Below are 114455 nucleotides of genomic sequence, written 5' to 3' on the forward strand. Positions count from 1 at the left end.
CGGTCATCACCGGCGTGCTGTACACGGCAGCCACCCGCCGCCCGCCTTCAGCGGCGCCGGCAACCTGCCGGCCAACAAGACCCTGTCCGGCATCAAGTCGAAAGAGCACCAGGGCGGCCAGTACAACGAACTGCTGTTCGACGACACACCTGGCGAAGTGCGCGCCAAGCTCAGCAGCGAGCACGGCCAGACGCAGCTCAACCAGGGCTACCTCACCCACCCCAGAACCGACGGCAAAGCCACGCCGCGCGGCGAGGGCTTCGAACTGCGCACCGACCGCCACGGCGCCATCCGCGCCGGCCACGGCCTGCTGCTCAGCACCGAAGCGCAGCCCTCAGCCTCCGGCAAACAACTGGCGCGCGACGGCGCGCAAAGCCAGCTCGACGCCGCGCTGAGCCTGAGCCAATCGCTGGGCGAGACCGCTACCGCGCAGCTGGCCGACTCTGTCGAAACCGGGCCCACCGAGATCAAGCCCGACAACGGCAAAGGCGCGAACAAAGCCGACGGCCACCTGCAACACCACGTGCAGGCACTGAAAGCGTGGGAGGCGGGAACCAACACCGACAAAGACAGCAAAGCTGCCAACGAGTCATTCCCTCGCGACGCTTCGCTACCTCGCTCGGTCGCCGGCCAACAACCGCTGATGATCCTCAGCGCCCCGGCCGGCCTCGCCGCGACCACCGACAACAGCCTCACCCTGGCCGCCGGCACCAATCTCGACCAAATAGCCCAGCGCGACACCCAGCAGACCTCGGGCCGGCGCTGGCTGCACAACGTGGGGCAGCACATCAGCCTGTTCGTCGCCGGAGTGAAGGACTCAATCAGCCTCAAGCTGATCGCGGCCAAGGGCAAGGTGCAGGTCCAGGCGCAGAGCGATGCGATGGAGCTGACTGCAGACAGGGATGTGACCATCACCTCCTGCAAGGGCAAGGTGGTGATCAGCGCCAAGCACGACATCCTGCTCACCAGCGGCGGCGGTTACATCCGGCTTTCGGGCGGCAATATCGACATCCACTGCCCGGATACCGTCAGCATCAAAGGGGCGGATCATGCGCTGACTGGACCGGCCACTCTGCCCGTCAGCTTTCCGCCACTCCCCCAACCCGGCAAGCACTGGATTGCCGCCAGCCTGATGGATGCAGAAGGCAAGCCCATTGCTGATGCCAAATACAAAATCCGCTTCGATGGCGGTATGACTCTGGCCGGCACCTTGGACCAGGCCGGGGTTGGCCAACGCCACCAGGCTGTCCCGCTGGAACCTGCGCAAGTGTCTTACGAATTGCCGTCACCGAAACCGGAAGCCGAAGTAGATCCACTCTCCCTGCTGCAGCAACAGATTGAACAAAAATTACCCGCTGGCGGTAATGGAGGGAATACGTAATGGATGAGCTGGAACAGGCTCTGGCCTGGTTTCAAAGCGCCCCCAAGAGTTGGCTAGATAGTGCCGGCGACAAATTGCAGGCAACTGGCCTATGGATTTGGGCGGTGATCCAGGGAGACTTCAACGACAATCAGAGCACTGGCCAAGTCGTCACCGGCACATTGATCTCCATGATCCCCTTCGTGGACCAGATCTGCGATGTGCGCGACCTGGTGGCGAACTGCCGCAACATCTCGAAAGACAGCAACAACACCGGTGCCTGGGTAGCGTTGGCACTGACCTTGGTCGGCCTGTTCCCTGTACTGGGCTCCTTTGCCAAGGGTGCGTGCAAGGTGATGTTCCTGTACCTGCGCAAGGCCGGTTTTAACATGGCCGGGAAAATCGCCGACAAGAAGGCCTTTGAATCAGCCATTGGTGGCCTGAACAAGCTGCTAGACCAGCCAGCAGTACGCAAGACGCTGAGTGTGCTGCGCATTTATAACCCCTACCGTTACCTTGCCGAGCAGGTACGTAAGCTGCAGGCCAAGATCAAGCTGAACCAGCTGCTGACGGCCTACGACAAACTGGCTGGGGTTGCCAAAGCCATCCTGCAGCGGGCGGCGGACTGGGGACCGGCATCAATCAAGCAACCGGTACAAAACACCATCCAGTTGATTGCCGACGTGCGCAACAAGGCTAATGACGGCTTGAAGAAAGCCATCGGACCGCTGAATGAAACGCTGGGGCGGCTGGCGCGTCGATTGGATATCGAGGGCGACAAAGCCTACCGCGCGGTGGTGGATAAAACCAACCCGCACACCTTCCGGCGCATCGATGAAGCCACCGAGGCGGCGCTGATCCGTCAGCACAAACCCGAGTGGGCGGATATCACAGAAAAAGTTGCATTTCGACCGCTTAGAAATCTACCTCTTTCGGCTCACGACAAAATCCGCGCCGGCTGGCCCAATATCGAAAAAAACAGTCCCAACGGCACGCTAAAACGCAAATTCAATACCTTCGATAACAGCATGCGAGCCAGCGAGGTGATGCCCGGCGAAACCCTCTACCGGGTGGTAGACCCCAAGTCCAACGACAACAGCTACTGCTGGATGCGCGAGGCCGAATTCAAGGCGCTAAAGAGCAAGGCCGACTGGCGACGGCGCTTCGCGGTATGGAAGGGCTGGAACGACAACGGCGAATACGTCACCTACACCGTGCCACCCGGTGCCCCGCTCAAAGTGTGGGAAGGCCGCGCAGCGACACAGGCATCCGAAGCAGACGAGTTGATCAAACTTCAAGGCGGCAGCGTACAAATCGTGGTGGACCCAACGCAGCTTCAAAAGGAATACACCGGCAAGCGCCAGCCTACCGGCTGGGGCTACACCGACGGCGAGTTTCCCAGCGACAGCGATGCCTTTATCGGCATTCCTCGCCTGACCCACAACTGGTACGGTAACTAGACAGGACATCAATACCATGGCCCAACTTCACCCGCAGGAATGCTACCTGCTGGAATACCTGACCTCGCTGGAGCACTTTTGCAATATTCGCGACGCGATGATCGAAGCAGTAAAACTCGGAGAGCAATGCCTGGACGACTATATGCAACAGGCACCGGCCGACCTGCGCCGCCGTCATACCAGCCTGCAACCGGACATCGTCTGGGGCGGGCGGGTGCTACCCAATCTGCGCAACAGTCGTGACAGGCTAATCAAAGGTTGCATCCTGCGCAGCCACGACGACCCGCAGGCATTCCGGGGGGGGGTTGGACTTCAGGGCGACTACATCAACAAGGGCATTGGCGAGTTCGACGCCAGCTGGATGCCGAAACAGCTGGGCACGGCGTTTTGGGATGCACTTTACAAGGCCATCCCGCTTGATAGCACGACTGGGGCAACGCTCAGTGGCTCATGGCAAGCTGGTGATTTAAGCTGGAGCCTTGACTTCAATAAGCTTAATGGAGTTCTGGAGGGCGTGCTGGGAGGGGCTGATATTTGCCTCCCCGAATACATTCCGCTGTATGAACTGGACCCCACCGTGGTGATCCGTCCCGGCGACAAGGTACCCGAATGTGGCATCTATTTGCCCAATGTGGACAATGTGGCAGCCCAGTTTCTGCACGTCGGGCGGGGTACTTTACCTGGAGAAGCCGAAATCGAGGTCAGGCAAGGGCTAACGAAAGACGAGTATGGCGACTGGATCGATGAGCAAGACGTCGTGCCCGACACCTGGACGCTGATCCGCCGCATACCCAACCGCTTCATCGCCGTACCGCCAGAAGGCTTCTATCCCAAGGACAAACCCAGCAGTGGTCGCGTCGAAGCTGGCCAGCCCTGCCCGCAGGCAGGGCTCTGGTGGACTCCCGCCAAGCCGAATGCGCGGCAGCGCTTCGCAGCGGGCGACGTGATGCCGGACTACCCCGATTCCCGCTACGGCGCCACCATCTGGTATCGCGAAGCCGAGTAAACGTTGGCCACCATATATCCACCTTTGCCCCATATAAAGACAGCATGCCTAGACATGGCGAGGCTAACAGCGATAAGCGATGAGAAAGCAGCCATCGGCAACGGATGCCATGACAAAAATCACTATTAAGTACGGCGAACTGAACTCAGGAATGGCTTTGTATGAGTCTGTGTGAAGCCGATTGCCGCGCGGTGGCCCTTTGTGCTTACGGAAATGCCTTTTTGGCTGATCGTTTAACACTGGAAGATTTTCATCAGCATGCCGCATTTGCTGACGTGGCGATTCAGTTTCGTGACCAAGAAGGGCCACTGTGGACAGCGGACTATATTCAATGGCTGCTTTTCATGCGCCAGCGAGGCATTTCGCGCCTTGTTTTGCTAAACGACGAACGTTTACTGGCATATTTTCCACATATTGAGTCACCTCCTTCCCTGGGTGCACTACTGTGTTTAGGTGGTGAAGAAACGGAGTTATGGATAAGGCAAAAAGAACCTGTGCTTTTTACTAGCATTAGCAGCCATTACCCGCATTGTGCCCACTGGGCGGCTCCAATCGATACTTACTGGCAAAAGCCATTATCGCCTCCTTGGACGGAGATCAATACCACGGACTGGAGCGAACTGAAGACCCAATGCCTGGAACAGGTAATGAATAGCCCACTGGAAGAAGTACGCCGCATTTGGCGGTCGTGGCAGGCTGCGCCTTGCCAACCATATATCGGGCCATATACCGTGAGTATCGAATGGCAAGCATTGCCGCTGACTCCCTATAACCCAGCGTCCGAATGCGGCCATATGCTGCTACAGCTCTTGAATCGTCTGGATAGTTGGTATCAAAACTTCACCCATGGCAAGAATGATAATAGCCCATTCTGGACGTTCAGCAGAGAAGAACAAAATGCACTGGGTGCATGGCATGACAAAATTCAGTACTGGCAGTATCGTTGCTTACTGGCACTGGCTAATCAAAGCGATGCCTCTAATACCCCCGCTACCACCGAGTGGAAAAATGTTACCACCCTATCTCAAACGCCATTCGACACTACAGTTATGCCTCCGGCCAGAAAAATTTTCTTGCACAGCACAATTTCTTTTGTACGGACCCTGGCATTACTGATTGGATTTGGTACTGCACTATTTTATTTATTCAAGAACTATTGGTGGTCAACGCTGGCTGTTGTGGTCTTTATCTTGCTAGCGAACAATCGTCAACAATAAGCCGAAGGCTACCGCGATAACGTCGTGGAAGCTGGCTGCTTAATTTCAGTAAGGCATGTTTCTCGCAGACTAAAGGTTTGCGGCGGGCGACATCATGACAGTTCCACCATCAGGTATTGCGCAGCAGAATAAGCCTAAACGTTGCCCGCTGCATGCTCATGCTAACCAACCTTCTGCCGTTACCGATTGAGACTCCACATGGTTCACCTGTGCCTGCAGGTATATTCCCTACTAAACACCACTTGCTGCCGAACTGACCTCCCCCCCCATTTACCTTCATTTTGCATTACGGATTTGCGACATCACCCAAGACAAACACGACACCCTTTTTTTGTATACAAAATACAATTTTTGGCCGTTCTCCATTCTGCAAGCCTTGCAGCCAAATGCAAAAAACATCAATGCCAAAGTCATTTATTGATCAGAAAAAGGGCTATTGAGCCCCCCCTCCCCCTTGTGACACTCTGAACCCGCCTACCCTCCACCAAAAGGGGGGAGCGACCAAAGAGAACCGGAGGAGAATGACATGAGAAAGACTGCACTATCGCTGTTGCTGGCTGTGTCCATGGTCCCGCTGATGGCCCAGGCGGAAACGATCCGATTCGGCATTGACGGTAACTACCCACCCTTCGCCAAGCAGGCGGCCGACGGTCATCTGGAAGGGTTCGACGTGGATATCGCGCTGTCGCTGTGCGAGGCGATGAAAGCGACCTGCGAGATCGTGCCGCAGGAGTGGGACGGTCTGATACCGGCCCTCAATGCCGGCAAGTTCGACGCCATTCTCTCTTCGATGCAGATCACCGACGAGCGCAAGAGGGCGGTCGACTTCACCAACCGCTACTACCAGACGCCGAGCCGCATGGTCACCAAGAGCGGCGTGGTCAAGGTGACCAAGGACGACTTCAGCGGCAAGCGCATCGGCGTGCTGCGCGCCTCGACCGAGGAGCGCTATGCCAAGGACCACTGGGGCAAAAAGGGGGTACAGATCGTCAATTACGGCAAGGTCACCGAGGCCTTTCTCGACTTGAAGACCGAGCGGCTGGACGGCGTGTTCGTCGACCAGGTCGTGGCCGATAGCGAATTCCTGAAGCGCGGCGGCACGCCGGCCTACGCCTTTGCCGGTCCGGGGATTTCCGATACCAGGTATTTCGGCTACGGTGCCGGCATCGCCGTGAAGAAGGGCAACAACGCGCTGCGCGAGCGCTTGAACAAGGCGATCGAGACCATCCGCAGCAACGGCGTGTACCAGAAGGTGCAGAAGAAATACTTCAACTTCGACATCTACGGTAGCTGATAACGCCAACCGCACCGTAACCGATTCGACGTTCAACGCAGTGGAGCACAGGCATGGCAGGTCCTCGCATCATCATCGATCTTGATCGTATCGAAGAAAACACAAGAGTGCTGGTCGAGGCCTGCCGGACGCAGGGCATCCAGGTCGCCGGCGTCACCAAGTCGGCCTGTGGCTCGCCTCGGGTAGCGCGTGCCATGGTACGCGGCGGGGTGGCGCAGATCGCCGACTCGCGCCTCGACAACATCGTGCGGCTGCGGCGCGACGGCATCTCCGTGCCGCTGATGCTGATCCGCGCCCCGGCCCCGGCCGAGGCGGAACAGGTGGTGCGCCACGCCGATATCAGCCTCAACTCGGAACTGCAGACGCTGCAGGCGCTGTCGCGTGCGGCAGTACAGCTCGGCGTGGTGCACGATGTCGTGCTGATGATCGACCTGGGCGACCTGCGCGAGGGCATCCTGCCCCACGAGACCATGGACTACGTCGAACAGATCCTGGCGCTCGCCGGGGTGCGTCTGATCGGGGTCGGTACCAACCTGGCCTGCGTCGGCGGCATCCAGCCCACCGTCGACAACCTGTCCAATCTGGCCTATCTCGCCGATGAAATCCGCCGTCGCCACGCCATCGAACTACCCATCGTCTCAGGCGGCAACACCTTCTCGCTTCCGCTCTTGGAACAGGGACAGCTGCCGGCAGGCATCAACCACCTGCGCCTGGGCGCCAGCATCATGCTGGCCGAATCACCCACTCCGCCGGGGCTGTATGGAAAGTTGCACAAGGACGCCTACACCCTGACGGCAGACGTGATCGAAGCCAAGACCAAGCCGTCGCGCCCCTACGGGCTGTCCGGCGAGGACGCCTTCGGCCGCCGCCCGGTGTTCGACGGCGAAGATCGCCCTGCGCGCCGGCTGATCCTGGCCATGGGACGCGAGGACATCGCCCCCGAGGGGCTACGTCCCACCGACGAGCGTCTGCAGGTACTGGGTGCCAGCAGCGACCATCTGATCGTCGACGCCAGCGCGGCAGAGGCGGCCTACCGACTGGGCGACAGCGTCGCCTTCACGCTGGACTATGGCGCGCTCCTGATGGCGATGACCTCACCCTACGTGGCAAAAGAATACCGCCTGCGCCGCGCCGAAGCGGCGAAGGCGATCGTGATCAAGCTGTTCAACCTGGTGGAAAAGCTGACCGATGCTTGTGAGCCGCTCGCGAGCCACCTGCTGCTCAGCGGCCTGCGCGAGGAACTGGAGCCGATCGGGCACGAGTGCATCGAGCACGGCAAGAAGAGTGCCGACAGCTTCTTCTGGAAGGCGCCGGTCGACAACGACGACCTGTACGGCCTGTTCTACCGCTCGTTCCGGCAGATCCCGCTGATCCTGAGCGGCGGCACCTGGTACGACACGCCGATCCCGGTCGGCCACGTCGCGGGCCAGGACACCGGCGCCATCGTGTTCACCTCGCGTGGCAACATCGACCGGCTGCTCACACTGAAGAAGCAGAAGCGCGGACCGAGCCTGGAAAACACCGTGCTGATCGGCGTGCGCCACACCAGCCTGGAGGACAAGGCGCTGCTCGACGACTACGGCGTGCGGCTGATCACCATCGACGAGATCGACCGCCACGGCCTGGCGAGCCTGATGCCAAAAACCATCGCCGCGGTCGGCCAGGGGGTGGTCGGGCTGCACGTGCACTTCGATATCGACGTCATGGACGGCCGCGACCTGGGACGCGACGACCCGACCCACCTGGGCGGGCTGACCTATCGCGAAGCGCACTTCGCGATGGAGCTGATCCACGAGAGCGGCCTGTTGCAGACCGTCTCGCTCGGCGGCCTGTCCGCCGAAGCCGACGCCGGCGGACGGCTGGCCCGTTTCGTCAACGGTCTCCTGGCCTCGCTCTTGGGACGCAAGGTGGTCAAGAAGATCGGTACGGCGACCGTGTAACGCCGCTTTGCCATCCACGAGGGCGGCCTTTGCCGCCGCTCCCCTCCTGCACTCGGCCACCCAGCCTTTATAATGGGCGGTTCCATTCCTGCCAGCCGAGACGTCCATGAGCCTGCAATCCGTCCGCGATTTCTTTGCCCAATCCGGGCACGACATCCCCATCATCGAACTCGACACCAGCACCGCCACCGTGGCGCTGGCGGCCGAGGCGCACGGCGTCGAGCCGGGGCGCATCGCCAAGACGCTGGCGTTCCGTCTCGCCGACGAACGGGTGGTTCTGGTGGTGGCGCGCGGCGATGCCCGCATCGACAACCGCAAGTTCAAGGAGACCTTCGGCAAGGGCCGCATGCTGCCGGGCGAGGATGTGGAACGGCTGACCGGGCATCCGGTCGGCGGGGTCTGCCCGTTCGGCCTGGCCACGCCGCTGCCGGTCTATCTGGACGAATCGCTCAGGGACTTCGACGAGGTGATGCCGGCGGCCGGCGGCGTGCACACCGCGGTACGCATCAGCCCGCAAAGGTTGGCCGAAGTGGTCGGCGGCGAGTGGGTTGCGGTGTGCCAGCCGGTGGTGGAACCCGCCTGAAGCAACCACCAGCCAATCCTCTCGAGCGTAGCGAGGCGCCCTTACAGGGCAAGGACGGACGGCGTGCCAATCTATCGCTGAGCCAATCTCTGCGAGGGATTGGAAATCGACGAGCAGTGGCCGGAATTAAATACTTAGGTGGCGAGGCCCGGCTCTGCCGGGTCCTGTAAAAACGCATCAAAACACGTGGCCTGCAGCCTGAAACCCGACGCTGTGGCGTCGGGTTTTTCATTTATCAGACCAGCACCGCTCAGCCGAGGTAGCGCCGCTCCAGGTGGGCGCGGAAATAGGCCGGATTGAGCGCCTCGCCGGTGGCGCGTTCCACCAGTTCGCCGGTCTCCCAGCGGCTGCCCTGGGACCAGATGTGCCGGTCCAGCCAATCGAACACCGGGGCCAGATTGCCGGCGGCGATCTGTGCGTCCAAGTCTGGCTGTTGCCGGCGCAGGGCGGCGAAATACTGCGCGGCGTACATCGCCCCCAGCGTGTAGCTGGGGAAATAGCCGAAGCTGCCGTCGGTCCAGTGAATGTCCTGCAGGCAACCGTCGCGGAAGTTGCCGCGCGTGTCGACGCCGAGGTAGGCCTGCATCTTCTCGTCCCACAACGCAGGGATGTCCTCGGCCTCGATCTCGCCCTCGATCAGCGCGCGCTCGATCTCGAAGCGCAGGATGATGTGCGCCGGGTAGGTCAGCTCGTCGGCGTCGACGCGGATGAAGCCGGGCTGCACCCGGGTGTAGAGCCGCGCCAGGTTGGCCGAAGAGAACGCCTCCTGTTCGCCCAGATGCCGTCGCACCAGCGGCGCGATCAGTTCGAGGAAGGCCGGGCTGCGCCCGAGCTGCATCTCGAACGACAGGCTCTGGCTTTCGTGGATGCCCATCGAACGCGCCTGCCCCACCGGCTGGCTGAGCCAGTCGCGCGGCAGTCCCTGCTCGTAGCGGGCATGCCCGGTCTCGTGCACGATGCCCATCAGGCTCTGCACGAAGTCGTCCTCGCGGTAGCGCGTGGTGATGCGCACGTCCTCGGCGACACCGCCACAGAACGGGTGCACGCTGACGTCGAGCCGGCCGCCGTCGAAATCGAAACCGAGCAGCTTCATCACGTCGAGCCCGAGCGCGCGCTGCCGCTCGACCGCAAACGGCCCGGCCGGGGCCAGTACGGTTTCCCCTTCCTGGCGTTCCCGCACCTGCCGGATCAGTCCGGGCAACCAGCCCTTCACTTCCTCGAACACCCGCTCGATCTCGGCACTGCTCATGCCGGGCTCGAACTTGTCCATCAGCGCGTCGTAGGGACGCACCCCGGTGGCCTCGGCCAACCTTTGCGCCTCCTCGCGCGACAGCCGCACCACCTCGCGGAAATTGGCGAGAAACCCCGGCCAGTCGTTGGCCGGGCGCTGCGTGCGCCAGGCGTGTTCGCAGCGCGAGCCCGCCAGCGCCTTGGCCTCCACCAGCGCCTCGGGCAGCAGGTTGGCCTGCTCCCAGCTGCGGCGGATCTCGCGCAGGTTGGCGCGCTCCATGTCGTCCAGCGGCTCGTCCTCGGCGGCGGCGATCTGGCCCGCCAGGCCCGGCTCGGTCAGGGTGCGATGGATCAGCACCTGCAGCTCGGCCAACGCCGCAGCCCGGGCTTCGTTGCCCTTGGCCGGCATCATCGTGGCCTGGTCCCACGAGGCGATGGCGTGGAGGTGGTGGTAACGGTAGAGGCGGGTGAAGCGTTCCGCGAGCGCGGAATAGGCGGAAAGAGTGGTCATGGCGGCTCCCGGTGTCGTGCCGGACAGTGTAATTCCAAATCGCACGGGAAACGAGAACGCGGCGCCGATGCCGCATTCCACCCGCCTACGCGCGTTCAAGACGAAAAAGGAGCACGCGCGGCAGCGGCGGGCGAAGGCGACGCCCGCTCAGAACGGGGTCATCATGGTGCTGCGTTCGGCGGCGGGCGGGAACGACAGCCAGTAGTAGAAGTACTCGCGCGCCAGCTGCAGGAAGGCGACGCGCGACTCGTTGTCGTCGAACGTCAACTGCAACAGCATGGCGTCGACCACGATGCGGTAGTTTTCCGGCTTGTAGGGCTGGCCGTCGAGCAGGTACAGCATGGCCTTGAGAATCTGCTCGCGCGGCGCGATCTGGCGCTCCTTCATGCCCCCCTCGAACAGCTTGCCGAGGTAGATTTCCAACGACGGCGGAAAGCGGTCGAAACCCGCTTGCTTCATGCGCTGCAGCAGCTCGTCCAGCGAGGCCGCGATGTCCATGCGCGGGTTGTGGATGGTGAAGCCGGAACGGGAGGTCAGCTCGGCCAGCTTCTTTATGTCGCCCAGCCAGAAGTAATAGTATTCGCGCGCGCAGGTCAGCGCGGTGACCCGGTCCTCGTGCGGGCAGCGCTCGAGGTAGACGTCCACCGCCCGCCGGAACAACTCGATATCCTTGGGGTGGCCGTCGAGCAGCGCCGTCAGCTTCTTCAACAGCTGGCGGCGCTCCGACACCACCTGCTCGGTGGCCCCCTTGCGGTGAATCAGGTTCAGGTACGCCTCGAGGGCGTCCTCGATGTCCTTCATGCCAGCTCCTGTGCTTCGTCCAGCTGATGCGCCATCACCCCGGCCTCGAGCGCGGCGGTGCGGATGACATTCCATTCATTGTCGGAAAACTCGATGCCATTAGCCAGATGATCGGCACGTCGGCGCGCCTCCGGCTCCCCCGCCCATCTGCACCGGGTCGCCACCTTCCTGCGCCGGCGACGACTTGATGTACTCGGTCATGGCATCGTACTCGGCCTGCAGCCACGGCAGCGAGCCGGTTTGCGCCGGGTCGACCACGAACGCCGTCATCTGGTTCAGGATGCCACCCTGGCGCGGCCGCTCCCGGCTGCGAGGTGCCGCCGCCCGAGAGCAGCCCGGCAAGAAACTCGGTGGCGGCGAGCAAGCCGCCGCCCTTGTGGTGCGCCATCGGCCGTAGCGTGCCCTGCGGCTCCTCCCACATCACGCGCGGGTCATGGGAGGGATGGCCGGCGTGGTTCTGCAGCACCGGCTCCTCGAAACGCTGCCCGGCCAGATAGGCCACCCGCGTCTTGCCGTAGGACACCCGGCTGGTGGCGAAATCGAGGATGAAGGCCGGGTGCTTGTCGGTGCCCGGAAAGGCGATGCAGATCGGATTGCCGCCGAAGCGTCCGGCGGTCCCGCCAAACGGCGACACCATCGGCGTGTGCACGTCGGTGACGTTGACGAAGAACAGCCCGACCAGGCCGGCGTTGGCCAGCTGCTCGCCGTAGCAGCCGATGCGCCCCATGTGATGGGCGTTGCGCACCGTGAGCAGGGCCACCCCGGTTTCCCGCACGCGCCAGATGGCGGCATCCACCGCCTCGCGCGCGACGCGCTGGCCGAAACCGCGCTCGCCGGAAAACTGCAGGATCGCCCCGGCGTCACGCACCAGCCGGGCCGCCTGGTTGGGACGCAGCGTCTTGTTGCGGACGCTGGCGACGTAAAACGGCAGCATGCCGATGCCGTGGCTGGGGTGGCCACGCAGATTGGCCTCGACCAGGTGCCGGCTGACTATGACGGCTTCTTTTTCCTTGCAACCCAGGGCTTTCAACACCAGTCGGGACACATGCTCCAGCTGCTTTGCTGCCAGTTTCATCGTCATCCTCCTTTATGTTTTGATTTTTTGTGCTGCTGCCACTTCCCTCATCGACCGATCCGCCACTCACGCTCAGCAGGACGGTATTGCCAACTCCAGTCGCACGTCCTGACCCACCATGCGCAGGTCACGGACCACCACATTCCTTTTCCCGGCCAGCGACTCCAGCACCGGCCAGCCAAACAAACCCTGCGCCGCGTCGCCCAGCAGCGTCGGCGCCAGGTACAGCATGATCTCGTCGACCAGCCCGGCCTGCAGCAAGGCGCCGTTGAGCCCGGCCCCCGCCTCGACCATCAGCTCACCCACGCCTTCCTGCGCCAGGCGCGCCAGCAGGGCGGCCAGATCGACCCGGCCGGCGGTATCGCCCAGCACCCACACCGTCACCCCCTGCTCCAGGTAAGGCTGGTGGCGCGCCGCGTCGGCGACCGCCGTGGCAAGGATGGTTTCGCCGTCGCGGTAGATGCGCGCCCCAGGCGACGTCTGCAACCGGCTGTCCACCACCACCCGCCGCGGCTGGCGCGGGGTAAACACCTCGCGCACTGTCAGCTGCGGATCGTCCGCCAGCACCGTCCCGCTGCCGGTCAGGATGGCGCAGGAACGGGCGCGCAGGCGATGCACGTCGCGCCGCGCATCGGGGCCGGTAATCCACTGGCTGGCGCCGTTCAACAAGGCGGTCTTGCCGTCCAGCGAGGCGGCCGCCTTCAGCGTCACCCACGGCCGGCCGCGCTCGGCGCGCGACAAGAAACCCTTGTTGAGGCGCCGCGCCTCGGCCTCCAGCAAGCCCACCGCCACCTCGATGCCAGCAGCGCGCAACATATCCAGGCCACGCCCGGCCACTTCGTGATACGGATCCTGCATCGCCGCCACCACGCGGCCGACACCGGCCTCGATCAGGCCCTTGGCACACGGCGGGGTGCGCCCATAGTGGCTGCACGGCTCCAGCGTCACGTAGGCGGTGGCGCCGCGCGCGAGCTCGCCCGCCATGCGCAGGGCGTGCACCTCGGCATGCGGGGTGCCGGCCGCGATATGCCAGCCCTCGCCCACGACCTCGCCGTCACGCACGACGACACAGCCGACCCGGGGGTTCGGCGTGGTGGTGTACAGGCCTTGTTCGGCCAACCTCAGTGCCTGCGCCATCATGGCGTGGTCAACCGCGGAAAACGTCATGGGCTCTCTCACGAGGATTTCTGGATTTCCTTGATCGCCTCGGAAAACTCCGAGACGTCCTGGAAACTGCGATATACCGAGGCAAAACGGATATAGGCTACTTTATCCAGTTTCGCCAACTCATTCATCACCATCTCGCCGATCTGGCGCGAACTGACCTCGCGCTCGCCCAGCTGCAGCAGGCGGTGGCAGATACGGTCGATGGCGTCGTCGACCAGCGCGGTCGGCACCGGGCGCTTGTGCAGCGCGCGCAGGAAGCTGGTGCGCACCCGCTCGACATCGAACTCGGAACGATGCCCACCCGACTTCACCACCTGCGGCATGCGCACGTCGGCGGTTTCGAAGGTGGTAAACCGCTTTTCACACGCCAGGCAGCGGCGGCGGCGGCGGATGCTGGTGCCGTCTTCGCTGACGCGGGAATCGATCACCTGGGTGTCGGCGTTGCCGCAAAACGGACATTTCATGATGTGACGACCTGGCTAGTAATAATCCTACGATGGTATCAGCAAAGGTCGGGAGCGTTAACGCCACCGTTTCTGACGCTCGTCAAGAGAGCGCGTCGCCGCGCGGTGCCGCCGCGCCGCTCCACCTCGTTCGGGCCTACTCCAATCGGCCCACCAGGACGAGCACCGGACACCACCGCGCCGCCTTAAACCCCTGCCCGAAAAAACAAAAGCGGCCCGAAGGCCGCTTTCAGTATCACACAGGCGTGACAATTGGCTTACTTGGCCGCGTACACCGGCAGGCGCTGGCACAGCGCCTGGACTTCACCAGCCACGCGCGCGGTCACGGCCTCGTCGTTCGGCGCTTCCAGCACGTCGGCGATCAGGTTGGCCAGCAGCTTCGCTTCCGCCTCGCCGAAGCCGCGGCTGGTCATGGCCGGGGTGCCGATACGGACGCCGGAGGTCACGAACGGCTTTTCCGGGTCGTTCGGGATGGCGTTCTTGTTGACGGTGATGTGGGCGCGGCCCAGGGCGGCTTCGGCGTCCTTGCCGGTAATGCTCTTGGCTCGCAGGTCGACCAGGAACACGTGCGACTCGGTTTTACCCGACACGATGCGCAGACCGCGCTCGATCAGGGTCTCGGCCATCACCTTGGCGTTCTGCTTGACCTGCTGGGCGTAGGCCTTGAACTCCGGCGACGCGGCTTCCTTGAAGGCCACGGCCTTGGCGGCGATGACGTGCATCAGCGGACCGCCCTGCAGGCACGGGAAGATCGCCGAATTCAGCGCCTTCTCGTATTCCGCCTTGGCCAGGATCACGCCGCCGCGCGGGCCGCGCAGGGTCTTGTGCGTGGTGGTGGTGACGAAGTCGGCGAACGGCACCGGGTTCGGGTACTCACCGGCGGCCACCAGGCCGGCATAGTGAGCCATGTCGACGAACAGATAGGCACCCACTTCGTCGGCGATCTTGCGGAAACGCGCCCAGTCGATTTCCAGCGCGTAGGCGGAAGCACCGGCCACGATCATCTTCGGCTTGTGTTCGCGCGCCAGACGCTCGACGGCGTCGTAGTCCAGCACTTCGTTCTCGTCCAGGCCGTACGGCACCACGTTGTACAGTTTGCCGGAGATGTTCACCGACGCGCCGTGGGTCAGGTGACCGCCGTGCGCCAGGCTCATGCCGAGGATGGTGTCGCCCGGCTTCAGCACCGACACGTACACCGCCTGGTTGGCCTGCGAGCCGGAATGCGGCTGCACGTTGGCGTACTCGGCGCCGAACAGCGCCTTGAGGCGGTCGATCGCCAGCTGCTCCACCACGTCGACGTGTTCACAGCCGCCGTAGTAGCGCTTGCCCGGGTAGCCTTCGGCGTACTTGTTGGTCAGGACGGAACCTTGGGCTTCCATCACGGCAGGGCTGACGTAGTTTTCGGAGGCGATCAGTTCGACATGGTCTTCCTGACGGCGGTATTCGGCGTCCATCGCCGCGGACAGTTCCGGATCGTACTTGGCGATCGTCAGATCGGCTGCAAACATCTTTGACTCTTCCAATCAAAGGGTTAATCGAGATGCGCGATTTTACCTCAAATGCGCGGCCCATTGGTATGAGCAATTCGGGACATGAGCATGAATCCGGCTCATGTCCCGAGACATCATTCACTGCAGCGTCGAACCCGGCGCCGGGATATCGTCGGCGGTCAGGAACAGCGGAATGCCGTTCTGCTGATCCGGCTGTACCTGTGGCACCACGCGCACGTCACTCACCCGGCACTCGGCCATCAGTTCGCAGAACTGCGACGCGATCAGCGGCACCGAATCCAGCGGCGACAGCTGCCAGACGAAGCCCTCCCAGTTCTTCTCGTCGCCCGGAGCGGAGATGGTGCAACGCAGCTCGCCATTCTCATGCGCGGACAGCACCGCCACCGGCTCCTGCCCCATATCGCGCAGCTTGCGGATCATGCTGCTGGCAAAGGCCTGCAACGTCACTTCCTGGCGCGCGCTGCCGCCCGCCACTATGGCCTGCAGCAGCGCCTGCGGCGGACGTGCGATCGGGAACAGCGTCACACCGTCGGTTTTCAGCTGCTCGCCGAGGAACTTCATCAGTGGGATGCCCCACGGCCCGACCGCACCACCGAGCTTGACCGGGGCCGGCTCGCCCTCCTCCTGGATCGCCACGCCTATCAGGTAACGCAGGAACACGCCATCGTTTCTGACCGTGACGGCGGACGGTTCGAGCTCCAGCGGCAGACCGCGCGCGGCATCGGCCAGCGATCGGGTGAAGCGATAGAGCTGCGCCGAGGAGATGCCGGCCACCGTGTCCGGGTGCAGCAGCTTGCCCGACAAGAACACCTCGGCCCCCGGCGCGAACACGCCATGCTCGCGGAGTAGCGCGTTCAGTCCGTCCACATCCTCGATGCGCGCCGGCAACGTCGCCTCCGGCTTGGCCCCGGCCACCAGTACCAGCGGTACGGCGAAGATCACGGCATGGCGCCCCTCCGGCTGCTCGGCGGCGGCACGCAGGGCTTCCCACAGCACACGGTAAGCGGCCTGCGACGGCACCATCGCCAGCGCCACCGACAGCGTCAGCACATCGCCGCGCTCCAGGATGTCGGCCACGGCCTGCTTGAGCGAGACCCGGCACGCTTCCCGGTCGCTATCGGACGCCGCATTCAACACCAACAGGGTGTAATGAATCAGCATGTTGCTGGGCATGGGATCAGAGTACAGGCGGGGATCGGGGAGAGCGGGATGCAGCATGGACATGAGGAAATCCTGCGTCAGGGATAAAAGGAAAGATTGTCGCACAGCGGCAGGCCAGCGGGGAGAGGGGTACTTGATTTTCGATTAGTAACACTCGGATGTTCCAATGTGCGACATCGAAGCATCTTTTTCGTGCATTGCAACACTTTGCTGTTGACAGCCCCCGCACCAATCTGGATAATCTGTCCTTGTTGAGACGCAGCAATTGCTTCTTGATAGTTTCTCCTCTATTTCTCCTTTGTAGACTTGGCGCGGACAAATGTCCGCGCATTTTTTTTGCCTATTCCCCGCCTTTCCTCCCGACAAAGCCCTTGATTTTCATCAAATCAGCCCCACTTTGTTTAAAGTAAGCTGAAAACCCTGCCCTACCTGGTGTTATGCCGGCCGCGGCAAGAACCCGGCCCGTCATGCGCCGTTACCCGGACACATCGGGAACGGCACCATTGCAGTGCAAAAGCGGGGGCGGATAAATTTGTGCGATGCACCAAGTTTATTCTTCATTTCTTGTGCGACAAAAACAAAACCGAACATTTCCATGTTCGGTTGTGAATTGTTCGCACGACATCCCTGCACCTCGCCGACAGCACGATTGTGCCAGTCGAGTTCAGAGCAGCCGCGCCCAAAAAAGTTCCATGGCATAACGATACCCCGCGCCAAAATCTGATGAAGCAACAACTCCGCCACGAAAGTGACTGCATGCGACACCAGATGCTGGCATATGCTCAGAGGGACCCAGAGCCCGTTCACGATCTTGCTGCGTATCCCCGACCGGGGCTCATGTGCACTTCGTGCGAATCTTCCGCTGGGCGCCTCGAAAATAGACACAGGGATTCGCTCCGCGATCGGAAATCCTCATTTACTCCCGTACATTCCGGTTACTGCACTGCTCTTCACCCCGCTGAGGGCGGCTTGCGACAGATCGTGAACAAGCTCTAAGGCCTGATACTTCTTCTGTCTCCCGGCAACAGGCAATGGTTTAGATTGGCACTAACGTCGGGAAAAGGATGCCAGCGTCACGACTGCCGACGCGGCTTCCCATAGAGCGCGCGCAGTTCGTCCTTCGCCTGCTCCAGGAGCTGGCGCTGCGGTGCGGAGAGCTGGCGCCCGGCGCGGTTGATATAGAAGGAGAGCATCGACATCGCCGAGCGGAAGGGGCCTGCCTTTCGCCGGTCGCTTCGCTCGGCCGACCGCATCAGCGCCAGGGCGATCTCTCGCGGGTTATCTAGCGTGAACACACCGGTCTCCAGATCCAGCGCATTGCTGCTCTCCGTCACTTGTCGTGACCACCGCTGTCGTTCCTGGGCCATCGTTCCCGCCAATCCGATTCAGGCATGTTCCTGCCTCCAGCGTGGTGCATTCCACACACGAAGCGACCACCGGCGAGGTTCATCATCTCTTTAATCCAAGAGGCAAGAACCAATATCATTCACCAGCCGGCATGGGGCAAGACTCCCTCCCCCCCATTCTAGGCACGGAACGGAAGAGACGGGGACAAGCGACAGTTCCTTTGGGATGAGCCGAAAAACAAAAACGGCAGCTCATCCGAGCTGCCGTTTTTGTTACTGCCAAGCAATTTAACCACCTCGATAATGGAGAGGCCGAAGTTTGCCAGGCTGGCGGCGGATCGCCCCGCCTTGCGGGACATCCGCCCTACTTACTTGTGCTCCACCTGCGACACGTCGCGCACCGCGCCGGTGTCAGCGCTGGTGGTCATCGCCGCGTAGGCGCGCAGCGCGGCGCTTACCGTGCGTTGACGGTCTAGCGGTTTCCAGGCGTCCTTGCCACGCGCTTCCATCTTGGCCCGGCGATGCGCCAGTTCCTCGTCGGAGACGGCGAGGCGGATGGTGCGGTTCGGGATGTCGATTTCCAGCGTATCGCCCTCTTCCGCCAGGCCGATCGCGCCGCCTTCGGCCGCTTCCGGCGAGACGTGGCCGATAGACAGACCGGAGGTGCCGCCGGAGAAGCGGCCGTCGGTCAACAGCGCACACGCCTTGCCCAGCCCCTTCGACTTGAGATAACTGGTCGGATAGAGCATTTCCTGCATGCCCGGGCCGCCCTTCGGACCTTCGTAACGGATCAGCACCACGTCGCCGGCGACGATCTGGTCGGCCAGAATCGCTTCTACCGAGGCATCCTGGCTTTCAAAGATGCGCACGCGGCCGGTGAACTTGAGGATGGAGTCGTCCACGCCGGCGGTCTTCACGATGCAGCCGCGCTCGGCGATGTTGCCGTACAGCACGGCCAGCCCGCCGTCCTGGCTGTAGGCGTGCTCCTTGTCGCGGATGCAGCCTTCGGCGCGGTCGTCGTCCAGCGTCGGATAGCGCATGCTCTGGCTGAAGGCGATGGTGGTGGCGACACCGCCCGGCGCGGCGCGGTAGAAGCGGTGTGCTTCGCTGTCCGGCGCGTTGCGACGGATGTCCCAGGCTTCCAGCCCTTCGGCCAGGGTCTTGCTATGCACGGTCGGCACGTCGCGGTGGATCAGGCCGGCGCGGTCGAGCTCCGAGAGGATGGCCACCACGCCGCCGGCGCGGTGCACGTCTTCCATATGGTACTTCTGGGTGGCCGGCGCCACCTTGGACAGGCACGGCACTGCGCGCGAGATGCGGTCGATGTCGGCCATCTTGAAGTCGACGCCGGCTTCGTTGGCGGCGGCCAAAAGATGCAGCACGGTATTGGTGGAACCGCCCATCGCCACGTCCAGGCTCATGGCGTTCTCGAACGCCTGCTTGGAGCCGATGGCGCGCGGCAGCACCGATTCGTCGTCCTGCTCATAGTAGCGGCGGGCCAGTTCGACAATGGTGCGGCCGGCCTTGAGGAACAGTTCCTTGCGGTCGGCGTGGGTGGCGAGCAGGCTGCCGTTGCCCGGCAGGCTGAGGCCCAGCGCCTCGGTCAGGCAGTTCATCGAGTTGGCGGTGAACATGCCGGAACAGGAACCGCAGGTCGGGCAGGCGGAGCGTTCGACACGGTCGACGTCCTCGTCGGATACCGCGCTGTTGGCCGCCTCGACCATGGCATCGACCAGGTCCAGCTTGCGGATGTCGTTGCCCCACTGCACCTTGCCGGCTTCCATCGGGCCGCCGGAGACGAACACCACCGGGATGTTGAGGCGCATCGCGGCCATCAGCATGCCGGGAGTGATCTTGTCGCAGTTGGAGATGCACACCAGCGCGTCGGCGCAGTGGGCGTTGACCATGTATTCGACGCTGTCGGCGATCAGGTCGCGCGAGGGCAGCGAGTACAGCATGCCGCCGTGCCCCATGGCGATGCCGTCGTCGACGGCGATGGTGTTGAATTCCTTGGCGACGCCGCCGGCCTTTTCGATTTCCCGCGCCACCAGCTGGCCCATGTTCTGCAGGTGAACGTGGCCCGGTACGAACTGGGTAAAGGAGTTGGCGATGGCGATGATCGGCTTGCCGAAGTCGTCGTCTTTCATGCCGGTGGCACGCCAGAGGGCGCGGGCACCCGCCATGTTGCGGCCGGAAGTCGAGGTACGGGAACGGTATTGGGGCATTGCGAATCCTTCAGTCTCAATCGGTAGCGGAAAGCCGGTTCGCCAGGGACGCCAGCGGCGGGTAGCCGCGACGCAGTCCGGACATCGGGTGCCAGAATGTCGAACGGCCGCGTGGGCTGCCTTGCTTGCAGCGCGACGCGGGGGAACGCTTTCCGTATAATTTCGTCATCTCTCTTTTACCGCAAACGCACATCGCTGACAAATGTTCATTCATCCCCAGTTCGACCCGGTGGCGATCAAGCTTGGCCCGCTCGCCGTTCATTGGTATGGCCTGATGTACCTGTTGGGTTTTCTGCTGTTCATCGGGCTGGGCAACCTCCGCCTGAAGCAGGGTCATGCCTTCCTCACACCCAAGCTGCTGGACGACCTCTTGATGTACGGGGTGCTGGGAGTGGTGCTGGGGGGGCGGCTGGGTGAAGTGCTGTTCTACCAGCCGGCGTATTACTTCAGCCATCCGCAGGAAATCCTGATGGTCTGGAAGGGCGGGATGTCGTTCCACGGCGGCTTCCTCGGGGTGCTGGTCGGCATGCTGCTGTTTGCGCGCAAGCATGGCCGCAGCTTCTGGGAGCTGACCGACTTCATCGCGCCGCTGGTGCCGCTGGGTCTGGCGGCCGGCCGCGTCGGCAACTTCATCAACGGCGAGCTGTGGGGCCGGGTGACCAGCCCGAATGCGCCGTGGGCCATGCTGTTTCCGCAAGCCCGCCTCGACGACATGGCGCAGGCACAGCAGTCACCCGAGTTGATGGCGCAGCTGATGCAGTACGGTGCACTGCCGCGCCACCCCTCGCAGCTGTATCAGTTTGCACTGGAGGGACTGACGCTGTTCATCATTCTGTGGTGGTTCAGCGCCAAGCCGCGCGCGCGCGGCCAGGTCTCGGCGCTGTTCCTGATCGGCTACGGCTTCTTCCGCTTTGTGGCGGAGTTCTTCCGCTCGCCGGACGCCGGCATTTTCGGTCAGTCCTACACCATCAGCATGGGCCAGTGGCTGAGTCTGCCGATGATCGTGCTGGGCGTGGTGCTGTTTGTCTGGTTTGGCCGGCACCAGTCGCGTTAAAATTGTTTTTTTAAGAACCTAATCCTAGTAGGCGTGCGAGCCAAGGCAGGTTGAGTGTTTCCGGAGCACAGGAACCGGAATGTACACGGAGTACATGAGGGTTCCGAATCGCTGGGCAAATCGAAGATTTGTACGCAGTCCGCCGACACTCAAGATGTGAAGGCACAACCGCCTAATAGGATAGGTTCTAAGAGTGGTTCGCCACTCGGCGGCCTTTCGCCCGCCCCCCTCGGCCAGTCGGCAAGACTGGCTTTTTTGATGCCTGCGGTTTATCGCCCGCACGACACGAGAGATTCACCCGATGAAAGCCATCAAGTTTGCTATGGCCGGCGCCCTGCTGGCCGTTTCCGCCCTTGCTTCCGCCGAGGAAGCCGTCCTCAAGGTCTCGGCCATTCCCGACGAGGCACCGACTGAACTGCAGCGCAAGTTCGCCCCGCTCGGCGCCTACCTGGAGAAGGAACTGGGCATGAAGGTGCAGTTCGTGCCGGTGACCGACTACGCCGCGGTGGTGACCGCGCTGACCTCGGACAAGATCGACATGGCCTGGCTCGGCGGCTTCACCTTCGTGCAGGCGAGCCAGCGCGGCAAGGTGGTGCCGCTGGTGCAGCGCGAGGAAGACAGCAAGTTCACCTCGAAGTACATCGCCAACACCGAGGCCGGCATCAACTCGCTGAAGGACCTCAAGGGCAAGAGCTTCGCCTTCGGTTCGGCGTCGTCCACCTCGGGCCACCTGATGCCGCGCTACTTCCTGCAGAAACAGGGCATCAAGCCGGAAACCTTCTTCAAGAACGTGGCCTATTCCGGTGCGCACGACGCCACAGTGGCCTGGGTGGCCTCCGGCAAGGTGGAAGGCGGCGTGCTCAACGCCTCGGTGTGGGACAAGCTGGTGGAAGCCGGCAAGGTCGATCTGACCAAGGTCAAGCTGCTCGGTACCACCCCGGCCTATTACGACTACAACTGGACCGTGCGCGGCAACCTCGACGCCAAGCTGCAGCAGAAGATCACCAAGGCCTTCCTCAAGCTCGATCCGAAGAACCCGGAACAGCAGGCCATCCTGGAGCTGCAACGCGCCAGCAAGTTCATCCCGACCAAGGCGGCCAACTACAAGGGCATCGAGTCCGCGGCCAAGGCAGCAGGCCTGTTGAAGTGAGCCTGACGTTCGAACGCGTCGGCCTGCGTCTGGGCCGGTCGACGATCCTCGACGACATCAGCCTGGCACTGGGCGACGGCGAGCAGGCGGCGCTGATCGGCCCGTCCGGCGCCGGCAAGTCGTCGTTGCTGCTGTTGGCCAACACCGTCTATCGCCCCAGCCAAGGGACGGTCAGCGTACTGGGGCAGGACCCCTGGCGCTGCGCGCCGCGCCAGCTGCAGTCCCTGCAGGCCGACATCGGCACGGTCTACCAGGCGCCGCCGCTGCCGGCGCGGCAGCGCGTGGTCAACGCGGTGGCCGCCGGACGGCTGGGACGCCAGGGTACGCTGGCCTCGCTGCTGGCGCTGCTCAGGCCGCACGACGCCGCCGGCGTGGCAGAGGTGCTGCAGCGCGTGGACCTGGCCGACAAGCTGTGGGCGCGCTGCGACCAGTTGTCGGGGGGGCAGCGCCAGCGGGTCGGCATCGCGCGCGTGCTGTACCAGGCGCCACGCCTGATGCTGGCCGACGAACCGGTGTCAGCGCTCGATCCGCGCCTGGCCGAGGAGACGGTAAAACGCCTCGCCGACGATGCCCGCGCCCGCGGCGCCACCTTGCTGATGAGCCTGCACTCGGTCGACCTGGCGCTGGCTCATTTCCCGCGCATCATCGGCCTGCAGGGCGGCCGCATCCTGTTCGATCTGCCGCGCGCCGAGGTGCATGGCGGGCTGATCCAAGCCTTGTACGCCGGCGAAAGGTTGGCCGAAGACGATACCCTCCCGGCCGATGCCGAACCCGGCTTCCCGCGGGGGGTACGATGCTGAGCCACCCGCGCGACCCGGCGCTGCTGCCGCGCCTGCTGTGGGGCGCGCTGCTGCTGGCCTTGCTCGTGCCGACCCTGCCGCTGACCGGCTTCAACCCGCTGCAGCTGTTCGACGCCGCCACGCTGAAAACGCTGGCCGGCTTTGTCGCCGGCTTCCTGCCGCCGGCCAGCAACGCGGTCTTTCTCGGCGAAGTGATGCGTGCCAGCGTCACCACCCTGGCGGCGGCCACCGCCGGGCTGGCGTTGGCGATGCTGGTCGGGCTGCCGCTGGCCTTCGCCACCACCCGTGCGCTGGACCGCCATGCGCTGACGGCGGCCGCGCCGTCAAGGTTGGCCGAAGCCGGCAAGTCGCTGCTGCGCGGCGTGATGGTGCTGCTGCGCGGGGCGCCGGAAATCGTCTGGGCGCTGCTGTTCGTGCGCGCCGTCGGACTCGGCTCGCTGCCGGCGGTGCTGGCGCTGGGGCTGGCCTACGGCGGCATGCTGGGCAAGGTCTACGCCGAGATCCTCGAATCGCAGCCGCGCGCCCTGGCCCGGGCGCTCTGTGCCGCCGGCGCCGGACGCCCCCAGGTGCTGGGCTACGGGCTGCTGCCGCAGGCCTTGCCGGAGCTGGTCAGCTACAGCGTGTACCGCTGGGAGTGCGCCATCCGCGCCTCGGCGGTGATGGGCTTCGTCGGCGCCGGCGGCATCGGCCAGTTGCTCGACACCTCGATCAAGATGATGAACGGCGGCGAAGTCAGCACCTTGCTGCTGGTCTTTTTGCTGATCGTGGTGGGGACCGAGGGCGTCAGCCGGCTGTCGCGCCGCTTGCTGGAGAGCCGCCAGGGCGGAGCCGTGCTGGCCGGTTCCGCCGTGCTGGCGGCGCTGGCCAGCGTCGCCTGGCTGCTGCCGGCGTGGCGCGAGGCCGGTTTCGACGGCGCCAGCCTGCTGCGCTTCGCCAGCGAATTCCTGCCGCCGGACGCCAGCCCGGCGCTCCTCGCCGACATCGGGCGCGGCGCGCTGGAAACGCTGGCGATGGCCTTCCTCGGCACCGCGCTGGCGTTTGCCGGCGCCGCCCTGCTGGCGCTGCCGGCGTCCGGGCGCTTCGGCCAACCTGCCAAGGCACTGGCGCGGCTGCTGCTCAACCTGCTGCGCGGCATCCCCGATCTGCTGTGGGCCTCGCTGGCGGTGCTGGCGGTCGGCCTGGGGCCGGCGGCCGGGGTGCTGGCGCTGGCCTTGCACACCAGCGGCGTGCTGGGGCGGCTATTCGCGGAAACGCTGGAAAACGCCCCTCCGGCACCGGAGCAGGCCTTGCGCGTGCTCGGCGCCGGGCGGCTGACGGCGTTCTGCTACGGCCTGCTGCCCGAAGTGTGGGCGCAATGGCTGGCCTACGCGCTGTACCGCGGCGAGAACAACATCCGCGCGGCGGCGGTGCTCGGCATCGTCGGCGCGGGGGGGTTGGGGCAGCAGCTCTATCTGGCGCTGTCGCTGTTTCAACTGCCGACCGCCGCCAGCCTGATCCTGGCCATGCTGCTGCTGTCGTGGCTGCTGGAACAGTTGAGCCGGTTGCTGCGGCAGCAACTGGAAGCGGCGACGGGGCACGCGGCCTGAGCCGACATGCCGGACTAATTAGTCCCCTCCCGGCATGTCGGCTACAATCGGGACTTCACTTCCCTGTCGGAGCACGGCGATGCGAGTCTCCATCCTGGGCGCCTCCAGCGGCATCGGCCGCCCCGCCCGCACCACCAGTTTCCTTCTCGACGACCACACGCTGATCGACTGCGGCACCGGCGTCGGCTCGCTGGAGGTGGCGCAATTGCTGCGCATCACGCGCGTGCTGCTGTCGCACAGCCATCTCGACCACTGCGGCTTCCTGCCGCTGTTGGCCGACGTGCACGCCGGCCATGCCGGGCCCGGCATCACCGTCTACAGCCAGCAGGCCACGCTAGACGCCGTCAAGCAGCATCTGTTCAACGGCGTGATCTGGCCTGACTACACCGACACGCCCAGTCCGGAAAACCCTTACGTGCGGCTGCAGGCCATCGAGGTCGGCGACCCGGTCGCCCTGCCCGGCGCTATCGCCACGGCCTTGCCGGCCGAGCACAGCATTCCGGCTGTGGGTTGGCTGGTGGAAGGCGACTGGCGTGCGCTGGCGTTCAGCGGCGATAGCGGCCCCTGCCCAGCGTTCTGGCAATGGATCGCCCACGTGCCGTCGCTGTCCGACGTGCTGTGCGAGGTCACCTACGACGACGACCACCTGCCGCAGGCACGGCGCTACGGCCACATGGCGCCGTCGCTGCTGGCATCGCTGGTCGACCCCTTGCCACCGGCGGTGCAGTTGTGGATCAGCCATCTCGATCCTGGCGAGGAAGAGCGCATGATGGAGCAGATCCGAGCGGTATTGCCGCCGCACCTGCACGTGGAACGACTCAAGGCCGGCGTGACGATCGAACTGTAAGGCGTGTCACAGGATGGCGTCGAAGCCGGCATTGTTGAGCACCGCAAGCAGGCTGGCGCTCGTCAGCAGGTGCGGGTTGAACAATACCCGCACCTGTCCCCCCGCCAGCCCCGCCTCGGCCTGAGCCACGCCAGGCAGCCTGGTCAACAGGGTCGCCGCCCGGCGCTCTTCGTCCAGCCCGCCATGCCCTACCAGCTTCACCACGACTTCTTCCATTCTCGCCTCCCGATGAGGCAATCATTTCCAGCGTCTCAGCAGTAGCGAGTTGCTGACCACCGAGACCGAACTGGCCGCCATAGCCGCCCCGGCGATCACCGGATTCAGCCAGCCCAGCGCGGCCAGTGGCACCCCTAAAACATTATAAACAAAAGCAAAAAACAGATTCTGCCGAATCTTGACCAGGGTGCGACGCGACAGGCGGATGGCGTCGGCGACGTGACGCATGTCGCCCTGGCGCAGCGTCACGTCGGCGGTTTCGATCGCCACGTCGGAGCCGGCCCCCATGGCGAAACCGACGTCGGCCGCCGCCAGCGCCGGGGCGTCGTTGACGCCGTCGCCGACCATGCCGACCTTGTGCCCGGCGCGCTGCAACTCGGCCACCGCCGCGGCCTTGTCCTGCGGCTTCACCTCGGCACGGAACTCGGCGATGCCGGCGGCGGCGGCGATGCTCGCAGCGGTAGCCGCCTTGTCGCCGGTCAGCATCACCACCTTCACCCCCAGGCGACGCAAGCGCTCGACGGCCTCGGCGGAACCGGGCCGCAGTTTGTCGGCGATCGCCAGGAGCCCCATCAAGGTGCCCTCGCGCCCCAGCGCGATCACCGTCTTGCCCTCGGCGTAGAACGCGCTGGCCGCCTCCGGCAGACTATCGACCAGCCAGTCCGGCACCCCAACCCGCAGACGGCCGTAACCTTCGATCTCGGCCTCCACCCCGCGGCCGACCTCTACCGAAAAATCCTGTACCGGCAGGCGCCTCAGCCCCTGCTCTTCGCCAAAATCCAGCACGGCACGCGCCAGCGGGTGTTCCGAGCCGGCCTCGATGCTCGCGGCCAGCTGCAGCAGGGTGTCGCGCGGCACCGTCAGGGGCAGCACGTCGGTCACCACCGGGCGGCCCTCGGTGAGGGTACCGGTCTTGTCCACCACCAGCGCCGTCAGCCGCCCCGCCGTCTCCAACGCGGTGGCGTTGCGGAACAGGATGCCGCGCCGCGCCCCGTTGCCGATGCCCACCATCACCGCGGTCGGCGTGGCCAGCCCCAGCGCGCACGGGCAGGCGATCACCAGCACGGCCACGGCGTGGATCAGCGCACGCGCCCAGTCACCGGTGAGCCAGCCGGTGACGAGCAGCGTGACCACGGCGATGGCCACCACCGCCGGCACGAACACGCCTGAGATGACGTCGGCGAGGCGCTGGATCGGCGCCTTCGAGCCTTGCGCCTCGCTCACCAGGCGCACGATGTCGGCGAGCTGGGTCTGGCTGCCGACCCCGGTGGCACGCACCGTGAGCATGCCGTCCTGGTTCTGGGTACCGGCGTACACGGCATCGCCGACCCCCTTGGTCACCGGCAGGCTCTCGCCGGTGAGCATGCTCTCGTCGACGGCGGCGTGCCCGGCGATCACCTCGCCGTCCACGGCGATGCGCTCGCCGTGGCGCACCAGCAGCACGTCGCCCGGCTGCAGCAGCGTCACCGCCACCTCCTGGAGCTGGCCGTCGCGCTCGACGCGCGCCGTTTTCGGCGCCAGACGGATCAGTTCCTCGATCGCGCCCGAGGTTTTGCCCTTGGCGCGCGCTTCCAGCAGCTTGCCCAGCAACACCAGCGTGATCACCGCCGCGCCGGCCTCGAAATACACATGCTGGTCGTGCCAGCCCGCCAGCGTCACCACCGCCGACAGCAGGTAGGCCATGCTGGTGCCCAGCGCCACCAGCACGTCCATATTCGCCCCGCCGCCACGCAGGGCGTGCCAGCTGCCCTTGTAGAAGCGCCAGCCGGCGAGAAACTGCACCGGCGTCGCCAGCGCCAGTTGCACTCCGCGCGGCAGCATGCCGTGCGCGGCGCCGCCCAGCATCGTCACCATCTCCAGCAGCAAGGGGGCGGTCAGCAGCGCCGCCAGCCAGAACCAGCGCCGCTCCTTGAGATAGGCCTGGCGATGCTTTTCGGCCAAGGTTTGGTCGCCAGCCGTGGCGCGCGGCGCCGCGCTGTAGCCCGCCTTGCGCACCGCGGCGATGATCGCGTCCTCTCCCACCGCCCCGGCAGGAAAATGCGCCACGGCAGTTTCAGTGGCGAAATTGACGCTGGCGTGCACGCCGGGCAGGCGGTTCAGGACTTTTTCGATGCGGCTGGCGCAGGCGGCGCAGGTCATGCCGCCGATATCCAGCTCCAGCCGCTCCTCGGGAACCGCATAGCCGCTCTGGCGGATGCGCTCGATCAGCCGTTGCGGCGTCTGCTGCTGCGGGTCGAACTCGACCCGGGCGGTTTCACTGGCGAAGTTGACCTGCGCATCGACGCCATCGAGGCGATTCAACACCTTCTCGATACGGTTGGCGCAGGCAGCGCAGGTCATGCCTTCGATCGGCAGGCTCAACTGGGTCCGGCTCATCGCTCGCTCCATGAATGCGGTTTACCCATTATATACCCCCACAGGGTATATGAAGGCAAGCGAAATTTACCGCCGCCACATGAAAAAAGCCCTGCACGGGCAGGGCCTTGGCGGCGGGGACGGGCGCGCGTCACAACCACTTGCGGCGCCAGAACACGAAGTACAATCCCGCCCCCAGCACCAGCATCAGCCCCAGGATCAGGAAATAGCCGTAGTGCCAGTGCAACTCGGGCATGTAGTCGAAATTCATGCCATAGATGCCGACGATCAACGTCAGCGGCATGAAGATCATCGACAAGGCGGTCAGCACCCGCATCTGCAGGTTGAGGCGATTGGACTGGGTCGAGAGGTAAAGATCGAGCATGTCGCCCACCAGTTCGCGCGACATCTCCAGCGATTCGATCACGTGCACGGTATGGTCGTAGGCATCGCGCAGGTAGATCTGGGTTTCCGGCTGGAAAAAACCGTAATCGCCGCGCGCCAGCGAGGTGAGCACCTCGCGTACCGGCAGGATGGAACGACGCAGTCGGAGGCAATCGTGCTTCAGGCGCTGGATGCGGCGCAGGATGCTGGCATCGCGGCCGACCAGCAGCTGGCTGTCAGTCTGCTCGACGTACTCGGTGAATTGGGTGAGCACGCCGAAATAGTCGTCGACCACCGCGTCGAGCAGCGAGTAGGCCAGGTAGTCGGCGCCGCGCGAACGGATCAGGCCGCGCGCCGTGCGAAGACGCTCGCGCACCGACTCGAACACGCCAAGCGGACGCGACTGGAAGCTCAGCACGAAGTGGCGCCCGACCACCAGGTAAATCTGGTCGTGCTTGAGCCGGCCATTGCCCTCGCCGGGAAACTGGAACACCCGGCTGGCGATGAACAGGTAATCGCCGTAATCCTCGACCTTGGGGCGCTGGCGGGCGTTGAGGATGTCTTCCAGCACCAGCGGATGCAGCCCGAAACGCTCGCCGATGGCGCGCATCACTTCGGGATCGTGCAGACCGTAGACGTTGAGCCACAGCACCGGCTCGCCAGGCCGGTAGGCGAGTCCCTCTTGCAGCGAGGCGAAGGTGGTCTCGCGCAACGCCGAAGGACCGTACTCCATCAGGGTGATGCGGGGCTGGTCCAGCGCGGGCTCGCCCACCGCCAGCAGCGTGCCCGGCGCCTCGCCCAGCGTGGGTAGCTTGCCCTTCAGCCGTTCATAGCGCTTCATGCGCGCACGATATCAAGGGTGAAGCCGACGTTGTCCCACTGCTTCACCTCCTGCTTGAAGGCGCTGGCGGTGAGCGGATTGGCGACGAGCCAGGCCTTGTCCAGGGTCAGTTCGAAGCCGCGAGAGGTCTGGCGCAGCTCCAACACGTCGGGCAAAACGACATCGTTGCGGCTGCGGTAGAACAACACCGCCAGCCGCAGCGCCACCATCGCCTGCCAGTGGCCGGGCTCGGACAACAGCGACATCATCTTGCCCATGTCGCCACGCTGCCCCAGCACGATACTGGCCAACGTCGCCTGTTCGCGCTTGGAGAAGCCCGGCATGTCGGCGTTCTGCAGGATGTAGGCGGAGTGCTTGTGGTAGGCGGTATGCGCGATGGTGAGGCCGATTTCGTGCAGGCGCGCGGCCCATTGCAGACGCTTGAGGGTATCCGGGTCGCATTCGACACCGCACAGCATGCCGCACAGCCGTTCCGCCAACGCCGTCACGCGTTGCGACTGCGCCAGATCGACGTGATAGCGGCGCTTGAACTGGGCTACCGTGGTGTCGCGCATGTCCTTCTCCCGATGACGGCCCAGCAAGTCGTAGAGCACGCCATCGCGCAAGGCGCCTTCGGCGACGATCATCTTGTCGATCAGCAGCTCTTCAAAGATGGCGATCATGATCGCCAGCCCGCCGGCGATCACCGGCACCCGGTCGGCCTTGAGACCGTTCAGGTTGACGTATTTGAGGTTGCCGAAGCGGATCAGTTCCGCCTTGAGCCGCTCCATCCCCGACAGCGTGATGTCGTCGGCGGAGTAATCGTTGATCTCCAGTGCATCGCGCAGCGCGCGGGCGGTGCCGGAGGTCCCTACCGCCAGCTGCCACTCTTCCGGGCGGTACTCGTGGACGATGCGCTGCACCTCGGCGCGCGCCGCCATGATGGCGTCCTGGAAATTGCTGCGATTGAGCTTGCCGTCGGCAAAGAAGCGCCGGCTGTAGCTGACGCAGCCCAGCGGCAGGCTTTCGGTCACCAGCGCGCGGAACTGGCTACCGATGATGAATTCGGTGGAACCGCCGCCGATGTCGACCACGAGGCGGCGCTCCTTGGTGGCGGGCAGCGAATGGGCGGCACCGAGGTAGATCAGGCGCGCTTCCTCACGCCCGGCGATGATCTCGATCGGGAAACCCAGCAAGGTCTCGGCGCGCGCGATGAAAGCGGGAGCATTTTTGGCCACGCGCAGGGTATTGGTGCCGACCACGCGCACCTGCTTGGGCCCCAGCCCGCGCAGGCGCTCGCCAAAGCGGGCGAGGCAAGCCAGGGCGCGCTCCTGGGTATCCTCGTCGAGGGTCTTGTCGTCGCACAGGCCGGCGCCGAGGCGCACCGTATCCTTGAGGGTATCGAGGGTGTAGAGCTGATCTTCCACCACGCGGGAGACCTGCAGACGGAAACTGTTGGACCCCAGATCGACCGTGGCGAGCACATCATGGGGGGGCGTTGGACTGGTCAAGATCACCCCTTTTGTTCTTGGGTTGGATATGAAAATGGCGGTAACACGAATGTTACCGCCATTGTCGCTGCAACGTCACGGCGTGTCAGCCCGCTTGCGTCTCGCGCTTGATCTCTTCCAGAGAGGTATGGCGGATATCCTTGCCCTTGACCAGGTAGACCACGTACTCGGAAATGTTCTTGGCGTGGTCGCCGATGCGCTCGATCGCCTTGGCGATGAACAGCGTGTCGATCGACATGCTGATGGTGCGCGGGTCTTCCATCATGAAGGTGATGAGCTGGCGCAGTTCGGCCGAGAATTCCTCGTCGAGGATCAGATCTTCCTGGGCCAGTTCCAGCGCCGCGGTGGCGTCGAGACGGGCGAAGGCATCCAGCGCGCGGCGCAGCATGGCCAGTGCCACGTCGGCCATCTTGCGCACCTCGCGGAAGCGCGGCAGCTGGTAACGCTCCGACTGGTGGATGATCTTGCCCTGGCGGGCGATCTTCTGCGCTTCGTCGCCGATGCGCTCCAGGTCGGTAATGGTCTTGATCACGGTGATCACCATGCGCAAATCGCTGGCCGCCGGCTGGCGGCGCGCGATGATGTGCTGGCAATCGTCGTCGATGGCGACCTCGAGCGAGTTCACCAGCGCATCGTCGGCCACCACCTTGTCGAGCCGCTCGATGTCGGCCGCCATCAAGGCATCGACGGCGGACTGGATTTGTTGTTCGACCAGCCCCCCCATCTGCAGCACGCGGGTGCGGATGGTTTCCAGTTCCAGGTCAAACTGCTTGGACGTATGTTCAGCCATGACTCTCTCGTACGAATAGCGGTAACGCTACAGGATAAGCGCGTGGTGTGACACGGGGATGACAATCAGCGCAGAACCTCGATCCCGCTCTGGCGGCCGAGGATCAGCACGTCGGCACGGCGGCGAGCAAACAGGCCGCAAGTGACCACGCCGGCGATCTGGTTGATGGTCTCCTCGAGTTCCACCGGCTTGGAGATGTGCAGACGGTATACGTCGAGGATGATGTTGCCGTTGTCGGTGACGAAATGCTCGCGCAGCTCCGGGTGGCCGCCCAGCTTGACCAGTTCACGCGCCACGTAGCTGCGCGCCATCGGCACCACTTCCACCGGCAGCGGAAAGCCGCCCAGCACGTCGACGTACTTGGTTTCGTCGGCGATGCAGATGAATTCGTTGGCCACCGCGCCGACGATCTTCTCACGCGTCAGCGCGCCGCCACCACCCTTGATCATGTGCAGGTAGTGGTTCACTTCGTCGGCGCCGTCGATGTACACCGGGACCTCGTCCACGGTGTTGAGGTCGTATACCGGAATGTGGTGGGCCTTGAGCCGCTCGGTGGAGGCCTCGGAACTGGAGACGGCTCCCTTGATACGCCCCTTGATGGTCGCCAGTTCTTCGATGAACAGGTTGACGGTGCTGCCGGTGCCGACACCGACGATGCAGTTGTCGGGGACGAATTCCAGCGCCTTCTGGGCGACGGCAAGTTTGAGCTGGTTCTGGGTAAGCATCGTGGCCTCCTCGGTCTTCTATGTAATGGTCCTGTCCTAATTATCCCATATGGGGCAGGAATTGTCGGACAAATTGCCAACCGGCATCACGCCGGCATCAAGAGGCAAACGGCCTGCGCCTCGATGGCCTCGCCGCGCCCCAGATAGCCCAGTTTTTCGTTGGTCTTGCCCTTGACGTTGACGGCGGTGACGGCCAGGCCAAGATCGCTGGCGATGGCGGCGCACATGGCGTCGATGTGCGGAGCGAGCTTGGGACGCTGAGCGATCAGGGTGGCGTCGACGTTGACCACCTGCCAGCCCGCCGCGCGCACCCGCGCCATGGCCTCGCGCAACAGCACGCGGCTGTCCGCTCCCTTGAAGCGTAGATCGGTATCGGGGAAATGGCGACCGATGTCGCCCAGTGCCGCCGCCCCGAGAATCGCGTCGGTAATGGCATGCAGCAGGGCATCAGCATCGGAATGGCCGAGCAGCCCCTTGTCATGGGGGATGGTGACCCCACCGAGAATCAGCGGTCGCCCTTCCACCAGTTGGTGAACGTCATAACCCTGTCCAATGCGAAACATATCTGTACATTATCCTTTTCGTGTAGGGCCCATTTCCCGCAGGCGGGCTCAAGCAGCTTGAGTGACGCCGGAGCACAGGCGCCGAAATGGTCACGGTGTCCATGAGGATCGTGACGGAATGCATCTCTTCCCGAGAGGCGCCCGCGCCGGGCCTCCAGCGCACACGCGGCGAAAGCAGCGCCGCTTGATGAGATCGGCGCTCAGCCGCGCCGGGTGGCGAGCAAGGCCTTGGCCAACGCCAGGTCGCGCGGCCAGGTGACCTTGAAATTTTGCGCCTCGCCTTCCACCAGCCGGGGCTGCAGGCCGAGCTGCTCGATGGCCGAGGCTTCGTCGGTAATGATGTCGACCGGCCCCTTGGCCAGCGCTTCGGCCAAGCGACCCGCGCGGAACATCTGTGGCGTCTGCGCCAGCCACAGCCGTTCGCGCGGCACCGTGGCGCTGACGCGCTGCTCGGCATTGGCGCGTTTGACGGTATCGGCGACCGGCAGCGCCAGCAGACCGCCCACGGCGTCGTCGCCCAGGGTGGCGATCAGGCGCTCCACCGCCGCCACGCTGAGGCAGCAGCGCGCCGCATCGTGCACCAGCACCCAGTCGTCGTCCGCCGCGGCTAGCGCCGCGAGGCCGTTCTGCACGCTCTCGGCGCGGCTGGCGCCACCGACACGATGCACCTCAAGCTTGGCAATGTCGTCCCAGCGATAGCTGTCGAACCACTCGTCGCCAGGCGAGATCACCAGCGCCACGCGCTCGATGGCCGGCACCGCGGCCAGCGTCGCCAGGGTGTGCCACATCAGCGGCTTGCCGTCGAGTTGCAGGTATTGCTTGGGGCTGGGCGCGCCAAAGCGCGAGCCGGAGCCGGCGGCCGGTACCAGTGCGAGATAGCGGCTCATGCCTGCGGCTCCACGACGGGCGGCGATTCCAGGCTGCGCCACAGGCAGGTGCCCTTGACCGCCTTGTCGAGGTCGTCGAGATAGGTCGCGTGTGCGGCCAGCTCCTCGGCGTTGGGGCGGAGGATCTTGATCGGCTTGCGCTCGAACTCGAGCGCCCCCAGATCGGCGCCGCCGCCGACATCGAGATCAATGTCCATCACCAGACTGTTCTGGCCGCGCGTCATCCACAGATAGACTTCGCCCAGCAGTTCGCAGTCGATCAGGGCGCCGTGCAGGGTGCGGTTGGAGCGGTCGATCTCGAAGCGGTCGCACAGCGCATCGAGGCTGTTGCGCTTGCCGGGAAACTGGTCGCGCGCCATCACCAGGGTATCGATAACGCTGGCGCATAGCGTGGAAACGCGCTCGATGCCGATGCGGTCGAACTCGGCGTTGAGGAAGCCGACGTCGAACGGCGCGTTGTGGATGATCAGTTCGGCGTCGCGCAGGAAGTCGGCGATCTCGGGGCCGACCGCGGCAAAGCGCGGCTTGTCGGCCAGGAAGTCGAGCGAGATGCCGTGCACGCGTTCGGCATCGGGGTCGATATCGCGCTCGGGATGGATATAGAGGTGCAGCGAGCGCCCGGTCAGCTTGCGATTCACCATCTCCAGCCCGGCGAATTCGATGATGCGGTGGCCCTGCGACGGTTCGAGGCCGGTGGTTTCGGTATCGAGGATGATCTGTCTCATGATGCTCTGTGCTGCGTGGCCGACGTTTGAAGGTTGGCCGAAAAGATTAGGTTCAGGCGCTCAATGTCTCGACGCCACGGTTGGCGAGCTGGTCGGCGCGTTCGTTGAACTCGTGACCGGCGTGCCCTTTGACCCAGTGCCAGCTGATCTGATGTCCAGCCTGCAGCGCGTCAAGCTTCTGCCACAGGTCGGCGTTTTTGACCGGCTCCTTGGCCGCGGTTTTCCAGCCGCGCTTCTTCCAGCCGTGAATCCACTCGGAAATGCCCTTCTGCACGTACTGCGAGTCGGTGTACACCGCCACCTTGCAGGGGCGCTTGAGCTGCGCCAGGCCTTCGATCACGGCAGTCAGCTCCATGCGGTTGTTGGTGGTGCCCTGCTCGCCGCCGAACAGTTCCTTCTCGCGCCCCTTGAAGCGCAACAGCACTCCCCAGCCGCCGGGGCCGGGATTGCCCTTGCAGGCGCCATCGGGGTAGATCTCGACTATGTCTTGGGTCATACGCTTTCTTTAGTGTGATGGCCGGCGGAGTGGCGATGGTCGTTGCCCCCCGCCACTGCCAGGCCTTTCGCGGCCTTGGCCGGTTTCCATTGCGGCATGATCAGGCGCATACCGCGCTGCCGCTTGATCGCCTGGATGCCGTACACCCCGGCCGCCAGCGGCCACCAGCGATCGCCGGCCTTCTCCATGAAGCGGAAGCGCTCGAGCCAGTCGGCCCGCGCGAACGGCGGACAATAGCCCATGAAGCTGCCGCCTTCCGGTTCCAGATCCAGCAGCGTCAGCCAGTCCTTGATCCGCACCAGCGACAGGAACTGGGCGTTCCACGGCACCTGCTGCCGCCCCTCTATCAAGCGGCGCACGCCCCACAGCGATACCGGGTTGAAGCCGGTCAGCACCACCCGCCCCTCCGGCATCAGCACGCGCTCGGCCTCGCGCAATACCTGATGGGGATGGATGCTAAAATCCAGGATGTGGGGTAAAACCACGAGATCCAGGCTGCGGCTCTCGAACGGCAACTGCTCGGGCAGACAACGCACGTCGGCGCCAGGTTCCTGACCGGCCCGGCACTTCCAGGGAATACGGTTGGCGGCGAGGAAGTCCAGCTGCGGCAGACCCACCTGCACCGCGCGAAAACCGAAGGCATCAGCCACGGTGCGGTCGTAGAACGCCTGCTCTCTGGTAAGCAGATACTGTCCCAGCTCGCTAGAGGTGAGCCAGTGGCCAAATGATTCCATCATCGAAGGACGACCTCTACTCATGTTCACCGTCACGCCCGTGCCCGCCTTTTCCGACAATTATATCTGGCTTTTGCAGCAAGCCGGCCGTGCCGTTGCGGTCGACCCGGGCGACGCCGCGCCGGTGCTGGCCTATCTCGCGGCGCACGGCCTGGCGCTTGAGGCGGTGCTAGTGACCCATCACCACGCAGATCACGTCGGCGGCCTGGCCGAATTGACGCGGCATTACCTGCACCTGCGCATCATCGGTCCGGCATCGATCGCCCAGGTCAACGAAGCCGTGATGGACGGCTCGCGGTTCGAGCTGCTGAGCGCCCAATTCGACGTGCTGGAAGTGCCCGGCCACACCCTCGACCACCTGGCCTACCTGACCGATGGCCGGCTGTTCTGCGGCGATACCCTGTTCGGTGCTGGCTGCGGCCGGCTGTTCGAGGGCTCGCCCGAGCAGATGCACGCCTCGCTCGGCCGCATCGCGGCGCTGCCCGACAGCACCCGGCTCTACCCGGCGCACGAGTACACCCTGTCCAACCTGCGCTTTGCCGCCGCGGTGGAGCCCGATAATGACGCCATCCGGCAAAGGTTGGCCGAAGACCAGGCCACGCTTGCGGCAGGCGAGCCGACGCTGCCGTCGACGCTGGACAAGGAGCGCGCCACCAATCCTTTTCTGCGCACTGCGGTCGACGCCGTGACGCGCCGCGCAGCCCAGCAAGCCGGCGCTCCCCTGACGACGCCGGCGGCGGTCTTCGCCGTGCTGCGTGAGTGGAAAAACAGCTTTCGTTAAAACAGAAAAAAGCTATATTCTCCCTATAGGAAACGCGGTCATGGCACGCTTCATGTGCTTGGTCAAATATGACGAAAGCTCATGAAATTATTTGCTTTTTCGTGTTGACACCCCGTTTTCTGGCCGATAGCATCGGCCAGAATTTCTGATTTCAGGCCCGCCAAATGAAAAGAATCACACCATTGGCACTTTCGTTGTCATTTGTATTTTCCGCCGCCCCGCTGGTCCACGCGGAAGACTCGGGCGCCTTCCGCCAGTCGATCGGGGTGGACGAAGGCCTGGCCACCGGCCTCGACATGATGCTGCTCAACTCCAGCCTGCTGCGTAACGGCGACAACGTCTGGCAGCGCGTGCGCGAGGGTTTTCAGCTCGACGAGGTCAACGCCGAACTGGTGCGCCGCCACGAACGCAGCCTGGCCGCCCGTCCCGAATACTTCAGCCGCATTCTCGAACGTAGTCACAAATACCTGTTCCACATCATGAACGAAGTGGAACGGCGCGGCATGCCGACCGAGATCGCCCTGCTGCCGGCGGTCGAGAGCGCCTTCGTCGCCACCGCCCAGTCGCCAGTCGGCGCCTCCGGATTGTGGCAGTTCATGCCCTCCACCGGGCGCCACTACGGCCTGGAACAGACCTGGTGGTACGATGGCCGCCGCGATGTCACCGCCTCCACCTCCGCCGCGCTGGACTACCTCGATTACCTGCACGGCCTGTTCGGCGACTGGAACCTGGCGCTCGCCGCGTACAACTGGGGAGAAGGCAACCTGACACGCGCCATCGCCCGTGCCCAGGCCGCCGGCCTCGAGCCCACCTACGAAAACCTCAAGCTGCCGAACGAGACGCGCAACTACGTACCTAAGCTGCTGGCGGTGCGCAACCTGCTCGCCAGCCCCGACAAGTTCGGCCTGAAGCTCGACAAATTCCCCAACAAGCCCTACTTCGTCGCGGTTTCCACCGGTCGTCATATGGACCTAGACGTCGCCGCCAAAATGGCCGGCATGTCGGTGAGCGAGTTCAAGGAACTCAATCCGGCCTTCAACCTGCCGGTCTACGCCCACAAGGCCGGGCGCCAGATGCTGATCCCGGCCAACCGCGTCGACAAATTCGAAGCCAACCTCAACAAGTGGGACAAGCCGCTGCTGAGCTGGCAGGTTTACACCCCGGCCACCGATGAAGACCTGGCCGCCGTGGCCGACCGCTACGGCATGAGCCCGGCCCAATTGCAGGCTGTGAACCGCGTCAAGGGTTCCACCATCAGCGCCGGCAAGCCGTTGCTGGTGGCGCTGAAAGGTAATGCCGACCTCAACAGCACCACCACCGATACCGATAGCGGCGGCGACACTACCGTGGCCGGCACGTTTGCTACAGCAACGCTGGTCGCCAGCGCCAGCCCGGCAGTCAGGGTCGGCACGCCCCCGAGTGGCGGCGTCCAGCCCGTCGCACTGACCGTGCGCGCCACGACCGCCGCCATCCCTGTGGCTCCGTCGGCGACAGCCGCGGAAAATACCGGCGCCGTACGCGATACCTCCACCGCCGTCCCGAGCAGCCTCCCGGAGAGCAAGCCGAGCGAGACCAGCGTCGCCGCCGCCAAACCCGCGACACCGGGCAGCACACCGCAGGTCAAAGCCAGCGAAGTCAGCGTCGCCAGCAACACCACCGCTCCGAGCAATACCCCGGTGGTCAAGGCCAGCGAGGCGAGTGTCGCCAGCAGCAAGGCTAATGAAGCCGGCACGGCAGTCGCGAGCAGCGCAACCCCGGCCGTTGCCACCACCTACATCGTGGCCTCGGGTGACACGCTCTACAATATTGCGCGTCGCTACAATCTGACGGTCAGCGATCTGAAAGCCTTCAACGGCCTGGCCGACAACGACATCCGCCTGGGGCAGACCTTGCAGCTCAAAGCCCCGGCCGGCACGGGCTACCTGGCCGCCGCTTCGCGCGACAGCCTGATGCGGGTCGCGGCCACCGCCACGGCAGCAACCGGCGCGGTGCCCGCCGAATACGTGGTGCAGCGCGGCGATACCATGTTCAGTATCGCCCGCAAGTTCGGCGTGCGTCACAGCGACCTGCAACGCTGGAATGGCTCGGACGAAGTGGTCTCGCTGCAACCGGGCCAGCGCGTCCGCCTGCAGGGTCTGTAACGCCCAGACGCCTGCACTCCTGGCTCCGGGTCGGCGGCGCGGACGATTCCTTGCCGCTGCCCGACCGCCACACTGGGCGGCAGCCGAAATTTCCGCGCGCGTTCAGGAATCAATGCCCCACGAAAACAGCCCCGCAAAGCGGGGCTGTTTTCGTGGGGCAAGAAGGCCGGTACGGACTCACTCCTGTTGCCGGCTGTCCAGCCAGATCGTCACCGGACCGTCGTTCACCAGCCCCACGTTCATGTCCGCGCCGAACACCCCGGTCGCCACCGGCTTGCCCAAGGTTTCGGCCAACGTCGCCACGAAGCGCTCGAACATCGGCGCCGAGATGTCGCCCCGCGCGGCACGGCTGTACGACGGCCGGTTGCCTTTCCTGGTGCTGGCGAACAGCGTGAACTGGCTCACGGCCAGCACCTCGCCCTGCACGTCGAGCACGGAGCGGTTCATCACCCCGGCTTCGTCGTTGAAAATACGCAACTGGGCGATCTTGCGCACCAGCCAATCGATGTCGCTCTGCTCGTCCACCTCCTCCACGCCGACCAGCAACAGCAAGCCAGGCCCGATCGCCCCGCTCACCGCGCCATCCACCCTGACTTCCGCTTTGCTCACCCGCTGCACCAGCACCCGCATTGCCCGATCTCCTGTTTCTCGACTGCCGGCATTCTAGCGTCTCTCCGGCGCCGGATCACGGCTGTCGCGCCGTACGGGTGACGCACATCCGGTACAATCGCTTCATCGGAACCACGAGGACTCCCACCCATGCTGATGGTGATCTCCCCGGCCAAGACGCTGGACTACGCCACCCCGCCCCGCACCGAGCGCTATACCCAACCGGACTTTCTCGACCACAGTGCCGAACTGATCGAGGTGCTGCGTGAGCACAGCCCGGCCGAAATCGGCCAGCTGATGGGCATCAGCGACCCGCTGGCCGTGCTCAACGCCGGCCGCTACGCCGAGTGGGCGCGCCCTTTCACGCCCGGCCAGGCCAAGCAGGCCGTACTCGCCTTCATGGGCGACGTCTACGAAGGGCTCAATGCCAACGAGCTGGACGAGGACGAACTCGACTACCTGCAGCAGCATCTGCGCGTGCTGTCCGGGCTCTACGGCGTGCTCAAGCCGCTCGACCTGATGCAGCCTTACCGCCTGGAAATGGGCACCCGTCTCGCCAACCCGCGCGGCAAGAACCTGTACGAATTCTGGGGCGACATCGTGACCGACGCCCTGCGCCACCGTCTGGCCCAAGCCCCTGCTCCGGTCTTGGTCAACCTGGCTTCCGAAGAATACTTCAAGGCGGTCAAGCCGAAGCAACTCGAGGCCACCGTAATCACTCCGGTGTTCCAGGATTGGAAGAATGGCCAATACAAGATCATCAGCTTCTACGCCAAGCGCGCGCGCGGACTGATGGCGCGCTGGGCCGCCAAACATCGCGTCACCGATCCGGAGCGGCTGAAAGCATTCGATTACGAGGGCTACGCCTTCGATGACCAGGCCTCCGATGCGCGGCACTGGGTATTCCGCCGCGACCCGGCGCGGTGCTGAACAACCGGGCCTCCTGCCCGGTTTTTCTCTCGCCCCCCTCGTCGCCTCCCCTAAATCACGCTTGTTGTTAACAATAAAAACCCCATTGGCAACATGTAATTACATGAAAAGCGAAAGCGCGTCTGAGTTGATCTAGGTCATACCATGACGATGTCACCGCCCCTATCGTTCGGCCAACCAAAATGGAACAGCCAGAACAATGAATCAAACAAGGGGGCGGGAATGAAAGTGAATCTACCCATCAGCGGCGTCGAGAAGCCCTTTACCGAAGGCATCATCGTCACGCGTACCGACCCTCAGGGGGTCATCACCCACGCCAACGACCTGTTCGTGCAGGTATCCGGTTTCAGCCGTGAGGAACTGCTCGGCAGTCATCACCACATCGTGCGCCATCCGGAGATGCCGGCGGTGCTGTTCGAGGACCTGTGGCGCACGGTCAAGGCCGACCAACCCTGGCGCGGCTACGTCAAGAACCGCTGCAAAAACGGCGACCACTATTGGGTTGACGCCCTCGTCATCCCGGTACGCCAGGAAGGCAGTACCGTCGGCTACATGTCGGTGCGCCGCCCGGCCTCACGCGAGGCCATTCGTCACGCCGAGCAGTGGTACGCCGAACTGGCGGCCGGCCAGAAACTGGTCAAGCCCCGTCCGGGCGGCATACGGGAAACGCGCGTACGCATGGCTTTTGGCGCACTGACGAGCCTCATACTGGGCTATTTTGCCTGGCACGGCAGTTCGCCCGTCGACTATGCCCTGGCCAGCGGCGGTTTGTTGGCCCTGGCGGGCTGGGTAGTCTTCGAACGGCAGCGGGCCGGACGCTTTGCCCGCCTGCGCGCGGTCTGCCACGACATCGCCGAAGGCCGCTTGAACAACGAACTGGCCATCCATCGCCTGGGAGAATGCGGCGATCTGGAAGAGACCCTCGCCTACATGCAGGTGCATCTCAAGGTGATGATCGACGAGTTGCAGATGAATGCCCGGTCCCTCGCCGCCGGCACCGGCGACATGAACGACAGCCTGAACGACATCCGGCAGCGCATGGAGGCCGGCAATCACAGCGTGACGCAAATGAGCAGCGCCATCGAGCAGCTGTCCTCGTCGATTGAGCAAGTCGCGCAACATGCCAGCGATACCTCACAACTGTCGGCCCGCTCGCGCGACGCGATCCAGTCGGGCGAGCAGGAAATGGCGCGCTCACGCTCCTGCAGTCTGGACGCCGCCCAGGCGGTGGAAACGGCGCAGGACACCATCCGCTCCCTGTCCGACGCCATCAACGCCATCGGACAGGTCACCCAGACCATCCACGACATCGCCGAACAGACCAACCTGCTGGCACTCAACGCCGCCATCGAGGCGGCGCGCGCCGGCGAAAGCGGCCGGGGCTTCGCCGTGGTGGCGGACGAAGTGCGCAAGCTGGCCGAACGCACCAGCGCCAGTACCGAGCAGATCAACGCCCTGGTCGACAACGTGCACCAGGCGGCAGAAGGTACCATCGCCACCATGAAGACCGTCACCGAGGCGACCCGCGCCGGCGTCGCCACGCAGCAGAGCACCGCCCAGCAACTGGCCGCCGTGCGCGACACCACGCTGCAGGTCAACGACATGATGAGGGACGTGGCCATGACCAACAGCCAGCAGTCGGCCTCCGCCGCCCAATTGTCGGCGCGCATGGGCGACGTCGCCACCCAGATCGCCGAATCACACCAGCATGTCGAAGAAGCCGGCCAAGTCATCACCCGCTTGGCCAGCCAGTCGCGCCAACTGGCCAGACTGGCGGGACAATTCGAGATTCATTGACGGTGGCGGAAGGGGGCCGGCGGAGACGAGGCATACGACACCCGGCCCACACGGCTCCAGCGGCAGATCGAGGCGTCGGCCCCGCGACGCGGGGAGGCGATCTGTCAGGGGAAGGGAGTGAGTAGCGGCAGCGGGCGGAGCAAACGAAAACAGACGCCCAAGCAAAAAGCCGTGAATTCTTGGCAGAATTCACGGCTTTATGTTGGTTGCGGGGGCAGGATTTGAACCTACGACCTTCGGGTTATGAGCCCGACGAGCTACCAGACTGCTCCACCCCGCGACAGAAACCTGTTGCTGCCAAGCACTTCTTTGCGAAGCGTCTCGTGCAGCGAGGAGACGAACTATAAACTTCGGTTAAAGATCGGTCAAGCGTTTTTCGAAAAAAAGTCAGACTAATGATTCTAGGCGGAAACACGCCCTCCCCCAGCCTCCACCTCAGAGTGTCGGCCAGCAGCTGAAACCCTCCAGCGAAGCGTCCACCACGCACTCCTGCACCTCGACCATGCTGACCTCGGCCGTTGGCGGGCCGTTACGCGCCCAGGTAACAAATTCCAGCAAGTTCTCCGGCTCGCCGCTGATCAATGCCTCGACCGTGCCATCGCGGCGGTTGCGGACCCAGCCGCTGACCCCAAGACGGGACGCTTCCGCGACGGCGCCGTCGCGGTAACACACGCCCTGGACCCTGCCATGAATGCGCAGCAGCCGTGTCATTTGTCTCATGTCCGTCTCCTCCCCCCTGTCCTGTTGATAGCAGTCGCCACGAGCGATGGCAATACCCTTGAAACGCCAAACCCCGTTGGCGCCGAGCGCGAACGGGGTTTGGGGGGTGATCCCGAGAGGCGGCCCCAAGGGGCCGTCAGCGGCGACGATCAGGCCGCGGTCGGGATGAAGGCGTTGGCCGAATAGAGGGCGCTGGCCATACCCAACACCGACCGGAAGGTGACTTCGAACTGCTTGCCGATCTGGCGGATACTGATCACTTCGTAACGGATCTCATGGCCGTCGTCTTTTCGCTCGACAATTTTGCAGCCTGGCTGCAATTGACTTACACGCATTACTTTCTCCTTGTTGTTTTCAATAACAACAACATTGTCATACCAACACTTAACTTTTCACGAAATCTCAACATAAATCAATAGACAACGGCAGGAACACGACGTTCCCAGTTGAATGGACACACTGTAGCAGCGTGAGATGACAACTTGATGACTTCTAGAATGGAAAACGCCTTGCCAGCTTCAAAGAGGCTGGCAAGGCGTCAATGGGTCAGTATACCCTAATTTTTCTTTTACACAACAACTATTTAGCCGATGCGCATCCCCGGCTGGGCGCCATCGTCGGTATCGAGCAGGAACAACCCGCTCGTGTCGTCGTTGCCGGAGGCGCAGACGATCATGCCGGCCGACACCCCGAAGCGCATCTTGCGCGGTGCCAGGTTGGCCACCACGATGACGTTGCGGCCGACCAGCTTGTCAGGCTCCTGGTAGGCCTGGCGGATGCCGGAGAAGATGTTGCGCGTCTCGAAACCGAGGTCGACGGTAAACTGCAGCAGCTTGTCCGAACCATCGACGAACTGGCAGGCCAGCACCTTGCCGACGCGTAGGTCGAGCTTGGCGAAGTCGTCGATGGTGATGGTGTCGGCGAGCGGCTCATAGTTGGCCGAAGCCTCGGCCGGGGCAGCTTGTTGTTCCATGCTTTGTTTGTTCGCTTCGATCAGCTTGTCGATCTGAGCCGCCTCGACGCGCTGCATCAGATGCTGGTACGGTTTGATGGTGTGGCCGAGCAGCAGGGTGTCGGCGTCGTCCCACGTGAGCGGGGCGACGTTGAGGAAGGCCTCGACGTCGGCCGCCAGCTTCGGCAGCACCGGCTTGAGGTAGATGGCCAACAGGCGGAAGGCGTTGACCAGCACGGTACAGACTTCGTGCAGGCGCGCCTCCATCCCTTCCTGTTTGGCGAGTTCCCACGGCTTGTTGGTGTCGACGTAGGCGTTGACCTCGTCGGCCAGCGCCATCACGTCCCGCAGCGCGCGGGCGTATTCACGCGCCTCGTAAGCGGCGGCCAGCGTCGCGCTGCTTTCGGCCAACTGCTGCAGCAGTGGGTGTTCGCACTGCGCGGCATGGCACACCGGGCTCGCCAGCGCGGAGCTGGATACGCTCTCCGCCAGACGGCCGCCAAATCGCTTGGTGATGAAGCCGGCGGCGCGGCTGGCGATGTTGACGAACTTGCCGATCAGGTCGGAGTTGACGCGCGCCACGAAGTCGTCGAGCGACAGGTCGATATCCTCGATGCGGGCATTCAGCTTGGCGGCCACGTAATAGCGCATCCATTCCGGATTCAGGCCGCAGTCGAGGTAGCTCTTGGCGGTGATGAAGGTGCCGCGCGACTTGGACATCTTCTGCCCGTCCACGGTGAGGAAGCCGTGGGCAAACACGCCGGTGGGAGCGCGGTAGCCGGAGTACTTCAGCATCGCCGGCCAGAACAGGGCGTGGAAGTACAGGATGTCCTTGCCGATGAAGTGGTACAGCTCGGCATCCGAATCCGGACCGAAGTAGTCGTCGAAATCGAGGCCGCTCTTTTCGCACAGGTTCTTGAAGCTCGCCATGTAGCCGATCGGGGCGTCGAGCCAGACGTAGAAGTACTTGCCCGGTGCGTCGGGGATCTCGAAGCCGAAGTACGGGGCGTCGCGGCTGATGTCCCAATCGTGCAGGCCGCCCTCGATCCACTCGTTCATCTTGTTGAGCGATTCATGCTGCAGGTGCGGCTGGGTTTCGCCGTCGGGGCGCACGCTGGAACCGGCGGTCCAGGCCTTGAGGAAGTCGGCGCAATCGCCCAGGCGGAAGAAGTAGTGCTCGGACGACTTGAGCACCGGCGTGGCGCCGGATACCGCCGAGTACGGGTTCTTCAGGTCGGTCGGGCTGTAGGTGGCGCCGCAGCTCTCGCAGTTGTCGCCGTACTGGTCCTTGGCGCCGCACTTGGGGCACTCGCCCTTGACGAAGCGGTCCGGCAGGAACATCTGCTTTTCCGGATCGAACAGCTGCTCGATGGTGCGCGACACGATCTTGCCGTTGGCGCGCAGCGTGCGGTAGATGTGCTCGGCGAAGTGCTTGTTTTCAGGGCTGTTGGTGCTGTAGTAGTTGTCGTAGCCGATGTGGAAGCCGGTGAAATCGGCCAGGTGCTCGGCCTTGACGCGCTCGATCAGCTGCTCGGGCGTGATGCCCTGCTTCTCGGCGGCGAGCATGATCGGCGTGCCGTGGGTGTCGTCGGCACAGACGTAATGGCAGGCGTGGCCGCGCATTTTCTGGAAGCGCACCCAGACGTCGGTCTGGATGTGTTCGACCATGTGGCCGAGGTGAATCGCGCCGTTGGCGTACGGCAGGGCGCTGGTCACCAGAATCTTGCGTGGGGAGGTCATTCGGGGGTCCCTGGTTCGAATCTCAAGCGATCGATTATAACAGCAGGACCGGCCGCCTTGGAGCGGGCCAAGGCCTTGCTGCGTTTCCATGGAGGCACAACGGAAGAGGCCGGCTCGTTCTTGTGGAACGGGCCGGCCTCTTCAGGGGGCGCCACGGCGGTAGTCCGTGGCGGGTACGACGTGTGAGGGGCATTTTAATGCATCGCGCGGCGCACGGCTAGCACCGGCAACGCCGAGGTGCCGACGGCTCGCAGCGGGCTGCAGCGCCCTAGCGCACCGGCGCCAAGCACCCGCCCATGCCCTGCGCGCAAGGCAGAATTCGAGTAAACTGGTCGGGTATTTTCAACCCGGTCCCCGGCCATGTTCCAGAAACTGACCCGACTCTTCGGCCGCGACGCCGCCACTTCCGACTCTTCCGACACCATGGCACTGACAGATACCCAGGTACTCCAGGCCCTCTCCGGCCTGATCGACGACAACACCGGCAAACCGTACACCGCTGCCAAGGCGGTCAAGAACCTGCGCGTCAGCGACAGCGAGATCGCGCTGGACGTGGTGCTGGGCTACCCGGCCAAGAGCCAGTTCGACGCCGTGCGCCGCGCTTTCGAGAACGCGCTGGCGCCGTTGGCCGAAGGCCGCGCCGTCAAGGTCGAAGTCAGCAGCCAGATCGTCAGCCATGCCGCCCAGCGCGGCGTGCCGTTGCTGCCGGGCGTGAAGAACATCATCGCCGTGGCGTCCGGCAAGGGCGGCGTCGGCAAATCCACCACCGCCGTCAACCTGGCGTTGGCGCTGGCGGCCGAAGGGGCGCGCGTCGGCCTCTTGGACGCCGACATCTACGGCCCGTCGCAACCGCTGATGATGGGCCTGCAGGGGCAGAAACCGGAAACCGACGGCAAATCGCTGCAGCCGGTGGTGAATTATGGCGTGCAGACCATGTCGATCGGCTACCTGGTCGACACCGACCAGGCCATGGTCTGGCGCGGCCCGATGGTAAGCCAGGCGCTGCAGCAGCTGCTCAACGACACGCGCTGGGACGATCTGGACTACCTGGTGATCGACATGCCACCGGGCACCGGCGATATCCAGCTGACGCTGGCGCAGAAGGTGCCGGTGACCGGCGCCGTGATCGTCACCACGCCGCAGGACATCGCGCTGCTCGACGCACGCAAGGGGCTGAAGATGTTCGAGAAGGTGAGCGTGCCGATCCTGGGCCTGGTGGAGAACATGGCGATCCACATCTGCTCCAACTGCGGCCACGCCGAACACATCTTCGGCAGCGGCGGCGCCGCCAAGATGACCGAGGAGTACGGTGTCGAGCTGTTGGGCTCGCTGCCGCTCGACCTCGCCATCCGCCAGGCGGTGGACGAAGGCAAGCCGAGCGTGGTGGCGGACCCGAACGGCCCGATCGCCGCCGCCTACCAGGCCATCGCGCGCCGCGTGGCGGTCAAGGTCGGCGAGAAGGCGCAGGATTTCTCCAGCAAGTTTCCGAAGATCGTGATCCAGAACAACTGATCGTGTCGACAAGGTTGGCCGAAGCCTTCGGCCAACCTTAGCCTGCGGAAAAACACGGCAGCTCACCAGCTGCCATTTTTTTATTCCCCGCCATCACGGTGCCGGCGGGTTCATCGTTTCGTACAAGGCAATCTGCAAGCGCGAGTGCAACTGGATCAGGCGCTTCCAGAACCGCACCGCGACCGCCCCCACCGCCAACACGATCACCAGCAGCACCTCGCTCGGCGGCAGGATGCTCACGCTCAGTGCCGACAGGAACAGCAGGATGCCGATCAGGGCCCCCACCGGGATCAGTTCGGCGATCACGCGCCGCGAGGCCGCGGTGAGCTGGCCGGCCATCTCCGGCCGTACCGAGAGCTCCGCCAGCAGCATGGCCAGCGCCTTGAGCTTGCGGTAGATCGCCACCAGGAACGGCACCGACAGCAGCAGCGCCGCACTCCACAGCAGCGCGTTGACCAGCCGCGCGTCGCCGTGACCTGCCAGCCACTCCGGACCGAAGTAGGCGGCGGCGAGGAAGATCGCCGTCACCAGGCACAGGTTGACCAGTACGTGCAGCACGATGCGGCGGACGATGGCCAGCAGTTCGGCGCGCTCCTCTTGCGGCTGAATGCTCTGCAACCACGCGGTGTAATACCCCAGCCCGCGCTTAACCGGTTCGGGCGAGAGCCGGTTCACCAGCCCGGCAAACGGCTCGGCGGCGCGGATCAAATAGGGGGTGAACAAGGTCGTCAACGCCGAGACGGCCACCGCCACTGGGTAGAGGAAATCGCTGGTTACCTTCAGGGAGAGACCGAGCGCGGCGATGATGAAGGAAAACTCGCCGATCTGCGCCAGCCCCATCCCCACCCGCATCGAGGTGCGGCCGTCGTTGCCGGCGACGAAGGTGCCGAGGCTGCAGGTGACCACCTTGCCGACCACCACCGCCACGGTGATCAGCGCGATCGGCCAGGCGTACTGCAGCAATACCGCCGGATCGAGCAACAGCCCGATGGCGACGAAGAAGATAGCGCTGAACATGTCGCGGATCGGCTCGACCAGGTGCTCGATCTGCTTCAACTCGCGCGACTCGGCCATGATCGCCCCGATCATGAACGCCCCCAGCGCGATGCTGTACTCCAGCTGCAGCACCAGCAGGCAGAAACCGAAGCACAGCCCCAGTACCGTCACCAGCAGCACCTCGCGGCTCTCGAAGCGCGCCACGTAGGCCAACAGGCGCGGCACGATCAGGATGCCCAACACCAGCGCCACTACCATGAATAGCGACAGCTGTCCCAGCGTGCTCAGCACCGCCCCGGCCTCGACCCGCCCGCTGATGGCGATGCCGGACAACAGCGCGATCATGCCAATGGCGAGAATATCCTCGACGATGAGGATGCCAAAAATCATTTGCGCGAAACGCTCGTTTTTCAGTCCCAGCTCGTCCAGCGCCTTGACGATGATGGTGGTCGAGGAGATCGCCAGCATGGCGCCGAGGAACACCGCGTCCATCGTCGCCCAGCCGAAATACTTGCCTATCTGGAACCCGATCGCCACCATCGCCACGATCTCGGTCAGCGCCGCCAACAACGCGGTGACGCCGACGCTGGCCAGCTTCTTCAGGCTGAACTCGAGCCCGAGCGAAAACATCAGGAACACCACGCCGAGTTCGGCCAGGGTCTTGACAGTGGCCTCGTCCTGGATGAGCGCGAAAGGTGGGGTGTAGGGGCCGATGATCACCCCGGCCACGATGTAGCCCAGCACCACCGGCTGACGCAGGCGGTGAAACAACACCGTGACCAGGCCGGCTATCAGCATGATCACGGCAAGGTCGTGGATGAAGGACGTGGCGTGCATGGGCTTCCTCCCAGGGTGGTCGAGACCGTCAACACATGGCAACGGCGGGTCACTCAGATGCGGGCACGGCCGACAGCCACGCCCACCCGTCAAGAGAGAGAACCTTTCAGAACCTCAGAGTTCCCGCTAAATCGCCATTAAAACCACTTTTTCGTCGATTCAGCAAAATAAATAGCAAAATCCAGGAAAAACGAAAAAATAGAAAAATAGCGATTTATCTTCATCGGCTTGCCGGTACAGACTGACAGGACTACCCCATCCACCCCACCACTCAGCCGGCGCGCGCCATCCTCCGTACCGCTTCGGCCAGGCGGTCGATGCCCGTCGTGTAGGCCACCCGCACGTGCCGCTCGGCGTGGTAGGCGCCGAAATCCGCCCCCGGCGTGATCGCCACGTGCACCTCGTCCAAAAGACGCTGGCAATAGCCGAAGCTGTCGTCGGTCACCGCGCTGACGTCGGCGTAGACGTAGAACGCTCCTTCCGGCTGTACCGGAATGCGCCAGCCCAGGCTGGGCAGTGCTTCGAGCAGGAAGTCGCGGCGCCGGCCGAACTCGGCGCGCCGCTCCTCCAACAAGGCCAGTGTCTCGGGCTGAAACGCCGCCAGCGCCGCACGCTGCGCCGGCGCCGGCGGGCACAGGAACAGGTTCTGCGCCAGCCGGATTGCCGGCTCCACCAGTTGCGGCGGCACCACCAACCAGCCCAGGCGCCAACCGGTCATCTGGAAGTACTTGGAGAAGCTGTTGATCACCAAGGCTTCGTCCGCCACCTGCAGCACGCTCGGCGCGTCCACGCCGTAGGTCAGGCCGTGATAGATCTCGTCAACGATCAGCGCGCCACCCCGGCGGCGACATACCTCGGCCAGCTCGGCCAGCTCGGTTGCACTCAGCAATGTGCCGGTGGGATTGGCCGGGCTCGCCACCATGGCCGCCGCCGTGCGCTCGCTCCAGGCGGCATCCAACTGTGCCGCTGTGAGCTGGTAGCGGCTCTCGGGCCCCACCTCCACCGCGCACGGTACCCCGCCCAGCAGGCTGACGAAGTGGCGGTTGCAGGGATAGGTCGGATCGGCCATCACCACCTCGCTACCCTCTTCCACCAGCAAGGCCAGCGCGATCTGCAAGGCGCCGGAGCTCCCGGCGTGACGATGATGCGCGCCGGATCAAGCTCCACGCCATGACGGCTGGCGTAGAAGCCGGCAATCGCCTGGCGCAGTTCGGGCAGCCCCTGTGCTGCCGTATAGAAGGTATCTCCCTGGGCCAGGGCCTGTCGTCCTGCTTCGACGATGGCGGGCGGCGTGGCGAAGTCCGGTTCACCCACTTCGAGATGGATCACATCGTGCCCCTGCACCTGCAAGGCACGGGCCTTCTCCAGGATGGCCATGACCTGGAACGGGGAAATACTGTCGAGACGGGACGCTAGTTTCACACTGCCCTCTGCTGCTGAAGCGACTGCGATCAGTCGGGATATAAAGGTAGGAGGCCGACGGCATCGGCCGGGTTTCATGCGAGCAGTGTACCAAGCACAACGGGGAAAGGCAGAATGATACCAGACTGTTGACAGGGCCGAATCTCATCCATATAATTCGCCTCTCATTGACCGCGGAGAGGTGGCAGAGTGGTCGAATGTACCTGACTCGAAATCAGGCGTACGGGTTCCCGTACCGAGGGTTCGAATCCCTCCCTCTCCGCCAGTATTCAAAAAAGCCAGAATTCTTAACCTAATCAATAGGTTACAGAGTTCTGGTTTTTTCCATTTACCACACGCTTTTACCACACGTATGGCCCGTGGTGTTTTTGCCAATTTTGACTCTACCTGCCTGTCCTTGCGCGGCTTAACGGGGTCACTTCCACAGGAAATCGACCCCATAGTCGTGCATGTCGCACCCTAGCTGTCAATCAGCGTTGAATTTTGACCAGCAAACAGCGTCCAAATTTGACCAAGCAAATCAGCCGTTTTTCCTCCTCTGCTTGAAGCGGTAAGAGTCGTTCCCGGTCTCTAGAATGTCGCAGTGATGGGTGATCCGATCCAGCAGTGCGGTGGTCATCTTGGCATCGCCAAACACGCTGACCCACTCGCCGAAGCTCAGGTTGGTGGTAATGATCAGCGAGGTCTTCTCATAGAGCTGACTGATCAGGTGGAACAGCAAGGCCCCTCCCGACTCGGGGAACGGCAGGTAGCCCAGTTCATCCAGAATGACGGCATCCATCTGCACCAGCTGGCGTGCCAACAGTCCCGCTTTTCCCTGCTGTTTTTCCCTCTCCAGCAGATTCACCAGATCCACCGCGTTGTAGAACCGCACCCGTTTACCCCGATGGATGGCGGCGACGCCCAAGGCCGTGGCCAGATGGGTTTTGCCCGTTCCGGTACCGCCGACCAGAATCAGGTTGTGCGCGGTAGCCAGATAGCTGCCGCTGGCCAGTTGTTCGATTCGAGCTGACTCCAGCGGTGTCTCTGTCCAGTTAAAGCTACTCAGGTCGCGATGGACCGGGAAGCGTGCCGCCTTGAGCTGATAGCTCAGGCTGCGGGCCTGCCGGTCAGCCTGCTCCGCATCCAGTAGACGCAGCAGCAACGCTTCGCCCGAGATCGGTTGCCGGTGACCTTCCGCCTGCAGTTCACGCCACGCCTCCGCCATGCCGTACAGCCGCAGCGTTTGCAGTCGGGCCAGGTGGGATTGCTCAGACATACGCCGACTCCCGCAGGGCATCGTAACGGGCACAGTTCGCCACCGGTTCCTCTCTCAGACTCAACGAGTCAGGTGTCTCCAGCACGGTTACTCGCGGTGGGCTGGCCAGCCGCCGCAACTCGTTCAGTACGATAGCCGCGCTGGGCTTGCCCTGTGTCTGCGCCAGCTGGCAGGCCTCCTCCAGCCTCTCCAATCCGGGTTCACGTGCGGCCAGCAGGATTTCGGCAAAGGCTCGATCCCCCTTGGGCTGCTTGAGGACCTGCTGACGAACGGCCTCGACGGCCGGTGGCAGCACCCATTCGATGAACGGCACACCGTGACGTAGGGCACCAGCTTGGTTTCCAGCACCGACAGGTAATGCCACGGTTCGCAGACCAACTGGTCTCGTCCGAAGCGACGGACATGACGTGCCTGCTCCTGGCCATCCGCTACGACACGAATCGTACTGGCGCTGACGCGCACCGAGACCACCTTGCCAGCCCATTCGGCGGGCACGCTATAGCGGTTGCGATCCACCGTGACCAGACAGGTGCTGGACACGCGTAACAGCTGCTCGACGTAACCGTCGAACGGCATGGTGACCGGTCGCAAATGGGGGCGCTCCACCTTCAGCACGTCAGCAATACTGGCCTCTTGCGTGGGGTGGCGCCGGCCCGCCAGCTCGCGACAGCGTACATCCAGCCACTGGTTCAAGCTGCTGAAGTCCGCGAAGCGCGGTGTCGGTGTGAACAGCCATTCGCGGATGTTGCCCACCTGATTCTCCACCTGGCCCTTCTCCCAGCCGGAGGCGGGCGTACAAGCTACGGGCTCAAACAGGTAATGATTGGCCAGCGCCAGGAAGCGTCGGTTGAACTGCCGCTCTTTACCGGCAAACACCGCCTCCACGACGGTCTTCAGATTGTCGTAGACCATCTTGTGCGGTACGCCACCGAAGAAGGCAAAGGCCCGGTTGTGCGCATCGAACACCATCTCCTGGGTCTCGCGCGGATAGGCGACGACAAACATCTGCCGGCTGTAGGTCAGCCGGAAATGGGCCAGCTTGATGGTCTGGGTGACGCCGCCGAGCACCACGTGCTCGTAACTCCAGTCGAACTGACCCACCTCGCCAGGGGCAAACGATAACGGAACAAACGCCTGTGTTCTGATGGTCTTCGTGGCACGGGCATTCCAGGCCCTGACGTAGCGCTGGATGCTGTCATAGGCGCCCTGATAGCCTTCGGCTTGAAGGCATTCGAACAGCCGGCGGGCGGTGCGGCGCTGAGCCTTGGGCAGAGTACGGTCGAACTCGAGCCACTGCTCCAGCGTTTCCTGGAAGGCACCCAGTTGCGGCTTGGGCTGACGTTGACGACGGTAGGTGGGTTCGGCGGTGGCGTTGAGGTACTTCTTGACGGTATTGCGGGAGAGGTTGAGAGATCGGGCGATGGCACTGATGCTCTCGCCGTTGACCAGGTGTCGGTGGCGAATCTTGCCGATGGTTTCCATGCAAAGCACTCCAGGTTGACCTCCGCCCAAAGGGCGGAAGTGTGGCACACCCGGGGTGGTCAAAATTGGACGCTGATCACCCCGGAAACCTGGTCACTTTTGCACGCTGTTCCACAGCTTTCTTCTTCACAGCCAGTGTTGCACCACCAGAATACAGCCCATAGGTAATCCTGGGCTTTTCATGCCCAACGATGTCGGCGGCAAGGTTTTCGCTGACACCAGCGTTCTCAAGCATGGTGATCAAGGTCGAGCGCATCGAATGGAAGGTGTAGGAATCGGAGAAGCCAAGCGCTGTCTTCAGCCGCCCATAGCGTTTCCCGATGGCATCCGATCTGTCCCCGTACTGGTTGAAGGTCAGGCCGGAGAAGAGGTACCCATCAGTCGATGCGGCCACAAGTTTCTTTACGAGTGGCGCAATGTCCGAATGGATGGGAACTTCACGATGTCCAGCCTCCGTCTTTGCATCGGAGATCCTGAAGGAATCCTTACCGACTTCCGAGACTCTGATGGAACACAGTTCTTCGCGTCGCGCCCCTGTGTAAGCGCCAAGCATTATCAGATCGGCCAGTTGGGTATCAAAGGGGGCATTTTTGCCTCTACCGATGCGGCGCATCCGTGCGGCTTCCCAGAGCTTTACTACATCTTCCGGGGTATAAGGGAGATTCGCCTTCTTGCCGCGCCCATTCCCGTTTCCCCGCTGACAATCAATCAGGCACGTTCGTCATGCACTAACAATGAACGCCGCCAACGCCTGCCCTGCCAGCATAACCGTCACATGCATGGCATAGGTTGTTCTGTAGAGTTCACAATCGGAGAGTTTGTACATGGCTCCCAGCGGTTGATGTGTTGACAGCCATAGGTTGCATCAGGTTGTATGGTGAGTTAAATAGCATCGTATTCACGCTTAGATTAAATTTAATTTACCAAATGACTGCAAAGAAGACACTCAGCCAAGTCAGCGATTTCGAAATCCGTTTGCTCCGCCTATTCAAGACCGTGGTGGAATGTGGCAGCTTCACGGCCGCCGAAGGGGTGCTGGGCATCAGCCGCTCGGCCATCAGCCTGCACATGGGAGACTTGGAGAAGCGGCTGGGAATGCGCCTATGCCAACGCGGCCGCGCCGGCTTCGCGCTCACCGACGAAGGGCGCGAGGTGTTGCGCGCGAGCCAGACCCTGCTCGCCGCCATCGAGGGCTTCCGCAGCGAGGTCAACCAGCTGCACCGCCAGCTGCGCGGCGAGCTCAACATCGGCATCATCAACAACATGGTGACCCAGCCGCACATGCGCATCACCCAAGCCTTGAAGTCGCTACGAGCACAAGGCCCTAGCGTACATATCAATATCGGGATGATGACACCTAGCGATATTGAGCTAGGGGTTCTTGATGGGCACCTCAATGTGGGTGTGGTCCCATTAATCAGCCCCTTGGCGGGACTGGAATACATGCCGCTCTACGAAGAACGCTCCTTACTCTATTGCAGCCGGGAGCATTCATTTTTTGGACGTCCTGATGCGGAGATAACGGACGAAGAACTACGCAATGCCGATGCCGTGGCCCCCAGCTACCGACTGCCCGCGGATGCCATAGACACTCATCAGACATTGAACTGCACAGCAACTGCATCTGATCGGGAGGGTATCGCCTTTCTGATTCTCACAGGCAGTTTTATCGGCTTTCTTCCAGATCACTATGCCAATACGTGGGTGACGCAGAAAATGATGAGAACGCTCCACCCTCATCGCCTTCACTATGACGTACCACTTAGTGTGGTTACACGCAAAGGCAGGCGGCCTAATCTGGTGTTGGAGCGCTTTTTAGAGCAATTATCTATAAATAATTAATTTAGGTGGCCACTAACATGGCGGCACAAATCGAGGATGTCAGCTGTCGGTTAAAATTGGCGTTGTTGCCTAATCCTGGGGGCAGGTCACTCCGTCAGCCGACAAAACTAAGCAGTTGATAATACAATGATTTTTTATTTTCCGCCGCACAATCCCCTCGCCGACAGAGTTTCCACATAAAATACCCTTCTGACAAACAAGCAGGGAATACCGCCAAGCATGGCCACCATTCTGGTCACCGGCGCCGCCGGCTACATCGGGTCGCACACCTGCGTCGAACTCCTCGCCGCCGGGCACGATATCGTCGCCATCGACAACCTGTGCAACAGCAAGCGCGAAGCGCTCAAGCGGGTGACGCGCATCAGCGGCAAGGCGCCACGCTTCTACCAGGCGGATATCCGTGATCGCGCGGCACTTGCCCGCGTGTTCCGCGAGAACGACATCGACGCGGTCATCCACTTTGCCGCGCTCAAGGCGGTGGGCGAATCGGTCGCCCAGCCGCTGACCTACTACCACAACAACGTCGCCGGCACGCTGTGCCTGCTCGAGTGCATGCGCGAGGCCGGTGTACGCCGCCTGGTGTTCAGTTCTTCCGCCACCGTTTACGGCGATCCGCACACGGTGCCGATCCGCGAGGACTTTCCGCTCGGCCCGAGCAACCCCTACGGCCACAGCAAGCTGATGATGGAACAGGTGCTGCGCGACGTGGCAGCATCCGAGCCCGGCTGGCAGATCACTCTGCTGCGCTACTTCAACCCGGTGGGGGCGCACGAGAGCGGGCTGATCGGGGAAGACCCCAACGGCATCCCCAACAACCTGATGCCCTATATCAGCCAGGTCGCCGTGGGCAAGCTCGAAGCGCTGAACGTCTTCGGCAACGATTACCCGACCCCCGACGGCACCGGGGTGCGCGACTACATCCACGTGGTGGACCTCGCCGTCGCCCATTCACGCGCGGTGGAGAGCTCCCACGACGGGGTGCTGACACTGAACCTGGGAACCGGACGCGGCTACTCGGTGCTGGAGCTAGTGGCCGCCTTCAGCCACGCCAGCGGACGCGACATCCCCTACCGCGTCGCGCCACGTCGCGCCGGCGACATCGCCTGCTGCTACGCCGACCCGGCACAGGCTGAGGCGAGGCTGGGCTGGCGCGCCAGCCGTGACCTGGCAGCCATGTGCCGCGACAGCTGGCGCTGGCAGCAGCAGAATCCGGCCGGCTACCCCGACGACGCCACGCGATAACCCCTCCGCCCGGCAATCTGCCGGGCCTCTTGCTTGGCGCGGATGGCGACACCACTGCCGCTCATACCGCCTCGACGTTGCTGTGCACCTCGCTCTGGTGCAGCACCTCCTGAGTCCACAGGACGGCGTCTGTGTGGTAGCGGTTGATCAGCTCGTCGTCGAACTCCAGCATCTTGGCGATGGTATGCACTCGCGCCGTGTCGCCCTGCTCGCATGCCATGGCCAACAGCAGCTGCGGCGCGAACAGCCCCTTGTGGTTGACGATGGCCTCGCGCACCGGCGCCGGCAGTTCGATCGCGTTCAGCGTGTCGGGAAACGGGATATTCAGCAGGGCATCCAGCAAGGAGAACATGCCGGTCAGGAACAGGTGCTCGGCTTCCAGCTTGTTGCCCCGGTAGGCGCCGAGCCTTTCCATGAAGCGGGCGCGGATCAGCGACTTCTCGAGCAACGCCACCGAACGGCCGTCGTCCTTGCGCGCGGTGAACAGCAGCATCGACAGCCACTTGAACAGCGTGTCGCGCCCCAGCAGCATCAGCGTTTCCTCGATGCTCTGCACCTTGCGGCTCAGGCCGTTGACCGGCGAGTTGATGAAGCGCAGCAGCTTGAACAACAGCACCGAATCGAGCTTGAACTGCGCCTCGATCTCGCGGGTATCGGCGTTGGCGCGCAACAGGCGCATCAGTTCCAGCACCCGCACCTGGCTGGCGTCGCTCTTGCCGGTTTCCAGGCCGCGCACCAGCGTGACGAAGGAACCGTGGAACAGCGCGAAGCGATGGCTGCCCGGCGCGTGCAGGCAGACGTCCAGCTCCTCGGCGGTGCCGACGTTGCGCGCCAGCCAGCGTGCCTGCGGGTAGCGCTTGGGAAGCTGGTCGAGGATCGGCCCCAGCACGCGCGTGGACGGCGCGGCGAAGTCGAGCACCATGAAATCCATGCGGCCGAACAATTCCGGCTGCAGCCGCTCGGCCAACGCCTGGCTGTCGTAGCGCGCCGGCTCGACGGCAAACCGCAGGCCCTTCTGCTTCAGGGCATCCAGTCGCGGCAGCAGCGCCTCGGTCAGCGGCTCGTCACTGATCGGGTCGAGCACCAGGATCACGCTCTTGGCCGGCAGCTCGTCGAGCAGGGGCTCGTCGAGCGAGGCGATGGAGATGTTGACGAAGGCGCGGCGGTACGCCAGCAGGCGGAACACGTCCATGTTCTGCAGCGTGGAGAGCATCAGGCGATCGAATTCGCACTGCTTCTTGCCGGTCATCGCCGCCTGCTGAGCCTTGCGCACGGCGAACTCGTACGCCACCACGTGCTGCTGCCGGTCCATGATCGGCTGATGGGACACGAAGCCCAGCGTCGGCGGCAGGGTGACCGGCTGCTCGCGCGCCGCCAGGGTCATCTCGGTGTCGGGAGCGGAAACCGCCTCGGCGGGAGGGGGCTCCACTTCCTTGGAAGAGCCCCCCGTCAGGCTACCCAGCAGATTTTTCAGCATGATCAGAACATCCTTGAAAACCGCACGCTATGCATGAGGCATCGAGCCTCATACCACTCTAGCCGATCCGGCCGGGAATGCGCGGGGTATCGACGTGCACGTCGCCGCATTGCGCGCGATGGCGCAGGGCGTGGTCGATCAGCACCAGCGCCAGCATGGCCTCGGCGATCGGCGTGGCGCGGATGGCCACGCACGGGTCGTGGCGGCCGTGGGTCTCGACCATGATCGGGTTGCCCTGCTTGTCGATGGAGCGGCGCGGCGTGGCGATGCTGGAGGTCGGCTTGATGGCGATGTTGACCTCGATGTCCTGGCCGGTGGAAATCCCGCCCAGGATGCCGCCGGCGTGGTTGGAGGCGAAACCCTCGGGCGTCAGCTCGTCGCCGTGCTCGCTGCCGCGCTGCGCCACCGAGGCGAAGCCGGCGCCGATTTCCACGCCCTTGACGGCGTTGATGTTCATCATGGCGTAGGCGATGTCGGCGTCGAGGCGGTCGTACACCGGTTCGCCCCAGCCCACCGGCACGTTCTCGGCCACCACGCGCACCTTGCCGCCGACCGAGTCGAGGCTCTTGCGCACCGCATCCATGTAGGCTTCCAGCTCCGGCACGATGGCCTCGTCCGGGGCGAAGAAGGGGTTGGCCGAAACATGCTCCCAGCTGGTGAACGGGATGAGCTTCTCGCCGACCTGGCTCATGTGGCCGCGGATCACGATGCCGTGCTTCTCTTTCAGCCATTTCTTGGCGATGGCGCCGGCGGCGACGCGCACCGCGGTCTCGCGCGCCGAGGAACGGCCGCCGCCGCGCGGGTCGCGGATGCCGTACTTGTGCCAGTAGGTGTAGTCGGCGTGGCCGGGACGGAAGGTCTCGGCGATGTTGCCGTAGTCCTTGGAGCGCTGGTCGGTATTGCGGATCAGCAGCGCGATCGGGGTGCCGGTGGTCTTGCCCTGGTACACGCCGGAGAGGATTTCCACCGTGTCCGGTTCGCGGCGCTGGGTGACGTGGCGGCTGGTGCCGGGCTTGCGGCGGTCGAGCTCCTGCTGGATGTCCGCCTCGGACAATTCCATACCGGGCGGGCAGCCGTCGACGACGCAGCCGATGGCCGGCCCGTGGCTTTCGCCAAAAGAGGTAACGGTAAACAGCAGGCCCATGCTATTGCCAGACATCGCTTCATCCCTTGCTTATTTTTCGGTGATCGCGATCGATTTTAGCACGGGAGCGGCTTTGCTTCTGCGGCACGTTCGGCCGGCGCGGCAGGCGACCAACCCGCTACCAGGGGACGCTGCCGCTGCGACGGCGATACCAGCCGGTGACCGACAGGCGCTGCTGGCGGGCGGGCAGCACTTCGTGCCAGAAACAGTCGGACAGGAACAGCACCAGCGTGCCGGCTTCCGGCTCGATGTCGACGAACTGCTGGCATTCATCGTCCAGATAGAGCCGGATCTGCCCGCCCGCGTCCTTCGGCCAACCTTCGTTGAGGTAGAACACCGTGGTCAGGGTGCGCGCGTCGTCGTCGCGGAAGCGGTCGAGGTGTTTCTTGTAGAACGCGCCTGCCGGATAGACCGCGAAGTGCGACTCCAGCTCGGCCAAGCCCAGGTAGAGGCCGCGGTTGACCCCCCACATCACCTCGTCCATCGCCGCGTTGTACGCCGCCACAGCCGGTTGTTCGGCCACCTGGTCGAGCCACAGCACCGAGTCGGAACGGATTTCGGCACGCCGCGCCTGGCCGTCGGCGCGGCCGGTGGCGGCCTCGTGGAACAGTCCTTCCTCCCACACGTCCAGGCAGGATTCACGCAGCGCCGCGGTCAGCTCCGCCGGCAGGGCGTGGGGGATGACGATCCAGCCGTGCTCGGCGAGGGCGTCGATGGCGGTGTCGAGATCGAAGTTGAGCGCGCTCATAGGGTCTTTCAGCAAAATCGGTATGCTGCGGTTTCTATCATAGGCGCCAGCCCCTGGCCAATGCGCCAGATCAAGGCGCGGCGGACGAGCGGGACGGATGAGCCCTCAGCGCCTGTTTACGATCTCGCGAGCTAGAGCGAGGCAAGGCAAAAACGGCTGAGGAAGCGGAGTTTACAAGCAGTAAATGAGCATTCCGAAGACGTTTTTAACGCCGTATCGCCGACGCGCAGCAGATCGTAAACAGGCTCTCAGCGCGCCCAGCGGGCGGCGCGCCATTCCGCCAGCCCCGCCTCGTCCAGATAGCTCCACGCCACCAGCCGGCTCGTCTTCTGTCCCTGCGCCATGGCGATGGTTTCGACGCGGCGGGCACCGGCCTGCTTGAGCGCGCGGTACAGGCCCGGCAAGTTGGCCTCCTTCGACACCAGCGACGAGAACCAGCAGCACTGCCGGGCGAAGCCGGCGCTCTCGCTGACCATGGTGCGCAGGAAACCCGCTTCGCCGCCGTCGCACCACAATTCCGCATGCTGGCCGCCGAAGTTGAGCACGGTCTTGGCCGGCCGCTTGCCGCTCAGGTTGGTGAGCTTGCGGCGCGTGCCCGCCTCCGCCTCCTGCGCCGAGGCGTGGAACGGCGGGTTGCACAGCGTGAGGTCGAAACGGTCGTCGCGCTTAATCACGCCCCGGAACACGTTGGCCGAAGACGCCTGGCGGCGCAGCCTGACCGCCCCGGCCAGCACCGGGTTGGCGTCGACGATGGCCTGCGCCGAGCGCAGCGCCAGCGGGTCGATGTCCGAGCCGACGAAGCGCCAGCCGTACACCGCGCGGCCAATGATCGGATAGACGCAGTTGGCGCCGACACCGATGTCGAGCGCGTTGACGCGCGCCGGCAACGCCCCGCCGTTGCTGGCGGCCAGCAGGTCGGCCAGGTGATGGATATAGTCGGCGCGGCCGGGGATGGGCGGACACAGGTAGCCGGGTGGAATATCCCAGTGCGCGATGCCGTAATGGTGCGCCAGCAATGCCCGGTTGAGCATCTTCACCGCCGCCGGGTCGGCGAAATCGACGCTGTCGTCGCCGTAGGCATTACGGGCGACGAAGGGCGCGAGATCCGGACAGGCGGCGATCAGCGCCGCGAAATCGTAGCGCTGACGATGCGCGTTGCGCGGATGCAGCCCGGGTTTGGGTGGCGTGGTTTTGGGGTGGGTCATGAAATCGGCCACAAACAGGATGCGGCGGATTGTACGGGGTTTGCTCCCGCCTCAACACTGCCCCGTCGCCGCCGAGCCAGAACGCGGCCTGAACCCATCCACGCCGGGTACAAAAAAACCGCACGGCCATGGGCCGTACGGTTTGGTGCCGTCCGCGAGAACCGGGGCTTGCGGGGCTCAGGCGTCCAGGTTCTTCGACACGATCTCGTACACGTCGCGCGACAGCGGCAACGCCAGCAGACGCTCCAGCTCGGCCTTCATCAGGCCGCGGCGCACCGGCTCGAGTTTCTTCCAGCGGTTGAACAGTTGCACCAGCCGGCTCGCCACCTGCGGGTTGAAGGCGTCGATGGCGGCGACCTGCTCGGCCAGGAAACGGTAACCGGAGCCGTCAGCGGCGTGGAAGTGCAGCTGGTTGCGGCCGAAGCTGCCCAGCAGCGCACGCGCCTTGTTGGGGTTCTTCAGCGAGAAGGCCGGGTGTTCCAGCGCCTCGCGCACACGCGGCAGCGTGTCCGGCAGCTGGCAGCTCGCCACCAGCATGAAGTACTTGTCCATCACCAGCGCGTCGTCCTGCCAGCGCCGGGCGAATTCGGCGAAGCAGTGGTCGCGCTCCGCGCCGGCGCGGTCGCGCAGCGCCGACAGCGCCCCCATCTGGTCGGTCATGTTGTCGGCCTGCAGGCACTGCGTTTCCGCCGCTTCGGCCGGCCAGACGTCGTCGAGACGGCACAGCATGGCCAGCGCCAGGTTCTTCAGCGCGCGCTTGCCGGCATCCTGCGGCCGGTAGCTGCGGGTCTGCTGCAGATCGTAGGCCTCGTGCCACTCGCCGCGCAGCGCCTGCGCCAGACCGTCGAGCATCGCCTCGCGCACCTCGTGGATCAGCACCGGATCGGCATCGTCGACCAGTTCCAGCAGCTCGGCCTCGGCAGGCAGCGTCAGCATCAGCGCCTTGAACGCCGGATCGGCGGCATGGTCCTTCAACACTGCGCGGAACGCCGCCACCAGCGTTTCGGAGGACGAGCCCTGGCGCCCGGCCTGACGCTCGGCGATCTGCTGGCGCAACAGGCGCTGCCCTAGGGTCTGGCCCGCCTCCCAGCGGCAGAACGGATCGCTGTCGTGTGCCATCAGGAATGCCAGTTCGTCGTCGCGCCAGGCGAAGTCGAGCCGCACCGGCGCCGAGAAGCCACGCAGCAGCGACGGCACCGGCTCGGCCGGCACGTCGACGAACACGAAGCGTTGTTCGGCCAACGTCACGTCGAGCACGCGCGAGGTGCCCGCCGCGTCGCTCTCGCCCTCCAGCCGCAACGGCAGGTCGGCGCCGTCCTCGCCCAACAGGCCCAGCGCCAGCGGGATGTGGAACGGTTGCTTGTCGGACTGCCCCGGCGTCGCCGGGCAGCTTTGTTTCACCGTCAGCGTGTAGCTCTGCTCGGCCGGAGTGTACTGGCCGCTCACGCTCAACAGCGGCGTGCCGGCCTGGCTGTACCACAGCGCGAACTGCGCCAGGTCCACGCCGTTGGCGTCGGCCATGGCAGCGCGGAAGTCGTCGCAGGTGACGGCCTGGCCGTCGTGGCGCTTGAAGTACAGGTCCATGCCCTTGCGGAAGCCGTCGCGGCCGAGCAGGGTCTGGTACATGCGCACCACCTCGGCGCCCTTCTCGTACACCGTCATGGTGTAGAAGTTGTTCATCTCGATGTACGACTCGGGACGGATCGGGTGTGCGGTCGGGCCGGCGTCTTCCGGAAACTGCAAGGCGCGCAGCTGCTTGACGTCGCTGATGCGGCACACCGCGCGGCTCGACATGTCGGCCGAGAACTCCTGGTCGCGGAACACCGTCAGCCCTTCCTTCAGCGACAGCTGGAACCAGTCGCGGCAGGTGACGCGGTTGCCGGTCCAGTTGTGGAAGTATTCATGGCCGATCACGCCCTCCACGTTGTGGAAGTCGTCGTCGGTGGCGTTTTCCTGGCGCGCCAGCACGTACTTGGTGTTGAAGATGTTGAGGCCCTTGTTCTCCATCGCCCCCATGTTGAAGTCGCCGACCGCCACGATCATGTAGATGTCGAGGTCGTACTCCAGGCCGAAACGCTCTTCGTCCCATTTCATCGCACGCTTGAGCGACTCCATGGCATGCGCCACCTTGTCCTGGTCGGCCGCCTCGGTCCACACCTCCAGCGTCACCTGGCGCCCGCCCGGGGTGGTGTGGCTGTCGCGCCGCACCGCCAGCCGCCCCGCCACCAGCGCGAACAGATAAGCCGGCTTGCGGTAGGGGTCGACCCAGCGTACCCAGTGGCGCTTCTTGTCGACCATGCCCTCGCCCACCTTGTTGCCGTTGGACAACAGCACCGGGTACTTCTGCTTGTCGGCGACGATGGTGGTGGTGAACTTCGACATCACGTCCGGACGGTCGAGGTAATAGGTGATCTTGCGAAAGCCCTCCGGCTCGCATTGGGTGAACAGGTTGCCGTTGGAGGCGTAGAGCCCCATCAGGCTGGTATTGGCGGCCGGATCGAGCTCGGTCTCGATCTCCAGGATGAAACTGTCCGGCACGTCGGCGATCACCAGCGTCTCGTCGCCCAGGCGGTAGCGCCCTTCGGCCAATCTTTCGCCGTCGAGCGTCACCGCCACCAGCTTGGCGCAGCCGTCGAGCCGCAGCTCGGTATCGTCATGACCGCTATGGCGCCGCACGAGCAGGCGCGAATAGACGCGCGTCACCTCGTCGAAGATGTCGAACTTCAGGTCCACGCGGTCCAGGTTGAACGCGGGAGCCTGGTAATGTTTCAGGTATTTCACTTCGGGTTGCTGGGCCATGTCTTCACCTAATCAAGGGCCGTTTCAGGTGATTCCGCCCTGCTGCTGCTCGCTGGCGTGGTCGGCCAGCCGCGCAGACACCACTGCGGCGGGATAGCGCCGCAGCGACAATTCGGCCCGGCGATGGCGGGCCTGGCGGAATCCGTGTTTCAGTGTTTGAGCCAGCGCGCGCCGGCAGGTTTCAGCAACAGCCGGCAGGTATCGGCCGGGGCCGCCTGCAGCAGCACGTTGAACGTCATCAATTGGTCTCGCCGGAAGGCGTGCAGCTTCACCGTCTCGCCCGGCTGGAAGCGCGCCAGCGCCTTGTCCAGATCGCCCACCTTCAGGCGGTCGAGCGCCACCACCACGTCGCCGCCGGAGAGGCCGGCCTGCTGCGCGGCGCCGCCATCCAGCACGTGGGTCAGCTTCACCCCGAGCAGGTCGCTGGCGCTGCGCACGCCCAGCACCGCCCGCGCCGGCTTGTCTGCCAGCGCGTCGACCACGCCACCGCGGTCGTTCACCCCCTCGGCCGGCGCCAGCGCCATCTCCACCCCCTGGCTCGCCAGCAGCTCCGGCAGCGGCAGGTCGACGGTGGAGCGCAGCGCACGATCGAAGAAGGCGCGCAGATCGAGCCCGGTGGCCTCTGCCGCGAGGCGCTCCCACTCGTCCTCGGCCAGCCCCTGGCCGTCGGCCAGCCACTTCTGCCACAGGGCGCGCATCACGTCGTCGAGCGACTTGGCGTCGCCGCTCTCGCGCCGGATCAGCAAGTCCAATGCCAAGGCCGCCAAGGCACCCTTGGTGTAGTAGCTGACCAGGCTGTTGGGGCTGTTCTCATCCTGACGATAGTACTTGGTCCAGGCGTTGAAACTGGATTCTTCCAAGGTCTGCTTGCGCCGCCCGGCACCCCGCTCGACGCCGCTGATGGTCTCCGCGAGCAGGCCGAGGTAACGCTTCTCGTCGATCAGCCCGCAGCGCACCAGCGTCAGCTCGTCGTAGTACGAGGTCACCCCCTCGAACGCCCACAGCAGACGGGTATGGTTTTCCCGGCTCAGGTCGTAGGGGGAGAACGCCGCCGGCTTCAGGCGCTTGACGTTCCAGCTGTGGAAGTATTCGTGGCTGATCAGCCCCAGGAGGCGCAGATAGCCGTCGCCGATGGTCTTGTCGCCCGCCTGCGGCAGGTCGTCGCGATTGGCCAACAGCGCGGTCGAGGCGCGATGCTCGAGCCCGCCGTAGACGTCCTTGCCGACGTAGAGCAGAAACACGTAGCGCTCGAACGGCGCGGGTTGGCCGAACAGATTGATCTGCCATTCGCAAATCTTCTTCACGTCGCGAGCCAGGCGCTTGAGGTCGGCCCGGAAACGGCCGGCGACGACAAACTCGTGCGGCACGCCGCAGGCCTTGAAGCTGACGCGTTCGAACGCCCCCATCTCCACCGGGTGATCGATCAGCTCGTCGTAATCGGCCGCGCGGTAGACGCCGAACCCGGATTTTTTCTTGACCTCGTGCGCCGGCAGGCTGGTGGCCAGCTGCCAGTCGGCGAATGCCTTGCCCTCGGGCGGCTGGATCGCCACCTCGCAGGGGCTACTTTGGTAGCCTTCCGCCATCAGGAACACGCTGCTACCGTTAAAAAAGCCGCGCTCGCCATCGAGGTACGCGCCCCGCACCGACAGGTCGAAACAGTAGACCTGATAGCGCAGGGTCAGCTTCCCCGCCACCGGAGCCGCCTGCCAGCTATGCTTGTCGAGCTGGGTCAACGCCACCGCCTGTCCGGCGGACTCGGCCTGCAGCGTCACGATCTGACGGGCGAATTCGCGAATCAGGTAGCTGCCCGGAATCCAGGCCGGCAAACGCACGATCTGCCCCTCGCTGGCCGGGCGCACCACCGTCATGACGACCTCGAACAGATGGGCTTCGGGCGAGAGGGGGGATATCTGGTAGCGGACGGGCACGGTCATGGCGAATTACCTGTCATGGCGAAAAGCGCCGATTCTAGCATCGCACTGCGCGGAATGCTGCCCGGCAAGCCGAGTTGATCCAAATCAAAGGTCCCTTGCCTGATGACAATATAATCCGGAACAGTCGCAGCATCGGGTGAGAGCACCCGGGAGGGAAATTCCGCGGACCGAAATGCCGGACGATAGGCGCCAAAAGCACAAGCCACGGCTGGTCCGGCCAATGCAATTGTTTTAGAATGATTCAGATAAATAAAGGGGGAAACTGCGTCTGTTGCCGCCATGAGCGAGCAGTGGCGCGCCCCGGGCAACGATCATGCCCTTGATTTATCTCAAGTTCGGAATTTCAGCGAGTTGAAGTCCCTTTCCACATGGGGACGGAAAACCGGGCTTCAAGTCGCCACGGATTGTAAAAAAAGTTCTGAGTTAGCAACCTTGGAGAGAATCGTAAATGGAATCGCAATCCACTTATAACTATAAGGTGGTGCGCCAGTTTGCCATCATGACCGTCGTATGGGGCATTGTTGGCATGCTGGTGGGCGTCGTCATCGCCGCCCAGCTGGTGTGGCCGGAGCTCAATTTTGGGCCCTACTTCCACTTCGGCCGCCTGCGCCCGCTGCACACCAACGCCGTCATCTTCGCCTTCGGCGGCTGCGGCCTGTTCGCCACCTCGTACTACGTGGTGCAACGCACCTGTAACGTCCGGCTGATCTCGGACAAACTGGCTGCCTTCACCTTCTGGGGCTGGCAACTGGTGATCCTGGCCGCGGCCATCACCCTGCCGCTGGGACTCACGTCCAGCAAGGAATACGCCGAGCTCGAATGGCCGATCGATATCCTGATCACCATCGTCTGGGTCGCCTATGCCATCGTGTTCTTCGGCACCATCGCCATCCGCAAGGTCAAGCATATCTATGTAGCCAACTGGTTCTACGGTGGCTTCATCCTGGCCGTGGCGCTACTGCACATCGTCAACAACCTGGAAATCCCGGTGACGATGTGGAAGTCCTACTCGGTGTACAGCGGTGCCGTCGACGCCATGGTGCAATGGTGGTACGGCCACAACGCCGTGGGCTTCTTCCTGACCGCCGCCTTCCTCGGCATGATGTACTACTTCGTACCGAAGCAGGCTGGTCGCCCGGTGTACTCCTACCGCCTGTCCGTCGTGCACTTCTGGGCGCTGATCTTCACCTACATGTGGGCGGGCCCGCACCATCTGCACTACACCGCCCTGCCTGACTGGACCCAGTCTGTCGGCATGGTGTTCTCGCTGATTCTGTTCGCACCGTCCTGGGGTGGCATGATCAACGGCATCATGACCCTGTCCGGCGCCTGGCACAAACTGCGCACCGACCCGATCTTGAAATTCCTGGTGGTCTCGCTGTCGTTCTACGGCATGTCCACCTTCGAAGGCCCGATGATGGCCATCAAGACCGTGAACGCCCTGTCGCACTACACCGACTGGACCATTGGCCACGTGCACTCCGGCGCTCTGGGTTGGGTCGGTTTCATCACCATCGGCTCGATGTACTACCTGCTGCCGCGCCTGTTCGGCCGTGAAGAAATGCACAGCATCAAGCTGATCGAAGCTCACTTCTGGCTCGCTACCGTCGGCGTGGTGCTGTACATCGCCGCACTGTGGATTTCCGGCGTGATGCAGGGCCTGATGTGGCGCGCACTGAACCCGGACGGCACCCTGACCTACGCCTTCGCCGAAGTCGTCAAGGCCACCTACCCGTACCACTTTGTCCGCCTCTTGGGTGGTGCCCTGTACCTGACCGGCATGCTGGTCATGGCTTACAACACCTTCCGTACCGTCACTGCCGGTCGCGCCGTTGACGCCAAGATCCCGTCCGTCACCGCCTCGGCACACGCTTAAGCGGAAAGGGTTAAGAAGAACATGGAAAAGATTCAGAAACTGGTTGAAGAGCACGTCGGCTACCTGATCGTATTGACCGTCCTGGTGATCAGCGTGGCCGGCCTGGTGGAAATCGTACCGCTGATGTTCCAGAAATCCACCACCGAGCCGGTCGCCGGCGTCAAGCCGTACAACGCGCTGCAACTGGCGGGGCGTGACATCTACATCCGCGAAGGCTGCCACGTCTGCCACTCGCAGATGATCCGCCCGTTCCGTGCCGAAACCGAGCGTTACGGTCACTACTCCGTGGCCGGCGAGTCGGTTTACGACCACCCGTTCCTGTGGGGTTCCAAGCGCACCGGCCCGGACCTGGCCCGTGTCGGCGGCCGCTATTCCGACGAATGGCACCGCGTGCACCTGACCAACCCGCGCGACGTGGTACCGGAATCCAACATGCCGGCCTTCCCGTGGCTGGCCAAGAACCTGGTCGACGCCGAAGTGCTGCCGAAGAAGATGGCCGCACTACGCAAGGTAGGCGTGCCGTACACCGACAAGGACATCGCCGAGGCAACCGCCCAGGCGCAAGGCAAGTCGGAACTGGACGCTGTCATCGCCTACCTGCAAGGTCTCGGTCTTGCACTCAAGAACGTACGTTAAGCCATGGATTGGACCAATCTGGGGCGCAGCCTGTTCACGGTGTTCTGCTTCGTCGTGTTCATCGTGATCCTGCTGGGGGCCTACAGCAAGAAATCCAAGAAACGGTACGAGGAGGCAGCCAACCAGCTGTTCCTCGATGACGACAAGGTGCAGGAGGCCGGCAAGGACTCGCCGGCCTCCAACGGAGCAAAACAATGAGTGATTTCGTAAGTGATTTCTGGGGCGTATACATCGCCGTCGTAGTAATCGTCGGCATCGTAGGCCTTGCCTACCTGCTCTTCAGCCAGTCCAAGACTAACCTGAAGAAGGGCGAGAAGGTCGAGACCGTCGGCCACGTCTGGGACGACGACCTGGAGGAGTACAACAACCCGCTGCCGCGCTGGTGGATGATGCTGTTCTACATCACCCTGGTGTTCGGCGCGGTGTACCTGGTGCTCTACCCCGGCCTTGGAACCTTCAAGGGTATCCGCGGCTGGACGTCGGTCGGCCAGTACAACGAGGAGCGCAGCCAGGCCGAAGCCAAGTACCAGCCGCTGTACGACAAGTTCCTGAAGCAGGACATCCAGACCGTGGCGGCCAATCCGGAAGCCCAGGCCATGGGCAAACGCCTGTTCCAGACCTACTGTGTGCAGTGCCATGGTTCTGACGCCCGCGGCGCCAAGGGGTTCCCGAACCTGACCGACAACGACTGGCTGCATGGCGGCACGCCGCAGAAGATCGAGGAGACCATCACCATCGGCCGTCACGGTCAGATGCCGGCCTGGGGTGCGGCATTCGGCGAGGAAAAGGTCAAGGACGTGGCCAACTACGTGATGTCGCTGTCCGGCAAGAAACATGACGCCGACCGCGCGGCTCGCGGCAAGGAAACCTTCTCCGCCGTGTGCGCGGCCTGCCATGGCCCGGACGGCAAAGGCAACCAGGCCATGGGGGCTCCGAACCTGACCGACAACATCTGGCTGTACGGTGGTACCGAAAAGACCATCATCGAGACCATCACCAACGGTCGCAACAACCAGATGCCGGCCTGGAAGGACTTCCTCGGCGAAGGCAAGGTACACCTGCTGGCGTCCTACGTCTGGGGGCTGTCCAACAACACCAAGGCTCAGTAAGTCTTGATTCGCAATACTGCCCGCTCATCGCGGGCAGTATTGCTTGGCACCAATGCTTAGCATGCAAACATAATATAAAATTTTTAATAGAAGCTTTCGGCAAATCGGTATACACCGCTTTCCCAAAATCTTTTCGCAGGAAATCACGATGCCCGAATCACTGAAAGATATCCCCATCAAGGTGGAGCAACGTGCCACGCAGAAGAATGCGGCACAGGACACCACGGAAGTGTCGTTATACGAAGAGCGTCAGAAAATCTATCCGCGCAGCGTCAAAGGCCTGTTCAACAACTGGCGCATCGTGTTCGTGCTTGGCACTCAGCTCGTCTTCTTCGGCATTCCCTGGCTGATGTGGAACGGCCGCCAGGCCGTGCATTTCGACCTGGTCAACCGCCAGTTCCACCTGTTCGGGCTGACCATCTGGCCGCAGGACTTCGTCTATCTCGCCGCCCTCCTGATATGCAGCGCCTTCGGTCTGTTTGCCTGGACCACCATCGCGGGTCGGCTGTGGTGCGGTTATTCCTGTCCGCAGACGGTGTACACCGAGATCATGCTGTGGATCGAGCAGTGGGTTGAAGGCGACCGCAACAAGCGCATGAGGCTCGACAAGCAGCCGATGAACCTCACCAAGTTCCGCATCAAGTTCACCAAGCATACGCTGATGGTGCTGTTCTCCTTGGTCACCGGTTTCACCCTGGTTGGCTACTTCACGCCGATCCGGGATCTGGTCGCCGCCGCACCGGGCTTCAATTACGGTCCGTGGGAAACGTTCTGGATGTTCTTCTACGGCGGCTTCACCTATTTGTTCGCCGGCATGATGCGCGAGCAGGTGTGCAAGTACATGTGCCCGTACGCCCGCTTCCAGGCCGTCATGTTCGACGCCGATACGCTGATCATTTCCTACGACGAGAAGCGCGGCGAACCGCGTGGCGCCCGCAAGAAAGGCCTCGACCCGCGCAGCGAAGGGCTGGGCGATTGCATCAACTGCAGTATCTGCGTGCAGGTCTGCCCGGTCGGCATCGACATCCGCAACGGTTTGCAATACGAATGCATCGGCTGTGCCGCCTGTATCGACGGCTGCGACGAGGTCATGGACAAGATGGGCTACCCGCGTGGCCTGATCCGCTACACCACGGAAAATGCCCTGGAAGGCAAATACAGCGAGAAGGAGATCGTCTCGCGCCTGAAACGGCCGCGCGTGGTGCTGTACTCGCTGCTTCTGCTCACCATTCTGATCGCTGCCGTCGTCTCGTTCTCGCAACGCAAGCCGTTCAAGGTGGACATTATCCGTGACCGCGCCTCGCTGGTCAGAGAAACCGACGAAGGCTGGCTGGAGAACAGCTATAGCGTGAAAATCATCAACGTCTCGGAACGAACCCAGCGCTTCCAGCTCGCAGTCGAGGGTCTGCCGGGAATCAAGCTGGAAACCGACAAGCCGATCATCACGGTCAAGGGTACCGAAACCGAAACCGTGCCGGTACGTGTCGAGGCCGACCCGCAATACGCCACCAAGGGCAGCCACGAAATCCACTTCGTGATCCAGTCCGCCGACGATCAGGCGCTGCGCGTGGAAGAAAAATCAAGTTTCATCGGAGAATAAGAGATGCAGAAGGCCCTCAATGTTTCGCGTCCTTGGTATCGGGAGCGCTGGCCATGGCTGCTGATGGCGGGCCCCGCTATCGTCGTGATCGCGGCCTTCGTCACCTTCGGCATCGCGGTCAAGAGCGACGACGGCATGGTGGTGGACGACTACTACCAGCAAGGCAAGGAGATCAACAAGCAGTTGCATCGCGATGAAGTGGCCAAGGCCATGGGGCTGTCGGCCCAGGTTCTGTTCAGCACCGACATGCGCCAGGTACGCGTCATCACCAGCAGCAAGCAGCCGCTGCCGGCCGAGCTGGAGCTGCAACTGCTGCACCCCGCCCAGGACGACTTCGACCAGCACATCACACTGCACCGCCTCAGCGACAACGTCTACCAGGGCACGGTGAAGCCCGCGCCGGCCAACCACTGGTATCTGCACCTGGAAGACAAGAGCAAGCAGTGGCGGGTGCAGGGCGATTGGCGCTCGGCCGAAGGCAACCAGGTTCTGCTCGGCACCCCTGCCCTGACACCGGTGGAGAACTGAGATGAAGCGCCGACACGCCCTGCTGGGACTGGCCGCACTGGTGTTGAGCGGCTGCGCCACGCAAGGCGGCTATACCCCCGCCTACCTCAACGGCACCGTGTCGCTGGCGGGCGGCCCGCTCGAGCGCGCCGGCAGCATGGTGCGTGTCACCCTGCTCGATGTCAGCCACAGCGATGCTCCGCCGCGCGTTCTGGCGGAACAATACCTGGAACAGCCCCCCGCCTTCCCCGCCGGGTTCTCGCTGTGCTACGACCGCCACGCCATCCAGGCCGATGGGCGCTACGTTGTGGAGGCACGGGTCTTCGTCGATGGCGAGCTGCGCCTGGCCAGCCGCGAGCCACGCCGGGTATTGGACGGCTCCAGTGCCACGGTGGAAATCAGCGCCGAGCCGGTGGCACGCTGAGCGGCTGTGCCAGATCAAAAAAACGGGGAGCTAGGCTCCCCGTTTTCATTCCAGCCTCAAACCGGCCGCAGCCGTGCAGTGAAGTGGCGCAGAATCGGCGGCTCGTAATCGAAGCACAAGCCGCGGATCGAGGCGGCACGCCGCTTGACGTCGATCAGGCAGTCGGCGATGTAGTCCATGTGGTCGTTGGTATACACCCGGCGCGGAATGGTCAGACGCAGCAGCTCGAATGGCGACGGCTCCTGGGCGCCGGTCTGGGGATTGCGCCCGAGCAGCAGCGAGCCGATCTCGACACCGCGGATGCCGCCCTCCAGATACAGCTCGCACGCCAGCGCGTGGGCGGGGAACTGATCGGCCGGGATATGCGGCAACAGCTTTTTCGCGTCGACAAACACCGCGTGTCCGCCGGTCGGGGTCTGGATCGGCACACCGCCCGCGCGTAGCCGCTCGCCAAGGTAGGCCACCTGGCCGATCCGGTAGCTCAGGTAGTCCTGGTCCATGCCCTCCTTCAGCCCCAGCGCCATGGCCTCCATGTCACGACCGGCCAGGCCACCGTAGGTGACGAAACCTTCCATCGGCACACAGCGCACCTGCACCGCGTGGAACAGCTCGATATCGTCCTTGAAGCAGCACAGGCCGCCGATATTGACCAGCGCGTCCTTCTTCGACGACATGGTGAACATGTCGCCATGGCTGAACATCTCACGCACGATATCGGCGATGGCATGGCCGGCGTAATCCGGGTCGCGCTGCTGGATGAACCAGGCGTTCTCGGCGAAGCGCGCCGCGTCGATGATCACCGGGATGCCGTGGGCGCGCGCCAGCTTGCTGGCTTCGCGGATGCTGTGCATCGACATCGGCTGGCCGCCGGCGCTGTTGCAGGTGATGGTGACGATCAGCCCGGCCACGTTGTCGGCACCGACCTCGGCGATCGTTTCGGCCAACCTTGGCAGGTCAAAATCGCCCTTCCAGTTGTAAGCGGTCTCGGTATCGAAGGCCTGCGGCGTCAGCACATTGATGGCGCGGGCACCGGCGATCTCGACGTGCGCCTTGGTGGTGTCGAAGTGGTAGTTGGACAGGAACACCGGCGACGTGCCCTTGACGCGCTTGACCAGTTCCGGGAACAAAATCTGCTCGGCCCCTCGCCCCTGGTGGGTCGGAATGGTATGAGCGTAGCCGAACACCTCCCTGACCGTATCGGCCAAATGGTAAAAATTGCGGCTGCCGGCATAGGCTTCGTCGCCCATCATCAGCCCGGCCCATTGCCGGTCGCTCATCGCACCGGTGCCGCTGTCGGTCAGGAGGTCGATATAGACGTCTTCGGCGCGCAGCAAGAAGGGATTCCAGCCGGCCTGCACGAGTGCTTGATGGCGTTGTTCGGGGGTGGTTTGCTTGATCGGTTCCACCATCTTGATGCGGAACGGTTCGGGAATGCGACGTGCCATGAGAGTCTCCCGGCTGTCGGCCGACCGCGGGCGCAACAACGCCAGGCGCGACGAGAGCGACAGCCTCTGTCTTCAGTTTAAACGGTATACGGGGAAAAGACGGATGCCACCGAGCGGCGGCGGAGAAACTCAGGCGCGGGGAAAGTCGTCGGCGAGGACGACGTCGAGGGTGTACCAGTTCATGGGCAGGCTATTGCGGTTGGCCCCTGCCCGGGTCAAGCAAGCCAACGTGTTCATGGAAGTAGCACCTTGAAAAGCATTGCCGGATGGCCAGGCGAGACTACTCCACTCCATCTGCTCCGGCAAGCGCTGCAGGAAAACGGCCGCGCAGATCGCTATCGCCCCCCAGGGGCGTTGTATCATCGTCAGGATTCCTTAAGGGAATGACGCCAACATCGGGTAGAATTGCGCTTTCTCAAAACACACAAATCCTGCCGGGCCGACCTGCCCAGGCAGTACCCGGACGACACCAGAAACACAGGATGAAACCCACTTCTCGACCCGGCTGGCAGCGCCAAGCCTTCTATGTGCTGCTGGCGCTGATCGTGGTGCGCCTGTCGGCCATGGCCCTGATCCCGCTCAATGACACCACCGAAGCCCGTTACGCCGAGATTGCCCGCAAGATGCTGGAAACCGGCAACTGGGTGACGCTGTGGCACGATTACCAGATCCCGTTCTGGGCCAAGCCTCCGCTCTCCACCTGGTTGTCTGCCGCGTTCATGGGAGTGTTCGGGGTGAACGAGCTGGCGGCACGCCTGCCTGCCTTGCTGCTCTCCATCGGCACCGTGGCGCTGACCGCCTCGCTGGCCGCCGCACGCAGCGGTCGCGATGCCGCTCTGGCCTGCGTGCTGGTACTCGCCAGCGGCCTGCTGTTCTTCCTCGCGGCCGGCACGGTGATGACCGACCCGGCGCTGATGTTCTCCGTCACCCTGATCCAGACCGCCTTCTGGCATGCGCTGGCCCAGCATAGCCGGCGCTGGGGCTATCTGTTCTTCGTCGGCATGGGGGTCGGCCTCTTGGCCAAGGGGCCGGTCGCCATCGTACTGGCGGCGATGCCGATCGGGCTGTGGGTGATCGTCCGTAAGCAATGGAAACCCTTGTGGCAGCACCTGCCCTGGTTCGGCGGTCTCGTGCTCACGCTACTGATCGCCGCCCCTTGGTACCTGCTGGCGGAACACCGCACCCCGGGCTTCCTGAATTACTTCATCATGGGCGAGCACGTCTCCCGCTTCCTCGATCCGGGCTGGAAAGGCGACCGCTACGGCTTCGCCCACGCCACCCCGCACGGCATGATCTGGCTCTATACCGTGGCCGCCCTGCTGCCGTGGTCGCTGGCGATGCTGCCCTGGCTGGCACGCCAGCGCCGCCGCCTGCCGGCCCTGTGTCGCGACCAGGACGGCTGGTTGCTGTACGCTGCCCTGTGGACCGTGATGACGCTGCTGTTCTTCAGCCTCTCCGGCAACATCATCTGGCCCTATTCGATGCCGATGCTGCCGGGCTTTGCCTTGTTGTTTGCCGAGTTGTGGCAACGTGCGGACCTGCCACAGCGCGGCCGCTGGCTACCGGCTCTGGGTCTGGTCAGCGCCGTGATCGCGCTGGCAGCCACCGCCGCCTTCGTACTGCGGCCCGAGGCGGTCGGACGCAGCCAGAAACGGTTGATCGAAGCCTGGCAGCACGAACAGCCGAGCCCGGACAGCCAGTTGCTGTACTGGGACCGCCGACGCGAGTTTTCGGCGGAGTTTTATTCCGCCGGCCGCGCCCGCAGCAGTACCGATTCGGCACGTTTCGAGGCGCTGCTGCACAATACGACGCGCGACTACATCGCCGTCGACGCCAAGGAAGTCGCGGAGCTGCCGCCGGCAGTACGGGCCGGCTTCGAAGAAATCGGCCGCTTCCGCAACCTGAAAGACGTTATCCTGCTGCTGCGCGAACACCAGCCGCCACGCCTCGCTGCGCCAGCCACTGAGCCTCTCCGGAGCCCGACATGAAGGAAGAGATCGTTCCTCCCTACCTGCTTGGCCTGCACGCGGCCGAGCGCCCCGCTGATCCATTGGTAAGCTGCATCATCCCGGCCTACAACGAGGCCGAGAACATCGTGCCGCTGTTGCAGACGCTGCACGGACTGCTAAAGGAGCATGGCTATCGCCATGAGCTGATCGTGGTCGACGACGGCAGCCGCGATGCCACCGTGGAAAAAGTGCTGAGCGAAACGGCCCCTCTGCCGGTGACCCTGGTACAGCTGTCGCGCAACTTCGGCAAGGAGATCGCGCTGACCGCCGGGGTCAACCAGGCCGGGGGGGATGTGGCGGTGCTGATCGACGGCGACTTCCAGCATCCGCCCGAGCTGGTGCCGGAATTCCTGGCGCACTGGCGCCGCGGCTACGACATGGTGTACAGCGTACGCTCCAGCCGCGAAGGCGAGAGCCTGGCGAAGCGCTGCTTCACCCGCGTGTTCTACACCCTGCTGAATACCGGGGCTCGGCTGAAAATTCCGGAAAACACGCAGGACTTCCGCGTGCTCGACCGCAACATCCTCGACGCCCTGCGCGCCATGCCGGAGCGCGACCGCTTCATGAAAGGGCTCTACAACTGGGTCGGCTTCACCCGGCTCGGGCTGGAGACCCATACCAACGCCCGCCGTTCAGGCCAGAGCAGTTTCAACTTCAAGCGCCTGCTCGATCTCGGGCTGACCGGACTGACATCGTTCTCCACCATGCCGCTGCGCATCTGGACCCTGGTCGGCAGCGCCATTTCGCTGGTGGCGATCGGCTACGCCTTCTACGAGGTGTTCCGCACCCTGGTCTACGGCAACCCGCTGCACGGCTGGCCGACGCTGGCGGTCGCGGTGACCTTCCTCGGCGGCATCCAGTTGCTCTCGATCGGCATCCTCGGCGAATACGTCGGACGGATTTTCGACGAAGTGAAGCAGCGTCCGAATTACCTGATCAGCCGTATCGTCTCCCCGGCCGACAAGGAACACGCCCCGCACCATGAAACGTGAACTGCTGGTATTCGGCTGCGTCGGCGTCAGCGCCATGCTGGCGCACTTCGTCATCGTCAGCCTGTGGCTGGTGCCGCTGGGCCTGCCGCCGCTGGCGGCCAATGTCGCCGCCTTCCTCCTGGCATTCCAGATCAGCTACTGGGGACACCGCCGGCTGACCTTCCAGGCCCACCATGTCCCGCACCGTCAGTCGCTGCCCCGCTTTTTCGGCGTGGCCAGCCTGAGCTTCGGATTGAACGAGGCCCTGTACTTCGTACTGTTGCGCTTCACCGCGCTGGATTACCGCAGCGCCCTGCTGCTGGTGCTGGTGCTGGTCGCCGTGTTTACCTTTGCACTGAGCAAGCTGTGGGCCTTTGCCGGGAAGCATCCGGCATGAGCCGCCGCCTGACCCTGTGCGCCGACGATTTCGCCCAGTCGCCCGCCATCAGCGAAGGGATTCTCGAGCTTCTGGAACGCCGCCGCCTGAGCGCCACCAGCGTGTTCAGCCTGTCGCCGCTGTGGCCGGCGCTGGCCGGTGAACTGGCACAGCGAGCCCCCGATGCCGACATCGGCCTGCACTGCAACCTGACCCACCCGTTCGACGACAGCGCGCGGCCGCTCGGCCACTGGCTGCTCTACAGCCAGCTCCGTCTGCTGTCGCGCCCGGCCTTGCGCGCTATGCTGCTGCGCCAGATCGACGCCTTCGCCGAGCATTTTGGCCGGCTCCCGGACTACCTCGACGGCCACCAGCACGTGCATGCCCTGCCGGTGGTACGGGACGCACTGCTCGAGGCCGTGGCGCTGCGCTGGAACGGCCGGGCTCGACCCTATCTGCGGGCACCGGACCGGCTCGGTGACAGCGGCGACAGTCCGGGCAAGGGGATGGTACTCAAGGCGCTGTGCGCCGGCTTCACCGGCATGGCCCGCCATCGCGGCCTGAGCACGCCAGGCTGGTTCGGCGGGCTGTACTCCTTGACGGCGGAGGCGGATTTTCCCGGTCTGATGCGGCGCTGGCTGCAGCGCTGCCAAGACGGCGGCCTGATCATGTGCCACCCGGGGCTACCGGCCGAGGACAGCAGCGACCCGATCGGCGCGGCACGACAGCAGGAATACAGCTATCTGGCCAGCGCCGCCTTCGAGGAAGACTGCCAGCGCAATGACATCGTGCTGGAACGCTTCGCCCAACCGCTCAGGCTGGGGAGTTGAGAACCGGCCAGGGCAGCGCCTCGGGTTGCCACTCCGGTTTTTGCAGAGCGGCCTGCAACGCCTCGGCGTTGAAATGCGCACCGTGCCGGGGCGGGCAGATGAAGTGGAAGCGTTCGCCGTCCAGGTGGAACGCCAGCGAGTAGGCGTGCAGATAGCCCCGGTCAGACGGCGTACCGCCGTACAGTTCGTCGCCCAGGATCGGCGCCGACAGGCTTTTCAGCGCCACGCGCAGCTGGTGCGTCTTGCCGCTGTGCGGGCGCAGGATGAACAGCCGCAGCCCCGGCGCCAGCGAAAAGCTGAAGAACTGGGTGATGGCGGGGTTGGCCGAAGACGGCAGCAGACGCCAGGCGCCGCCGCGCCCCTTCACCATATCTCCCCGCACCAGTCCCTGTTTCTTCTGCGGCTTGCGGTCCGACAGCGCCAGGTAGTATTTCTCGATCTCGCGCGCGGCGAAGGCTTCGGCCAACCTTGACGCCACCTCGGCCGAGCGCGCCACCAGCAACAGCCCCGAGGTGAGCCGGTCAAGACGATGCACCGGCCACAAGGCGTCGTCGGCCAATTGCGCGCGCAGTGCCTCCATCAGCCCCGCCTCGTCGCCCTGACGGTGAAAACTCACGCCGGGATGCTTGGCGATGACGTAGAAACGGGGATCGGTGGCAATCAGGTCGAACACGGCGCACTCACCATGAAAAAGAGGCCGATTCTAACAGCGAAGCGGCCTCTGGTTTTCAGTCTTGCTCAGGACAACGCTTCGTTCATGCGCGCCTCGGCCTCCATGCGCATGCGCTTGCGAATCTCCGCGTCGCGGAAGCGCTTGCGATGCGTTTCAGTGTCGAGCGACAGCGCCGGCACCGCCGCCGGCTTGCCCTGCTCCATCGCCACCATGGTGAAGTAACAACTGTTGGTGTGACGCACCGTACGCTGCTGGATGTCTTCGGCCACCACCTTGATGCCGACTTCCATCGAGGTGCGGCCGACGTGGTTGACGCTGGCGTAGAACGTCACCAGCTCGCCGACGTGGATCGGCTGCTTGAACAATACCTGGTCCACCGACAGCGTCACCACGTAGCAGCCGGCGTAGCGGCTGGCACAGGCGTAGGCCACCTGGTCCAGCAGCTTCAGCAGCACGCCGCCGTGCACATTGCCGGAGAAGTTCGCCATATCGGGCATCATCAGTACCGACATCACCAGCTCGCGCTGCGTCGGATGATTGCTCGTTTCAGTCATTTTCTGTGTTCCCTGGGTCATTATCTATCTGTTATGTACTGCAGTAGAATCGCTGTCTACCGCTCCCCGGACGATACCATGAACGCCCTTTCGCGACTGTTCGACTACGCGCGCCAGTACCGGCGGGACGCCCGCCTTGCCGCACTGTACTCGGTGCTCAACAAGTTCTTCGACATCCTGCCCGAGGTGCTGATCGGCGTCGCCGTCGACGTGGTGGTCAACAAGCAAGCTTCGTTCCTGGCGCGCTTCGGCATCACCGACACCATGCAGCAGTTGCTGCTGCTGGGCTTGCTGACGGTGCTGATCTGGGGCGGCGAATCGCTGTTCCAGTTCCTGTACGAGGTCAAGTGGCGCAACCTGGCGCAAAGCCTGCAGCACGAACTGCGGCTGGACGCCTACCGCCATGTGCAGAAGCTGCCACTCGCCTACTTCGAGAACAAGAGCACCGGCAAGCTGATGGCCATCCTCAACGACGACATCAACCAGATGGAGCGCTTCCTCAACGGTGGCGCCAACAGCATCATCCAGGTGTTCTGCTCCTCGCTGATGGTCGGCGCGGTGTTCTTCCTGCTGGCGCCCAAACTGGCGCTGATCTCGCTCTTGCCGGTGCCGCTGATCCTGTACGGCACCTTCTGGTTCCAGCGCCGCCTCGCGCCGCGCTACGCCGAGGTGCGCGAGGCCGCCGGTGTGATCAACGGCCGGCTCAATAACAACCTGCTTGGCATCGCCACCATCAAGGCCTTCACCGCCGAAGAGTTCGAAGCCGCCCACATTCACGACGCCAGCGAGCATTACCGCCGCACCAACGCGCGCGCCATCCAGCTCTCGGCCGCCATCACCCCGGTGATCCGCATGGCCATCCTGGCGGGCTTCGTCGCCACCCTGGTCTACGGCGGCTGGATGGCGACCCACGGCGAAATCGGTGTCGGCAGCTACTCGGTGCTGGTCTACCTGACCCAGCGCCTGCTGTGGCCGCTCACCGGGCTTGCCGACATCGCCGACCTGTACCAGCGCTCGATGGCCTCGATCGAGCGCGTGCTGGGGGTGCTGGCCACGCCCCAGACCATCCCCTACGAGGGCCGTCATCTCGCAGCGGAACACGTCGCCGGACGGCTGGAATTCGACGCACTGTCCTTCGCCTACGCCGACGCCCCCACGCTGCAGGACGTCACGCTCACCATCGAGCCCGGCCAGACCGTCGCCTTCGTCGGCGCCACCGGCTCCGGCAAGAGCACGCTGGTGAAACTGCTGCTGCGCTTCTACCAGCCCCAGACCGGACAGATCCGCCTCGACGGTCACGACATCCAGCAGCTCGACCTGACCGACCTGCGCCGCGCCATCGGCTACGTCAGCCAGGACGTGTTCCTGACCGACGGCAGCGTGGCCGACAACATCGGCTACGGCCTGGGCCAGGTCAGCCGCGAGGCGATCGTGGCCGCCGCCAAGGCGGCGGAAGCACACGATTACATCGAACGCCTGCCGCAGGGCTACGACACCCAGATCGGCGAGCGCGGCCAGAAACTGTCGGGCGGCCAGCGCCAGCGCCTGGCCTTGGCGCGCGCCATCCTGAAGAATCCGCCAGTACTGGTGCTGGACGAGGCCACCAGCGCGGTGGACAACGAAACCGAGGCCGCCATCCAGCGCTCGCTCGACGTCATCTCGCGTACCCGCACCACCCTGGTGATCGCCCACCGCCTGTCCACCGTACGCCACGCCCACTGCATCCACGTCATGGAGCACGGCACCATCGTCGAGTCCGGCACCCACGACAGTCTGCTGGCGCAAAACGGCAGCTACGCTGCGCTGTGGCGGCTGCAGACCGGCGAGCGCTCCGTTCTCGACAGTCCGCCGAGCCTGGTCTGAGCCCGGGCCAGGGCTCAGGCATGGCCTCGCGCCCGGGTTACGTTAATCAAGTGATTGTTTAACAATTGTTAAGACGCCGGAATTCACGGCAACCCTGCGTCTATAATCCCGCCCAAGTTGGACCCAGGCAGCGCCGCGGCAAACCGGTCGTCCCGTGCTAGCGGCTGCACCCACCCTGCCATCATCCCCAGGTCACGCCACGCGCACGCCTGTCCCGATTCCCGACTGTTACTCAGTGGAGGCTCTCATGTTCAAACACTCGAAAACCCTGCTCACCGCCGCCGTCGCCCTGAGCGTCGGCCTCGCCGCCTGCACCACCAACCCGCAGACCGGCCAAAGCCAGATGAGCAAGACTGCCATGTACGGCCTCGGTGCCGCCGCCGCCTGCGGCATTGCCGGTGCCGCCACCCACGGCAGCAAGGGCGCACGCAACGCGGCGCTGGGCTGCGGCATCGTCGGCGCCGGCGTGGGCGCCTACATGGACTATCAGGAAAAACAGCTGCGCGACAAGCTGGCCAACACCCAGGTCGGCGTCGACCGCGTCGGCGACCAGATCAAGCTGACCATGCCGGACAACATCACCTTCGCCGTCAACAGCGCCGAGCTGCAGCCTTCCGTACGCACGGCGCTGACCGATGTCTCCAACGTGCTGACCCAGTACCCGGATACCACCATCACCGTCGCCGGGCACACCGACAACACCGGCAACGTGGCCTACAACCAGACGCTGTCGCAGCGCCGTGCCCAGTCCGTCGCGGGCTTCCTGCAATCGCGTGGCGTCGCCGGCAGCCGTATCAACCCCGTCGGCTACGGCCAGAACCAGCCGATCGCCAGCAACACCACGGCCGAAGGCCGCGCCAAGAACCGCCGCGTGGAAATCCTGATCAACCCGAAAGCCAGCTGATCGCAGCATCCGGCATGACAATCCAACCGGAGGCGTGTCCTCCGGTTTTTTGTTTTCGCCAGCGGCGGGCAAAAAAAAGGCCGACGAATAGTCGGCCTTAAAAACGCTCAGTAATGGAGGAACTACAATAAAACGCCCGCAAAGCAGCGCCCTGCGGAACCTGACCACACTGCCGCAAGGCGGCAATGCACAGATCCAGGGTGGCTATGCCACCCGTCCTGTCCCCAAACATGGGGCCAGAACAACATTCGTTCAAGTCTAACCTTGCCAGGCTGTGCCCGGCTGAAGCATGCCCCAGAAGGGCAACAGCGCTGGCAGGTATCGACTCACAGCAAGGAGGAAGATCAGCGACAGTCTTCTGCGCCAACCCCACACACCCTCCTGCTGCACAACACACACAACACACAGGGAGAGCTCGTAGTATAGTGAGCCGTAATCCATTCTAGAAATGAATTAAAATTATCGTTACCATTCACTAACGGAATGCACCAACATGGACATCAAAGCGCTGCGTTATTTCATTGAAGTAGTGCGCCGTCAAAGTTTTACCCGCGCCGCCGATGCCCTGTTCGTGACCCAGCCGACCATCAGCAAGATGGTCAAGCACCTGGAAGAAGAACTCGGCGTGCCGCTGATCATCCGCGAGGGACGCAGCTTCCAGCTGAGCGATGCCGGCAAGGTCGCCTACGAGCGCGGACAAGATGTGCTGGCCGCCATGAGCCGCCTGAAAACCGAGCTGTCGGATCTCTCGGCGCTGACCCGCGGCGAGCTCATCGTCGGCCTGCCGCCGATGGTCGGCGGCGCCTTCTTCGCGCCGGTGGTCAGCTCGTTCCGCGCTCACTACCCCAACGTCGAACTGAAGATGGTCGAATACGGTGCGCGCTCGATCGAGAGCAACATCCGTTCCGGCCAGCTGGAAATCGGCGTAGCGGTGCTGCCGGTCGATCGCCAGGTGTTCAATACCTTCAGCTTCGTGCGTGACCGCCTGTGCCTGGTGGCTCCCGACCAGTCGCGCTGGCACGGCCAACGCAATATCAAGCTCGCCGACATCGCCGACGAGCCGATCGTGTTCTACCCCGAGGACTTCTCGCTCTCCACCCTGGTCAGCCAAGGCTTTCGCCGCCTGGGCAAAACCATCCATATCGCCGGACGCAGTGCCCACTGGGACTTCATCGCCGCCATGGTGGAAGCCCGCCTCGGTATCGCGCTGCTACCGGAAAGCGTGGCGGCCCGGTTGTACGGGCGCCCCTTCGACGTCATCCCGCTCGACGAGAAGGAGATCATCTGGCACCTGGCACTGATCTGGCAAAAGGATGTCTATCTCTCACACGCCGCGCGCGCCTGGATCCAGATGTCGCGTGACATGCTGGGTAGCCTGGAATAGACGAGGAAGCACGATGAAAACCCTGAAACTGCTGTTGCTCAGCCTGCTGCTGGCCGCCTGTTCGACTCTCTCCTGGCAAAAGCCGCAGGTGTCGATTGCCGACATCGAGCCCGGCAAGAGCACGCTGTTCGAGCAGACCTTCACCCTCACCCTGCGGCTGCAGAACCCGAACAACTACACCCTCTCGGCGAAAGGGCTGGTATTCGACGTCGCCGTCGGCGGCGAGAAACTGGCACGCGGGGTCAGCCCCCAGGCGATCCAGGTCGCGGCGCTGAGCGAAAGCCTGGTCAAGGTCGAGTTGCACACCAGCACCCGCCACTGGCTGAAACAGGTCGGTCGCCTGCTGGAACACCCGGACAGCACGCTGGACTATGAAATCAACGGCCAGCTGCAAGATATCAACGGTCTGGGCACGCTGCCGTTCAGCAGCAAGGGCGAATGGAGCCGCCCGCATTGAACAAGGCTGGCGCCAGGAGACCGGGGCTTGCCCCTCCTGGCAGCAGCGCTCCCGCCCTCCAGCGCGGCGCCTTCCCGTGAAAGACGGGCGAGCCAGGCCTTACAAGAGAGAGTCGGCCTTGCTCGCCCAGGCGCGCAGCGACTCCAGAAACAGCCTAACCCGCCTGGGCTGCCCGCTGGTCGCATAGACAGCATGCATTTGCGGATCCTGGCCACGGGAAGAGGTCACCCGATAATCCGGGCAGACTTTGACGAGAGCCCCCTCCTTGACCGCCGGCGCCGCCAGCCAACTGGCCAATCGGGCAATCCCCACGCCATGCCGCGCCGCCAGATACACCGCGACGCCCGAATTGAAACGGTAGCGGGGCTCTACCTTGCTGCGGAACTGCCTCCCCTCCGAGACGAAATACCAGTCCTTCAGGATGCGAGGCGCCGTGTGCACGATGAGCTCATGCTCCACCAGTTCGTCGGGCGACACGGGTAGCCCACGCCGGCGGATGTAGTCCGGGCTGGCAAACAGATGACGGCGGTAATCCCACAAGGGGAAACCGATCAGTTCGCTGTCTTGGGGAAATGCCCCGCGTATCGCAAAATCCAGCTTTTCCCGGATCGGGTCCAGCAGTTCGTCACTGAAACGCACATCGATGCGCACATCGGGGTGCTGGGTGGCGAACTCGGCGATCACCCCCGGCAACACGCCGATGGCGAGGTTTTCCGGTGCGGCACACCGTATCCAGCCCTGCGCCGCCGCGCCGAGGCCCGCTAATTCCTCCTGAGCCTCCACCTGCAAATCCAGCATCTGCCTGGCGTAGGTGTAATAACTCTCCCCCGCCGCGGTCAGGCTCACCAATTTCTGCGAGCGCTGCAGCAGAGTACTGCCGACCTCGTATTCCAAGGCCTGAATCGCCCGCGTCACGGCGCTGGGAGAGCGCCCCAACAGCCGGGCGGCGGCGACAAAGCTGCGCTTTTCAGCCACGGTACAGAACACACTGATTTCCCACAGCAAGGGTAACTGCATCGGCCCTCTTTCATTGCAATTAACGCAACACGATATTGCAACACAATCCGGGCTGCTCTTCTATACTCGCCGCCAATCGGTTCCTGGCATCCTGCCGCCGGGGCCATGCCATCACATCGTTCAGAGCGATACCATGCTGACCTTGACCTTGCTATGCGGTTTTGCCTTCTGTGCCGGACTGATCGATGCCGCCGTCGGTGGTGGCGGCCTGATCCAGATTCCGGCGTTGTTCAACATCCTGCCTGCCGTGCCGTCCGCCACACTGCTCGGTACCAACAAGCTGGCGTCGGCCAGCGGCACCTCGCTCGCGGCCCGCTCCTTCATCGGCAGAGTAGCGATTCCCTGGAGCCTGGTGCTGCCAGCCGCCCTCAGCGCCTTTGCCATGGCGTTTTTGGGCGCCGCCGCCGTGTCGGCGGTACCGACGGCGGTGCTGCGCCCGCTGGTACTGGTGCTCATCGTCGCCATGGCGCTCTATACCTTTTTCAAGAAGGACTTCGGCGCGGTGCGGCGCCCGCTCTCGGTGGGCTGGCGCGAGCGTCTGCTGTCACTGCTGGTCGGCGGGGCGATCGGCTTTTATGACGGGCTGTTCGGCCCTGGCACCGGCAGCTTCCTGATCTTTCTGTTTATCCGCTGCTTTGCCTTCGACTTCCTGCAGGCTTCCGCCTCCGCCAAACTGGTGAACCTGGCCACCAACATTGCCGCACTGTGTTTTTTCGTCCCCACAGGCAAGGTGCTGTATGGCGTCGCTGCTCCGATGGCACTCAGCAACATGGTGGGGGCTTGGGTCGGAACCCGCATCGCCATGAAACGCGGCACCGCGTTCATCCGCATGCTGTTCCTGTGCCTGCTAGCCATCCTGATCGTCAAGCTCGGCTACGACATGATCAAGGCTTGACCCCCGGCTTCGGGCTCTTGCCATGACCTCGCCGGCTCCCGGCCACGCAGCCCCCTGGCAAGCGGGTAGACATCCTGCGACGGCAGACACGGCAGGGCCGGAAAATCCATCTAGAAAAGAAGAGCCGGCGGCCAGCCCGCCGGTCTCGTTTTTCCATAAAAAAACGCCACCTTTCCGGTGGCGTTTTGCTTGGATCTGGCAGTCGTGACGACTTAGATCATGCCCTTGCTTTTCAGCAGTTCGAACATGGTCTTGCCGATTTCGGCCGGGCTGCGGGTGTAGGCGATGCCAGCTTGCTCAAAAGCCTTGAACTTCTCTTCGGCGGTACCCTTGCCGCCGGAGATGATGGCACCGGCATGGCCCATGCGCTTGCCCTTCGGCGCGGTAACGCCGGCGATGTAACCCACAACCGGCTTGGTCACGTAGGCCTTGGCGAACTCGGCCGCTTCCTCTTCGGCGGAACCGCCGATTTCACCGATCATCACGATGGCGTCGGTGTCCGGATCGTCCTGGAACAGCTTCAGTGCGTCGATGTGGCTGGTGCCCGGGATCGGGTCGCCGCCGATACCGATACACGTGGACTGCCCCAGGCCCAGGGCGGTGGTCTGCGCTACGGCTTCGTAGGTCAGGGTGCCGGAACGGGACACGATGCCGATGCGGCCCGGGTTGTGGATGTGCCACGGCATGATGCCGATCTTGCACTCGCCCGGGGTGATGATGCCGGGGCAGTTCGGCCCGATCAGGCGGATGCCGGCTTCGTCGACGGCTTTCTTCACGTACAGCATGTCGAGGGTCGGCACGCCTTCGGTGATGCAGACGATCAGCTTCACGCCGGCGTCCACGGCTTCCAGGATGGAGTCCTTGGCAAACGCTGCCGGTACGTAGATCACCGAGGCGTCAGCCTGGGTCTGGCGTACGGCATCCTTCATGGTGTTGAACACCGGCAGGCCCAGGTGCTCGGAACCGCCCTTACCCGGGGTCACGCCACCAACGACCTTGGTGCCGACCTTCAGCGCTTGTTCGGCGTGGAAAGTCCCGTTCTTGCCGGTGAAACCTTGCACCAGCACTTTCGTATCTTTGTTGACCAATACGCTCATTTTGAAATCCTTATGCGGTGCAGGTGATTAGAGGGCGGCGACGGCAGCAACGATCTTCTCGGCTGCGTCGTTCAGGCCCTGGGCGGAGGTCAGCTTCAGACCGGATTCGTCCAGGATCTTGGCGCCCAGCTCGGCGTTGTTGCCTTCCAAGCGCACAACGACCGGCACGGTCACGTTCACTTCCTTCACGGCAGCAATGATCGCCTCGGCAATCATGTCGCAACGCACGATACCGCCGAAGATGTTGATCAGCACACCCTTCACCGAGGTATCGGCCAGGATCAGCTTGAACGCCTCGATCACGCGCTCCTTGGTGGCGCCACCGCCCACGTCCAGGAAGTTGGCCGGCTGGCCGCCCTTCAGCTTGATGATGTCCATGGTGGCCATCGCCAGACCGGCACCGTTCACCATGCAGCCGATGTTGCCTTCCAGGGCTACGTAGTTCAGGTCGAACTCGGAAGCCTTCACTTCGCGTTCGTTTTCCTGCGACTTGTCGCGCTGGGCCAGCAGTTCCGGGTGACGGTACAGGGCGTTGGAGTCGAGGTTGATCTTGCCGTCGACGCAAGCCAGTTCGCCGTTTTCACGCAGCGCCAGCGGGTTCACTTCGAACAGGGCGAAATCGTTGGCCACGAAGGCTTCGTAGGCGCCCAGCATCAGCTTGGTGAATTCGCCAACCTGCTTGCCAGAGAGGCCCAGGGCAAACGCGCAGTCGCGAGCCTGGAACGGCTGCATGCCGACCAGCGGGTTCACTTCGACCTTGATGATCTTTTCCGGGGTTTCTTCGGCGACCTTCTCGATTTCCACACCGCCTTCGGTGGACACCATGAACACCACGCGCTGGGAACCGCGGTCAACCACGGCGCCCAGGTACAGTTCGCGCTGTACCGGGTACATGTCTTCGCACACCAGCACGCTGTTCACCGGCTGACCGGCGGCGTCGGTCTGATAGGTCACCAGATTGGTGCCGATCAGGGTCTTGGCGACTTCGGCGGCTTCTTCGCGGCTCTTCACCACTTTCACGCCACCTGCCTTGCCACGGCCACCGGCGTGGACCTGGGCCTTCACAACGGCAAACTTGCCACCCAGCTTGTCGTAAGCAGCGGCGGCTTCTTCCGGCGAGTGAGCCAGAATGCCTTGTTGCACCGGCAGGCCGTACTTGGCCAGCAGCTCTTTCGCTTGGTATTCGTGCAGGTTCATCTATGATTTCCTTTCGGTGGATAGTCGGCGGGCCTTTCGGCCAACCTTGCTATGCCTGGGATTCTGCAAATTTACCGCCCGCATCACGGGCGGATGGGTCAATCAATCCAGCGCAAGACGAGAGTTCAGACTCGGCGAGCAGAGACAAGACGAGACGCTCGGAGCGCAGCAACCGGAATGTACATCAAGTACATCAGGGTTCCGAAGCGCTGAGCGAATATAAAATCCGCCCACCGTGCGCGCAACAGCGTCTTGACACCGTCGCCGGTTGAAAACCGTTTTAGCCGTGCAGCGCGCGCTTGTCTGCCGCCAGCGCCGCCTCATGTACCACTTCGGACAGCGACGGATGGGCGTGGACGATGCGTGCCAGGTCTTCACTGGCCGCCTTGAACTCCATCGACACCACGCCTTCGGTGACCAGCTCGGACACCATCGGGCCGATCATGTGCAGGCCGAGGATGCGGTCGGTCTTGGCGCAAGCCAGGATCTTCACGGTACCCTGCGCCTGGCCGAGGCCGAGCGCGCGGCCGTTGGCCGCGAAGCCGGACGTACCTTTCTTGTACTCGATGCCTTCGGCCTTGAGCTGTTCTTCGGTCTTGCCGACCCAGGCGATTTCCGGCGAGGTGTAGATCACCCACGGAATCACACCGAAGTCGACGTGAGGCTTCTGGCCGGCGATGCGCTCGGCCACGGCCACGCCCTCTTCCGACGCCTTGTGCGCCAGCATCGGGCCGCGCACCACGTCGCCGATGGCCCAGATGTTCGGCAGGTTGGTATGGCAGTGGTCATCCACCACCACGAAGCCGCGCTCGTCCATCTGCAGGCCGACGCTCTCGCCGCCCAGACCGGCGGTGTTCGGCACACGGCCGATCGACACGATCAGCTTGTCGAACTCGGCGCTGAAGGCTTCACCGTTCAGCTCGTAGTTGACGGTGACGCTGTCGGCTGCGGTCTTGATCTCGCCGATCTTCACGCCCAGCTTGATGTCGAGACCGGTGTCCTTGGTCAGCGTCTTGAAGGCTTCCTTGGCGATCTGCTGGTCGGCGGCGGCGAGGAAGGTCGGCATCGCTTCGAGGATGGTCACCTCGGCGCCCAGACGCTTCCATACCGAGCCCATTTCCAGGCCGATCACGCCGGCGCCGATCACACCCAGGCGCTTCGGCGTGGCGCTCAACGCCAGGGCACCGGCGTTGTCCAGCACCAACTGGTTGTCGACCGGCAGACCCGGCAGCTGACGCGGGTTGGAACCGGTGGCGATGATGACGTGGGTGGCTTCCAGGGTGTCCACCACGGCACCGTTGTCGCTGACCTCGATCACCCAGCGCTCGCCCTGGCGGCCTTTCAGACTGGCCAGGCCGTGGATGTTCGCAACCTTGTTCTTCTTGAACAGGAAAGCGATACCGCCGGCGTTCTTGGTGATGATGCCGTCCTTGCGCTTGAGCATCTCGGCGACGTCCATCTTGGCGCCGTCCACCGTGATGCCGTGCTTGGCAAAGTCGTGCTGCACGGCGTGGAAGTTTTCCGACGACTGCAGCAGGGCCTTGGACGGGATGCAGCCTACGTTCAGGCAGGTACCGCCGAGGGAAGGCTTGCCTTCCGGATTCTTGTAGGCGTCGACGCAAGCGGTGTTGAAGCCCAACTGCGCTGCGCGAATGGCGGCCACGTAGCCGCCGGGGCCGCCGCCGATGACGACGACGTCAAACTGCTGACTCATTGAATTCCCCTGTTTCGCGGAGGCCGGTCCAAGCAGACTGCCTGGGCCGGCTCCGTGTCGCCGTCTCTGCAAGAAACGGCGACGCACATTCGTAATGCCCGGGAACGCTCGATCCCGGGCAGGCAAGACCTTACAGGTCGAGGATCAGGCGGGCCGGATCTTCGATCGCGTCCTTGATCGCCACCAGGCTCAGCACGGCTTCGCGGCCGTCGATGATGCGGTGGTCGTAGGACTGCGCCAGGTACATCATCGGGCGCACCACCACCTGGCCGTTCTCGACTACAGCACGCTCCTTGGTAGCGTGCATGCCGAGGATCGCGGACTGCGGCGGGTTGATGATCGGGGTCGACATCATCGAGCCGAAGGTACCGCCGTTGGAGATGGTGAAGGTACCGCCGGTCAGCTCTTCCACGGTCAGCTTGCCTTCCTGGGCACGCTTGCCGAAGTCGGCGATCTGCTTCTCGATCTCGGCCAGGGAGAGTTGGTCAGCGTTACGGATCACCGGCACCACCAAGCCGCGCGGGCTGCCCACGGCCACGCCGATGTCGAAGTAACCGTGATAGATGATGTCGTTGCCGTCGACCGAGGCATTCACGATCGGGTATTTCTTCAACGCGGCCACGGCAGCCTTCACGAAGAAGCCCATGAAGCCCAGCTTGATGCCGTGTTCCTTCTCGAAGCGGTCCTTGTACTTGTTGCGCAAGTCCATCACCGGCTTCATGTTCACTTCGTTGAACGTGGTCAGGATGGCGTTGGTCTGCTGGGAGAGCACCAGGCGCTCAGCCACACGCTGACGCAGACGCGACATCGGCACGCGCTGTTCCGGACGACCGGAGGTCAGGCTGGCCACGTTCACGGCCGGGGTGGAGGCCAGAGCGACACCGGCAGCCGGAGCGGTAGGAGCCACTACCGGGCCGGACTGGGCCGGAGCGGCAGCCGGCTTGGCAGCAGCGGCAGCCACATCTTCCTTCAGGATACGACCGTCACGGCCGGAGCCGCTCACGTCGGCCAGGTTCACGCCGGCTTCGGCGGCCAGCTTGGCGGCGGACGGCATGGCCGCGCCACCCGGTGCCGCGGCAGCAGCGGTCGGAGCTGCAGCCGCAGGGGCCGCAGCAGCGGCAGCCGGAGCAGCCTCACCCGCCTTGGCTTCGGTGTCGATCTGGGCAATCAGTTGGCCCGAGGTCACCGTGGCGCCGTCTTGCTCGATCAGTTTCACGATGACGCCGGCTTGCGGAGCCGGCAGTTCCAGCACGACCTTGTCGGTTTCCAGATCGATCAGGTTTTCGTCACGGTTGACGAACTCGCCGACCTTTTTGTGCCACGTCATCAGGGTGGCTTCGGAAACCGATTCCGGCAGCTGAGGAACTTTCACTTCGATCAACATTATTGTCTTCTCCGTTGACGGGGGGAGCCCTCCCCCCGTGTGCACTGTCAGGGTGTGTTATTTGTTCAGCGTCATTGCTTCGTCAAGGAAGTCCTTGAGCTGGGCAACGTGTTTGCTCATGTAGCCAACGGCGGGCGAGGCGGACGACGGGCGGCCGGCGAACGACAGCGTCTGCTTGGCGCCCAGAAGGCCCTCGAGACGATGGCGGATCTGATACCAGGCGCCCTGGTTGCGCGGCTCTTCCTGCACCCACATAACTTCTTTCAGCGCCGGGAACTTGGCCAGTTCGGCGGCGACCTGTTCGGTCGGGAACGGATAGAGCTGCTCGATGCGCACGATGGCGATGTCCTGCTCCAGCTCACGCTCCTTGCGGGCGTTGACCAGGTCGTAATACACCTGGCCGGCGCACAGCAGCACGCGCTTCACCTTCTTCGGATCCTGGATGCCGGCGTCTCCGATCACCGGGCGGAACGAACCCTGGGTCAGGGTCTCGACCGGGCTCATCGCGTCCTTGTAGCGCAGCAGGCGCTTGGACAGGAAGATCACCAGCGGCTTGCGATACGGGCGCAGCACCTGGCGGCGCAGCACGTGGAACATCTGTGCGGCTTCGGACGGCATCACGATCTGGATGTTGTGCTCGGCACACAGTTGCAGCCAGCGCTCCAGACGGGCGGAAGAGTGCTCCGGCCCCTGACCGTCGTAGCCGTGCGGCAGGATAGTGGTCAGGCCAGACAGACGGCCCCACTTGGTTTCGCCGGAGGTGATGAACTGGTCGATGGCCACCTGGGCGCCGTTGGCGAAGTCGCCGAACTGGGCTTCCCAGATCACCAGCTGATCCGGAGCGGTGCAGGAATAGCCGTATTCGTAGGCCATTACCGCTTCTTCGTTCAGGATCGAGTCGATCACCAGGAACTCGCCCTGGTTGTCGGACATGTTGCGCAGCGGCACGTAGCTGCCCTGGTCCCAACGCTCGCGGTTCTGGTCATGCAGCACGGCGTGGCGGTGCGAGAAGGTACCGCGGCCGGAGTCTTCGCCGGAGATGCGCACGCCGAAGCCGTTGGTCACGAGAGAAGCGTACGCCACCGTTTCCGCCATGCCCCAGTCGACCGGCTGCTCGCCAGCGGCCATGGCGACGCGGGCGTTCAGCACCTTCTGCACCGTCGGATGCGGCTTGAAGCCTTCCGGTACCGTGGTGAACTTCTCGGTCAGGCGCTGGATATCGGCCAGCGGCAGCGAGGTGTCGGTCGGGTGAGCCCAGTGGGTACCCAGGTACGGGGTCCAGTCCAGCGCGTGTTCGCGGCGATAGTTGGTCAGCACGGTCTGCTCGACGTGCTCGCCCTTGTCCAGCGCGTCACGGTAGGCGCGGATGAAACCGTCCGCCTCTTCCGCGCTCAACACGCCTTCGGCCACCAGGCGTTCGGCGTACATGGCACGCACGCCGGCATGCTTGGCGATCTTTTTGTACATCATCGGCTGGGTCAGGAACGGGTCATCGCCCTCGTTGTGGCCCAGCTTGCGGTAGCACACCAGATCGATCACCACGTCCTTCTGGAAGGTCATGCGGTAGTCGAGTGCCGCCTGCATCACGTAGCACACGGCTTCCGGGTCGTCGCCGTTGACGTGGAAGATCGGTGCTTCGACCATCTTCGCCACGTCGGTACAGTACAGCGTGGAGCGCATGTCGCGGGTGTCGGAGGTAGTGAAGCCGACTTGGTTGTTGATGATGATGTGGATGGTGCCGCCGGTACCGTAGCCGCGCGTCTGCGACAGGTTGAAGGTCCCCTGGTTGACGCCAAGGCCGGCGAAGGCCGAGTCACCGTGGATCAGCACCGGAACCACCTGCTTGCGGGCGCTGTCCTTGCGGCGATCCTGACGGGCACGAACCGAACCTTCCACCACCGGGTTGACGATTTCCAGGTGCGACGGGTTGAACGCCAGCGAGACGTGCATCGGACCATCGGCGGTCGGGATGTCGCTGGAGAAGCCCATGTGGTACTTCACGTCGCCGGAGGCCAGTTGCGTCATGGCCTTGCCTTCGAACTCGGCGAACAGGTCGCGCGGCAGCTTGCCCAGCGTGTTCACCAGCACATTCAGACGACCACGGTGGGCCATGCCGATGATCAGTTCCTGCACGCCCTGGCTGGTGCCGCTCTGGATCAGGTGATCCAGCGCGGCGATGGTGGATTCGCCGCCTTCCAGCGAGAAGCGCTTCTGGCCAACGTAACGGGTGTGCAGGTAGCGCTCCAGCGTCTCGGCAGCCGTGATCTGCTTGAAGATGCGCTTTTTCTTGTCGCTGTCGTAACGCGGCGTCGACAGGTCCCCCTCGAAGCGCGTCTGCACCCAGTGCTTTTCGGTCGAGGTGGTGATGTGCATGTACTCGAGGCCGATGTTGCCGCAGTAGGTCTGCTTCAGACGGGCCAGGATTTCGGACAGCGGCAGTTTCTTCGGGCCGACCAGCGAGCCGGCGTTGAACAGCACCGCCATGTCGGCGTCAGTCAGGCCGTGCGTGGCCGGATCGAGCTCGCGGATGGTGGCCTGATCCATGCGCTTGAGCGGATCGAGGTTGGCCTGGCGCGAGCCGAGCACGCGGTAGGCCGAGATCAGCTTGAGCACGGCGACCTGCTTCTGCATCGACTCCCAATCCGTGGCCGCGCTGCTGCGCTGGCCCAGTGCCGGCTTCTTGGCCAGCTGGATGAAGGATTCCTGGATAGGCTGGTGCGGCACGTCACGCTCGGCGGCGCCCGGAGCCTGTGCCAGCTTGTCGAAGTAGCTGCGCCACTCGCTCGACACCCCGTTCGGATCCGCGAGGTACTGTTCGTACAGCTCCTCGATGAACGGTGCATTCCCACCGAACAGGTAGGAATGACTGTACATGGATTGCATCATTGTTCGACCCTTTATTTTGTCTGTGTTGCTGTGTTGCTCGGTTAGACCTGCAACGCCCGGTGCCGCTGACGTTACAAAAGCACTGGGGAAATGGCGCATCGGCAAGCCGATCTCCATTGCCGCAAGGCTCGTGTCGCCACGTTGCTACGGAATTTCCACTCTGCCGGAAGAGAAGTTGGCCGAAGAATGCTTCGGCCAACTTCTCACCTAGCGATGACTCAGCGCTGTTCGACCGCGATGTAATCGCGACGTTCTGCGCCGGTGTACAGCTGGCGCGGACGGCCGATCTTCTGCTGCGGATCGGAGATCATCTCGTTCCAGTGGCTGATCCAGCCCACGGTACGTGCCAGCGCGAAGATCGGGGTGAACATCGACACCGGGATACCGATGGCCGACAGCACGATACCCGAGTAGAAGTCCACGTTCGGGTACAGCTTGCGCTCGATGAAGTACGGATCGGACAGGGCGATCTTCTCCAGCTCCATGGCCAGCTTGAACTTCGGATCGTTGTGCAGACCCAGTTCGTTCAGTACTTCGTCGCAGGTCTGCTTCATGATCTTGGCGCGCGGGTCCATGTTCTTGTACACGCGGTGGCCGAAGCCCATCAGCTTGTAGCGCTTGTCCTTCACGCCCTGCATGAAGTCGGCCACGTTGTCCACGCTGCCGATCTCGTCCAGCATCTTCAGCACGGCTTCGTTGGCACCACCGTGGGACGGACCCCACAGGCAGGCGATACCGGCGGCGATACACGCGAACGGGTTGGCACCCGACGAACCGGCCAGACGCACGGTCGAGGTCGACGCGTTCTGCTCGTGGTCGGCGTGCAGGGTGAAGATGCGGTCCAGCGCGCGGGCGGTAATCGGGTTCACCTTGTACTCTTCGCACGGGGTCGAGAACATCATGTGCAGGAAGTTCTCGGCGTAGGACAGGCCGTTCTTCGGATAGGAGAACGGCAGACCCTTGTTGTAGCGGAAGGCCTGAGCAGCGATGTTCGGGATCTTGGCGATCAGGCGATGCGCCGACACTTCGCGGTGGTGCGCGTCGTTGATGTCCAGCGAATCGTGGTAGAACGCCGACAAGGCACCGACCACACCAACCATTACCGCCATCGGGTGAGCATCGCGGCGGAAGCCCTTGAACACGGTCAGGATCTGATCGTGCAGCATGTTGTGACGCAACACCTTGCGGTCGAAATCGGCCTTCTGCTCGGCGGTCGGCAGTTCGCCGTTCAGCAGCAGGTAGCAGACTTCCAGGTAGTCGCTCTTCTCGGCCAGTTGCTCGATCGGGTAACCGCGGTAGTACAGCTGGCCCAGGTCACCGTCAATGAACGTGATCTTGGATTCGCAGCTGGCGGTCGCCAGGAAACCCGGGTCAAAGGTAAACATCCCGGTCTTGCCAAAAGAACGGATGTCCACCACGTCCGGACCCAGCGTGCCTTCCAGCACCGGCAGTTCCAGAGCGTCTTTTCCTTCGTTGTAAGTGAGCGTCACTTTACGGTTGCTTTCCACAGCAATTCTCCCAGTCTGGTTTATGGTCGTTGTAATCGGTGCGCCTTGCAGGCCGGCCGTCAGATCGCCCTCAGGATCTCCACGATCTGCATGATGGAGGGATCGTCGAGGTCCGTCTTGCCGTTGACGACATCCAGAAAATCATTATCAGGCAGTTCGAGGAGCGCCTTGTAGGCGGACATCTCCGCCGGGGAGAGCGAATCGAAGCGCTGGGCGAGGAATCGCTCCAGCACCAGATCCAGCTCCAAGAGCCCCCGACGGGAATGCCAACGGATCCGTTTCAGTTCGACCGGATCAAAGTCGGTCATACCGCACGCCTTACCATCAGATCCTTGATCTTGCCGATCGCCTTGGTCGGGTTGAGACCCTTCGGGCAGACGTCGACACAGTTCATGATGGAGTGGCAACGGAACAGACGGTACGGATCTTCCAGGTTATCCAGACGCTCGCTGGTCGCTTCATCGCGGGTATCCGCAATGAAACGGTAGGCGGCCAGCAGGCCGGCCGGGCCGACGAACTTGTCCGGGTTCCACCAGAACGACGGACACGACGTCGAGCAGCACGCGCACAGGATACACTCGTACAGGCCGTCCAGCTCCTTGCGGTCTTCCGGCGACTGCAGGCGCTCGCGCTCAGGACGCGGGCTGTCGTTGACCACGTACGGCTTGATCGAGTGGTACTGCTTGAAGAACTGGGTCATGTCCACGATCAGGTCGCGGATCACCGGCAGGCCAGGCAACGGACGCAGCGTGATCGGTTCCGCCAGGTCGGCGATATCGGTGATGCAGGCCAGGCCGTTCTTGCCGTTGATGTTCATGGCGTCGGAACCGCAAATGCCTTCGCGGCAGGAGCGGCGGAACGACAGGGTGTCGTCCATGGTCTTCAGCTTCACGATGACGTCCAGCAGTTTCACGTCGTTCGGGCCGATTTCGACCTCGTAATCCTGCATGTACGGCTTGGCGTCCTTGTCCGGATCGTAGCGGTAAATGGAAAAACGCATTTTCTTCATGTTGAATCTCCGTCTGCCGCTTAGAAAGTACGCTCTTTCGGCGGGATGTAGTCCACCGACAACGGCTTGGTGTGCACCGGCTTGTAGCTCAGGCGACGTTCGTCACCGTAGTACAGGGAATGCTTCATCCAGACCTCGTCGTCGCGGTTCGGGAAGTCGGCGTGGGCGTGGGCGCCACGGGACTCCTTGCGCGCGTCGGCGGCGATCAGGGTCGCCACGGCGACTTCGATCAGGTTTTCCAGTTCCAGTGCTTCGACGCGGGCCGTGTTGAAGACCTTGGACTTGTCCTTGATCTGGGTGCGCTTCACACGCTCGGCCACCTGCTGGATTTCCGTCACGCCCTTGGACAGGTTGTCCGCGTTGCGGAACACGGCAGCACGAGCCTGGACGGTGCGCTGCATCGCGGTGCGCACGTCGGCCACTTCTTCGCCGTTGGTCTGACCGTCGAGACGGGCGATACGCGCCAGCGAGCGATCGGCAGCGTCGGCCGGCAGATCCTTCCAGGTCGGCATCTCGTTCTTGATGTACTCGACCATGCTGTCACCGGCCGACTTACCGAATACCACCAGATCGAGCAGCGAGTTGGTGCCAAGGCGGTTGGCGCCGTGCACCGAGGCGCAGGCACATTCGCCGGCAGCAAAGAAGCCGTTGACGCGGGATTCGGGGTTGTCTCCCTGCGGGATCACCACTTCGCCACGGTAGTTGGTCGGAATACCGCCCATCATGTAGTGGCAGGTCGGGATGACCGGGATCGGCTCCTTGATCGGGTCGACGCCGGCGAACTTGATGGCGATCTCGCGGATACCCGGCAGACGCTGCTTGATGATGTCCGGGCCGAGATGATCCAGCTTGAGCAGTACGTAGTCCTTGTTCGGACCGCAGCCACGACCTTCCAGCACTTCCTGCTCCATCGAGCGGGCGACGAAGTCACGCGGAGCCAGGTCTTTCAGGTTCGGCGCGTAGCGCTCCATGAAGCGTTCGCCGTTGGAGTTCAGCAAGATACCGCCTTCGCCGCGCACACCTTCGGTGATCAGCACGCCGGCACCGGCTACGCCGGTCGGGTGGAACTGCCAGAATTCCATGTCTTCCAGCGGAATGCCGGCACGCACGCACATACCCAGGCCGTCGCCGGTATTGATGAAGGCGTTGGTCGACGCGGCGTAGATACGGCCGGCACCGCCGGTGGCGAACAGCACCGCCTTGGCGTGCAGGATGAACACTTCGCCGGTTTCCATTTCCAGCGCGGTCACGCCGACCACGTCGCCGTCGGCGTCGCGGATCAGGTCCAGCGCCATCCACTCGACGAAGAACTGGGTATTGGCGCGCACGTTACGCTGATACAGCGTGTGCAACATGGCATGGCCGGTACGGTCGGCCGCGGCACAGGCGCGCTGCACCGGGGTCTGGCCATTGTTTTGGGTATGGCCGCCAAACGGGCGCTGGTAGATCTTGCCGTTTTCCAGACGGTCGAACGGCATGCCGAAGTGCTCGAGCTCGATTACGGCCTCGGGCGCCTTGCGGCACATGAATTCGATGGCATCCTGGTCGCCCAGCCAGTCCGACCCCTTCACGGTGTCGTACATATGCCATTCCCAACGGTCTTCCTGCACGTTGCCGAGCGAGGCGGAAATGCCACCCTGCGCCGCAACCGTGTGCGAACGGGTCGGGAATACTTTGGACAGCACGGCCGTTTTCAGGCCGGACTCCGACAATTGCAGGGCCGCACGCAGACCTGCGCCACCGCCGCCAACGATGACAGCATCAAACCGACGAACAGGTACGCCCATTACAGCCCCCATACCACTTTAATCGAATAAATAACACAGGACACCAGCCATACCAGCGTGAGCACGTGCAGCGTCAGACGCACGCCCACCGGCTTGATGTAGTCCATCCACAGGTCACGGATACCAACCCAGGCGTGCATGAACACGGCCAAGAGGGTGGTCTGGGTCAGCACCTGCACCCAGGTCTGGCCGAAGAATGCTTTCCAGCCTTCATAGCTGGACGGCATGGCCAACAGGAACAACACCAGCGCGAAGGTGTAGATCGCCATGATCACGGCAGTGACGCGCTGCAGAACCCAGTCGCGCAGACCGTAATGAGCGCCGACGACGATGCGGTTTACCATAGAACGACCCCCAGGATGACAGTCAGGGCAAGACTGATAACGATCACGGACTTGGCGGTAGCACGAGCGGTTTGCAGCTCGAGGCCTTTGTGCACATCCAGGAACAGGAAGCGAATGCCAGCGCAGAAATGGTGCATGAAGGCCCACAGCAGACCAATCAGAACCAGCTTCATCAGGGGGTGGGAGACCACGGCACGGTAAGCATCGAATGCTTCAGCCGAACTGAGGGTTCCGTGGAGGAGGTAAATCAAGAGAGGGAGAGAAAAGAACAGCGCGACACCGCTGATCCGGTGCAAGATCGAGACGATACCCGGGATGGGTAGCCTGATCTTGGCCAGATCCAAGTGCTTTGGTCGTTGCTTCTGCATATGGCTTCCTTGGATGCTTTTTTTAACCAAGTGGTTATACCGTGGCTTCATGACTGAAGCCGCCCAGTGACGATCGCATTTTGTTTTGTAAAGCGCACGACCGTCGATTCGACTCTCACGCTGCACCCCACTGCGTCGACTCGCTTGCTGCAGGTGCAACATGAACCCGGAATTTTATCAAAAACCCTCACCGGCTTGGCCGGTTTTTACAAAATCCTGTCGTTTTTACCCAATTATGGGATCTGCGGCCCACCACAAGAAATCCCTGCTTCGCCGTTGATCTAGGGCGTGACGACATAGGCGAATTGCTGCGTCAAGCAGTAACGCTGACGCCACTCGACCGGCTCTCCGGTCATCGACACCGACAGGCGCAGCAGCGACAAGGCCGGCACCTCGATGCTGGTCACCTGCCCTAGCAGCGAGGCCTCTTCCCGGGGCAGAAGCTCGGCCCGAAACTGCACCGACTTCACCATCACCCTGACCCCGTAGCGACGCTGTAGTGTGGCGTACACCCCGCCACCGAACTGCCGCAGCCATCGGGCGTCGAGCCCTTCGAATTTTTCGCACGACAGGTAGGCATCGTCGAGCGCGATCGGCTGCCCCTGATAGCGCCACAACTGCCTCAATCGCCATAGCGGTTCGCCACGACGCAACCCGAGCGCCTCGGCCATCTCTACCGAGGCGTTGGCACGGGAACAACTCAGCAGTTCGACCAGAGGAGCGGCACCACCCGCCCCCATTGCACCTGGGGCGCCGAGCAAAGCATCGCCCCAATCGCTGACGGACTCGGCGACGAATGTTCCCCTGCCTTGCTGGCGGTACAGAACTTCATCCTGGACCAGTTCGGTCAAGGCGCGGCGGATGGTGCCCTGGCTAACCGACAACTCTTCAGCCAAGTCCCACTCGCTGGGCAGCGCCTCGTCCACTTGCCACTCGCCGTCGTTGATTCGCCGCAGCAGGAGCGACTTGATTTGTTCATACAACGGCCGGCGGCGGAGCTGGTTGCGATTCATGTTGTGTACTTTTTATCACCAAACAAATCAAGCGTAAATAGAAGTCTTATATAAGACATAAGTCATTATCGATGATATCAGAAAAAGTGATGGGGAATCCACGGCCACAAGCGCCGGACCTCGTGGTAGACTTCTTGGTCGCAGCCATTTATTGCGCAGCAACATCCCCTCACATCTCACGTCGAATAAAGGAGTGCCTCCTGATGAAAGCCCCTGTACGCGTTGCCGTGACCGGTGCAGCCGGCCAGATTGGTTATAGCCTGCTGTTCCGCATTGCCAGCGGTGAAATGCTCGGTAAAGACCAGCCCGTCATCCTGCAACTTCTGGACCTGCCGCAGGCCCAGACCGCCGTCAAAGGCGTGATGATGGAACTGGAAGACTGCGCCTTCCCGCTGCTGGCCGGCATGATCGCCACCGACGACCCGAACGTGGCTTTCAAGGACGCCCAGGTTGCCCTGCTGGTCGGCGCCCGTCCGCGCAGCAAAGGCATGGAACGCAAGGACCTGCTGGAAGCCAACGGCGCCATCTTCACCGTTCAGGGCAAGGCACTGAACGATCATGCCGACCGCAACGTAAAAGTGCTGGTCGTCGGCAACCCGGCCAACACCAACGCCTACATCGCCATGAAGAGCGCTCCGGACCTCGATCCGAAAAACTTCACCGCCATGTTGCGCCTTGACCACAACCGCGCCCTGTCGCAGCTCGCGGCCAAGACCGGTACCGCCGTCTCCGACATCGAGCACATGCTGGTCTGGGGCAACCACTCCCCGACCATGTACGCCGACTACCGCTTCGCCACCGTGAACGGCGAATCGCTCAAGGCCAAGATCAACGACGAAGCCTGGAACCGCGATGTGTTCCTGCCGACCGTGGGCAAGCGCGGCGCCGCCATCATCGAAGCACGCGGCCTGTCGTCGGCCGCCTCGGCTGCCAACGCCGCCATCGACCACATCCATGACTGGGTGCTGGGCACCAACGGCAAGTGGGTAACCATGGGCATCCCGTCCGACGGCTCCTACGGCATTCCGGAAGGCGTCATGTACGGCTTCCCGGTTGTGTGCGAAAATGGCGAATACACGATTGTTCAAGGCCTTGAGATCGACGAGTTCAGCCGCGAACGCATGAACCTGACCCTGGCCGAACTGGAAGAAGAGCGCGCGGGCGTTGCCCATCTGCTCTGATAGCATTAGCCCGGTTCATGCAAAAGCGCACCGCGAGGTGCGCTTTTTGTCTTTGATCGGGCCTGCATTTTCTGTTTTTACGTATAGCGAATTGGGAGTTGTTGAGATGATCGAAGTCGAAGTTCTGAACCAGATCGACGCCAAGATTGCAGATCTGGCGAGCCGTGCCACCGCCATTCGGGGGTATCTTTGACTACGACGGCAAATGTGACCGTCTGGAAGAAGTCGTCCGTCTGACCGAAGACCCCGACGTCTGGAACGACCCCAAGCGCGCCCAGGATCTAGGCCGCGAACGCAAGCAACTGGAAGACGTGGTGCTGGTCATCGACCGCATCAGCGGCGCAGTCAACGACAGCCGCGATCTGTTCGACATGGCGCGCGAAGAAAACGACGCCGACACCATTCTCGCGGTGCAGGACGACCTGGCCGAGGCAGAGGCCAAATTGGCCCAGCTCGAATTCCGCCGCATGTTCCACGATCCGATGGACCCGAACAACTGCTTCCTGGACATCCAGGCCGGCGCCGGCGGCACCGAGGCACAAGACTGGGCCGGCATGCTGCTGCGCATGTACACCCGCTACGCCGAGCGCAAAGGCTTCAGGGTCGAAATCCTGGAAGAATCCGAGGGCGAAGTGGCCGGCATCACCAGCGCCACGCTGAAGATCAGTGGCGAATACGCCTACGGCCTGCTGCGCACCGAAGTCGGCGTGCATCGCCTGGTACGCGTCTCGCCGTTCGACTCCAACGCCCGCCGCCATACCTCGTTCTCCTCGGTATTCGTCTACCCGGAAGTGGACGACTCGTTCGTGATCGAGATCAACCCGGCCGACCTGCGCGTGGACACCTACCGCGCCTCCGGCGCCGGCGGCCAGCACATCAACAAGACCGACTCGGCGGTGCGCATCACGCACAACCCGACCGGCATCGTGGTGCAGTGCCAGAACGACCGTTCTCAACACCGCAACCGCGACGAAGCGATGCAGATGCTGCGCGCCAAGCTCTACGAACTGGAGCTGAAAAAGCGCAACGAAGCCAAGCAGGCGCTGGAAGACACCAAGACCGACGTGGGCTGGGGCCACCAGATCCGCTCCTACGTCTTCGACCAGTCGCGCATCAAGGATCTGCGCACCAGCTACGAGGTCGGCAACATCAAGTCCGTGATGGACGGCGACCTCGACGGCTTCATCGAAGAAAGCCTCAAGCAGGGCGTCTAAGCCCGCCTTGCTGACGGGGCGGAACCGCACCCTCCGCCCCAGATAAAAGATTGCCATTGGAGTCACTATGTCAGAACACGAACAAACTGCCCCCGCCCTCGATGAAAACCAGATCATGGCGGAACGCCGCCAGAAGCTGAAGGCCATCCGCGAACAGGGCGTCGCCTTCCCCAACGACTTCCGCCGTAGCCACATGGCGCGCCAACTACACGATGCGCACGACGATAAGGAGCGCGAACAGCTGGAAGGCGAACAGATCGAGGTGGCGGTGGTCGGCCGGATGATGCTCAAGCGCGTCATGGGCAAGGCCAGCTTCGCCACGCTGCAGGACGGCAGCGGCCGCATCCAGATCTTCGTATCGAACGACAAGACCGGCCTCGAGCAGCATGACCAGTTCAAGCACTGGGACATGGGCGACATCGTGGCGGCCCGCGGCACGCTGTTCAAGACCAAGACCGGCGAACTGACCGTGCAGGCCAACGAAGTGCGCCTGCTGTCAAAGAGCATCCGCCCGCTGCCGGAGAAATTCCACGGTCTGACCGACCAGGAACAGAAGTACCGCCAGCGTTACCTCGACCTGATCATGAACGAGCAGTCGCGTGACGTGTTCACCAAGCGCTCGCAGATCGTCCAGGGCATCCGCTCCTACATGGTGGACGAAGGCTACCTGGAAGTCGAAACGCCGATGATGCACCCGATTCCGGGCGGTGCCACGGCCAAGCCGTTCGTCACGCACCACAACGCGCTCGACATGCCGCTCTACCTGCGCATCGCCCCCGAGCTGTACCTGAAACGCCTGGTAGTCGGCGGCCTGGAACGCGTGTTCGAGATCAACCGCAACTTCCGCAATGAAGGGATGAGCACGCGTCACAACCCCGAATTCACCATGATGGAGTTCTACGAGGCCTACTCGGACTACCAGCGCATGATGGAAATGACCGAGGGCGTGATCCAGAAGCTGGCGAAGGACATTCTCGGCACGCTGCACATCCAGTACCAGGGCAAGACGGTCGACCTGTCGAAATTCGAACGCCTGACCATCGTCGGCGCCATCAAGAAGTACAACCCGCACTACAGTGACGAGCAACTCCACGACCGCGCCTGGCTGAAGGAAGAGATCGCCCGCCTCGGCGGCAAGCCGGTACTGACCGACGGCATCGGCGGCCTGCAGCTGTCGCTGTTCGAAGAATGCGCCGAGAGCCAGCTATGGAATCCGACCTTCATCGTCGACTACCCGGTGGAAGTGTCGCCGCTGGCGCGCGGTTCGGACAAGCATGCCGGTATCACCGAGCGTTTTGAGCTGTTCGTGGTCGGCCGCGAGCTGGCCAACGGCTACTCGGAGTTGAATGATCCGGAAGACCAGGCCGCCCGTTTCCTGGCCCAGGTTCAGCAGAAGGACGCCGGTGACGACGAGGCGATGCACTACGACGCCGACTACATCCGCGCACTGGAATTCGGCTTGCCACCGACAGGTGGCTGCGGCATCGGCATCGACCGCCTGGTAATGCTGCTGACCGATAGCCCATCGATCCGCGATGTCATCCTGTTCCCGCAGATGCGTGCGGAGTAAAGACCGGAAAAGTACGAGAACTGTTGTAGGTTTGCAGAGTTGATGCAAATTTTCAGCGGATAGCTGAAAAATCCCGATGTCGGAAGAGTAAGGCCCAGCCAGACATGGCTGGGCTTTTTTGTTTTTAAGTGCGTCACGGCTGGGTTTTTATCCGGTTACCCGGAGCCCATGAATAAAAAAAGTTGGCCGAAGACACGCTTCGGCCAACCTTGGCAACCAACTGCAGAGCCGCCCTATCAGGCGCTGGAGGTGAGTCGCTCCGGCAGCAGGACGCCCTTCTCCAGCAGCCTCTCGAACTCCTTGGCCGGGACTGGTTTCGCCAGCAGGTAACCCTGGGCGGCATGGCAGCCCTCGCGGTCGAGGAACTTCCATTGTTCGATGGTTTCCACCCCCTCCGCAATCACCGTCATGTTGAGGTTCTTGGCCATGTTGATGATGGCGCGGGCAATGGCCGAATCGTCCGCATCCATCGGAATGTCACGCACGAAGGAACGGTCGATCTTCAGCTTGTCCGCCTTGAAACGCTTAAGGTAGGACAGACTGGAGTAGCCAGTACCAAAGTCGTCGATGGAAAGCTGCAGCCCCATGCTCTTGATGCGGTCGATGGTATGGATGGTGGTTTCGACATCGTCCATGATCACGCTCTCGGTCACCTCGACGTCCAGATCGCTACCCACCAGCCCGTGCGCCGATAGTGCCCGCTGCAGGTGTACGGCCAGGTCCTGCTGCCTGAACTGCAGCGTGGACAGGTTGACCGCCAGCGAGATGCGCGGCAGTCCCTGGCGGCGCCACTGCGCCAGCTGACGGCAGGCCTCCTGGATCACCCAGTTGCCGATCTGGACGATGAAGCCCCGCTCCTCGGCGACCTCGATGAAGCGTACCGGCCCCAGCAGGCCCAGCTCGGGGTGCTGCCAGCGAATCAACGCCTCGGCACCGATGATTTCCCCCGTCTTCAGGTCGACCTGCGGCTGGTAGTGCAACACGAACTCGTCGCGATCCAGCGCGTAGCGCAGCTGGCTCTCGATCTCGAGGATTTCCCGAGCCCGTGCATTGAGGTCGGCCGTGTAGAACTTGTAGCTGTTGCGACCGGCCGATTTGGCGTGGTACATCGCGGCATCAGCGTTGCGCACCAAGGTCTCGAAGTCACGGCCATCGTCCGGGAACACACTGATACCGATCGACGGCGTGATCGAGATCGAGTGGTTGAACAGTTCGACCGGCGGCTCAAGCACCTCGCGGATACGCTCGGCGGCCAGTGCCGCGCTACCCGGATCGGCGATCAGCGGCAGCAACACGATGAACTCGTCGCCGCCCTGGCGTGCCACCACTTCACCCGTCAGCAAGGTCGAGCGGATACGCTCTGCCAGCACCTGCAGCAAGGCGTCGCCCGCCGAATGGCCGAGCGACTCGTTGATGGTCTTGAAACGATCGAGGTCGAGCAGCAGCAGGGCCAGCCGCTCGTTGTCGCGCGTGGCGTTCTGGATCGCCAGCTCGACCCGATCCTGGATATGCGCGCGGTTGGGCAAGCCGGTCAGCACGTCGAAATGCGCCAGGAACTGGATGCGCTCGTCGGCGGCCTTGCGCTCGGACAGGTCGCTGAAAATCGCCACGTAATGGGTGATTTCGCCCACCGCATTGCGCACGGCGCTGATTGCCAGCCACTCAGGGTAGACCTCGCCGTTCTTGCGGCGATTCCAAAGCTCGCCCTGCCAGGAACCATGCTCGTTGATGGCACTCCACATCGCTTCGTAGAAGGTCTCGTCGTGACGGCCGGAAGACAGCATGTCCGGCTTCTGCCCCAGCACTTCCTGCTGGCCGAAGCCGGTGATCTGGCTGAACGCCCTGTTGACGCTGCGGATGCGCTTGTCCGCGTCGGTGATCATGATGCCCTCGACGGTGTTCTCGAACACCTTGGCCGCTAGCTGCATGCGCTCTTCGGCCACGCGCTTTTCGGAGATGTCGCGCACCATGCGCCATACCGCGTTGATGCGGCCGAAGGAATCCCGCATCGCCACGGTCTTGACGCTGACCGGCACCACGTTGCCGAAGCGGTTGATGTAGCTGGCCTCGAATTCATCGCAATAGCCGAAGCGCAGCACCTTGTTGTCGAGGTTGAAGCGCTCCATCCCCTCGCTCTCCGGCGCGATCAGCGACCAGAAGTTCTGCAGCTTGAGTTGGTCAAGGCTGTAGCACATCAGGTTGAGGAAAGCCGGGTTGGCATCGATCACCTGGCCGTCGAGCGAGCTGATCACGATGCCGTCTAGATTGGACCAAAACAGCTCGCGGTACTTGTTCTCGGAACGGCGCAAGGCATCCTCCACCTCACGCCTCCGGGCGATGTCCGACTCCAGCGCCAGGGTCTTGGCGCGCAATTCGTCGATCAGGCGCTTGAGTTCGGCTCGCGTCCACTCGAGGTGGCGCCCCAGCCGGCCGATCTCATCCTTGCGCTCCCAGAGAAAGGGGGTGTCGAGGTGCAATTCGGCCAGATGCGTCGCCTGCTCGGTCAGGGTGCGCATCGGCTTGAGGAAACGGGAATGCAGAATGCCGACGATCAGCAGAATGGACAGCCCCAGCTGGGCGAACAGGATCATCAACAGGTTCTTGAGCTGATTGCTCTGGGCGATGGTCAGGTGCTCAGTATCGAACTCGATGGTGACCTGGCCGATTTCCTCGCCACGGTAGATGACCGGTTTCTGGACGAAGGAGACGCCGCCGATGCGGCGCTCGCTACGCAGCGCGTAGAGGAAAACGGTGTTGGACTGGGTATCGGTCACCCGCACCGAAATGACGCGGCTGTCCTCCATCACCGAGGCGATCAGCGGACTACCGGCCTGTCGGCTGAGGTTCCACAGCGGCTCCTGCATGCCCAGCGCAACGATGTCGAGCAGACGGCGCTGATCGGTTTCCAGCTGCGCCACCATGTTGTCGCGCTGCAGACCGAACCCCAGCACGGTGATGATGGACGCAGGAATCAGCAGACCAAGAATAACGGCAACAAGCACCACCACCCGCAGCGAAAAGCGCGAAGCCACGGTCTGGTTAACGGCTGACTGGCGCGACGATGTCATGTTTTTCTGGTCCATCAAGCTCAAGCGGGGTCAGATCCCGGTATTTAATAGTTATCGACACGTTTACCTAATTCGAGAGGGAGTATACCCCTACCCGTCGATTGCCTTGCCTGTTTCACGCGCCTACAATCCGCAGAACTTATACCAAGGATAGGCAGTTCGAGCAAAGATGACACGACCACAGTATGACATGACGGTCAGCGCGCGCTGGATGATCACCGTCGAACGCGACGGCGAAGTGCTTGAAAATCATGCCATAGCCATCAAGAATGGCAGAATCGAGGCAATAATACCAGCCAACCAATTGACGGCGATTTCTGCGACACAACACGTCGATCTGCCGCACCATGTGCTGATGCCGGGCCTGATCAATCTGCACGGCCACTCGGCCATGACGCTGTTGCGCGGCCTGGCCGACGACAAGGCCCTGATGGACTGGCTGAACAACCATATCTGGCCGGCCGAGGGCAAGCATGTGCACGATGACTTCGTGTTCGACGGCGCACTGATCGCGATGGCGGAAATGATCCGGGGCGGCACCACCACCATCAACGACATGTATTTCTATCATGCCGCCATGGCCCGCGCCGGGCTAGCGTCCGGCATGCGCACCTTCGTCGGCTGCTCCATCCTGGAGTTCCCGACCAATTACGGCGCCAACGCCGACGATTACATCAGTAAAAGCCTGGCCGAGCGCCGCGAATTCCTGGGCGAGGAGCTGGTCACCTTCACCCTCGCGCCGCACGCCCCCTATACCGTTTCCGACGACACCTTCCGCAAGGTCGCGATGCTGGCCGAGCAGGAAGACATGCTGATCCACTGCCACATCCATGAAACGGCCGACGAAGTCGAGGGTAGCCTCAAGGAACGCCAGCAACGCCCTCTGGCGCGCCTGAAGGAGCTCGGTCTATTGTCTCCGCGTTTGATCGCCGCGCACATGGTGCACCTCAACGACGAGGAAATCGAGCTGGTGGCACGCCATGGCGTCTCGGTCGCCCACAACCCGGCCTCCAACATGAAGCTCGCCTCCGGCATCGCCCCGGTGAAGAAGATGCTGGATGCCGGCGTGACCGTCGGCATCGGCACCGATGGCGCGGCCTCCAACAACAAGCTCGACATGCTGGCCGACACCCGCCTGACCGCGCTGCTGGCCAAGGTGGGCACGCTCGACCCGACCGCCGTCCCCGCCGCCACCGCCATCCGCATGGCCACCCTCAACGGCGCCAAGGCGCTCGGCATCGACGACAAGGTCGGCAGCATCGCGATCGGCAAGCAGGCCGACCTGATCGCCCTCGACCTGTCCGCCATCGAGACCGCCCCGACATTCGACCCCATCTCGCACGTGGTCTATGCCGTCGGCCGCGAACAGGTGACGCACACCTGGGTCAAGGGCGAGACGCTGTTGAACAACCGCGTTCTGACCACGCTGGACGAAGCCGCCCTGATGACCAAGGCCGCCGACTGGCGCAACCGTATCCTGGCAAGGTAAAGCAGATGAGTAATGTCGACGAACTGGAACTGGACAAATTCAGCCAGCTGGCCCACAAGTGGTGGGACAAGGAAAGCGAATTCAAGCCGTTGCACGAGATCAATCCGCTCAGGCTCGGTTACATAGACGACCGCGCCGGACTCGCCGGCAAGACGGTGCTCGACGTCGGCTGTGGCGGCGGCATTCTGGCCGAAAGCATGGCACTGAAAGGCGCCAACGTCACCGGCATCGACCTCGCCAAGAAGTCGTTGAAGGTTGCCCAGCTGCACAGTCTCGAGTCCGGCGTCAGCGTCGACTACCGCTGCGTGGCAGTGGAAACGTTGGCCGAAGAACTGCCCGGTCACTTCGACGTGGTGACCTGCATGGAAATGCTGGAGCATGTGCCGGATCCGGAGAGCGTGGTGCGCAGCTGCTCGCGCCTGGTCAAACCGGGAGGCTGGGTGTTTTTTTCCACCCTCAACCGCAACGCCAAGTCCTACCTGCTGGCCGTTCTGGCTGCGGAGTACGTTCTCGGCATGCTACCGCGCGGCACCCACGAATACGGCCGCTTCATCAAGCCGTCGGAGCTCGGCCGCATCGCCCGCCATGCGGGACTCGAGCTCGAGGATATCTCCGGCATGAGCTATAACCCGCTGACCCGCACCTACGTGCTGGGCAACGACACCGGCGTCAACTACCTGATCGCCACCCGCCGTCCGCTCGCCTGACGCGACAAGGCCGCCCTCCCCCCACACGGGTAGCGGCGGCCTTGGTAAACAACCGACAACAAAAAACCCTTCGCCGTGCACCAGCGAAGGGTTCTTTATCAAGAAGACCAGCCGATTACTTCAGCTTGGTTTCTTTGTAGGTCACGTGTTTACGTGCAACGGGATCAAATTTCTTGATCTCCATCTTTTCCGGCATCGTGCGCTTGTTCTTCGTAGTGGTGTAGAAGTGGCCAGTGCCGGCGGTGGATTCCAGTTTAATCTTATCGCGCATGGTATACCTCAGTCGCTATCTTGATGAGCTGCTATCAGATCTCGCCGCGTGCGCGCAGATCGGCCAGGACAACTTCGATGCCCAGCTTGTCGATGGTACGCAGTGCAGCGTTGGATACGCGCAGACGCACCCAGCGGTTTTCGCTTTCTACCCAGAACTTGCGATATTGCAGGTTCGGCAGGAAACGACGTTTCGTCTTGTTGTTGGCGTGGGAAACATTGTTCCCGGTCATCGGACGCTTGCCGGTGACTTTGCAAACTCGCGCCATGGTTAAACTCCCAAAACCGGTAAAAGCTGGCTTTATAACATAGAAACAGGAAGATACGCAAGAAGAACCGTTGGCGCGGCACCTTGCTCTCATACCCAGAATGATTGCCTGGAATTATACCCGCATTCCACGGCGGCAGGCAGCAAAAATTGTCCGGCGCCACCTTGGCGGCACAACACCGCTTGCGCCACATGACGGTTCAACTCTCGTCCGTTTCAGGTTAAAATCCGGGATTCCGTTACAAGCGTGTTCCCATGACCAAGTACATCTTCGTCACCGGCGGCGTGGTGTCCTCCCTCGGCAAAGGCATTGCCGCGGCGTCTATCGCTGCCATCCTCGAGTCCCGTGGCCTGAAGGTCACCATGTTGAAGCTCGATCCCTACATCAACGTGGACCCGGGCACTATGAGCCCGTTCCAGCACGGCGAAGTGTTCGTGACCGAAGACGGCGCCGAAACCGATCTCGACCTTGGCCACTACGAGCGCTTCATCCACGCCAAGATGAAGAAGAGCAACAACTTCACCACCGGCCAGGTATACGAGTCCGTCATCACCAAGGAACGCCGCGGCGACTACCTTGGCGGTACCGTGCAGGTGATCCCGCACATCACCGACGAGATCAAGCACAAGGTCCACGAAGGCGCCGGCGATGCCGACGTCGCCATCGTCGAGATCGGGGGCACCGTGGGCGACATAGAGTCGCTGCCGTTCCTTGAAGCGATCCGCCAGCTGCGCTCCAACCTCGGGCGCAAGAACACGCTATACGTGCACCTATCCTACGTGCCGTTCATCGCGGCGGCCGGCGAGATCAAGACCAAGCCGACCCAGCACTCGGTGCGCGAGCTGCGCGAGATCGGCATCCAGCCGGACATCCTGCTGTGCCGCATGGACCGCGAGCTGCCTGAAGACGAAAAGCGCAAGATCGCCCTGTTCTGCAACGTCGAAGAAAATGCCGTGATCGGCTGCTACGACTCGGACAGCATCTACAAGGTGCCGAGCATGCTGCACGCGCAGGGCATCGACGACATCATCTGCGAACAGCTGCAGCTGGAACTGCCCAAGGCCGACCTGTCGGTATGGGACCGCATCGTCGACGCCATCGAGCACCCGGAACACGAGATCAACATCGCCATGGTCGGCAAGTACGTCGACCTGACCGAGTCGTACAAATCGCTGTCCGAAGCACTCAAGCACGCCGGCATCCACACCAAGAGCCAGGTCAACATCCATTACGTCGACTCGGAAGAAGTGGAGCGCGACGGCTGCGCCACGCTGAAAGGTATGGACGCGATCCTGGTGCCGGGCGGCTTCGGCAAGCGCGGCGTCGAGGGCAAGATCAAGGCGGTCAAGTTCGCTCGTGAAAACAAGATCCCGTATCTGGGCATCTGCCTCGGCATGCAGATCGCGCTGATCGAATACGCCCGCGACGTGGCCGGCCTCAAGGGCGCCAACTCCACCGAATTCGACCTCGAAACCGAATACCCGGTGGTCGCCCTCATCGACGAATGGGTCAACCACGACGGCAAGATCGAGAAGCGTGACGAGAACTCCAACCTGGGCGGCACCATGCGCCTGGGCGGGCAGGCCTGCGACCTGGAGCAGGGCTCGCTGGCGGCGCGCATCTACGGCGCCGAAAGCATCGTCGAGCGTCATCGCCATCGCTACGAAGTGAACAATTACTACGTGCCGCGACTCGAAGAAGCTGGCCTCACCATCAGCGGCCGCTCCGCCGGTCATGAAAAACTGGTGGAAACCATTGAGATCAAGGACCATCCGTGGTTCTTCGCCTGCCAATTTCACCCGGAATTCACCTCCACCCCGCGTGACGGCCACCCGCTGTTCATCGCTTACGTGAAGGCGGCGCTGGCTCACCAGCAAGGGAAGTAAACGATGCAACTGTGCGGATTTGAAGTCGGCCTCGACCAGCCGTTTTTCCTGATTGCCGGCACCTGCGTGATCGAGAGCGAGCAGATGGCGCTCGACACTGCCGGCCAGTTGAAGGAAATCACCAGCGCGCTGGGTATCCCGTTCATCTACAAGTCGAGCTACGACAAGGCCAACCGGTCGTCCGGCAAGTCGTTCCGTGGCCTCGGCATGGACGAAGGCCTGCGCATCCTGGCGGAGGTACGGCGCCAGATCGGCGTGCCGGTGCTGACCGATGTGCATACCGAAGCCGAGGTATCCCACGTGGCGGCCGTGGTCGACGTACTGCAGACACCGGCCTTCCTGGCGCGCCAGACTGACTTCATCCGTGCCGTGGCGCAAAGCGGCAAGCCGGTCAACATCAAGAAGGGCCAGTTCATGGCCCCTTCCGACATGAAGAACGTCATCGACAAGGCACGCGACGCCGCGCGCGAGGCGGGCCTGTCCGAAGACCGCTTCATGGCCTGCGAACGCGGCGCCTCGTTCGGCTACAACAATCTGGTGTCTGACATGCGCTCGCTTGCCATCATGCGCGAGACCGGCTGCCCGGTGGTATACGACGCGACCCACTCGGTGCAGCTGCCGGGCGGTCAGGGCACCGCCTCGGGAGGGCAGCGCGAGTTCGTGCCGGTGCTGGCGCGAGCCGCCGTCGCGGCCGGCATCGCCGGCATGTTCATGGAAACCCACCCCGACCCGAGCAAGGCACTGTCCGACGGCCCCAACGCCTGGCCGCTGGGCCGGATGCAGGAGCTGCTGGCCACGCTCAAGGGCATCGACGCGCTGGTCAAAGCAGGCCCGCTGCCAGAACAATCACTGTAACCATTTGACTACATTTCGGCCAACCATTACGGTTGGCCGAAGCATTTGCTTGACTAAACACACCTAGAACAAAGGGAACAGACATGAGTTCGATCATCGATGTGATCGCCCGCGAGATTCTCGATTCGCGCGGCAATCCGACGGTTGAAGCCGACGTGCTGCTGGAATCGGGCGTGATGGGCCGTGCCGCCGTGCCGTCCGGCGCCTCCACCGGTGCCAAGGAAGCGCTGGAACTGCGCGACGGCGACAAGAGCCGTTACCTGGGCAAGGGCGTGCTCAAGGCCGTGGAAAACATCAACACCGAGATCTGCGAAGCCATCATCGGCCTCGATGCCTCCGACCAAGCCTTCATCGACAAGACCCTGATCGAACTCGACGGCACCGAAAACAAGGGCCGCCTGGGCGCCAACGCCATGCTGGCGGTATCGATGGCCGTAGCCCGCGCCGCCGCCGAAGACGCCGGCTTGCCGCTCTACCGCTACCTCGGCGGCGCCGGCCCGATGGCCCTGCCGGTGCCGATGATGAACGTCATCAACGGCGGCGCGCACGCCAACAATACCCTGGACATCCAGGAGTTCATGATCATGCCGGTGGGGGCCGCGACCTTCCGCGAAGCCCTGCGCTGTGGCGCCGAGATCTTCCACTCGCTGAAGAAGCTGTGTGACCAGAAGGGCTACTCCACCACCGTCGGCGACGAAGGCGGCTTCGCCCCGAACCTGGCCACCCACGAAGACGCCATCAAGCTGATCCTCGACGCCATCGACGCCGCCGGCTACGTGGCCGGCCAGGACGTGATGCTGGCGCTCGACTGCGCCTCGTCCGAGTTCTACAAGGACGGCCAGTACCACCTGTCCGCCGAAGGCCTGTCGCTCAGTTCCGAGCAGTTTGTCGACTACCTGGAAACGCTGGCCAACAACTACCCGATCATCTCGATCGAAGACGGCATGAGCGAGCACGACTGGGACGGCTGGAAGATCCTGACCGAACGTCTGGGCAAGCGCGTACAGCTGGTCGGTGACGACCTGTTCGTGACCAACCCGACCATCCTGGCCGAAGGCATCCAGCAGGGGCTGGCCAACTCGCTGCTGGTCAAGGTCAACCAGATCGGCACCCTGAGCGAAACCCTGAAGGCCGTCGATCTCGCCAAGCGTTCGGGCTACACCAGCGTGCTGAGCCACCGCTCGGGCGAAACCGAAGACAGCACCATCGCCGATCTGTCCGTGGCTACCAACTGCATGCAGATCAAGACCGGTTCGCTGTCGCGCTCCGACCGCATGGCCAAGTACAACCAGCTGCTGCGTATCGAAGAAGAGCTGGGTGATGCCGCCTACTACCCGGGCCGTTCGGCCTTCTACCACCTGAAGTGATTGCATGCGCTGGCTGACCCTGGTCCTGGTCGTCCTGATCACTACCCTGCAATGGCCGTTATGGTTCGGCAAGGGTAGCTGGCTCAGGGTCTGGCAGCTGGACAAACAACTTCAGGAACAGCGTGCGGTCAACCAGACCCTGATCGCACGCAATGCCGCCCTCGATGCCGAAGTGGGTGACCTCAAGCGGGGTACCGACGCCATCGAGGAGCGCGCGCGCAATGAGCTTGGCATGATCCGCCAAGGTGAGGTATTTTTCCAGTTGTTGGACCCGAACGGTAAATCGCCACCCCGAGAATGACCGTGGCCGCCGGGCCCAACCTCACGTATTCATGACCAACACCGATGATGGCTGGCGATAAAAGCTCCAGGATCTGGGCAATGACAACAAACAACCCCATCGAAGTCGCCCGCGAAACGCTGAAACAACTCAGCACCCGCAAACTACTGCCCACCCCGGAAAATTACGAGCGCGTCTACCAGGAGCTCACCAAGGCTCCGGCAGAACGGGAAAACAAGCTCGCCACGCAACTGTTTCGTGCGCTGGAGAGCCTGCCCAACGACAACGCTGCCGCCAAGGCGATGTTGCAACGCCTGCAACTGCTCATCAAAGCGTCCCACTGGGAGCAGGTTCCGCAACTGGTGATCGATTTTGCCCGACAGAGCCAGACCACCCAGCAGCTTGCCCAGGAATGGGGCAGCCTGATCGAGAACCTGATCAAGAGCTGGGATTTGCGCCAGACCGATTTCCCGCAGCACTTCAAGCAAGCCGGACTGGAACGGCTGCTGATCACCTACGGCAAACAGCCGCAGGAACTCAACAAGAAACTGCATTCGCTGATCCAGACCTGGAATACCCCGTTGCGGGATCGCGAGCCGCTCTCGGAGGAAATACTGCCTTCCGACGAGACGGCGGCGGTCGCCGAGCTCCCCCCGAGCTGGACGGTCTGGCAGCGCATCCTGTGCTTTGCCTTGAAGCACGGCCTGGAGCCGCGCCTGCAGCCCTACCCCGAGCTGGTGGTGAATCTCGAAGCCATGATCGGCGAAGTGGAGCAGCTCGGCGACGAGGCCACGCTCAACAGTCTGCTGCCGCGGCTGCGCGCCTTCATGATCAAGGTCGAGCTCTACACCCAGCAGGAAGGGCGCCTGGTCACCGGGCTGTCGAACCTGCTCAAACTGC

General features: G+C 63.3%; 101 protein-coding genes, 2 tRNA genes and 2 pseudogenes (1 of these 105 running past the window's edge). 47 read left to right on the forward strand and 58 right to left on the reverse strand.

All coding sequences use genetic code 11. The annotated features are described in order from the left end of the window. The 7 genes and pseudogenes from FURADRAFT_RS05110 to FURADRAFT_RS05135 form a co-directional block, all read left to right on the forward strand. Positions 1 to 1381, forward strand: a pseudogene (locus FURADRAFT_RS05110) (DUF2345 domain-containing protein); the annotation flags it as partial. Then, positions 1381 to 2820 carry a hypothetical protein gene (locus FURADRAFT_RS05115; protein ID WP_008953056.1) on the forward strand — a complete coding sequence of 480 codons (1440 nt, stop codon included), beginning with the start codon at positions 1381 to 1383 and terminating at the stop codon, positions 2818 to 2820. The pseudogene FURADRAFT_RS05110 and the gene FURADRAFT_RS05115, both read left to right, overlap by 1 nt. Before the next feature lie 16 nt (positions 2821 to 2836). Beyond that, entirely contained in the window at positions 2837 to 3826 is a 990-nt protein-coding gene (locus FURADRAFT_RS05120) for a hypothetical protein (protein ID WP_008953057.1), read from the forward strand. A 161-nt stretch (positions 3827 to 3987) separates the two neighbouring features. Next, entirely contained in the window at positions 3988 to 5043 is a 1056-nt protein-coding gene (locus FURADRAFT_RS20445) for a hypothetical protein (RefSeq protein WP_008953058.1), read from the forward strand. 526 nt (positions 5044 to 5569) lie between these two features. Beyond that, positions 5570 to 6337 (forward strand): transporter substrate-binding domain-containing protein, encoded by a 768-nt coding sequence (locus tag FURADRAFT_RS05125; protein ID WP_008953059.1) that lies wholly within the window; start codon positions 5570 to 5572, stop codon positions 6335 to 6337. A 53-nt stretch (positions 6338 to 6390) separates the two neighbouring features. Further along, positions 6391 to 8277, forward strand: coding sequence for an alanine racemase (locus tag FURADRAFT_RS05130; protein WP_008953060.1), 1887 nt, complete (start codon positions 6391 to 6393; stop codon positions 8275 to 8277). Positions 8278 to 8383: 106 nt separating this feature from the next. Continuing rightward, positions 8384 to 8860 (forward strand): YbaK/EbsC family protein, encoded by a 477-nt coding sequence (locus FURADRAFT_RS05135; RefSeq protein ID WP_008953061.1) that lies wholly within the window; start codon positions 8384 to 8386, stop codon positions 8858 to 8860. Positions 8861 to 9110: 250 nt separating this feature from the next. Here the strand turns inward: FURADRAFT_RS05135 and FURADRAFT_RS05140 are convergent, their stop codons facing one another. The 10 genes from FURADRAFT_RS05140 to ilvD form a co-directional block, all read right to left on the reverse strand. After that, the gene (locus FURADRAFT_RS05140; RefSeq protein ID WP_008953062.1) at positions 9111 to 10601 is read right to left on the reverse strand and encodes a carboxypeptidase M32; all 1491 of its coding nucleotides are present in this window, start codon (positions 10599 to 10601) and stop codon (positions 9111 to 9113) included. Positions 10602 to 10748: 147 nt separating this feature from the next. Then, a complete protein-coding gene (locus tag FURADRAFT_RS05145; RefSeq protein ID WP_008953063.1) occupies positions 10749 to 11402 on the reverse strand; it encodes a hypothetical protein in 654 nt (217 codons plus the stop codon). A 34-nt stretch (positions 11403 to 11436) separates the two neighbouring features. Beyond that, the gene (locus FURADRAFT_RS05150; RefSeq protein WP_008953064.1) at positions 11437 to 12477 is read right to left on the reverse strand and encodes an Ldh family oxidoreductase; all 1041 of its coding nucleotides are present in this window, start codon (positions 12475 to 12477) and stop codon (positions 11437 to 11439) included. Between the two features lie 72 nt (positions 12478 to 12549). Continuing rightward, complete coding sequence (gene ribD / locus FURADRAFT_RS05155; protein ID WP_008953065.1) at positions 12550 to 13644, reverse strand: bifunctional diaminohydroxyphosphoribosylaminopyrimidine deaminase/5-amino-6-(5-phosphoribosylamino)uracil reductase RibD; 1095 nt, start codon at positions 13642 to 13644, stop codon at positions 12550 to 12552. Positions 13645 to 13652: 8 nt separating this feature from the next. Then, positions 13653 to 14108 (reverse strand): transcriptional regulator NrdR, encoded by a 456-nt coding sequence (gene nrdR, locus FURADRAFT_RS05160; protein ID WP_008953066.1) that lies wholly within the window; start codon positions 14106 to 14108, stop codon positions 13653 to 13655. 257 nt (positions 14109 to 14365) lie between these two features. After that, positions 14366 to 15616: a serine hydroxymethyltransferase gene (gene glyA, locus FURADRAFT_RS05165; RefSeq protein ID WP_008953067.1), complete on the reverse strand. Its 1251-nt coding sequence runs from the start codon at positions 15614 to 15616 to the stop codon at positions 14366 to 14368. A gap of 120 nt (positions 15617 to 15736) precedes the next feature. Beyond that, a complete protein-coding gene (locus FURADRAFT_RS05170; protein ID WP_008953068.1) occupies positions 15737 to 16843 on the reverse strand; it encodes a hypothetical protein in 1107 nt (368 codons plus the stop codon). Positions 16844 to 17245: 402 nt separating this feature from the next. After that, positions 17246 to 17524 carry a hypothetical protein gene (locus FURADRAFT_RS20450; protein WP_150105019.1) on the reverse strand — a complete coding sequence of 93 codons (279 nt, stop codon included), beginning with the start codon at positions 17522 to 17524 and terminating at the stop codon, positions 17246 to 17248. Positions 17525 to 17853: 329 nt separating this feature from the next. Beyond that, positions 17854 to 18147 (reverse strand): DUF3175 domain-containing protein, encoded by a 294-nt coding sequence (locus tag FURADRAFT_RS05175; RefSeq protein ID WP_008953069.1) that lies wholly within the window; start codon positions 18145 to 18147, stop codon positions 17854 to 17856. 347 nt (positions 18148 to 18494) lie between these two features. Further along, positions 18495 to 20351, reverse strand: coding sequence for a dihydroxy-acid dehydratase (ilvD, locus tag FURADRAFT_RS05180; protein WP_008953071.1), 1857 nt, complete (start codon positions 20349 to 20351; stop codon positions 18495 to 18497). Between the two features lie 202 nt (positions 20352 to 20553). Here ilvD and lgt point away from each other — a divergent pair, with 202 nt between their 5' ends. The 5 genes from lgt (at position 20554) to FURADRAFT_RS05205 (ending at position 25788) form a co-directional block, all read left to right on the forward strand. Further along, positions 20554 to 21405, forward strand: a complete 852-nt coding sequence (gene lgt, locus FURADRAFT_RS05185) for a prolipoprotein diacylglyceryl transferase (protein WP_008953072.1) — start codon at positions 20554 to 20556, stop codon at positions 21403 to 21405. 301 nt (positions 21406 to 21706) lie between these two features. Further along, on the forward strand, positions 21707 to 22555 hold the full coding sequence (locus tag FURADRAFT_RS05190) for a putative selenate ABC transporter substrate-binding protein (protein WP_008953073.1): 849 nt from the start codon (positions 21707 to 21709) through the stop codon (positions 22553 to 22555). Further along, on the forward strand, positions 22552 to 23355 hold the full coding sequence (locus FURADRAFT_RS05195; RefSeq protein WP_008953074.1) for a phosphonate ABC transporter ATP-binding protein: 804 nt from the start codon (positions 22552 to 22554) through the stop codon (positions 23353 to 23355). Before FURADRAFT_RS05190 ends, FURADRAFT_RS05195 begins: the two co-directional genes overlap by 4 nt. Then, the gene (locus tag FURADRAFT_RS05200; RefSeq protein WP_008953075.1) at positions 23349 to 24941 is read left to right on the forward strand and encodes a PhnE/PtxC family ABC transporter permease; all 1593 of its coding nucleotides are present in this window, start codon (positions 23349 to 23351) and stop codon (positions 24939 to 24941) included. The genes FURADRAFT_RS05195 and FURADRAFT_RS05200 overlap by 7 nt, the downstream gene beginning before the upstream one ends. A 79-nt stretch (positions 24942 to 25020) precedes the next feature. Further along, positions 25021 to 25788 carry a 3',5'-cyclic-nucleotide phosphodiesterase gene (locus tag FURADRAFT_RS05205; RefSeq protein ID WP_008953076.1) on the forward strand — a complete coding sequence of 256 codons (768 nt, stop codon included), beginning with the start codon at positions 25021 to 25023 and terminating at the stop codon, positions 25786 to 25788. Between the two features lie 6 nt (positions 25789 to 25794). Here the strand turns inward: FURADRAFT_RS05205 and FURADRAFT_RS05210 are convergent, their stop codons facing one another. The 11 genes from FURADRAFT_RS05210 to FURADRAFT_RS05260 form a co-directional block, all read right to left on the reverse strand. Further along, positions 25795 to 26004: a heavy-metal-associated domain-containing protein gene (locus FURADRAFT_RS05210; protein ID WP_008953077.1), complete on the reverse strand. Its 210-nt coding sequence runs from the start codon at positions 26002 to 26004 to the stop codon at positions 25795 to 25797. 21 nt (positions 26005 to 26025) lie between these two features. After that, the gene (locus FURADRAFT_RS05215) at positions 26026 to 28380 is read right to left on the reverse strand and encodes a heavy metal translocating P-type ATPase (RefSeq protein ID WP_008953078.1); all 2355 of its coding nucleotides are present in this window, start codon (positions 28378 to 28380) and stop codon (positions 26026 to 26028) included. A 130-nt stretch (positions 28381 to 28510) separates the two neighbouring features. Further along, on the reverse strand, positions 28511 to 29584 hold the full coding sequence (gene corA / locus FURADRAFT_RS05220; RefSeq protein WP_008953079.1) for a magnesium/cobalt transporter CorA: 1074 nt from the start codon (positions 29582 to 29584) through the stop codon (positions 28511 to 28513). Beyond that, the gene (gene ppx / locus FURADRAFT_RS05225; RefSeq protein WP_236261545.1) at positions 29581 to 31074 is read right to left on the reverse strand and encodes an exopolyphosphatase; all 1494 of its coding nucleotides are present in this window, start codon (positions 31072 to 31074) and stop codon (positions 29581 to 29583) included. The genes corA and ppx overlap by 4 nt, the downstream gene beginning before the upstream one ends. A gap of 85 nt (positions 31075 to 31159) precedes the next feature. Beyond that, positions 31160 to 31864 (reverse strand): phosphate signaling complex protein PhoU, encoded by a 705-nt coding sequence (phoU, locus tag FURADRAFT_RS05230; RefSeq protein ID WP_008953081.1) that lies wholly within the window; start codon positions 31862 to 31864, stop codon positions 31160 to 31162. A 65-nt stretch (positions 31865 to 31929) separates the two neighbouring features. Further along, a complete protein-coding gene (gene rpiA / locus FURADRAFT_RS05235; protein ID WP_008953082.1) occupies positions 31930 to 32589 on the reverse strand; it encodes a ribose-5-phosphate isomerase RpiA in 660 nt (219 codons plus the stop codon). A gap of 86 nt (positions 32590 to 32675) precedes the next feature. Continuing rightward, positions 32676 to 33152, reverse strand: a complete 477-nt coding sequence (gene ispF / locus FURADRAFT_RS05240) for a 2-C-methyl-D-erythritol 2,4-cyclodiphosphate synthase (RefSeq protein ID WP_008953083.1) — start codon at positions 33150 to 33152, stop codon at positions 32676 to 32678. 200 nt (positions 33153 to 33352) lie between these two features. Next, entirely contained in the window at positions 33353 to 34039 is a 687-nt protein-coding gene (ispD, locus tag FURADRAFT_RS05245) for a 2-C-methyl-D-erythritol 4-phosphate cytidylyltransferase (RefSeq protein WP_008953084.1), read from the reverse strand. Beyond that, on the reverse strand, positions 34036 to 34764 hold the full coding sequence (gene dnaQ, locus FURADRAFT_RS05250; protein WP_008953085.1) for a DNA polymerase III subunit epsilon: 729 nt from the start codon (positions 34762 to 34764) through the stop codon (positions 34036 to 34038). The genes ispD and dnaQ overlap by 4 nt, the downstream gene beginning before the upstream one ends. 52 nt (positions 34765 to 34816) lie before the next feature. Beyond that, on the reverse strand, positions 34817 to 35260 hold the full coding sequence (gene rnhA / locus FURADRAFT_RS05255; RefSeq protein WP_008953086.1) for a ribonuclease HI: 444 nt from the start codon (positions 35258 to 35260) through the stop codon (positions 34817 to 34819). Continuing rightward, the gene (locus tag FURADRAFT_RS05260; RefSeq protein WP_008953087.1) at positions 35257 to 35997 is read right to left on the reverse strand and encodes a class I SAM-dependent methyltransferase; all 741 of its coding nucleotides are present in this window, start codon (positions 35995 to 35997) and stop codon (positions 35257 to 35259) included. The genes rnhA and FURADRAFT_RS05260 overlap by 4 nt, the downstream gene beginning before the upstream one ends. A 19-nt stretch (positions 35998 to 36016) precedes the next feature. On the opposite strand from FURADRAFT_RS05260, the gene gloB reads away from it, so the two are divergent. After that, positions 36017 to 36775, forward strand: a complete 759-nt coding sequence (gloB, locus tag FURADRAFT_RS05265) for a hydroxyacylglutathione hydrolase (protein WP_008953088.1) — start codon at positions 36017 to 36019, stop codon at positions 36773 to 36775. A gap of 182 nt (positions 36776 to 36957) precedes the next feature. After that, complete coding sequence (locus FURADRAFT_RS05270; RefSeq protein ID WP_150105020.1) at positions 36958 to 38916, forward strand: lytic transglycosylase; 1959 nt, start codon at positions 36958 to 36960, stop codon at positions 38914 to 38916. Positions 38917 to 39093: 177 nt separating this feature from the next. Here FURADRAFT_RS05270 and dtd read toward each other — a convergent pair whose 3' ends face one another. Then, positions 39094 to 39546 carry a D-aminoacyl-tRNA deacylase gene (gene dtd / locus FURADRAFT_RS05275; RefSeq protein ID WP_008953090.1) on the reverse strand — a complete coding sequence of 151 codons (453 nt, stop codon included), beginning with the start codon at positions 39544 to 39546 and terminating at the stop codon, positions 39094 to 39096. Between the two features lie 129 nt (positions 39547 to 39675). Between dtd and yaaA the strand changes: the two genes are divergently transcribed. After that, positions 39676 to 40455 (forward strand): peroxide stress protein YaaA, encoded by a 780-nt coding sequence (gene yaaA, locus FURADRAFT_RS05280; protein ID WP_008953091.1) that lies wholly within the window; start codon positions 39676 to 39678, stop codon positions 40453 to 40455. Positions 40456 to 40677: 222 nt separating this feature from the next. Continuing rightward, a complete protein-coding gene (locus tag FURADRAFT_RS05285) occupies positions 40678 to 42252 on the forward strand; it encodes a methyl-accepting chemotaxis protein (protein WP_008953092.1) in 1575 nt (524 codons plus the stop codon). Between the two features lie 203 nt (positions 42253 to 42455). On the opposite strand, the gene FURADRAFT_RS05290 is transcribed toward FURADRAFT_RS05285, so the two are convergent. The 4 genes from FURADRAFT_RS05290 to metG form a co-directional block, all read right to left on the reverse strand. Further along, a tRNA-Met gene (locus FURADRAFT_RS05290) sits at positions 42456 to 42532 on the reverse strand. A 155-nt stretch (positions 42533 to 42687) separates the two neighbouring features. Then, entirely contained in the window at positions 42688 to 42972 is a 285-nt protein-coding gene (locus tag FURADRAFT_RS05295; protein ID WP_008953093.1) for an acylphosphatase, read from the reverse strand. 149 nt (positions 42973 to 43121) lie between these two features. After that, positions 43122 to 43307, reverse strand: coding sequence for a hypothetical protein (locus FURADRAFT_RS05300; RefSeq protein ID WP_008953094.1), 186 nt, complete (start codon positions 43305 to 43307; stop codon positions 43122 to 43124). 248 nt (positions 43308 to 43555) lie between these two features. Next, entirely contained in the window at positions 43556 to 45664 is a 2109-nt protein-coding gene (gene metG / locus FURADRAFT_RS05305; protein WP_008953095.1) for a methionine--tRNA ligase, read from the reverse strand. A 423-nt stretch (positions 45665 to 46087) separates the two neighbouring features. On the opposite strand from metG, the gene apbC reads away from it, so the two are divergent. Continuing rightward, on the forward strand, positions 46088 to 47176 hold the full coding sequence (gene apbC, locus FURADRAFT_RS05310) for an iron-sulfur cluster carrier protein ApbC (RefSeq protein ID WP_040652503.1): 1089 nt from the start codon (positions 46088 to 46090) through the stop codon (positions 47174 to 47176). A 93-nt stretch (positions 47177 to 47269) separates the two neighbouring features. Here apbC and FURADRAFT_RS05315 read toward each other — a convergent pair whose 3' ends face one another. Both FURADRAFT_RS05315 and FURADRAFT_RS05320 read right to left on the reverse strand, forming a co-directional pair. Next, entirely contained in the window at positions 47270 to 49009 is a 1740-nt protein-coding gene (locus FURADRAFT_RS05315) for a cation:proton antiporter (RefSeq protein WP_008953097.1), read from the reverse strand. A gap of 271 nt (positions 49010 to 49280) precedes the next feature. Further along, positions 49281 to 50509: pseudogene (locus FURADRAFT_RS05320) on the reverse strand (pyridoxal phosphate-dependent aminotransferase). Positions 50510 to 50606: 97 nt separating this feature from the next. On the opposite strand from FURADRAFT_RS05320, the gene FURADRAFT_RS05325 reads away from it, so the two are divergent. Continuing rightward, a tRNA-Ser gene (locus tag FURADRAFT_RS05325) sits at positions 50607 to 50696 on the forward strand. Positions 50697 to 50951: 255 nt separating this feature from the next. Here the strand turns inward: FURADRAFT_RS05325 and istB are convergent. From istB to FURADRAFT_RS05340, 3 genes are all read right to left on the reverse strand, one after another. Continuing rightward, complete coding sequence (gene istB / locus FURADRAFT_RS05330) at positions 50952 to 51689, reverse strand: IS21-like element helper ATPase IstB (RefSeq protein ID WP_008953100.1); 738 nt, start codon at positions 51687 to 51689, stop codon at positions 50952 to 50954. 123 nt (positions 51690 to 51812) lie between these two features. Next, positions 51813 to 53171, reverse strand: coding sequence for an IS21 family transposase (gene istA, locus FURADRAFT_RS05335; protein ID WP_008953101.1), 1359 nt, complete (start codon positions 53169 to 53171; stop codon positions 51813 to 51815). Between the two features lie 76 nt (positions 53172 to 53247). Further along, positions 53248 to 53784 carry a tyrosine-type recombinase/integrase gene (locus tag FURADRAFT_RS05340; RefSeq protein ID WP_050773219.1) on the reverse strand — a complete coding sequence of 179 codons (537 nt, stop codon included), beginning with the start codon at positions 53782 to 53784 and terminating at the stop codon, positions 53248 to 53250. A gap of 314 nt (positions 53785 to 54098) precedes the next feature. On the opposite strand from FURADRAFT_RS05340, the gene FURADRAFT_RS05345 reads away from it, so the two are divergent. Together FURADRAFT_RS05345 and galE are read left to right on the forward strand one after the other, a co-directional pair. Continuing rightward, the gene (locus FURADRAFT_RS05345; RefSeq protein ID WP_008953103.1) at positions 54099 to 55013 is read left to right on the forward strand and encodes a LysR family transcriptional regulator; all 915 of its coding nucleotides are present in this window, start codon (positions 54099 to 54101) and stop codon (positions 55011 to 55013) included. A 219-nt stretch (positions 55014 to 55232) separates the two neighbouring features. Next, a complete protein-coding gene (gene galE / locus FURADRAFT_RS05350; RefSeq protein WP_008953104.1) occupies positions 55233 to 56255 on the forward strand; it encodes a UDP-glucose 4-epimerase GalE in 1023 nt (340 codons plus the stop codon). Positions 56256 to 56316: 61 nt separating this feature from the next. Here the strand turns inward: galE and FURADRAFT_RS05355 are convergent, their stop codons facing one another. The 7 genes from FURADRAFT_RS05355 to FURADRAFT_RS20690 all read right to left on the reverse strand — a co-directional run bounded on the left by FURADRAFT_RS05355 (position 56317) and on the right by FURADRAFT_RS20690 (position 65843). After that, on the reverse strand, positions 56317 to 57732 hold the full coding sequence (locus tag FURADRAFT_RS05355) for an EAL and HDOD domain-containing protein (RefSeq protein ID WP_008953105.1): 1416 nt from the start codon (positions 57730 to 57732) through the stop codon (positions 56317 to 56319). Between the two features lie 58 nt (positions 57733 to 57790). After that, positions 57791 to 58891, reverse strand: a complete 1101-nt coding sequence (gene aroC, locus FURADRAFT_RS05360) for a chorismate synthase (RefSeq protein WP_008953106.1) — start codon at positions 58889 to 58891, stop codon at positions 57791 to 57793. A 103-nt stretch (positions 58892 to 58994) separates the two neighbouring features. Then, positions 58995 to 59624 carry a 2OG-Fe(II) oxygenase gene (locus tag FURADRAFT_RS05365; RefSeq protein ID WP_008953107.1) on the reverse strand — a complete coding sequence of 210 codons (630 nt, stop codon included), beginning with the start codon at positions 59622 to 59624 and terminating at the stop codon, positions 58995 to 58997. Between the two features lie 248 nt (positions 59625 to 59872). Then, a complete protein-coding gene (rlmF, locus tag FURADRAFT_RS05370; RefSeq protein WP_008953108.1) occupies positions 59873 to 60829 on the reverse strand; it encodes a 23S rRNA (adenine(1618)-N(6))-methyltransferase RlmF in 957 nt (318 codons plus the stop codon). Between the two features lie 177 nt (positions 60830 to 61006). Then, on the reverse strand, positions 61007 to 63628 hold the full coding sequence (pepN, locus tag FURADRAFT_RS05375; RefSeq protein ID WP_008953109.1) for an aminopeptidase N: 2622 nt from the start codon (positions 63626 to 63628) through the stop codon (positions 61007 to 61009). Positions 63629 to 63777: 149 nt separating this feature from the next. After that, positions 63778 to 65562, reverse strand: a complete 1785-nt coding sequence (locus FURADRAFT_RS05380; protein ID WP_008953110.1) for a M61 family metallopeptidase — start codon at positions 65560 to 65562, stop codon at positions 63778 to 63780. Continuing rightward, positions 65559 to 65843, reverse strand: a complete 285-nt coding sequence (locus FURADRAFT_RS20690; RefSeq protein ID WP_160165308.1) for a hypothetical protein — start codon at positions 65841 to 65843, stop codon at positions 65559 to 65561. Before FURADRAFT_RS20690 ends, FURADRAFT_RS05380 begins: the two co-directional genes overlap by 4 nt. 167 nt (positions 65844 to 66010) lie before the next feature. Between FURADRAFT_RS20690 and ccoN the strand changes: the two genes are divergently transcribed. The 7 genes from ccoN (at position 66011) to FURADRAFT_RS05415 (ending at position 71714) form a co-directional block, all read left to right on the forward strand. Continuing rightward, the gene (gene ccoN, locus FURADRAFT_RS05385) at positions 66011 to 67438 is read left to right on the forward strand and encodes a cytochrome-c oxidase, cbb3-type subunit I (protein WP_008953111.1); all 1428 of its coding nucleotides are present in this window, start codon (positions 66011 to 66013) and stop codon (positions 67436 to 67438) included. Positions 67439 to 67459: 21 nt separating this feature from the next. Then, a complete protein-coding gene (gene ccoO / locus FURADRAFT_RS05390; RefSeq protein WP_008953112.1) occupies positions 67460 to 68074 on the forward strand; it encodes a cytochrome-c oxidase, cbb3-type subunit II in 615 nt (204 codons plus the stop codon). A 3-nt stretch (positions 68075 to 68077) separates the two neighbouring features. After that, positions 68078 to 68272 carry a cbb3-type cytochrome oxidase subunit 3 gene (locus FURADRAFT_RS05395; protein WP_008953113.1) on the forward strand — a complete coding sequence of 65 codons (195 nt, stop codon included), beginning with the start codon at positions 68078 to 68080 and terminating at the stop codon, positions 68270 to 68272. Next, positions 68269 to 69183 (forward strand): cytochrome-c oxidase, cbb3-type subunit III, encoded by a 915-nt coding sequence (gene ccoP, locus FURADRAFT_RS05400; protein ID WP_008953114.1) that lies wholly within the window; start codon positions 68269 to 68271, stop codon positions 69181 to 69183. The genes FURADRAFT_RS05395 and ccoP overlap by 4 nt, the downstream gene beginning before the upstream one ends. A gap of 148 nt (positions 69184 to 69331) precedes the next feature. Beyond that, the gene (gene ccoG, locus FURADRAFT_RS05405; protein WP_008953115.1) at positions 69332 to 70783 is read left to right on the forward strand and encodes a cytochrome c oxidase accessory protein CcoG; all 1452 of its coding nucleotides are present in this window, start codon (positions 69332 to 69334) and stop codon (positions 70781 to 70783) included. A 3-nt stretch (positions 70784 to 70786) separates the two neighbouring features. Then, positions 70787 to 71311 carry a FixH family protein gene (locus tag FURADRAFT_RS05410; RefSeq protein ID WP_008953116.1) on the forward strand — a complete coding sequence of 175 codons (525 nt, stop codon included), beginning with the start codon at positions 70787 to 70789 and terminating at the stop codon, positions 71309 to 71311. A gap of 1 nt (position 71312) precedes the next feature. Continuing rightward, positions 71313 to 71714 carry a YbaY family lipoprotein gene (locus tag FURADRAFT_RS05415; protein WP_008953117.1) on the forward strand — a complete coding sequence of 134 codons (402 nt, stop codon included), beginning with the start codon at positions 71313 to 71315 and terminating at the stop codon, positions 71712 to 71714. A 56-nt stretch (positions 71715 to 71770) separates the two neighbouring features. Here the strand turns inward: FURADRAFT_RS05415 and FURADRAFT_RS05420 are convergent, their stop codons facing one another. Then, complete coding sequence (locus FURADRAFT_RS05420) at positions 71771 to 73159, reverse strand: tryptophanase (protein WP_008953118.1); 1389 nt, start codon at positions 73157 to 73159, stop codon at positions 71771 to 71773. 129 nt (positions 73160 to 73288) lie between these two features. Continuing rightward, positions 73289 to 73522 carry a hypothetical protein gene (locus tag FURADRAFT_RS05425; protein ID WP_008953119.1) on the reverse strand — a complete coding sequence of 78 codons (234 nt, stop codon included), beginning with the start codon at positions 73520 to 73522 and terminating at the stop codon, positions 73289 to 73291. Positions 73523 to 73641: 119 nt separating this feature from the next. Here FURADRAFT_RS05425 and FURADRAFT_RS05430 point away from each other — a divergent pair, with 119 nt between their 5' ends. Genes FURADRAFT_RS05430 through FURADRAFT_RS05445 form a run of 4 tightly spaced genes read left to right on the forward strand, consistent with a single transcriptional unit; the run spans position 73642 to position 77345 of the window. Beyond that, on the forward strand, positions 73642 to 75147 hold the full coding sequence (locus FURADRAFT_RS05430) for an ArnT family glycosyltransferase (protein ID WP_008953120.1): 1506 nt from the start codon (positions 73642 to 73644) through the stop codon (positions 75145 to 75147). Then, complete coding sequence (locus tag FURADRAFT_RS05435) at positions 75144 to 76160, forward strand: glycosyltransferase family 2 protein (RefSeq protein WP_008953121.1); 1017 nt, start codon at positions 75144 to 75146, stop codon at positions 76158 to 76160. The genes FURADRAFT_RS05430 and FURADRAFT_RS05435 overlap by 4 nt, the downstream gene beginning before the upstream one ends. Then, positions 76150 to 76536, forward strand: a complete 387-nt coding sequence (locus FURADRAFT_RS05440; protein WP_008953122.1) for a GtrA family protein — start codon at positions 76150 to 76152, stop codon at positions 76534 to 76536. Before FURADRAFT_RS05435 ends, FURADRAFT_RS05440 begins: the two co-directional genes overlap by 11 nt. Continuing rightward, positions 76533 to 77345, forward strand: coding sequence for a ChbG/HpnK family deacetylase (locus FURADRAFT_RS05445; RefSeq protein ID WP_008953123.1), 813 nt, complete (start codon positions 76533 to 76535; stop codon positions 77343 to 77345). Before FURADRAFT_RS05440 ends, FURADRAFT_RS05445 begins: the two co-directional genes overlap by 4 nt. Here FURADRAFT_RS05445 and FURADRAFT_RS05450 read toward each other — a convergent pair. Both FURADRAFT_RS05450 and FURADRAFT_RS05455 read right to left on the reverse strand, forming a co-directional pair. Beyond that, positions 77329 to 78018 (reverse strand): TIGR01621 family pseudouridine synthase, encoded by a 690-nt coding sequence (locus tag FURADRAFT_RS05450; protein ID WP_008953124.1) that lies wholly within the window; start codon positions 78016 to 78018, stop codon positions 77329 to 77331. The genes FURADRAFT_RS05445 and FURADRAFT_RS05450 overlap by 17 nt on opposite strands. Before the next feature lie 65 nt (positions 78019 to 78083). Then, a complete protein-coding gene (locus FURADRAFT_RS05455; protein WP_008953125.1) occupies positions 78084 to 78572 on the reverse strand; it encodes an acyl-CoA thioesterase in 489 nt (162 codons plus the stop codon). A gap of 78 nt (positions 78573 to 78650) precedes the next feature. Here FURADRAFT_RS05455 and FURADRAFT_RS05460 point away from each other — a divergent pair, with 78 nt between their 5' ends. The 4 genes from FURADRAFT_RS05460 to FURADRAFT_RS05475 all read left to right on the forward strand — a co-directional run bounded on the left by FURADRAFT_RS05460 (position 78651) and on the right by FURADRAFT_RS05475 (position 83180). Further along, positions 78651 to 80435 carry an ABC transporter ATP-binding protein gene (locus FURADRAFT_RS05460; protein ID WP_008953126.1) on the forward strand — a complete coding sequence of 595 codons (1785 nt, stop codon included), beginning with the start codon at positions 78651 to 78653 and terminating at the stop codon, positions 80433 to 80435. Positions 80436 to 80682: 247 nt separating this feature from the next. Then, a complete protein-coding gene (locus FURADRAFT_RS05465) occupies positions 80683 to 81339 on the forward strand; it encodes an OmpA family protein (RefSeq protein WP_008953127.1) in 657 nt (218 codons plus the stop codon). A 493-nt stretch (positions 81340 to 81832) separates the two neighbouring features. Further along, the gene (locus FURADRAFT_RS05470) at positions 81833 to 82723 is read left to right on the forward strand and encodes a LysR family transcriptional regulator (protein WP_008953128.1); all 891 of its coding nucleotides are present in this window, start codon (positions 81833 to 81835) and stop codon (positions 82721 to 82723) included. A 13-nt stretch (positions 82724 to 82736) separates the two neighbouring features. Then, complete coding sequence (locus FURADRAFT_RS05475) at positions 82737 to 83180, forward strand: LEA type 2 family protein (RefSeq protein ID WP_008953129.1); 444 nt, start codon at positions 82737 to 82739, stop codon at positions 83178 to 83180. A gap of 99 nt (positions 83181 to 83279) precedes the next feature. Here FURADRAFT_RS05475 and FURADRAFT_RS05480 read toward each other — a convergent pair whose 3' ends face one another. After that, positions 83280 to 84185 (reverse strand): LysR family transcriptional regulator, encoded by a 906-nt coding sequence (locus FURADRAFT_RS05480; protein ID WP_236261546.1) that lies wholly within the window; start codon positions 84183 to 84185, stop codon positions 83280 to 83282. A 145-nt stretch (positions 84186 to 84330) separates the two neighbouring features. On the opposite strand from FURADRAFT_RS05480, the gene FURADRAFT_RS05485 reads away from it, so the two are divergent. Beyond that, positions 84331 to 85092, forward strand: coding sequence for a sulfite exporter TauE/SafE family protein (locus tag FURADRAFT_RS05485; protein ID WP_008953131.1), 762 nt, complete (start codon positions 84331 to 84333; stop codon positions 85090 to 85092). Between the two features lie 212 nt (positions 85093 to 85304). Here FURADRAFT_RS05485 and sucD read toward each other — a convergent pair whose 3' ends face one another. The 5 genes from sucD to FURADRAFT_RS05510 form a co-directional block, all read right to left on the reverse strand. Continuing rightward, the gene (gene sucD, locus FURADRAFT_RS05490) at positions 85305 to 86189 is read right to left on the reverse strand and encodes a succinate--CoA ligase subunit alpha (RefSeq protein ID WP_008953132.1); all 885 of its coding nucleotides are present in this window, start codon (positions 86187 to 86189) and stop codon (positions 85305 to 85307) included. A 27-nt stretch (positions 86190 to 86216) separates the two neighbouring features. Continuing rightward, positions 86217 to 87386: an ADP-forming succinate--CoA ligase subunit beta gene (gene sucC / locus FURADRAFT_RS05495; RefSeq protein WP_008953133.1), complete on the reverse strand. Its 1170-nt coding sequence runs from the start codon at positions 87384 to 87386 to the stop codon at positions 86217 to 86219. A 280-nt stretch (positions 87387 to 87666) separates the two neighbouring features. Then, complete coding sequence (gene lpdA / locus FURADRAFT_RS05500) at positions 87667 to 89100, reverse strand: dihydrolipoyl dehydrogenase (RefSeq protein WP_008953134.1); 1434 nt, start codon at positions 89098 to 89100, stop codon at positions 87667 to 87669. Between the two features lie 130 nt (positions 89101 to 89230). Then, positions 89231 to 90484, reverse strand: a complete 1254-nt coding sequence (odhB, locus tag FURADRAFT_RS05505) for a 2-oxoglutarate dehydrogenase complex dihydrolipoyllysine-residue succinyltransferase (RefSeq protein WP_008953135.1) — start codon at positions 90482 to 90484, stop codon at positions 89231 to 89233. A 57-nt stretch (positions 90485 to 90541) separates the two neighbouring features. Beyond that, on the reverse strand, positions 90542 to 93370 hold the full coding sequence (locus tag FURADRAFT_RS05510; protein ID WP_008953136.1) for a 2-oxoglutarate dehydrogenase E1 component: 2829 nt from the start codon (positions 93368 to 93370) through the stop codon (positions 90542 to 90544). On the opposite strand from FURADRAFT_RS05510, the gene FURADRAFT_RS20460 reads away from it, so the two are divergent. Continuing rightward, on the forward strand, positions 93357 to 93581 hold the full coding sequence (locus tag FURADRAFT_RS20460) for a hypothetical protein (protein WP_150105021.1): 225 nt from the start codon (positions 93357 to 93359) through the stop codon (positions 93579 to 93581). The genes FURADRAFT_RS05510 and FURADRAFT_RS20460 overlap by 14 nt on opposite strands. 7 nt (positions 93582 to 93588) lie before the next feature. Here the strand turns inward: FURADRAFT_RS20460 and gltA are convergent, their stop codons facing one another. The 7 genes from gltA to FURADRAFT_RS05545 all read right to left on the reverse strand — a co-directional run bounded on the left by gltA (position 93589) and on the right by FURADRAFT_RS05545 (position 99399). Continuing rightward, positions 93589 to 94878, reverse strand: coding sequence for a citrate synthase (gltA, locus tag FURADRAFT_RS05515; RefSeq protein WP_008953137.1), 1290 nt, complete (start codon positions 94876 to 94878; stop codon positions 93589 to 93591). A gap of 59 nt (positions 94879 to 94937) precedes the next feature. Further along, the gene (locus FURADRAFT_RS05520) at positions 94938 to 95186 is read right to left on the reverse strand and encodes an FAD assembly factor SdhE (RefSeq protein ID WP_008953138.1); all 249 of its coding nucleotides are present in this window, start codon (positions 95184 to 95186) and stop codon (positions 94938 to 94940) included. Then, positions 95183 to 95887: a succinate dehydrogenase iron-sulfur subunit gene (locus FURADRAFT_RS05525; RefSeq protein ID WP_008953139.1), complete on the reverse strand. Its 705-nt coding sequence runs from the start codon at positions 95885 to 95887 to the stop codon at positions 95183 to 95185. The genes FURADRAFT_RS05520 and FURADRAFT_RS05525 overlap by 4 nt, the downstream gene beginning before the upstream one ends. A 20-nt stretch (positions 95888 to 95907) precedes the next feature. Then, entirely contained in the window at positions 95908 to 97674 is a 1767-nt protein-coding gene (sdhA, locus tag FURADRAFT_RS05530) for a succinate dehydrogenase flavoprotein subunit (RefSeq protein WP_008953140.1), read from the reverse strand. Next, positions 97674 to 98018: a succinate dehydrogenase, hydrophobic membrane anchor protein gene (gene sdhD, locus FURADRAFT_RS05535; protein ID WP_008953141.1), complete on the reverse strand. Its 345-nt coding sequence runs from the start codon at positions 98016 to 98018 to the stop codon at positions 97674 to 97676. Before sdhD ends, sdhA begins: the two co-directional genes overlap by 1 nt. Further along, entirely contained in the window at positions 98012 to 98386 is a 375-nt protein-coding gene (gene sdhC / locus FURADRAFT_RS05540) for a succinate dehydrogenase, cytochrome b556 subunit (RefSeq protein WP_008953142.1), read from the reverse strand. Before sdhC ends, sdhD begins: the two co-directional genes overlap by 7 nt. Before the next feature lie 281 nt (positions 98387 to 98667). Then, complete coding sequence (locus FURADRAFT_RS05545) at positions 98668 to 99399, reverse strand: GntR family transcriptional regulator (RefSeq protein ID WP_008953143.1); 732 nt, start codon at positions 99397 to 99399, stop codon at positions 98668 to 98670. Positions 99400 to 99602: 203 nt separating this feature from the next. Between FURADRAFT_RS05545 and FURADRAFT_RS05550 the strand changes: the two genes are divergently transcribed. The 3 genes from FURADRAFT_RS05550 (at position 99603) to lysS (ending at position 103364) form a co-directional block, all read left to right on the forward strand. Beyond that, positions 99603 to 100580, forward strand: a complete 978-nt coding sequence (locus FURADRAFT_RS05550) for a malate dehydrogenase (RefSeq protein ID WP_008953144.1) — start codon at positions 99603 to 99605, stop codon at positions 100578 to 100580. A gap of 109 nt (positions 100581 to 100689) precedes the next feature. Continuing rightward, positions 100690 to 101794 (forward strand): peptide chain release factor 2 gene (gene prfB, locus FURADRAFT_RS05555; protein WP_150105029.1). Its coding sequence is split into 2 segments (ribosomal slippage): positions 100690 to 100770 and positions 100772 to 101794, totalling 1104 coding nucleotides; the frame shifts between segments, so codons are not numbered across the junction. Positions 101795 to 101861: 67 nt separating this feature from the next. Beyond that, positions 101862 to 103364: a lysine--tRNA ligase gene (lysS, locus tag FURADRAFT_RS05560; protein WP_008953146.1), complete on the forward strand. Its 1503-nt coding sequence runs from the start codon at positions 101862 to 101864 to the stop codon at positions 103362 to 103364. A gap of 236 nt (positions 103365 to 103600) precedes the next feature. Here lysS and FURADRAFT_RS05565 read toward each other — a convergent pair whose 3' ends face one another. Beyond that, positions 103601 to 106432, reverse strand: coding sequence for an EAL domain-containing protein (locus FURADRAFT_RS05565; RefSeq protein WP_008953147.1), 2832 nt, complete (start codon positions 106430 to 106432; stop codon positions 103601 to 103603). Positions 106433 to 106601: 169 nt separating this feature from the next. Between FURADRAFT_RS05565 and FURADRAFT_RS05570 the strand changes: the two genes are divergently transcribed. After that, positions 106602 to 107921, forward strand: a complete 1320-nt coding sequence (locus FURADRAFT_RS05570; RefSeq protein WP_008953148.1) for a TRZ/ATZ family hydrolase — start codon at positions 106602 to 106604, stop codon at positions 107919 to 107921. A 5-nt stretch (positions 107922 to 107926) separates the two neighbouring features. Then, positions 107927 to 108628: a bifunctional 2-polyprenyl-6-hydroxyphenol methylase/3-demethylubiquinol 3-O-methyltransferase UbiG gene (gene ubiG / locus FURADRAFT_RS05575; RefSeq protein ID WP_008953149.1), complete on the forward strand. Its 702-nt coding sequence runs from the start codon at positions 107927 to 107929 to the stop codon at positions 108626 to 108628. Between the two features lie 115 nt (positions 108629 to 108743). Here ubiG and rpmG read toward each other — a convergent pair whose 3' ends face one another. Both rpmG and rpmB read right to left on the reverse strand, forming a co-directional pair. After that, the gene (rpmG, locus tag FURADRAFT_RS05580; RefSeq protein ID WP_008953150.1) at positions 108744 to 108899 is read right to left on the reverse strand and encodes a 50S ribosomal protein L33; all 156 of its coding nucleotides are present in this window, start codon (positions 108897 to 108899) and stop codon (positions 108744 to 108746) included. 34 nt (positions 108900 to 108933) lie between these two features. After that, on the reverse strand, positions 108934 to 109167 hold the full coding sequence (rpmB, locus tag FURADRAFT_RS05585; protein WP_008953151.1) for a 50S ribosomal protein L28: 234 nt from the start codon (positions 109165 to 109167) through the stop codon (positions 108934 to 108936). 254 nt (positions 109168 to 109421) lie between these two features. Between rpmB and FURADRAFT_RS05590 the strand changes: the two genes are divergently transcribed. The 5 genes from FURADRAFT_RS05590 to FURADRAFT_RS05610 all read left to right on the forward strand — a co-directional run. Continuing rightward, positions 109422 to 111053: a CTP synthase gene (locus FURADRAFT_RS05590; protein ID WP_008953152.1), complete on the forward strand. Its 1632-nt coding sequence runs from the start codon at positions 109422 to 109424 to the stop codon at positions 111051 to 111053. A gap of 3 nt (positions 111054 to 111056) precedes the next feature. Then, on the forward strand, positions 111057 to 111908 hold the full coding sequence (kdsA, locus tag FURADRAFT_RS05595; RefSeq protein WP_008953153.1) for a 3-deoxy-8-phosphooctulonate synthase: 852 nt from the start codon (positions 111057 to 111059) through the stop codon (positions 111906 to 111908). Positions 111909 to 111991: 83 nt separating this feature from the next. Then, entirely contained in the window at positions 111992 to 113275 is a 1284-nt protein-coding gene (gene eno, locus FURADRAFT_RS05600; protein ID WP_008953154.1) for a phosphopyruvate hydratase, read from the forward strand. 4 nt (positions 113276 to 113279) lie between these two features. Next, positions 113280 to 113576: a cell division protein FtsB gene (ftsB, locus tag FURADRAFT_RS05605; RefSeq protein WP_008953155.1), complete on the forward strand. Its 297-nt coding sequence runs from the start codon at positions 113280 to 113282 to the stop codon at positions 113574 to 113576. Between the two features lie 80 nt (positions 113577 to 113656). Then, positions 113657 to 114455 carry the 5' portion of a GGDEF domain-containing protein gene (locus tag FURADRAFT_RS05610; RefSeq protein ID WP_008953156.1) on the forward strand. Its footprint extends 983 nt past the window's final position, so the window shows 799 of its 1782 coding nt (coding positions 1-799); it begins with the start codon at positions 113657 to 113659; its stop codon lies off the right edge, out of view.

It is taken from the genome of Pseudogulbenkiania ferrooxidans 2002, assembly GCF_000174355.1.
Classification (GTDB): Bacteria; Pseudomonadota; Gammaproteobacteria; order Burkholderiales; family Chromobacteriaceae; genus Pseudogulbenkiania; species Pseudogulbenkiania ferrooxidans.

Coding starts and splice junctions, on each gene's coding strand:
- FURADRAFT_RS05115 (WP_008953056.1), top strand. CDS start 1,381: ATGGATGAGCTGGAACAGGCTCTGGCCTGGTTTCAAAGCGCCCCCAAG.
- FURADRAFT_RS05120 (WP_008953057.1), top strand. CDS start 2,837: ATGGCCCAACTTCACCCGCAGGAATGCTACCTGCTGGAATACCTGACC.
- FURADRAFT_RS20445 (WP_008953058.1), top strand. CDS start 3,988: ATGAGTCTGTGTGAAGCCGATTGCCGCGCGGTGGCCCTTTGTGCTTAC.
- FURADRAFT_RS05125 (WP_008953059.1), top strand. CDS start 5,570: ATGAGAAAGACTGCACTATCGCTGTTGCTGGCTGTGTCCATGGTCCCG.
- FURADRAFT_RS05130 (WP_008953060.1), top strand. CDS start 6,391: ATGGCAGGTCCTCGCATCATCATCGATCTTGATCGTATCGAAGAAAAC.
- FURADRAFT_RS05135 (WP_008953061.1), top strand. CDS start 8,384: ATGAGCCTGCAATCCGTCCGCGATTTCTTTGCCCAATCCGGGCACGAC.
- FURADRAFT_RS05140 (WP_008953062.1), bottom strand. CDS start 10,601: ATGACCACTCTTTCCGCCTATTCCGCGCTCGCGGAACGCTTCACCCGC.
- FURADRAFT_RS05145 (WP_008953063.1), bottom strand. CDS start 11,402: ATGAAGGACATCGAGGACGCCCTCGAGGCGTACCTGAACCTGATTCAC.
- FURADRAFT_RS05150 (WP_008953064.1), bottom strand. CDS start 12,477: ATGAAACTGGCAGCAAAGCAGCTGGAGCATGTGTCCCGACTGGTGTTG.
- ribD (WP_008953065.1), bottom strand. CDS start 13,644: ATGACGTTTTCCGCGGTTGACCACGCCATGATGGCGCAGGCACTGAGG.
- nrdR (WP_008953066.1), bottom strand. CDS start 14,108: ATGAAATGTCCGTTTTGCGGCAACGCCGACACCCAGGTGATCGATTCC.
- glyA (WP_008953067.1), bottom strand. CDS start 15,616: ATGTTTGCAGCCGATCTGACGATCGCCAAGTACGATCCGGAACTGTCC.
- FURADRAFT_RS05170 (WP_008953068.1), bottom strand. CDS start 16,843: ATGTCCATGCTGCATCCCGCTCTCCCCGATCCCCGCCTGTACTCTGAT.
- FURADRAFT_RS05175 (WP_008953069.1), bottom strand. CDS start 18,147: ATGGCCCAGGAACGACAGCGGTGGTCACGACAAGTGACGGAGAGCAGC.
- ilvD (WP_008953071.1), bottom strand. CDS start 20,351: ATGCCCCAATACCGTTCCCGTACCTCGACTTCCGGCCGCAACATGGCG.
- lgt (WP_008953072.1), top strand. CDS start 20,554: ATGTTCATTCATCCCCAGTTCGACCCGGTGGCGATCAAGCTTGGCCCG.
- FURADRAFT_RS05190 (WP_008953073.1), top strand. CDS start 21,707: ATGAAAGCCATCAAGTTTGCTATGGCCGGCGCCCTGCTGGCCGTTTCC.
- FURADRAFT_RS05200 (WP_008953075.1), top strand. CDS start 23,349: ATGCTGAGCCACCCGCGCGACCCGGCGCTGCTGCCGCGCCTGCTGTGG.
- FURADRAFT_RS05205 (WP_008953076.1), top strand. CDS start 25,021: ATGCGAGTCTCCATCCTGGGCGCCTCCAGCGGCATCGGCCGCCCCGCC.
- FURADRAFT_RS05210 (WP_008953077.1), bottom strand. CDS start 26,004: ATGGAAGAAGTCGTGGTGAAGCTGGTAGGGCATGGCGGGCTGGACGAA.
- FURADRAFT_RS05215 (WP_008953078.1), bottom strand. CDS start 28,380: ATGAGCCGGACCCAGTTGAGCCTGCCGATCGAAGGCATGACCTGCGCT.
- corA (WP_008953079.1), bottom strand. CDS start 29,584: ATGAAGCGCTATGAACGGCTGAAGGGCAAGCTACCCACGCTGGGCGAG.
- phoU (WP_008953081.1), bottom strand. CDS start 31,864: ATGGCTGAACATACGTCCAAGCAGTTTGACCTGGAACTGGAAACCATC.
- rpiA (WP_008953082.1), bottom strand. CDS start 32,589: ATGCTTACCCAGAACCAGCTCAAACTTGCCGTCGCCCAGAAGGCGCTG.
- ispF (WP_008953083.1), bottom strand. CDS start 33,152: ATGTTTCGCATTGGACAGGGTTATGACGTTCACCAACTGGTGGAAGGG.
- ispD (WP_008953084.1), bottom strand. CDS start 34,039: ATGAGCCGCTATCTCGCACTGGTACCGGCCGCCGGCTCCGGCTCGCGC.
- dnaQ (WP_008953085.1), bottom strand. CDS start 34,764: ATGAGACAGATCATCCTCGATACCGAAACCACCGGCCTCGAACCGTCG.
- rnhA (WP_008953086.1), bottom strand. CDS start 35,260: ATGACCCAAGACATAGTCGAGATCTACCCCGATGGCGCCTGCAAGGGC.
- FURADRAFT_RS05260 (WP_008953087.1), bottom strand. CDS start 35,997: ATGATGGAATCATTTGGCCACTGGCTCACCTCTAGCGAGCTGGGACAG.
- gloB (WP_008953088.1), top strand. CDS start 36,017: ATGTTCACCGTCACGCCCGTGCCCGCCTTTTCCGACAATTATATCTGG.
- dtd (WP_008953090.1), bottom strand. CDS start 39,546: ATGCGGGTGCTGGTGCAGCGGGTGAGCAAAGCGGAAGTCAGGGTGGAT.
- yaaA (WP_008953091.1), top strand. CDS start 39,676: ATGCTGATGGTGATCTCCCCGGCCAAGACGCTGGACTACGCCACCCCG.
- FURADRAFT_RS05285 (WP_008953092.1), top strand. CDS start 40,678: ATGAAAGTGAATCTACCCATCAGCGGCGTCGAGAAGCCCTTTACCGAA.
- FURADRAFT_RS05295 (WP_008953093.1), bottom strand. CDS start 42,972: ATGAGACAAATGACACGGCTGCTGCGCATTCATGGCAGGGTCCAGGGC.
- FURADRAFT_RS05300 (WP_008953094.1), bottom strand. CDS start 43,307: ATGCGTGTAAGTCAATTGCAGCCAGGCTGCAAAATTGTCGAGCGAAAA.
- metG (WP_008953095.1), bottom strand. CDS start 45,664: ATGACCTCCCCACGCAAGATTCTGGTGACCAGCGCCCTGCCGTACGCC.
- apbC (WP_040652503.1), top strand. CDS start 46,088: ATGGCACTGACAGATACCCAGGTACTCCAGGCCCTCTCCGGCCTGATC.
- FURADRAFT_RS05315 (WP_008953097.1), bottom strand. CDS start 49,009: ATGCACGCCACGTCCTTCATCCACGACCTTGCCGTGATCATGCTGATA.
- istB (WP_008953100.1), bottom strand. CDS start 51,689: ATGTCTGAGCAATCCCACCTGGCCCGACTGCAAACGCTGCGGCTGTAC.
- istA (WP_008953101.1), bottom strand. CDS start 53,171: ATGGAAACCATCGGCAAGATTCGCCACCGACACCTGGTCAACGGCGAG.
- FURADRAFT_RS05340 (WP_050773219.1), bottom strand. CDS start 53,784: ATGCGCCGCATCGGTAGAGGCAAAAATGCCCCCTTTGATACCCAACTG.
- FURADRAFT_RS05345 (WP_008953103.1), top strand. CDS start 54,099: ATGACTGCAAAGAAGACACTCAGCCAAGTCAGCGATTTCGAAATCCGT.
- galE (WP_008953104.1), top strand. CDS start 55,233: ATGGCCACCATTCTGGTCACCGGCGCCGCCGGCTACATCGGGTCGCAC.
- FURADRAFT_RS05355 (WP_008953105.1), bottom strand. CDS start 57,732: ATGCTGAAAAATCTGCTGGGTAGCCTGACGGGGGGCTCTTCCAAGGAA.
- aroC (WP_008953106.1), bottom strand. CDS start 58,891: ATGTCTGGCAATAGCATGGGCCTGCTGTTTACCGTTACCTCTTTTGGC.
- FURADRAFT_RS05365 (WP_008953107.1), bottom strand. CDS start 59,624: ATGAGCGCGCTCAACTTCGATCTCGACACCGCCATCGACGCCCTCGCC.
- rlmF (WP_008953108.1), bottom strand. CDS start 60,829: ATGACCCACCCCAAAACCACGCCACCCAAACCCGGGCTGCATCCGCGC.
- pepN (WP_008953109.1), bottom strand. CDS start 63,628: ATGGCCCAGCAACCCGAAGTGAAATACCTGAAACATTACCAGGCTCCC.
- FURADRAFT_RS05380 (WP_008953110.1), bottom strand. CDS start 65,562: ATGACCGTGCCCGTCCGCTACCAGATATCCCCCCTCTCGCCCGAAGCC.
- FURADRAFT_RS20690 (WP_160165308.1), bottom strand. CDS start 65,843: ATGGCGGCAACAGACGCAGTTTCCCCCTTTATTTATCTGAATCATTCT.
- ccoN (WP_008953111.1), top strand. CDS start 66,011: ATGGAATCGCAATCCACTTATAACTATAAGGTGGTGCGCCAGTTTGCC.
- ccoO (WP_008953112.1), top strand. CDS start 67,460: ATGGAAAAGATTCAGAAACTGGTTGAAGAGCACGTCGGCTACCTGATC.
- FURADRAFT_RS05395 (WP_008953113.1), top strand. CDS start 68,078: ATGGATTGGACCAATCTGGGGCGCAGCCTGTTCACGGTGTTCTGCTTC.
- ccoP (WP_008953114.1), top strand. CDS start 68,269: ATGAGTGATTTCGTAAGTGATTTCTGGGGCGTATACATCGCCGTCGTA.
- ccoG (WP_008953115.1), top strand. CDS start 69,332: ATGCCCGAATCACTGAAAGATATCCCCATCAAGGTGGAGCAACGTGCC.
- FURADRAFT_RS05410 (WP_008953116.1), top strand. CDS start 70,787: ATGCAGAAGGCCCTCAATGTTTCGCGTCCTTGGTATCGGGAGCGCTGG.
- FURADRAFT_RS05415 (WP_008953117.1), top strand. CDS start 71,313: ATGAAGCGCCGACACGCCCTGCTGGGACTGGCCGCACTGGTGTTGAGC.
- FURADRAFT_RS05420 (WP_008953118.1), bottom strand. CDS start 73,159: ATGGCACGTCGCATTCCCGAACCGTTCCGCATCAAGATGGTGGAACCG.
- FURADRAFT_RS05425 (WP_008953119.1), bottom strand. CDS start 73,522: ATGATACAACGCCCCTGGGGGGCGATAGCGATCTGCGCGGCCGTTTTC.
- FURADRAFT_RS05430 (WP_008953120.1), top strand. CDS start 73,642: ATGAAACCCACTTCTCGACCCGGCTGGCAGCGCCAAGCCTTCTATGTG.
- FURADRAFT_RS05435 (WP_008953121.1), top strand. CDS start 75,144: ATGAAGGAAGAGATCGTTCCTCCCTACCTGCTTGGCCTGCACGCGGCC.
- FURADRAFT_RS05440 (WP_008953122.1), top strand. CDS start 76,150: ATGAAACGTGAACTGCTGGTATTCGGCTGCGTCGGCGTCAGCGCCATG.
- FURADRAFT_RS05445 (WP_008953123.1), top strand. CDS start 76,533: ATGAGCCGCCGCCTGACCCTGTGCGCCGACGATTTCGCCCAGTCGCCC.
- FURADRAFT_RS05455 (WP_008953125.1), bottom strand. CDS start 78,572: ATGACTGAAACGAGCAATCATCCGACGCAGCGCGAGCTGGTGATGTCG.
- FURADRAFT_RS05460 (WP_008953126.1), top strand. CDS start 78,651: ATGAACGCCCTTTCGCGACTGTTCGACTACGCGCGCCAGTACCGGCGG.
- FURADRAFT_RS05465 (WP_008953127.1), top strand. CDS start 80,683: ATGTTCAAACACTCGAAAACCCTGCTCACCGCCGCCGTCGCCCTGAGC.
- FURADRAFT_RS05470 (WP_008953128.1), top strand. CDS start 81,833: ATGGACATCAAAGCGCTGCGTTATTTCATTGAAGTAGTGCGCCGTCAA.
- FURADRAFT_RS05475 (WP_008953129.1), top strand. CDS start 82,737: ATGAAAACCCTGAAACTGCTGTTGCTCAGCCTGCTGCTGGCCGCCTGT.
- FURADRAFT_RS05485 (WP_008953131.1), top strand. CDS start 84,331: ATGCTGACCTTGACCTTGCTATGCGGTTTTGCCTTCTGTGCCGGACTG.
- sucD (WP_008953132.1), bottom strand. CDS start 86,189: ATGAGCGTATTGGTCAACAAAGATACGAAAGTGCTGGTGCAAGGTTTC.
- sucC (WP_008953133.1), bottom strand. CDS start 87,386: ATGAACCTGCACGAATACCAAGCGAAAGAGCTGCTGGCCAAGTACGGC.
- lpdA (WP_008953134.1), bottom strand. CDS start 89,100: ATGAGTCAGCAGTTTGACGTCGTCGTCATCGGCGGCGGCCCCGGCGGC.
- odhB (WP_008953135.1), bottom strand. CDS start 90,484: ATGTTGATCGAAGTGAAAGTTCCTCAGCTGCCGGAATCGGTTTCCGAA.
- FURADRAFT_RS20460 (WP_150105021.1), top strand. CDS start 93,357: ATGGATTGCATCATTGTTCGACCCTTTATTTTGTCTGTGTTGCTGTGT.
- FURADRAFT_RS05510 (WP_008953136.1), bottom strand. CDS start 93,370: ATGATGCAATCCATGTACAGTCATTCCTACCTGTTCGGTGGGAATGCA.
- FURADRAFT_RS05520 (WP_008953138.1), bottom strand. CDS start 95,186: ATGACCGACTTTGATCCGGTCGAACTGAAACGGATCCGTTGGCATTCC.
- FURADRAFT_RS05525 (WP_008953139.1), bottom strand. CDS start 95,887: ATGAAGAAAATGCGTTTTTCCATTTACCGCTACGATCCGGACAAGGAC.
- sdhA (WP_008953140.1), bottom strand. CDS start 97,674: ATGGGCGTACCTGTTCGTCGGTTTGATGCTGTCATCGTTGGCGGCGGT.
- sdhD (WP_008953141.1), bottom strand. CDS start 98,018: ATGGTAAACCGCATCGTCGTCGGCGCTCATTACGGTCTGCGCGACTGG.
- sdhC (WP_008953142.1), bottom strand. CDS start 98,386: ATGCAGAAGCAACGACCAAAGCACTTGGATCTGGCCAAGATCAGGCTA.
- FURADRAFT_RS05545 (WP_008953143.1), bottom strand. CDS start 99,399: ATGAATCGCAACCAGCTCCGCCGCCGGCCGTTGTATGAACAAATCAAG.
- FURADRAFT_RS05550 (WP_008953144.1), top strand. CDS start 99,603: ATGAAAGCCCCTGTACGCGTTGCCGTGACCGGTGCAGCCGGCCAGATT.
- lysS (WP_008953146.1), top strand. CDS start 101,862: ATGTCAGAACACGAACAAACTGCCCCCGCCCTCGATGAAAACCAGATC.
- FURADRAFT_RS05565 (WP_008953147.1), bottom strand. CDS start 106,432: ATGACATCGTCGCGCCAGTCAGCCGTTAACCAGACCGTGGCTTCGCGC.
- FURADRAFT_RS05570 (WP_008953148.1), top strand. CDS start 106,602: ATGACACGACCACAGTATGACATGACGGTCAGCGCGCGCTGGATGATC.
- ubiG (WP_008953149.1), top strand. CDS start 107,927: ATGAGTAATGTCGACGAACTGGAACTGGACAAATTCAGCCAGCTGGCC.
- rpmG (WP_008953150.1), bottom strand. CDS start 108,899: ATGCGCGATAAGATTAAACTGGAATCCACCGCCGGCACTGGCCACTTC.
- rpmB (WP_008953151.1), bottom strand. CDS start 109,167: ATGGCGCGAGTTTGCAAAGTCACCGGCAAGCGTCCGATGACCGGGAAC.
- FURADRAFT_RS05590 (WP_008953152.1), top strand. CDS start 109,422: ATGACCAAGTACATCTTCGTCACCGGCGGCGTGGTGTCCTCCCTCGGC.
- kdsA (WP_008953153.1), top strand. CDS start 111,057: ATGCAACTGTGCGGATTTGAAGTCGGCCTCGACCAGCCGTTTTTCCTG.
- eno (WP_008953154.1), top strand. CDS start 111,992: ATGAGTTCGATCATCGATGTGATCGCCCGCGAGATTCTCGATTCGCGC.
- ftsB (WP_008953155.1), top strand. CDS start 113,280: ATGCGCTGGCTGACCCTGGTCCTGGTCGTCCTGATCACTACCCTGCAA.